This is a genomic window from Hymenobacter translucens (genome assembly GCF_020685205.1).
GTDB classification, from domain to species: Bacteria; Bacteroidota; Bacteroidia; order Cytophagales; family Hymenobacteraceae; genus Hymenobacter; species Hymenobacter translucens.
Genome location: NZ_JAJERB010000001.1, coordinates 400,129 through 515,153, shown reverse-complemented (window position 1 = coordinate 515,153; position 115,025 = coordinate 400,129). Strand labels below are relative to the sequence as shown.

Annotated in this window: 96 protein-coding genes, 3 tRNA genes, 1 pseudogene and 1 riboswitch (2 of these 101 only partly in view); of the genes and pseudogenes, 41 read left to right on the top strand and 59 right to left on the bottom strand. The window is 61.0% G+C overall.

Annotated features, from left to right (window positions below; all coding sequences use genetic code 11):
* On the bottom strand, positions 1-186 hold the 5' portion of the coding sequence (locus LJY25_RS02200) for a TIGR02117 family protein (RefSeq protein ID WP_227606585.1). Its footprint begins 528 nt before the window's first position; only the first 186 of its 714 coding nucleotides appear in the window; its start codon is at positions 184-186; its stop codon lies beyond the left edge, outside the window.
* Positions 187-356: 170 nt separating this feature from the next.
* A riboswitch (SAM riboswitch) is annotated at positions 357-468 on the top strand.
* A gap of 295 nt (positions 469-763) precedes the next feature.
* On the opposite strand from LJY25_RS02200, the gene LJY25_RS02195 reads away from it, so the two are divergent.
* Positions 764-2,218, top strand: coding sequence for an amino acid permease (locus LJY25_RS02195; protein ID WP_227606584.1), 1,455 nt, complete (start codon positions 764-766; stop codon positions 2,216-2,218).
* Between the two features lie 112 nt (positions 2,219-2,330).
* Here LJY25_RS02195 and LJY25_RS02190 read toward each other — a convergent pair whose 3' ends face one another.
* The 9 genes from LJY25_RS02190 to pseC all read right to left on the bottom strand — a co-directional run bounded on the left by LJY25_RS02190 (position 2,331) and on the right by pseC (position 12,696).
* Positions 2,331-3,815, bottom strand: a complete 1,485-nt coding sequence (locus LJY25_RS02190) for a lipopolysaccharide biosynthesis protein (RefSeq protein WP_227606583.1) — start codon at positions 3,813-3,815, stop codon at positions 2,331-2,333.
* 89 nt (positions 3,816-3,904) lie between these two features.
* On the bottom strand, positions 3,905-5,323 hold the full coding sequence (locus LJY25_RS02185; protein WP_227606582.1) for a DUF7033 domain-containing protein: 1,419 nt from the start codon (positions 5,321-5,323) through the stop codon (positions 3,905-3,907).
* A 29-nt stretch (positions 5,324-5,352) separates the two neighbouring features.
* Positions 5,353-6,654 carry a glycosyltransferase family protein gene (locus tag LJY25_RS02180; protein WP_227606581.1) on the bottom strand — a complete coding sequence of 434 codons (1,302 nt, stop codon included), beginning with the start codon at positions 6,652-6,654 and terminating at the stop codon, positions 5,353-5,355.
* A gap of 3 nt (positions 6,655-6,657) precedes the next feature.
* On the bottom strand, positions 6,658-7,701 hold the full coding sequence (gene pseI, locus LJY25_RS02175; protein ID WP_227606580.1) for a pseudaminic acid synthase: 1,044 nt from the start codon (positions 7,699-7,701) through the stop codon (positions 6,658-6,660).
* A gap of 65 nt (positions 7,702-7,766) precedes the next feature.
* Complete coding sequence (locus LJY25_RS02170; RefSeq protein ID WP_227606579.1) at positions 7,767-8,450, bottom strand: HAD family hydrolase; 684 nt, start codon at positions 8,448-8,450, stop codon at positions 7,767-7,769.
* Between the two features lie 9 nt (positions 8,451-8,459).
* Positions 8,460-10,013, bottom strand: a complete 1,554-nt coding sequence (locus tag LJY25_RS02165) for a GNAT family N-acetyltransferase (RefSeq protein WP_227606578.1) — start codon at positions 10,011-10,013, stop codon at positions 8,460-8,462.
* 3 nt (positions 10,014-10,016) lie between these two features.
* Positions 10,017-10,760, bottom strand: coding sequence for a TylF/MycF/NovP-related O-methyltransferase (locus tag LJY25_RS02160; protein WP_227606577.1), 744 nt, complete (start codon positions 10,758-10,760; stop codon positions 10,017-10,019).
* Between the two features lie 32 nt (positions 10,761-10,792).
* On the bottom strand, positions 10,793-11,536 hold the full coding sequence (locus LJY25_RS02155; protein ID WP_262908595.1) for a glycosyltransferase family protein: 744 nt from the start codon (positions 11,534-11,536) through the stop codon (positions 10,793-10,795).
* Positions 11,533-12,696, bottom strand: a complete 1,164-nt coding sequence (gene pseC / locus LJY25_RS02150) for a UDP-4-amino-4,6-dideoxy-N-acetyl-beta-L-altrosamine transaminase (RefSeq protein WP_227606575.1) — start codon at positions 12,694-12,696, stop codon at positions 11,533-11,535. Before pseC ends, LJY25_RS02155 begins: the two co-directional genes overlap by 4 nt.
* A 234-nt stretch (positions 12,697-12,930) precedes the next feature.
* Here pseC and LJY25_RS02145 point away from each other — a divergent pair, with 234 nt between their 5' ends.
* Positions 12,931-15,435, top strand: a complete 2,505-nt coding sequence (locus LJY25_RS02145; RefSeq protein WP_227606574.1) for a T9SS type B sorting domain-containing protein — start codon at positions 12,931-12,933, stop codon at positions 15,433-15,435.
* 174 nt (positions 15,436-15,609) lie between these two features.
* Here the strand turns inward: LJY25_RS02145 and pseB are convergent, their stop codons facing one another.
* Together pseB and LJY25_RS02135 are read right to left on the bottom strand one after the other, a co-directional pair.
* Positions 15,610-16,629 (bottom strand): UDP-N-acetylglucosamine 4,6-dehydratase (inverting), encoded by a 1,020-nt coding sequence (gene pseB, locus LJY25_RS02140; protein ID WP_227606573.1) that lies wholly within the window; start codon positions 16,627-16,629, stop codon positions 15,610-15,612.
* A 106-nt stretch (positions 16,630-16,735) separates the two neighbouring features.
* Positions 16,736-18,046 carry a glycosyltransferase family 4 protein gene (locus tag LJY25_RS02135; protein WP_227606572.1) on the bottom strand — a complete coding sequence of 437 codons (1,311 nt, stop codon included), beginning with the start codon at positions 18,044-18,046 and terminating at the stop codon, positions 16,736-16,738.
* 203 nt (positions 18,047-18,249) lie between these two features.
* On the opposite strand from LJY25_RS02135, the gene ffh reads away from it, so the two are divergent.
* Positions 18,250-19,596 (top strand): signal recognition particle protein, encoded by a 1,347-nt coding sequence (ffh, locus tag LJY25_RS02130; protein ID WP_227606571.1) that lies wholly within the window; start codon positions 18,250-18,252, stop codon positions 19,594-19,596.
* A 105-nt stretch (positions 19,597-19,701) separates the two neighbouring features.
* Here the strand turns inward: ffh and LJY25_RS02125 are convergent, their stop codons facing one another.
* On the bottom strand, positions 19,702-20,178 hold the full coding sequence (locus LJY25_RS02125) for a nucleoside deaminase (protein WP_227606570.1): 477 nt from the start codon (positions 20,176-20,178) through the stop codon (positions 19,702-19,704).
* 386 nt (positions 20,179-20,564) lie between these two features.
* Here LJY25_RS02125 and LJY25_RS02120 point away from each other — a divergent pair, with 386 nt between their 5' ends.
* Positions 20,565-21,104: a TetR/AcrR family transcriptional regulator gene (locus LJY25_RS02120; protein WP_227606569.1), complete on the top strand. Its 540-nt coding sequence runs from the start codon at positions 20,565-20,567 to the stop codon at positions 21,102-21,104.
* A 210-nt stretch (positions 21,105-21,314) separates the two neighbouring features.
* On the opposite strand, the gene LJY25_RS02115 is transcribed toward LJY25_RS02120, so the two are convergent.
* The gene (locus tag LJY25_RS02115) at positions 21,315-21,707 is read right to left on the bottom strand and encodes a hypothetical protein (protein WP_227606568.1); all 393 of its coding nucleotides are present in this window, start codon (positions 21,705-21,707) and stop codon (positions 21,315-21,317) included.
* A 183-nt stretch (positions 21,708-21,890) separates the two neighbouring features.
* Between LJY25_RS02115 and LJY25_RS02110 the strand changes: the two genes are divergently transcribed.
* Both LJY25_RS02110 and LJY25_RS02105 read left to right on the top strand, forming a co-directional pair.
* Positions 21,891-22,619 carry a class I SAM-dependent methyltransferase gene (locus LJY25_RS02110; RefSeq protein WP_227606567.1) on the top strand — a complete coding sequence of 243 codons (729 nt, stop codon included), beginning with the start codon at positions 21,891-21,893 and terminating at the stop codon, positions 22,617-22,619.
* A gap of 154 nt (positions 22,620-22,773) precedes the next feature.
* Positions 22,774-23,226: an acyl-CoA thioesterase gene (locus LJY25_RS02105; RefSeq protein WP_227606566.1), complete on the top strand. Its 453-nt coding sequence runs from the start codon at positions 22,774-22,776 to the stop codon at positions 23,224-23,226.
* A gap of 7 nt (positions 23,227-23,233) precedes the next feature.
* Here the strand turns inward: LJY25_RS02105 and LJY25_RS02100 are convergent, their stop codons facing one another.
* The 3 genes from LJY25_RS02100 to LJY25_RS02090 form a co-directional block, all read right to left on the bottom strand.
* Complete coding sequence (locus tag LJY25_RS02100) at positions 23,234-23,800, bottom strand: DinB family protein (protein WP_227606565.1); 567 nt, start codon at positions 23,798-23,800, stop codon at positions 23,234-23,236.
* Between the two features lie 184 nt (positions 23,801-23,984).
* Positions 23,985-24,968 carry a pyruvate dehydrogenase complex E1 component subunit beta gene (locus tag LJY25_RS02095; RefSeq protein WP_227606564.1) on the bottom strand — a complete coding sequence of 328 codons (984 nt, stop codon included), beginning with the start codon at positions 24,966-24,968 and terminating at the stop codon, positions 23,985-23,987.
* Positions 24,969-25,142: 174 nt separating this feature from the next.
* Complete coding sequence (locus tag LJY25_RS02090) at positions 25,143-26,870, bottom strand: tetratricopeptide repeat protein (RefSeq protein ID WP_227606563.1); 1,728 nt, start codon at positions 26,868-26,870, stop codon at positions 25,143-25,145.
* A gap of 240 nt (positions 26,871-27,110) precedes the next feature.
* Between LJY25_RS02090 and LJY25_RS02085 the strand changes: the two genes are divergently transcribed.
* Positions 27,111-27,329 (top strand): PspC domain-containing protein, encoded by a 219-nt coding sequence (locus tag LJY25_RS02085; RefSeq protein WP_227606562.1) that lies wholly within the window; start codon positions 27,111-27,113, stop codon positions 27,327-27,329.
* Here LJY25_RS02085 and LJY25_RS02080 read toward each other — a convergent pair.
* Together LJY25_RS02080 and LJY25_RS02075 are read right to left on the bottom strand one after the other, a co-directional pair.
* Entirely contained in the window at positions 27,252-28,325 is a 1,074-nt protein-coding gene (locus LJY25_RS02080; RefSeq protein WP_317206570.1) for a glycosyltransferase family 2 protein, read from the bottom strand. The genes LJY25_RS02085 and LJY25_RS02080 overlap by 78 nt on opposite strands.
* Before the next feature lie 40 nt (positions 28,326-28,365).
* The gene (locus LJY25_RS02075) at positions 28,366-28,707 is read right to left on the bottom strand and encodes a YbaB/EbfC family nucleoid-associated protein (RefSeq protein WP_227606561.1); all 342 of its coding nucleotides are present in this window, start codon (positions 28,705-28,707) and stop codon (positions 28,366-28,368) included.
* A gap of 375 nt (positions 28,708-29,082) precedes the next feature.
* Between LJY25_RS02075 and LJY25_RS02070 the strand changes: the two genes are divergently transcribed.
* Positions 29,083-29,619: a hypothetical protein gene (locus LJY25_RS02070; RefSeq protein ID WP_227606560.1), complete on the top strand. Its 537-nt coding sequence runs from the start codon at positions 29,083-29,085 to the stop codon at positions 29,617-29,619.
* 226 nt (positions 29,620-29,845) lie between these two features.
* On the opposite strand, the gene arsB is transcribed toward LJY25_RS02070, so the two are convergent.
* From arsB to LJY25_RS02040, 6 genes are all read right to left on the bottom strand, one after another.
* Complete coding sequence (gene arsB / locus LJY25_RS02065; protein WP_227606559.1) at positions 29,846-30,946, bottom strand: ACR3 family arsenite efflux transporter; 1,101 nt, start codon at positions 30,944-30,946, stop codon at positions 29,846-29,848.
* Entirely contained in the window at positions 30,933-31,469 is a 537-nt protein-coding gene (locus LJY25_RS02060; protein ID WP_227606558.1) for a GNAT family N-acetyltransferase, read from the bottom strand. The genes arsB and LJY25_RS02060 overlap by 14 nt, the downstream gene beginning before the upstream one ends.
* Positions 31,470-31,475: 6 nt before the next feature.
* Entirely contained in the window at positions 31,476-32,249 is a 774-nt protein-coding gene (locus LJY25_RS02055; protein ID WP_227606557.1) for a metallophosphoesterase family protein, read from the bottom strand.
* A 66-nt stretch (positions 32,250-32,315) separates the two neighbouring features.
* Positions 32,316-32,774: a DUF6428 family protein gene (locus LJY25_RS02050; RefSeq protein WP_227606556.1), complete on the bottom strand. Its 459-nt coding sequence runs from the start codon at positions 32,772-32,774 to the stop codon at positions 32,316-32,318.
* Between the two features lie 29 nt (positions 32,775-32,803).
* Positions 32,804-33,151: an ArsR/SmtB family transcription factor gene (locus tag LJY25_RS02045; protein WP_227606555.1), complete on the bottom strand. Its 348-nt coding sequence runs from the start codon at positions 33,149-33,151 to the stop codon at positions 32,804-32,806.
* A gap of 244 nt (positions 33,152-33,395) precedes the next feature.
* Complete coding sequence (locus tag LJY25_RS02040; RefSeq protein ID WP_227606554.1) at positions 33,396-34,445, bottom strand: LacI family DNA-binding transcriptional regulator; 1,050 nt, start codon at positions 34,443-34,445, stop codon at positions 33,396-33,398.
* A gap of 312 nt (positions 34,446-34,757) precedes the next feature.
* On the opposite strand from LJY25_RS02040, the gene LJY25_RS02035 reads away from it, so the two are divergent.
* The 3 genes from LJY25_RS02035 (at position 34,758) to LJY25_RS02025 (ending at position 37,045) form a co-directional block, all read left to right on the top strand.
* The gene (locus LJY25_RS02035; RefSeq protein WP_227606553.1) at positions 34,758-35,273 is read left to right on the top strand and encodes a COG3415 family protein; all 516 of its coding nucleotides are present in this window, start codon (positions 34,758-34,760) and stop codon (positions 35,271-35,273) included.
* 231 nt (positions 35,274-35,504) lie between these two features.
* Positions 35,505-35,927, top strand: coding sequence for a hypothetical protein (locus LJY25_RS02030; RefSeq protein ID WP_227606552.1), 423 nt, complete (start codon positions 35,505-35,507; stop codon positions 35,925-35,927).
* Positions 35,928-36,082: 155 nt separating this feature from the next.
* Complete coding sequence (locus LJY25_RS02025) at positions 36,083-37,045, top strand: YitT family protein (RefSeq protein WP_227606551.1); 963 nt, start codon at positions 36,083-36,085, stop codon at positions 37,043-37,045.
* 10 nt (positions 37,046-37,055) lie between these two features.
* Here LJY25_RS02025 and LJY25_RS02020 read toward each other — a convergent pair whose 3' ends face one another.
* The 10 genes from LJY25_RS02020 to LJY25_RS01975 all read right to left on the bottom strand — a co-directional run bounded on the left by LJY25_RS02020 (position 37,056) and on the right by LJY25_RS01975 (position 50,492).
* Positions 37,056-39,008: a T9SS type B sorting domain-containing protein gene (locus LJY25_RS02020; RefSeq protein ID WP_227606550.1), complete on the bottom strand. Its 1,953-nt coding sequence runs from the start codon at positions 39,006-39,008 to the stop codon at positions 37,056-37,058.
* Between the two features lie 195 nt (positions 39,009-39,203).
* Positions 39,204-40,700 carry a histidine ammonia-lyase gene (gene hutH, locus LJY25_RS02015; protein ID WP_227606549.1) on the bottom strand — a complete coding sequence of 499 codons (1,497 nt, stop codon included), beginning with the start codon at positions 40,698-40,700 and terminating at the stop codon, positions 39,204-39,206.
* A 519-nt stretch (positions 40,701-41,219) separates the two neighbouring features.
* Positions 41,220-42,620, bottom strand: a complete 1,401-nt coding sequence (hisS, locus tag LJY25_RS02010; RefSeq protein WP_227606548.1) for a histidine--tRNA ligase — start codon at positions 42,618-42,620, stop codon at positions 41,220-41,222.
* A gap of 147 nt (positions 42,621-42,767) precedes the next feature.
* Entirely contained in the window at positions 42,768-43,475 is a 708-nt protein-coding gene (locus tag LJY25_RS02005; protein ID WP_227606547.1) for a TIGR02117 family protein, read from the bottom strand.
* 95 nt (positions 43,476-43,570) lie between these two features.
* Entirely contained in the window at positions 43,571-46,033 is a 2,463-nt protein-coding gene (locus tag LJY25_RS02000) for a TonB-dependent receptor domain-containing protein (RefSeq protein ID WP_227606546.1), read from the bottom strand.
* A gap of 167 nt (positions 46,034-46,200) precedes the next feature.
* The gene (locus LJY25_RS01995; RefSeq protein WP_227606545.1) at positions 46,201-46,653 is read right to left on the bottom strand and encodes a carboxypeptidase regulatory-like domain-containing protein; all 453 of its coding nucleotides are present in this window, start codon (positions 46,651-46,653) and stop codon (positions 46,201-46,203) included.
* Between the two features lie 506 nt (positions 46,654-47,159).
* Complete coding sequence (locus LJY25_RS01990) at positions 47,160-47,393, bottom strand: hypothetical protein (protein WP_227606544.1); 234 nt, start codon at positions 47,391-47,393, stop codon at positions 47,160-47,162.
* A gap of 44 nt (positions 47,394-47,437) precedes the next feature.
* Complete coding sequence (locus LJY25_RS01985; protein ID WP_227606543.1) at positions 47,438-47,674, bottom strand: outer membrane beta-barrel protein; 237 nt, start codon at positions 47,672-47,674, stop codon at positions 47,438-47,440.
* 81 nt (positions 47,675-47,755) lie between these two features.
* The gene (locus LJY25_RS01980; protein ID WP_227606542.1) at positions 47,756-49,162 is read right to left on the bottom strand and encodes a toxin-antitoxin system YwqK family antitoxin; all 1,407 of its coding nucleotides are present in this window, start codon (positions 49,160-49,162) and stop codon (positions 47,756-47,758) included.
* Positions 49,163-49,310: 148 nt separating this feature from the next.
* Positions 49,311-50,492 carry an acetyl-CoA C-acyltransferase gene (locus LJY25_RS01975; protein ID WP_227606541.1) on the bottom strand — a complete coding sequence of 394 codons (1,182 nt, stop codon included), beginning with the start codon at positions 50,490-50,492 and terminating at the stop codon, positions 49,311-49,313.
* Positions 50,493-50,700: 208 nt separating this feature from the next.
* On the opposite strand from LJY25_RS01975, the gene LJY25_RS01970 reads away from it, so the two are divergent.
* On the top strand, positions 50,701-52,737 hold the full coding sequence (locus LJY25_RS01970; protein WP_227606540.1) for a DUF3857 domain-containing protein: 2,037 nt from the start codon (positions 50,701-50,703) through the stop codon (positions 52,735-52,737).
* A gap of 39 nt (positions 52,738-52,776) precedes the next feature.
* Here LJY25_RS01970 and LJY25_RS01965 read toward each other — a convergent pair whose 3' ends face one another.
* Together LJY25_RS01965 and LJY25_RS01960 are read right to left on the bottom strand one after the other, a co-directional pair.
* Positions 52,777-53,760 carry a tetratricopeptide repeat protein gene (locus tag LJY25_RS01965; protein WP_227606539.1) on the bottom strand — a complete coding sequence of 328 codons (984 nt, stop codon included), beginning with the start codon at positions 53,758-53,760 and terminating at the stop codon, positions 52,777-52,779.
* Positions 53,757-54,731, bottom strand: a complete 975-nt coding sequence (locus tag LJY25_RS01960) for a VWA domain-containing protein (protein ID WP_227606538.1) — start codon at positions 54,729-54,731, stop codon at positions 53,757-53,759. Before LJY25_RS01960 ends, LJY25_RS01965 begins: the two co-directional genes overlap by 4 nt.
* A 194-nt stretch (positions 54,732-54,925) precedes the next feature.
* On the opposite strand from LJY25_RS01960, the gene LJY25_RS01955 reads away from it, so the two are divergent.
* From LJY25_RS01955 to ppk1, 8 genes are all read left to right on the top strand, one after another.
* Positions 54,926-55,013 (top strand) — tRNA-Ser (locus LJY25_RS01955).
* 71 nt (positions 55,014-55,084) lie between these two features.
* A tRNA-Pro gene (locus tag LJY25_RS01950) sits at positions 55,085-55,158 on the top strand.
* A 136-nt stretch (positions 55,159-55,294) separates the two neighbouring features.
* Positions 55,295-55,371: transfer RNA gene (locus tag LJY25_RS01945), tRNA-Arg, on the top strand.
* Between the two features lie 400 nt (positions 55,372-55,771).
* A complete protein-coding gene (locus LJY25_RS01940; protein WP_227606537.1) occupies positions 55,772-57,154 on the top strand; it encodes a T9SS type A sorting domain-containing protein in 1,383 nt (460 codons plus the stop codon).
* Between the two features lie 106 nt (positions 57,155-57,260).
* A complete protein-coding gene (locus LJY25_RS01935) occupies positions 57,261-58,583 on the top strand; it encodes a T9SS type A sorting domain-containing protein (protein WP_227606536.1) in 1,323 nt (440 codons plus the stop codon).
* Positions 58,584-58,950: 367 nt separating this feature from the next.
* A complete protein-coding gene (gyrB, locus tag LJY25_RS01930; RefSeq protein ID WP_227606535.1) occupies positions 58,951-60,927 on the top strand; it encodes a DNA topoisomerase (ATP-hydrolyzing) subunit B in 1,977 nt (658 codons plus the stop codon).
* A 137-nt stretch (positions 60,928-61,064) separates the two neighbouring features.
* Positions 61,065-61,442 (top strand): RidA family protein, encoded by a 378-nt coding sequence (locus tag LJY25_RS01925; RefSeq protein ID WP_227606534.1) that lies wholly within the window; start codon positions 61,065-61,067, stop codon positions 61,440-61,442.
* A 59-nt stretch (positions 61,443-61,501) separates the two neighbouring features.
* Complete coding sequence (gene ppk1, locus LJY25_RS01920; RefSeq protein WP_227606533.1) at positions 61,502-63,823, top strand: polyphosphate kinase 1; 2,322 nt, start codon at positions 61,502-61,504, stop codon at positions 63,821-63,823.
* Positions 63,824-63,936: 113 nt separating this feature from the next.
* Here the strand turns inward: ppk1 and LJY25_RS01915 are convergent, their stop codons facing one another.
* The 3 genes from LJY25_RS01915 to LJY25_RS01905 all read right to left on the bottom strand — a co-directional run bounded on the left by LJY25_RS01915 (position 63,937) and on the right by LJY25_RS01905 (position 69,941).
* On the bottom strand, positions 63,937-64,926 hold the full coding sequence (locus tag LJY25_RS01915) for a Ppx/GppA phosphatase family protein (protein WP_227606532.1): 990 nt from the start codon (positions 64,924-64,926) through the stop codon (positions 63,937-63,939).
* A 172-nt stretch (positions 64,927-65,098) separates the two neighbouring features.
* The gene (locus tag LJY25_RS01910; RefSeq protein ID WP_227606531.1) at positions 65,099-68,788 is read right to left on the bottom strand and encodes a ShlB/FhaC/HecB family protein; all 3,690 of its coding nucleotides are present in this window, start codon (positions 68,786-68,788) and stop codon (positions 65,099-65,101) included.
* A gap of 454 nt (positions 68,789-69,242) precedes the next feature.
* Complete coding sequence (locus tag LJY25_RS01905) at positions 69,243-69,941, bottom strand: SIR2 family NAD-dependent protein deacylase (protein WP_227606530.1); 699 nt, start codon at positions 69,939-69,941, stop codon at positions 69,243-69,245.
* Between the two features lie 242 nt (positions 69,942-70,183).
* Between LJY25_RS01905 and LJY25_RS01900 the strand changes: the two genes are divergently transcribed.
* Positions 70,184-70,741, top strand: coding sequence for a hypothetical protein (locus LJY25_RS01900; protein WP_227606529.1), 558 nt, complete (start codon positions 70,184-70,186; stop codon positions 70,739-70,741).
* Here LJY25_RS01900 and LJY25_RS01895 read toward each other — a convergent pair.
* Together LJY25_RS01895 and topA are read right to left on the bottom strand one after the other, a co-directional pair.
* The gene (locus LJY25_RS01895) at positions 70,735-71,580 is read right to left on the bottom strand and encodes a DUF4846 domain-containing protein (protein WP_227606528.1); all 846 of its coding nucleotides are present in this window, start codon (positions 71,578-71,580) and stop codon (positions 70,735-70,737) included. The two genes, LJY25_RS01900 and LJY25_RS01895, sit on opposite strands and share 7 nt — an antisense overlap.
* Positions 71,581-71,678: 98 nt before the next feature.
* Positions 71,679-74,141 carry a type I DNA topoisomerase gene (topA, locus tag LJY25_RS01890; RefSeq protein WP_227606527.1) on the bottom strand — a complete coding sequence of 821 codons (2,463 nt, stop codon included), beginning with the start codon at positions 74,139-74,141 and terminating at the stop codon, positions 71,679-71,681.
* Positions 74,142-74,632: 491 nt separating this feature from the next.
* On the opposite strand from topA, the gene LJY25_RS01885 reads away from it, so the two are divergent.
* The 8 genes from LJY25_RS01885 to LJY25_RS01850 all read left to right on the top strand — a co-directional run bounded on the left by LJY25_RS01885 (position 74,633) and on the right by LJY25_RS01850 (position 85,283).
* Entirely contained in the window at positions 74,633-79,045 is a 4,413-nt protein-coding gene (locus LJY25_RS01885) for a HAMP domain-containing protein (RefSeq protein ID WP_227606526.1), read from the top strand.
* Between the two features lie 60 nt (positions 79,046-79,105).
* A complete protein-coding gene (locus tag LJY25_RS01880; RefSeq protein WP_227606525.1) occupies positions 79,106-79,651 on the top strand; it encodes a chemotaxis protein CheW in 546 nt (181 codons plus the stop codon).
* A gap of 53 nt (positions 79,652-79,704) precedes the next feature.
* Positions 79,705-80,088, top strand: a complete 384-nt coding sequence (locus LJY25_RS01875; protein WP_227606524.1) for a response regulator — start codon at positions 79,705-79,707, stop codon at positions 80,086-80,088.
* Positions 80,089-80,174: 86 nt separating this feature from the next.
* Positions 80,175-81,251 (top strand): chemotaxis protein CheB, encoded by a 1,077-nt coding sequence (locus tag LJY25_RS01870; protein WP_227606523.1) that lies wholly within the window; start codon positions 80,175-80,177, stop codon positions 81,249-81,251.
* The gene (locus tag LJY25_RS01865; RefSeq protein ID WP_227606522.1) at positions 81,248-82,888 is read left to right on the top strand and encodes a chemotaxis protein CheA; all 1,641 of its coding nucleotides are present in this window, start codon (positions 81,248-81,250) and stop codon (positions 82,886-82,888) included. Before LJY25_RS01870 ends, LJY25_RS01865 begins: the two co-directional genes overlap by 4 nt.
* A gap of 63 nt (positions 82,889-82,951) precedes the next feature.
* A complete protein-coding gene (locus LJY25_RS01860; protein WP_227606521.1) occupies positions 82,952-83,587 on the top strand; it encodes a chemotaxis protein CheC in 636 nt (211 codons plus the stop codon).
* Between the two features lie 166 nt (positions 83,588-83,753).
* Positions 83,754-84,866, top strand: coding sequence for an agmatinase family protein (locus LJY25_RS01855; RefSeq protein ID WP_227606520.1), 1,113 nt, complete (start codon positions 83,754-83,756; stop codon positions 84,864-84,866).
* 81 nt (positions 84,867-84,947) lie between these two features.
* Positions 84,948-85,283, top strand: coding sequence for a phage holin family protein (locus LJY25_RS01850; protein WP_227606519.1), 336 nt, complete (start codon positions 84,948-84,950; stop codon positions 85,281-85,283).
* A 134-nt stretch (positions 85,284-85,417) separates the two neighbouring features.
* Here the strand turns inward: LJY25_RS01850 and murA are convergent, their stop codons facing one another.
* The 4 genes from murA to LJY25_RS01830 form a co-directional block, all read right to left on the bottom strand.
* Entirely contained in the window at positions 85,418-86,722 is a 1,305-nt protein-coding gene (murA, locus tag LJY25_RS01845) for a UDP-N-acetylglucosamine 1-carboxyvinyltransferase (protein ID WP_227606518.1), read from the bottom strand.
* Positions 86,723-86,818: 96 nt separating this feature from the next.
* On the bottom strand, positions 86,819-87,541 hold the full coding sequence (locus LJY25_RS01840) for a DUF4290 domain-containing protein (RefSeq protein ID WP_227606517.1): 723 nt from the start codon (positions 87,539-87,541) through the stop codon (positions 86,819-86,821).
* An 84-nt stretch (positions 87,542-87,625) separates the two neighbouring features.
* The gene (locus tag LJY25_RS01835; RefSeq protein WP_394799947.1) at positions 87,626-89,866 is read right to left on the bottom strand and encodes an ATP-dependent helicase; all 2,241 of its coding nucleotides are present in this window, start codon (positions 89,864-89,866) and stop codon (positions 87,626-87,628) included.
* Between the two features lie 203 nt (positions 89,867-90,069).
* A complete protein-coding gene (locus LJY25_RS01830) occupies positions 90,070-90,528 on the bottom strand; it encodes a hypothetical protein (RefSeq protein WP_227606515.1) in 459 nt (152 codons plus the stop codon).
* Between the two features lie 262 nt (positions 90,529-90,790).
* Here LJY25_RS01830 and LJY25_RS01825 point away from each other — a divergent pair, with 262 nt between their 5' ends.
* Positions 90,791-91,363: a DUF3109 family protein gene (locus tag LJY25_RS01825; protein WP_227606514.1), complete on the top strand. Its 573-nt coding sequence runs from the start codon at positions 90,791-90,793 to the stop codon at positions 91,361-91,363.
* 136 nt (positions 91,364-91,499) lie between these two features.
* Positions 91,500-92,684, top strand: coding sequence for a TPR end-of-group domain-containing protein (locus LJY25_RS01820; RefSeq protein WP_227606513.1), 1,185 nt, complete (start codon positions 91,500-91,502; stop codon positions 92,682-92,684).
* Positions 92,685-92,747: 63 nt separating this feature from the next.
* Here LJY25_RS01820 and LJY25_RS01815 read toward each other — a convergent pair whose 3' ends face one another.
* The 11 genes from LJY25_RS01815 to LJY25_RS01765 all read right to left on the bottom strand — a co-directional run bounded on the left by LJY25_RS01815 (position 92,748) and on the right by LJY25_RS01765 (position 102,443).
* Entirely contained in the window at positions 92,748-93,242 is a 495-nt protein-coding gene (locus LJY25_RS01815) for a hypothetical protein (protein ID WP_227606512.1), read from the bottom strand.
* Positions 93,243-93,410: 168 nt separating this feature from the next.
* On the bottom strand, positions 93,411-94,757 hold the full coding sequence (gene accC, locus LJY25_RS01810; protein ID WP_227606511.1) for an acetyl-CoA carboxylase biotin carboxylase subunit: 1,347 nt from the start codon (positions 94,755-94,757) through the stop codon (positions 93,411-93,413).
* A gap of 165 nt (positions 94,758-94,922) precedes the next feature.
* Positions 94,923-95,405, bottom strand: coding sequence for an acetyl-CoA carboxylase biotin carboxyl carrier protein (gene accB / locus LJY25_RS01805; protein WP_227606510.1), 483 nt, complete (start codon positions 95,403-95,405; stop codon positions 94,923-94,925).
* 22 nt (positions 95,406-95,427) lie between these two features.
* Positions 95,428-95,991 (bottom strand): elongation factor P, encoded by a 564-nt coding sequence (efp, locus tag LJY25_RS01800; protein WP_227606509.1) that lies wholly within the window; start codon positions 95,989-95,991, stop codon positions 95,428-95,430.
* 170 nt (positions 95,992-96,161) lie between these two features.
* Positions 96,162-97,178: a beta-ketoacyl-ACP synthase III gene (locus LJY25_RS01795; RefSeq protein ID WP_227606508.1), complete on the bottom strand. Its 1,017-nt coding sequence runs from the start codon at positions 97,176-97,178 to the stop codon at positions 96,162-96,164.
* 56 nt (positions 97,179-97,234) lie between these two features.
* Positions 97,235-98,176: a phosphate acyltransferase PlsX gene (gene plsX, locus LJY25_RS01790; protein WP_227606507.1), complete on the bottom strand. Its 942-nt coding sequence runs from the start codon at positions 98,174-98,176 to the stop codon at positions 97,235-97,237.
* A gap of 57 nt (positions 98,177-98,233) precedes the next feature.
* Positions 98,234-98,455, bottom strand: a complete 222-nt coding sequence (gene rpmF, locus LJY25_RS01785) for a 50S ribosomal protein L32 (RefSeq protein WP_227606506.1) — start codon at positions 98,453-98,455, stop codon at positions 98,234-98,236.
* Between the two features lie 43 nt (positions 98,456-98,498).
* Positions 98,499-99,029 (bottom strand): YceD family protein, encoded by a 531-nt coding sequence (locus LJY25_RS01780; protein WP_227606505.1) that lies wholly within the window; start codon positions 99,027-99,029, stop codon positions 98,499-98,501.
* 79 nt (positions 99,030-99,108) lie between these two features.
* Positions 99,109-99,477, bottom strand: a complete 369-nt coding sequence (locus tag LJY25_RS01775; RefSeq protein WP_227606504.1) for a helix-turn-helix domain-containing protein — start codon at positions 99,475-99,477, stop codon at positions 99,109-99,111.
* Positions 99,478-99,793: 316 nt separating this feature from the next.
* Positions 99,794-100,813 (bottom strand): 4-hydroxythreonine-4-phosphate dehydrogenase PdxA, encoded by a 1,020-nt coding sequence (gene pdxA / locus LJY25_RS01770; protein WP_227606503.1) that lies wholly within the window; start codon positions 100,811-100,813, stop codon positions 99,794-99,796.
* A gap of 184 nt (positions 100,814-100,997) precedes the next feature.
* Positions 100,998-102,443, bottom strand: a complete 1,446-nt coding sequence (locus LJY25_RS01765; RefSeq protein ID WP_227606502.1) for a leucyl aminopeptidase family protein — start codon at positions 102,441-102,443, stop codon at positions 100,998-101,000.
* Positions 102,444-102,640: 197 nt separating this feature from the next.
* Between LJY25_RS01765 and rsmA the strand changes: the two genes are divergently transcribed.
* The 5 genes from rsmA to LJY25_RS01735 all read left to right on the top strand — a co-directional run bounded on the left by rsmA (position 102,641) and on the right by LJY25_RS01735 (position 108,000).
* Positions 102,641-103,438, top strand: a complete 798-nt coding sequence (rsmA, locus tag LJY25_RS01760; RefSeq protein ID WP_227606501.1) for a 16S rRNA (adenine(1518)-N(6)/adenine(1519)-N(6))-dimethyltransferase RsmA — start codon at positions 102,641-102,643, stop codon at positions 103,436-103,438.
* A gap of 184 nt (positions 103,439-103,622) precedes the next feature.
* A complete protein-coding gene (locus LJY25_RS01755) occupies positions 103,623-104,579 on the top strand; it encodes an NAD(P)-dependent oxidoreductase (RefSeq protein WP_227606500.1) in 957 nt (318 codons plus the stop codon).
* Positions 104,580-104,681: 102 nt separating this feature from the next.
* Entirely contained in the window at positions 104,682-105,155 is a 474-nt protein-coding gene (greA, locus tag LJY25_RS01750) for a transcription elongation factor GreA (RefSeq protein ID WP_227606499.1), read from the top strand.
* A gap of 152 nt (positions 105,156-105,307) precedes the next feature.
* Positions 105,308-106,180, top strand: coding sequence for a nuclease A inhibitor family protein (locus LJY25_RS21335; RefSeq protein WP_317206569.1), 873 nt, complete (start codon positions 105,308-105,310; stop codon positions 106,178-106,180).
* A gap of 185 nt (positions 106,181-106,365) precedes the next feature.
* Positions 106,366-108,000, top strand: coding sequence for a M28 family peptidase (locus LJY25_RS01735; RefSeq protein ID WP_227606498.1), 1,635 nt, complete (start codon positions 106,366-106,368; stop codon positions 107,998-108,000).
* Here the strand turns inward: LJY25_RS01735 and LJY25_RS01730 are convergent, their stop codons facing one another.
* Complete coding sequence (locus LJY25_RS01730) at positions 108,001-108,918, bottom strand: hypothetical protein (protein ID WP_227606497.1); 918 nt, start codon at positions 108,916-108,918, stop codon at positions 108,001-108,003.
* A 211-nt stretch (positions 108,919-109,129) separates the two neighbouring features.
* Here LJY25_RS01730 and LJY25_RS21500 point away from each other — a divergent pair.
* Both LJY25_RS21500 and LJY25_RS21495 read left to right on the top strand, forming a co-directional pair.
* Positions 109,130-109,591 (top strand): annotated as a pseudogene (locus LJY25_RS21500) (ATP-binding cassette domain-containing protein); the annotation flags it as partial.
* A gap of 141 nt (positions 109,592-109,732) precedes the next feature.
* Positions 109,733-110,113 carry a TOBE domain-containing protein gene (locus LJY25_RS21495; protein ID WP_449555737.1) on the top strand — a complete coding sequence of 127 codons (381 nt, stop codon included), beginning with the start codon at positions 109,733-109,735 and terminating at the stop codon, positions 110,111-110,113.
* 42 nt (positions 110,114-110,155) lie between these two features.
* Here LJY25_RS21495 and LJY25_RS01720 read toward each other — a convergent pair whose 3' ends face one another.
* On the bottom strand, positions 110,156-111,598 hold the full coding sequence (locus LJY25_RS01720) for a DNA/RNA non-specific endonuclease (RefSeq protein ID WP_227606495.1): 1,443 nt from the start codon (positions 111,596-111,598) through the stop codon (positions 110,156-110,158).
* A 312-nt stretch (positions 111,599-111,910) separates the two neighbouring features.
* Between LJY25_RS01720 and LJY25_RS01715 the strand changes: the two genes are divergently transcribed.
* From LJY25_RS01715 to LJY25_RS01705, 3 genes are all read left to right on the top strand, one after another.
* The gene (locus LJY25_RS01715) at positions 111,911-113,695 is read left to right on the top strand and encodes a DUF885 domain-containing protein (RefSeq protein ID WP_227606494.1); all 1,785 of its coding nucleotides are present in this window, start codon (positions 111,911-111,913) and stop codon (positions 113,693-113,695) included.
* Positions 113,696-113,910: 215 nt separating this feature from the next.
* Positions 113,911-114,264: a thioredoxin family protein gene (locus LJY25_RS01710; protein ID WP_227606493.1), complete on the top strand. Its 354-nt coding sequence runs from the start codon at positions 113,911-113,913 to the stop codon at positions 114,262-114,264.
* A gap of 97 nt (positions 114,265-114,361) precedes the next feature.
* On the top strand, positions 114,362-115,025 hold the 5' portion of the coding sequence (locus LJY25_RS01705; protein WP_227606492.1) for a YdcF family protein. 101 nt of this gene lie beyond the right edge of the window; the window shows 664 of its 765 coding nt (coding positions 1-664); it begins with the start codon at positions 114,362-114,364; its stop codon lies off the right edge, out of view.

The window sequence follows — 115,025 nt, the reverse complement described above, 5'->3', positions numbered from 1 at the left end:
GATGTCGGTGTGCACGCCGTTGGAGAAGATATAGATGTCGACGTCTTCGGCCGGGTCGGCGTCCTCGGCATTCACCGGAATCCGGGACAGCAGAAAGGAAGTAGCCACGTAGAGGCTCACAGCCCCGACCAGGGAGCCGGTAGTATAGGCCGTTACCGTCAGGGCTTTTTTAAGTGCGGGGTGCATAGGAGCGGGTTAGCGGGCAGGGGAGATGCGGAAGGCTTGCTTACGGTGCCGGGCGGGGCCGGGGTTGGGTCTGGAAAGCACCCAACCGGCCCTAATCGAGGCGGCACGTTGCAAAACCGGGCCGGCGGGCAGTATCTTTGCGCTACCAATTCTTTTTGCCCGAAGGATTGTTTTTATATCGAGGCGCTGAGAGACAGGCTCTTTGACGCGCCGGCAACCCCCGCAACGTGCGGAACGGTGCCCAACCGAAGGTCCGCTGCCCCGCGGCGGGCCATATAAAAACAAGTAGCCGTGGAAATTACCCGCAACGCCGTTTCTCTTTTTTTTGCCGCCCCCGGGCTGCTCATATCCGCCGTAGCCGCGGCGGGGTGTTGTTGCTGTTGTTGAACTGCCGGGCGTCAGCCGGTAGAATAGGCCGCATTGGGTAGCGGCCGGCCCCGGACCACTTTTCCCCTTTCTTCTTTTTCTTCTTGCCTTTCCGGTCACCTGGCGGGTTTTGGGGCGTTGTTGCTGTGCAGCGGCAGCACAGCTCCGAACTGTGCTCATTCGTGCGCCGGTGCGGTTCCCATTTCATTTTATGCTTAAAAAATCACTGGAGCTACTTCGTCTGGAAGCGGCCGAAACGGGCGCGAATACGCTCAAGCGCAGCCTCAACGGCTTTAGCCTGATTGCCATCGGCATTGGGGTTATCATCGGGGCCGGTCTGTTTTCCCTGACCGGCATTGCCGCCGCCGAAAATGCGGGGCCGGCCGTTACGCTCTCCTTTCTGGTGGCCGCCGTCGGCTGCGCCTTCTCGGCGTTATGCTACGCTGAGTTTGCCTCCATGGTGCCGGTAGCCGGTTCGGCCTACACCTATTCCTATGCCACCATGGGAGAGCTGTTTGCCTGGATTATCGGCTGGGATTTGATTCTGGAATACTCGGTGGGCGCCGCTACGGTGGCCATCAGCTGGTCGCAGTACCTGGTGCGGTTTCTCAGCAAATACGACCTGCACCTGCCGGCCCGGCTGGTGATGTCGCCCTTCGAGAAAGCCACCCTGGCCGACGGCTCGGTGGTATCGGGGCTGGTGAACGTGCCGGCTATGCTGATTGTGCTGGCCATTACGGCCATTATCGTGCGGGGTACCTCCAGATCGGCCTGGTTTAATGCGCTGGTGGTCAGCCTTAAGGTGCTGGTGGTGCTGGTATTTATTGCCCTCGGCTGGCAGTACATCGACCCGGCCAACTACCAGCCCTACATACCGGAGAATACCGGCAAGTTCGGGGAGTTCGGCTTAAGCGGAATCCTGCGCGGGGCCGGGGTGGTGTTCTTCGTGTTCATCGGCTTCGACATCGTGGCCACTATGGCCCAGGAAACCAAGAATCCGCAGAAAAACATGCCCATCGGCATTATCGGCTCCCTGCTCGTTTGCACCGTGCTGTTCGTGCTGTTCGGGCACGTGATGACCGGCCTGGCTAACTACACCGAGTTTAAGGGCAGCGCGGCGCCGGTGGCTATTGCCATTGAGAAAACGCCCTACGCCTGGCTGAGCTCGGCCATTATTGTCGCCATTCTGATCGGCTACACCTCCGTGATTCTGGTGGACCTGATGGGGCAGAGCCGGGTGTTCTTTTCGATGTCAAAGGACGGGCTGCTGCCAAAGATCTTTTCCGAGATTCACCCCCGGTTTCATACCCCGCTGCAGTCGAGCCTGCTGCTGGGGTTGTTTATCAGCCTGTTCGCCGGCTTCGTGCCGATTTCCGTCGTCGGGGAGATGACCAGCATCGGAACCCTGCTGGCTTTTGTGATGGTGTGCCTGGGCGTGCTGATTATGCGCAAAAAGGAGCCCAACGCGCCCCGCGGCTTCCGCACGCCCTGGGTGCCGGTGGTGCCCATCCTCGGCATCCTGACCTGCCTGCTGATGATGGTTTCGTTGCCTGCCGACACCTGGCTCCGGCTGTTCGTGTGGCTGGCCATCGGCCTAGCCATCTACTACGGCTACGGCAAAAAGCACAGCAAGCTGGGTCAGGCACAGAAGGAAGCTGGTAGCTGATGACTTTTGGCCGTTAGCCTCTTGTCGGGAGTTGCCGGCTTCGGGTATCGTTGGACGACGTCGTTCTGAGGTTGTCAAACGATACCCGAAGCCGGTGTTCTGTGCTGTTGGCTTAGCTCTGCCTGAAGCGGCCCGGGATAATCCTGTTCACCAGGGTTTGTGCTTCGGGGAGCAGCTTCAGCCCCAGTACCGCACTGCCGTATAGGCCGGTCAGCACCGCTGAGCGCAGCAGCATCGTGACGAATACGGAGTGCACCGGCGGCATCCACCAGGCGGCCCCGCCAGCCGCGGCCGCGGCCAGCACCAGCAGCGGAATCGTGCGGTCGAACGGCTGCAGGCGGTAGCTGTGCCAGACAAACCAGGTGCGGGCCAGGTTGATGCTCGTCATGGCCAGCAGCGTGGCCAGTGCCGCGCCGGTCAGGCCGAAGGGTGGAATCAGCAGCAGATTCATCAGCACCGTGGTCAGAGCCAGGGACAGGTTGAAGAACAGATCGTAGCGGTAGCGCGGAGATGTCACCACGATCAGGCCGTTCACCCCGGTGATGCCGTCGATAAGGCGGCCCAGCAGCAGCAGAATCACCGAAGTAGCGCCGGCCGCGTACTCGGGCTTCATCAGCGAGTAGATAAAGTCAAGGTTCAGGCCGATGCCCAGGGCCAGCCAGCAGCCCACGGCCGTGTTCAGGCGGGTGGTGCGCTGGTAGAAGTCGGCCATCTTGCCCATGGCGTTTTCCTTCCAGTAATCAGCCAGCAGGGGGAAGGCAATCTTGTAGAGGGAGCGGAACGGAATGCTTAGCGCCGTGCTGATAAAAAAGGCAATGCTGTAGATGCCGGCCGCCGCCAGCCCCAGCCGGGAGCCCACCATCAGCGCGTCGATAGAGCCGATAATGGTGCCCGACAGGTTCGAGAGCAATGCAAATCCGCCGAAGCCCAGCAGCTCACCCAGCGGCCGGACGCGCAGGGCCTCCCCGTTAGGTTTGAGGTGCAGCTCTCCGATGCGCAGCAGGTAGAGCGTGAGCAGCAGGGAAATCACGCTGTACGCGCCGATGTAGGCCAGCACAAACGCGTGAAAGGAAATCAGCCCCTGCCCGAACAGCAAAGCCGCACCCACAATAAGCACCCGCAGCACGATTTCCTGCATAAACGAGGAAAATGCGGAGTGATAGAGCGCCCGCAGGTAGGCATCCTGCAGGTTGTAAAGCAGGGTGAAAAGAGCCAGCGCAATCACCCAGCCGTAGTAGGGGCCCAGCAGCGCGGCATCCTTGGCATACTGCCCCATTATCAGGGGGCGTCCCAGCCAGAAGCCCAGCGTGACGACGGCAAACCCCAGCAGGGGCAGGCCCAGCAGCAGGGGCAGAAAGCCGTGGTGCCCGTTTTCCCGGTTGCGGAAGTAGGGAAAGAACCGTACGCCGGTATTGGCAAACCCGAAGGCGGCCAGCTGGGCGTAAATCGTGGCAATGGACACCAGCACCCGCGTCAGCCCGACCTGGTCGGGAGCCAGCAGCCGGGGCAGGATAAAGGCCGTGTTGACGAAGCCCAGCCCCAGCCCCAGGTACGAGATAATGGTGTTGCGCAGCCCCTGCCGCTGAACGATGCCCAATGTACGGTGCTAAGGAGTGAAAGGTGAGACGGGTGCTGACGCGGGCAGGTAACGCGGACGAACCGGCCGGGACGATTAGAAAGCTTTCGTTAGGGGTGAGTTGACGCTTCCGATTGAGGAACATCCGCTGCTCGATCAGCCATTTCCTCGCAGATTTCCGGACCGGTGACAAAGGCGGCGTTGCGGCCGCGAAGGTAGCTCATGAGCTCGTGGAACTGCCGGGGGCCGGTGTGGTGGTTGCGGGGCGAGAAGTTCTCGTTGTGCCAGAGCACGGTGCAGACGCCCCCGAACCGTTCGATTTCAGCCAGCATCGGCTGCAGGGAGGTCAGCACCTCGTCGGGCGCCAGCTGCAGGTAGCGGGGGTGGTGCAGGGTGGCGTCCATCACGTTGAGCGGGATTTCCACAAAGTCGTGCATGCGCCCGGAGCGGAAATCAAATGGGCAAAACGGAAGGCAATAGGAGTTGCGAAACCCGTAGTGCTCGGCAAAGCCCAGGGAGGAGTCGTAAGTCAGGCCGGCTTCAGCCACGACAAAAGGGGTCGTGCGGGGCTCCCAGCTCAGGTAGTGGAACCGGTTGCCGGTCGCCGGAACAGGCAGCTGCTGGAGTTCTTTTTGCAGGCGGGTTATATCGGTGGCAGTACCCAGGCTACCGTGCACACCCACTTCGGCCCCGGCCTCGGCCAGCGTTTGGATGCGCCGCTGGAAAGCAGGCGTGGTCAGGTCATAGTCGGCGTTGGCCGTGCCGTTGGCCGCCGGGCGAGGGTTGCCCAGAAAGAAAAAGATGGAGCGGGCGTCGTACCGCGCAGTATCCGCCAGCACGTCTTCAAGGTTGTCCCAGGCATCCCGGGCCAGCCAGCGTTGCGCCGCCAACCTCAGGAAAGTACCCAGGTGGCCTACCCGTAGCGCCTGTCGGCCCTCCGCCTTCCACGCGCTGCGCAGGTTGTCGATGTCGTGGGTGATAAACGCGGCAAATGAGTGCCCGCTCCAGGTGGCTGACTTTAGCTGCCGGCCGCTTACGTGCTCCAGCGCCGTCTTCAGAATATCAAAGTAGTAATTGACGGCCGGCACCGTCACGAAGGAGTAGCGGTGCTGCACGCTGGCTTCAAATGGAAAGCGCCCATGCTGGTCGCGGTCCGCCGAAAAGTATTCCTGCCATCCGCTGAGCAGGTAAAAAGCATCGGCAATCAGGTCGGAATAAATGGTGACCCGACCGTCTTCCAGGCTCAGCAGCGCCGTGGCCGGAGCTGGTTGGAAGAAAAACGGCAGCCGATGTCCGTGCCATTCGTGCCAGACCGGTTCGGGCGGGTAAGGGCTGGTCCGGGTGAAAAACCAGCCTGCCCCGTCCGCCACCTGCACCGGAGCAGAAGGATTCAGTCCGGCATAACCCAGCAGCTCCCGCGGGGCGGCTGGGTATGCCTGGCGGAAGTGGTGCAGCACGTAGTCGAGTCGCACCTGCGCGGTAACCTGCGGCAGGGAGGAAGGCAGCTCAGGCGCGGAGGAGGTAGTCATGCGGCGAAGGTAAGAGGTGCGGATTGTGCTTACTTCTGCGTCTTGGCGGTATTGGCCAGCCACTCGTCCAGCAACGCCAGGGCTTTCTGCTGGCTCCGGCCTTCGTCGGGGGTGCCCAGCGTAGCGTTGTAATAGGCTGCGCGGCGGTAGTGGTCGGCAGGCTTGTGCTGCTGGTAGCGGCGCAGCAGTTCGCCCAGCTGTTCGGGTGACGCCGCTTCGTCCACCAGCCCGCGGGCCACGTAGCCGTAGTAGTCGTAGGCGACCTGGTGGGTGCCGAGCCGGTAGTAGATGCTGACCAGGTTGAGCAGCGTGGCTTCGAGGTGGGTGCTGGTGTCGGCGGCAATCAGCGCATCCTGGGCCTGCAGGAAGTTAAACACATGCTGCTGCCGGGCGTCGGAGAAAAGCAGCTCCGGGTGCTGCCGTTGCAGAAAGGCAAAGTCCCGGGTGTCGCCGGGGTGGGGGCGGAAGGTGAAAGTCAGCGTCGGAAACTTCCGCAGCAGGTACGTCGCTAGGGCAGAAATGGCGTCCGTGTCGTCCAGGGTGTTGACGGCCAGGCCCACCCGCCGTACCGTGGGGCTTTGGTTTTTCTCGCCCAGGAAAGCATCGGCCTTGGGCATGCCCACCAGTTCCACCCGGCCTTGCACCGGCCCACACTGCCGGTACTTGTCCAGGGCGTCCTGGCCTTCCAGCAAACTCAGATCAAAGCTCAGGGGCGGAAAGCTCACGCTCACGCTGGCGTGCTGCACGTAGGCTGTGGGCACCCCGCAGGTTCGGGCCGCCAGCAGCAGGGCCCGGCTGTCGTCGTTGTGGTCGTTGGCAAACACAATGGCCCGGGGCCGGTAGTGGCGCACTGCCCGCACGTACACCTCGTAGTAGCCGATGGCGTTGAAAATCAGGTCAAAAAACCGTGCCGCTACCTGTCCTTCCACTTTCATCAGCCCGGCCAGCACCACCGGCAGCTGCCAGTAATAGAGTAGCTTCCGCCGCAGGGAAAGCCGGTTTACGTCCGGGTTGTACCGCCCTATTTCCTTGCCCTGCCCGGCCAGCAGCACGCTGTCGGGGCGGGCTTCGCGGATAAAGCGCAACGCCTCGTAGTTGTTCTGGCTGACCACGTACAGCCATACCGCCCCGCGCAGCTGCTCGGGATTATGGATCGGCTGAAACACGTTGCCTACCAGGCGCAGCCCCGCGTAGCCCAGCACTTTGAGCAGGCGGCGCAGTGGATTCGTGGGCGAAATCTTGTTTAGAAACGACTCCGGCAGGGAAGTAAAGTGTGCCGTGAAGCGTAGCTGCAGGATGTCGCGCAGGCGAGCCGTCAGGGGCGAAGGCATAAGCTACAGCTGGTCCCAAGTAAGCGGGGTACCCGGCGTCAGGTCGCAGGCAGCCCGGCGCCCCAGCACTTTCTCCCAGTAGCGGGGCTCCAGTCCGTCGCCGGGGCGAATAATGCGTAGATTTTCAGTGGTCAGCTCTTCCCCGGCCTTTACCGGCTTGGCGACGTATATCGAGCGTTTGTAGATGCGGCTCTTCTCCTCCACGGCCTGCACGCACAGTTGGACTGTGCCCATCGCCTGGTGAGCCCGCTCGGTTTCGACTACCAGAGCGGTCATTTCAGCCGGCTCCATCGAAAACGCCGAATCAACGCCGCCGTCGGCGCGGCTCAAAGTAAAGTGCTTCTCAATCAGGCAGCCGCCCAGCGCTACCGAAGCCACCGACACGCCAATGCCCATCGTATGGTCCGAAAGGCCGATAGGGCAGTTGAAGGTTTCGGCCAGCACCGGAATGGTGCGCAGGTTGGTAGTAACGGGCGTAGCGGGGTAGGTGCTCGTGCACTTAAGCAGCACCAGTTCCCGGCAGCCCGCCGCGCGCAGCACCCGCACCGCCTCATCGATTTCAGCCAGCGTGGCCACGCCGGTGCTGACAATAATGGGTTTGCCGGTGGCGGCTACCTTGCGGAGCAGCGGATGGTGGGTGTTTTCGAAGGAGGCAATTTTGTACGCGGGCACGTCGAGCGTTTCCAGGAAGTCGACGGCGGTTTCGTCGAACGGGGAGCTGAAGGCCAGCAGGCCCAGCTTACGCGCATGATCGAAAATCTGCGCGTGCCACTCCCAGGGCGTGTAGGCTTCCTGGTAGAGCTTGTAGAGGCTCTTGCCTTCCCACAGCGACTGACCCTCCTCGCGGATAACGTAGCCGGTATCCATCGTGATGGTATCAGCGGTATACGTCTGCAGTTTAATGGCATCGGCACCGGCAGCAGCAGCGGCGTCTACAATCTGTAAGGCCCGCTCAAGGGACTGGTTATGGTTGCCGGACATTTCGGCAATAATGAACGGTTTATAGGCGGGGCCCACAGGCCGGCCCCCAATCTGAATCTCAGTCATAAAAACAGGTGTGCTGGTGCAGCCGGGCAAAGGTCGGAAGACTCCGGGCAACTTAAGCGGTTTCTTTAGCCGGCCAGCAGGTCGGCCAGGAAGGGTTGGGTCAGCTCATCAAGCGTAAGGATGCGCCGGTGGGCTTCGTGCGCGTCGTCGGCGGGCAGGTGGGCGTAGTTGCCGCGCAGCACTCGCACGGTGCGGAACTCCAGGGGCTTGATACCGACAAAGTCCTTGGTCGGATTGTCGCCGATGTAAACTACCTGGCCCGGAGGAGCTTTTTCGCGGGCACAAATCTGCTCGAAGCAGTAGGGGGACGGTTTAGCCCGGGCTGTGCCGTAGCGGTTGGTGATAAAAGCATGACGAACCCGCTCAAACAAACCCAGTGCAGCGACTTTGCGGGCCTGTACGCCCTTGTGGCCGTCCGTAACGAGGTATAGCGGAACCTTTGCAAAGCGGGCCAGGCACCGCTCGGCATCGGGATGCAGGGTTAGTGCCGGCTGATGATTGCGGTAAGTGTGCAGACAGGCTCTCACCAGTCGGGTAGAGCTCAGCTGGTGCCGCTCCAGAATGGTGTTGAACACCCGGCCCCGGCCATTCGCAGCCTCCTCCGCCACCAGCTCCTGCCACAGCGAATCGGCGGGCAGGGCGAAGCGTGAGGCCAGCATTTTCGCTACTGCCCGAAAGCCGCTATGCACGTAGGTTAGCTCCGGATAGAGCGTGTCGTCGAGGTCAAAAACCAGTACCGGAGTAGCCAAGGCAGTCAGTTAATTGGGGAAAACAGGCGCTTTCATAACCTGATCCTGCGGGATGCGCAGTTGGGTTCGGGGCTCGGTGGGAGCGGTTACCAGCTCGGTCGGAAGCGTATGACCCGCGGCTTCGCGCAGAAACCAGCCAAACACATCGAGTCCGCACGCCACGCCCAGCGTGGAAGCCCCGCCGAAGCGGGCATTGCACTCAATAAAATAAAGCTCGCCACCTTCGGTTTCCAAGACCTGAAACACGGCTGGTCCGTAGAGGCCCAGCTGCTCGGCCAGGCCCACGCAGTGCTTCACCAGTGTAGGATAAGCTGCCGTGGTCGTCACCTGGGATTCGCCGTGGACCACCAAGTCGCGGGTACGGGCAATAGCACCCTGAGCCCGGCCCTGGGCGTTCACGTAAACGTCCACGCTGTACTCGCGTCCGGGAATGAAAGGCTGAAAGATAGGCTCCCGCAGGGTAGCAGCATGCTCCCTGGCCTCGGCTGCGGACAGGTTCAGGCCCAGGCTGACCGAGCCGGCCCCGAGCCGCTCCTTTACCACGAAAGTTGCGAAGGCGTTGGTAGGGAGGTCGGAAGGGTGAGCGGCGGTGGGTATGGCAGCAAAGCCCAGACCAGTTACCAGCTGCGCAAAACGTAGCTTGTCGAGGCAGGCCGCAATGGCGGTTTCAGAGCTGACCAGCACGGCAACACCAGCAGCAGCTAAAACAGATTTATGCCGGGCCCAGAAGGCCAGCTCTCCATCCCGGGTCGGGATAATGGCGGTAACGCACTGCGCCTGGCAATACGCCAGAAGCACATCTGGCGACAAAGAGGTCAGGGCCGGCATTTCCCAGAATCCATCCACAACATAGCGACCCAGGCAGCGGGCATCGGCGTCGGCGCCCAGCAGCCGGGAGTCAGGGTGCCAGGTACGCAGGGCCGCCCGGACTGCCCGCAGCAGCGGAATCTTACGCCCGATACTGGTGACCAATACCGTGGCGGGTTGGTCGGTAGCCTGTGCTGTAGGCCGAAACAGGGAATGAAACAGGGTATCAACCCACTCTTCGCCTATCCGCACATGCCGGTGCAGTCGGGCTTCCAGTACAAATCCTTCGGCTTCGAGCGTCTCTGTCAGGTAGGGCCGCACATCGTAGGCCTCGGTATTGATTTTCTGGAATTCCAGGTCTTCGAAAGCCACTTCCCGCAGCATCCGCAGATACGCCGCGAAATCCTGCCGGAACGTGGGAATATCGGCGTTACGGCCGGTTTCCAGTAGAAAGGAGATTTCGGCCCGCTGGGCGTCCCAGTCAATGTGGACTAGGCCGCCGTAGCCAATCAGCTCTCCGGCCTTCAACAGTGAAAACAAAAGCTGGGCAGGCTGCTCGGTCTCGAACAGCGGCTGCACCACTTGGGCAAAATACCGGTCCTGGTCGGCGGGGCTGAGCGGGGCGCGCTGGCGCAGAATGTCGAGCTGGGCATTGCGCCACTGCCGGATCGGCTCCCGGTCTTGCAGGCGGATCGGCAGCAACTCATAGTCCTGCCAGCGGTACTGATTGCGCCGCAGAGCCCGATACGTCATCATGGGCTAGAGCACTACGTAAGATATCAGCGGATTGAGCGGGCTACGGCGCAGGGCATAGTTGGCTATGCCAAATACTTCCTGGAAGGCCAGCGTTTCGCCCGGAAACTCGGGGCAGTTCAGCTCGTCGAAGGCCAGCACAGCACCTTTCGTAAGGTGGGGGCGGATGGCTTCGAGGCACGCCTTGGTGGGCGCGTAGATGTCAAAGTCGAAATAGGCAAAGGCAATAACGGTTTCGGGATGGTCGCGCAGGTAGCGGGGGACCGTCTGAATAGCGTCGCCGGCTACCAGCTCAAACTTGCGCTTGTGCGGAATCGGGCTTTCGGCCTCGTGCAGGGCCAGCAGCTGTTCCAGCTGCTGCTGGTACCCGCTCGTCACGCCGTAGTCGCCTGCCTTTACCCGGCTGCCATCCTTGGGGTCTACGTCTGGGAAGCCTCCGAACGTGTCGAACCCGATAATCCGGCGGTTGTAGTTGTAGGGTTCGTACATGCCGCGCAGGGCGTGAAGCAATGCCAGATTTTGCCCCCAACGCACACCAAACTCCATAACCACCCCGTGCACCGGAACAATCTGGCGGTACAGCTCATCCAGGAACAGGATGCGCGACAAGGTTTGGCGGCTCAGATACAGGCCCAGGTTGTGAAGCAGCTCCCCGTCGGGCAGAGGGGTGTGCTTGAGCTGGTCTACCAGCTGCTGCCGCCGGTCTGCCTCAGAGGCGGCGGCCCCGCTCAGTACCTTTATTTCACTCATAGAACGGTAAAAGTAGGCAGTAAAGCCGCAACTCAGCCGGCCTTCTGCTCGATGTGGGCGTTGATAGCTACGAGTTCCGGATGCTGATTCAGCAGGTTGATTATCTGCGGGTGGGAGAGGTGCTGCGCCTTGTGTTCCTCCATCAGCCGGCGAATCAGCTCAAAGTCCTCGGGCGTGTCGAGGGTGATGCGGAACCGGCTGAAGTCACCTTCGGCGTATACCTCATCCTCAATCCGGAGCCGACCGGCCATGGCTGGGTTAGACTTGAGGTAGGGCGTTACATGCTCCCGCTCGTAGGGGAGCCGGGCCTGCTCGTACGCTTCACGCAGGGCTTCAAATGAAAATATTTCGAAGTCGAATCCGCGCGGGTAGGAGCGGACAATCGAGTTGGAGCGGTATTCCCAGGCGTCGGCGTTGTTCAGAAACCGCCCCACGGCTGCCCCTACCAGTTCACCGTCAATCAGCGGACAGTCGCTTGTAACGCGTACAATGGTGCCCAGCCCAAACTGCCGGGCCGCCTCATAGTAGCGGCTCAGCACATCGGCCTCACTGCCCCGGTAGCACGGCAGGCCATGCACTAACGCAAACTCCGCCAGCACGTCGTCGATAGGTAGGGCGGTCGTAGCGAGGAAAATAGGGAAGCTGCTCTGCCGAAGCCGCTGTACGTGGTGTTCAAGCATAGTGGCGCCCCCGGCCGCTAAGAGGACCTTGCCCGGCAGGCGGGTGCTACCCATTCGGGCCTGGGAAATAATTCCGACGCGCTTCAGCTCACTCATCCGACAAACTCCTTGATTGAGTCGATAACGTACTGCTGCTCCTCATCGGTGAGGGTGGGGTAGAGCGGAACGCTCAGGCAGCGGGCGTAATACTGCTCGGCATGGGGGAAGTCTCCCCCTTTCCAGCCTAGCTCCTGGTAGTACGGCATGGTGTGCACCGGGATATAGTGCACCTGGGTGTAGATCTGCTTTTCCCGCAGGAAGTCATAGAGCCCTTTGCGGTCAGTTACCTGAATCACGTACAGGTGGTAGGCATGACCAGGAGCCCCGGCCAGGGGCTGCACGGCCGGTAGGGCAGCAAACGCCTGGTCGTAGCGGGCGGCCAGCTCCCGCCGGCGGGCCAGGCCTTCATCCGCACGTTGCAGCTGACTGATGCCCAGGGCGGTGAGCATGTCGGGCATGCGGTAGTTGTAGCCCAGGGTCTGCATCTCCATGTACCAGCCTCCGTCGTGGCGGTGCATTTTGGCAGGGTCTTTCGTGATGCCGTGGGTGCGCAGCAGCAGCAGCTTCTCGTAGAGGTCGACCCGGTTGGTGGTAATCATGCCGCCTTCGCCGGTAGCAATGTGCTTAACGGGGTGGAAGGAGAAGATGGCCAGATCGGCCAGTTGTCCGTTACCACAGCGCCGCTCCTGCCCTTGTGAGTCGGTGAAAAAGCCGCCCGGGGCATGGCAGGCATCCTCGATAATCCAGAGCCCAAACTCGTTGGCCAGCGTGCGGGCTTCTTCCAGGTCTACCGGCAGGCCCGCGAAGTCCACCGGAATCAGGCCGTGAAAATACCCTTTCGGGTGGGCTTCAAGCAACCGGCGGACCTGCTGCAGGTCGATCAGAGCCGTGGCCGCGTCGATGTCGACGAAATGCACCTCACCTCCGCAGTAGCGCACACAGTTGGCCGAGGCAGCGAAGGTAATAGGAGTGGTGATGACGCGCTGCCCGGGCTCGACGCCCAGTGCCAGGGTACACAGGTGCAAAGCGGCAGTGCCATTGGCCACGGCCACCGCATACTCGGCCCCGATGTACCGGGCAAACTTTTGCTCAAACTCCACCACCTTGGGCCCCTGGGTCAGAAAGTCGGACCGCAGCGTTTCCAGCACGGCCTGCTCGTCGGCTTCGGTAATGTGCTGGCGGCCGTAGGGAATGGGGTGCGCGGGATGGAAAGCCATGGGCAGTTGAGGTGGGAGTCGACGTCAGGAAGCGGCCAAGGGTGTGGGCTCCGCAGCCGCAAATATACGCTCGGGGAGAAGCCTGGATGACTTTTTAGTTGCTCTCTATTCTTGAGGGGCAAACGAGCCGTTGAGCTTTATTGATCAAGTTAAAAGACTACCTTTATACCGTGGAATAGTGCATTTATCTATTTATGGATGATCAACCACTACACTCGTTGCTTACCTTAACTTATGTTGAAAAGACTACTTTTTGCCTTTGCTGCCCTATGCCTATGGGGTAATACTCCGGTTTATGCGCAGCTTGAAAACCGGAACTGGTATTTTGGCAACAACGCCGGGATTACGTTTACTTCAGGGTTACCTACGGCGTTGCTAAACAGCGCCATGGTTACCTACGAAGCCACCGCCACAGTATCGGATGCCGCCGGAAACCTGCTTTTTTATACCAATGCGGTTAACATCTGGAACCGCAATCATCAACCGATGGTCAATGGCCAGGCAATTGGCGGCCACGAATCGGCTGCTCAGGGAGCGGTAATTGTAAAAAATCCAGCCAATCCGGATCAGTATTATATTGTTGTAGTGGATGGCTGCGACAATCGGCTGGTGGGAGGAGTAAAATACAACCTGGTGGATATGACCCAAGCCGGGGGCCAGGGCGCGGTTGCTCAACGGGCAGTGCAGCTGAGTACCATCCAGGTTACCGAACGAGTGCTGGCAGTGCCGCATGCAAATGGGCGCGATACGTGGATTGTGGTACATGGATGGAATTCCAACGTCTTTTATGCTTTCCTGCTTTCTCCTACCGGTATTTCTGCTACTCCGGTGGCGACCAGCATCGGCACGGTGCATGCGGGTGGTGGCGGCGCATTCGCTAATGCCAATGCCGTGGGCTACATGAAGGTGTCGCCAGCTGGAAATAAGCTGGCTATTGCGATGCGGGACAACATATTTGAGCTCTTCGACTTCAATAACAACACCGGCCAGCTGTCCAACCATGTTCCGCTGCGGCAGTTTTACCGCAGCTACGGCGTCGAGTTCTCACCCGATGGTAGCCGTCTGTATGGCACCACGCTGGACGGCAATACCATTTACCAGTTTAATCTGCTGGCCGGCTCTCCGGCAGCCATTGCCGCTTCTGCGGTAGTCATTGGTAATTCGGGTGGCGCGTTTGCCGGCGCGCTGGAGCTTGGCCCTGATCAGCGGATTTATCTGGCTAAGTTTAACAGCGGCTTCCTGGGAAGCATCGACAATCCGAATGCATTGGGCACAGCCTGCGGCTTTCGTAGCGACGCGGTTTTTCCAGGAGGAAGAGTAGGCCAGCTGGGACTGCCGAATTTCCCGAAAAGAGCAGTTGCGACAGCGTCTTTTACCGCTACGGGAGCATGTGTGGGTAGTGCGGCCAGCTTTTCGGGACTTGTAGCTCCATCAGCGCCAGGGGCCACCTACAGCTGGAACTTTGGTGATCCGGGCTCGGGGGCAGCAAATACCGGTAGCGGAGCAAACACAACCCATGTGTATTCCACGGCAGGTTTCTACACCGTTACCCTGGTCGTAACGCTACCCGGTGTAAGTGTACCGCTTACGACCACGCAAATGGTAGTGGTAACCGCATTGCCCGTAGTGACCCTGGGGCCGCCTACTCGACAGCTATGTCAGGGTAGTCAACTTTCGCTTTCTGTTGGCTCGCTCCCGCCCGGAGCCACCGCCCAATGGCAGGATGGAGCCACGGGAACCAGCTATACCGTCAGAACGGCCGGAACGTATACGGTGACTGTTACCACGGCCTCAGGCTGTACTGCGCAGGCAAGCGTGACTGTTGAAATGCTGCCAGCCCCGGTAGTAAACCTGGGGCCGACAACCCGGCAACTGTGTCCAGGTAGTCAAATTACCCTCGCGGCAGGGCCTCAGCCGGTGGGAACTACGTATCAGTGGCAGGATGGCTCGACGGGAAGCAGTTTTCTGGTGGTGCAGGCCGGCACCTATTCGGTAACCCTGACCTCAGCGGCTGGCTGTACTGCGCAGGCAACTGTGGTAGTTCAAAACAATCCGTTGCCAGTAGTCAACCTGGGCCCGCCCAACCAGCAGGTATGCCAGGGCACCTCCCTCAGTCTGACGCCCGGTCCACAGCCGACGGGTACCACCTACCGTTGGCAGGACGGCTCGACGGCCAGTACCTTTGCAGTGCAGCAGACCGGTACGTACGCAGTCACGGTTACGTCGCCACAAGGCTGCACGAACCAGGGCTTTACCACTGTAAGCGTTATTCCAGTCCCGGTTGTTCAGCTGGGCCGGGATACCCTGGCTTGTCTGGAGCAAGCCGTGCTCCTGCGAGCCAACGCGCAGCCAGCCGGCACCACCTACCGGTGGCAGGATGGCTCTACGGCCAGCACGTTTTCTGCCACTTCCGCGGGCACATATTCCCTCATAGTTACTTCACCCGCCGGCTGTACCGCGCAGGATGAGCTGATCGTACGCGACGCCGGCTGCCCGTTCACTATTCCCAACATTATTACTCCCAATGGTGACCAGAAGAACGACGTGTTTGTTCTGAAAGGGCTGAATGCACCCCAATGGCAGGTGACCATCTTCAACCGTTGGGGCACGCAGGTATATCAGAACAGCAGCTACGATAACAGCTGGGCTGCTGCCGGACAACCCGGCGGGCTGTACTACTACATGCTTCGGGCAAATGATGGCCGGCAGTTCCGCGGATGGGTGGAAGTAGTGCGCTGAATAGCTGATGGCTGTTGGCTTTTGACGCCCAGCTGATTCAGGGAAACGACTGGCAAACAGTTCAAAATGAAAGCGGCGGCCTTTCCGGGAGGAAAAGCTGCCGCTTTCGTTGAGCGCCAATCAGCATACCAGGAAAAAGCCATCAGCCACAAGCCAACGGCTAGCAGCCAATCATCAAGCTGCAAACTCGGGGTCGACGTGGAGGCGGATTTCTTCGCGGATCTGCTCGGCACTCAGCCACTCGTGGTTGTTGGCCGAGTCGTAGTAGAAGCCGTCGGGGACGCGCTTGCCGTTGAAGTGGGTGATGAACTCTTCCACGTCCCAGCGCGGGGTGAACGGCAGAATCACGTAGTACTTGTCGAGCTCTACCGTGCTCAGGGCATCGGTTTCGGTTATCATGGCCTCGTGCAGCTTCTCGCCGGGGCGGATGCCTACAACTTCCTGCCGGCACTCCGGGCCGATGGCGCGGGCCACTTCCGTAATCTTATAGCTCGGAATCTTGGGCACGAAAATCTCCCCGCCCCAGGCATGCTCCAGCGCGTACAGCACCAAGTCTACACCTTCATCCAGGGAGATGTTGAACCGGGTCATATCCGGGTGGGTGATGGGCAGCACGCCCGAGGAGCGACGTTGCAGAAAGAATGGTACCACCGAGCCCCGGGAGCCGATTACGTTGCCGTAGCGCACCACCGAAAAGCGCAGGTCGCGGGAGCCTTTCATATTGTTGGCCGCCACAAACAGCTTATCGGAGCAGAGCTTGGTAGCCCCGTACAGGTTGATGGGCGCCGCCGCCTTGTCGGTGCTGAGCGCCACCACATCCTTCACGCCGCAGTCGAGGGCGGCGTTAATCACGTTCTCCGCGCCGAAGATGTTGGTCTTGATGCACTCCATCGGGTTGTACTCGGCGGCCGGCACCTGCTTGAGGGCGGCCGCGTGCACAATTACGTCGATGCCTTCGCAGGCGCGCTTCAGGCGCTCCGGGTCGCGCACGTCGCCCAGGAAATACCGAATAGCGGGGTACTTGCTGTTCGGAAACACCTGCGACATCTCGTACTGCTTGAGTTCGTCGCGGGAAAAAACAACCAGGCGCTTCACCTTGGGAAACTTGTCAAACACGGCCTGAACGAACTTCTTGCCGAAAGATCCGGTGCCACCGGTTACCAGAATGGATTTGTGATTGAGGTCGAGAGCCATAAGGAAATAAGGCCCGCTAGGTAGCGGGGAAAGACAAAAGTACGGAATCCCCTCCGAGGTTAAGCTACGGCAAGCAGCCACCCGGGCTATCCGTGCGGCCGGCCTTTTAGGAGGCGCTTGATGCGGGGCGCACCAGCTGAGCCAGCCGGCCGGTCAGGGCGCGGCGCGAGTAGCGCGAATGGTTCATGCTGGGCAAGTCCAGGTTGGGGTTGCTGCGCCAGGCAGCAATATGGTTTTCCAGGTGCTCCACGATGGCCGCGTAGGCCCCGTAGGCCAGCACCCGCCCGGCCCCGCACTCTTCCAGCAGGTTATCGGCATCCGATCCGACGGGGCCGATGCAGATGATGGGCTTGTTGGCGGCCAGGTACTCGAACACCTTACCCGGCAGAATCCCGAAGTTGTGGTCTACGTCCGGAATAGCCATCAGCAGCAGCGTAGAGCGCAGCAGGTAGCCCACCGACTCGTCGTGGGGCACGAAGGGCAGCAGCTCGGTTCGTTCACTCAGCCCCACCTCCGCAATCTGCCGCCGCACGCCTTCCGAAACCTGCCCCACGAAGCGCAGGCGCAGGGGCACGTCGGGGTGGCGGGCAGCGCACTCGGCGCAGGCCCGCAGGAACAGCTCGATGTGGTAGGTTTCGGTGATGGTGCCCGTGTGCGTAATCAGCAGCTGGTCGGTGGGCGGAGTGGAAGGCTCCCGAAAGTCGCTTTCGTCGTAGCCGTTGGGCAGCACGTGAAACTTGGCCGCCGTCAGCCGGGCCGACTTGCCCAGCAGCAGGCGCTTGGTGTCGGGGCTGGTGACGAGCACCTCATCGGCCTGCTCCAGCACCTGCCGCTCATACCAGGCGTCCAGCCAGCGGGCCGGGGCAGTCTGGTTGAGCTCGGCGTGGTAGTAGATGTCGGTCCAGGGGTCGCGCAGGTCAGCCAGCCAGCGCAGGCCGTAGCGCTTCTGCAGCTCCAGCCCGATCAGCTGCGTGGAGTGGGGCGGACTGCTGGTCAGCACCGCGTCGAACTTTTCGCCCCGGTCCATCAGCTCGGCGCAGGCCCGCAGCACGTGGCGGTTCCAGCCGCGCCGGGCGTCAGGAATAAATATGTTGCCGCGCACAAACTTGAAAAACCGCTGCTGCAGGCTGGTTTTGCTTTCGTTGGCGAAGCCCCCGTACGGAATCTGCTGCCGGCCCGTGAGCTTTTGGTAGGAGTTAAACGGCTCCGACGTGCCCGTCCGGATAACCCGCACCGACGCCGGCACTTCCCGCAGCAGCGACTCGTCGCGCACCGGATACGCGCCCTGCTCGGGGTCGACGGTAATGACGGTGCACTCTACCCCAAACTGGGGCAGGTGCTTCACAAACTTTAAACTGCGCTGGACGCCCGCCCCGCCCGAAGGCGGCCAGTAATAGGTGATGACGAGCAGGCGCATGAAGAAGAAAAAGGATCTGAACGGGTTTGGCAGGGGCGAAGGTACACAGCGAACGGGTTTTAAGGTTTTCTGGCTAATTTTGGGGAGCCAATTGGCGCAGTTTCCTGTTTTTTGTCCGGGGCCCACTTTTCCGGCGCGGCGTTTTCGCTCGTCTGCCCGCTTGTTCCGGCACTTCTTTCATTAGCTCATCAGCACATCCACCGATGTTCGATAATCTCAGTACCAAGCTCGATAAAGCCTTTAAAACCCTCAAGGGCCAGGGCAGCATCTCCGAAATCAACGTTGCGGCTACCGTCAAGGAAATCCGCCGGGCCCTGGTGGACGCCGACGTCAACTACAAGGTGGCCAAGGAAGTCACCGACAAGATCAAGGACGAGGCCATGGGCCGCGACGTGCTGCTGGCGGTGTCGCCGGGCCAGCTGATGACCAAAATCGTCTACGACGAGCTGACCCAGCTGATGGGCGGCGAAAAGCAGGACATCATCATCAAGGGCGACCCGGCCGTGGTTCTGCTCTCGGGTCTGCAGGGTTCGGGTAAAACGACCTTTGCCGGCAAGCTGGCGTCGTTTATCAAAAAGCAGAACCGCACCGTGCTGCTCGTTGCCTGCGACGTGTACCGCCCGGCGGCTATCAACCAGCTTCAGGTGCTGGGCGAGCAGATTGGCGTGGAGGTGTATGCCGAGCCGGAAAACAAGAATCCGGTGTCGATTTCGCAGAACGCCATCGAGTACGCCCGCAAAAACAACAAGAAGGTCGTCATCATCGACACCGCCGGCCGCCTGGCCGTGGACGAGGAGATGATGCGCGAGATTGAAGCCGTAAAGCGGGCCATCAACCCGTCCGAAACGCTGTTCGTGGTTGACTCCATGACCGGTCAGGACGCCGTGAACACCGCCAAGACCTTCAACGATCGTCTCAACTTCGACGGCGTGGTGCTCACCAAGCTCGACGGCGACTCCCGCGGCGGCGCGGCCCTTTCCATCCGGGCCGTGGTCGAGAAGCCCATCAAGTTCATCTCCACGGGTGAGAAGATGGAGGCCCTGGATATGTTCTACCCGGACCGCATGGCGCAGCGGATCCTGGGCATGGGCGACGTTATCTCCCTGGTAGAGCGCGCCCAGCAGCAGTTCGACGAGGAGGAAGCCAAGCGCATCAACCAGAAGATCCGCAAAAACCAGTTCAACTTCGACGATTTCCTCTCCCAGCTGGAGCAGATCAAGAAGATGGGCAACCTGAAAGACCTGGTGGGCATGATTCCCGGTATGAGCAAGGCTATCAAGGATGTCGAAATCGACGACGACGCCTTTAAGCCGATTGAGGCCATCATCAAGAGCATGACGCCCCAGGAGCGGGCCCAGCCCGAGCTGCTGAACGGCTCCCGCCGCAAGCGCCTGGCGAAGGGCAGCGGCACCGACATCCAGCAGGTGAACGCGCTGATGAAGCAGTTTGAGGACATGCGCAAAGTGATGCGCACCATGAACAAAATGAGCTCCACCAAAGGGGGCATGCAGCAGATGGCCAAGATGATGGGCGTCCGCGGCGCTAAGTAGGACTTAGGTCTTAGTACAGAGGCCCATAAGAAAAAGGCCCGCAACTTCGGTTGCGGGTCTTTTTCATGTAACCTGACGTCAGCAGGGCAGTAGCACCCTAAGACCCTAATACTCTGTCTTGCCTTCTTTGCTTTCCCAGGCACGGAAGCCGGCCAGGGCCTCATCGCGCAAAAGTTGCTGCATGGGAATGCCTCGGTCGGGGAGGGGCTTCTCGATTTCGTCGTAGATGAACTGGTCGTCGAAGCCGATGGCGGCGGCATCGGCCTTGGTGTTGCCGTAGAACACGCGGCGGGGCCGGGCCCAGTAGATGGCACCCAGGCACATGGGGCAGGGTTCACAGGAAGTGTACAGGTCGCAGTCGTCGAGCTGAAACGTACCCAGCTCCCGGCAGGCCTTGCGGATGGCGTCGACTTCGGCGTGGCAGGTGGGGTCGTTGGTGCTGGTAACCTGGTTGAAGCCCTGGGCGATGATGCGCCCGTCCTTCACAACCACGGCGCCAAAGGGGCCGCCGAAGCCAGCCTGCATTTTTTCGATGGACAGCCGGATGGCCGCCCGCATAAAGTCGGGATTGGGAGTTTCCATAGGATGGTAAAGTAGGGGAAAGACCGCAAGATACGCCTGCCGTTCCGCTTTGCCCAAAATTCCCGATGGGCGCTGCCGTATTCGTCGGGCGGGGATTAGTTGTGGAAATTTTTTTCGGATTCAGGCTATTTTTTTTGAATACCTAAACTTCTGTGTTGTAATTTTGGCCTGAAGATTGCTAAAAAGCTACTCGAAAGAATAGTTTTTTAGGTGTTTTGGTTGTGGAAAAGGGGCGGTCTGGTGGACCGCCTTTTTTTATGCCCATTAAAAAACCAAGCAAATTAAATGCAGACTCCTCCCGGGTCGCATGCCGGGGTTTACAGCATACTGGCTTACTTGCGTTTCGACAGCCCGTTGTCAGAGGCTACGAAACCGGACCTATCCACATGACCAACCGCAAGCAGCATATTGCTCAGGTAGCTATGGAGCTATTTGGGGATAAGGGGTTTGAACACACCCCCACGCAGCTCATTGCCAAAGAGGCCGGCGTATCCGAGGCCCTCATATTTAAGCACTTTGGTTCCAAGGACCACCTGCTCGACTTCATTATCAAGAATGGCTATAAGCGCGTTATCGACAAAAACCGGGGCGGGCTGGAAGAGAAGGACCCGCTGCGCTTTATCCACGAAATTATTCAGCTGCCCTACAAGATGGTGGAGGAGGAGCCCCACTTCTGGAAGCTGCAGTCCCGCCTGACCGAAGTAGAAACCTCGCGCAAGCAGCACGACCGGTTTATGCAGCCCATGCCCGGCTTGCTCAAGAAGGCCTTTGCCGAACTCGGCTACGAAGACCCGGAGCAGGAAACCAGGCTTTTGCTGCTGCTGGTGGAAGCCCTCTGGAAAATCCAGGCCAGCAAGCCTGACCCAAACATGCAGCAGATGCTGGACTTCATCAAAGGGAAGTACCAGCGGATCAACGAACAATAGGCCATTCAGCCCCACTGTTCCCGGGTGCCGCAACCCCGAAGTCAGGAGCTGTAAACCATCCGCTCAACTACCGGGATAGAAGCCTTGTCAAGTTGGCGTCATTGGGCGAACAGATGAATTAAAGAAGCGTGACAAAGCTGATGCTGCGCTTTTTTATGTTTGCAAATCAGAGGAATAGCCTTGGGCAGCTAAAGCACGAATGGCAATCGGCTAGTGCACAATCCGCAGCTCGTAGTGTGGCTCTGCGGTGTCCGGCGCGGGGGCGCTGAATACCCCAACCCGGCTCGGTCCGTAGCCCAGATTCACCTTTACCCATTCGTTGCGGGTCGGTACCATACCAATGATTTCCTGGCGCAGGTAGGCTAGGTCGTCGTGCATGTTCTGCAGGCGCTGCTGGACTTCGTCGATGGGCTGATCGAAGCTGCCGGTAGCCGGGCGCTGCAAAGCCGAGAGTTCGGCTTCCATGGCGGCCGGGTCAGGTACCTGCAGGTTCCGGGCTTCAATGATGGCCTTGCGCAGGTCTTCTTCGGCTTCGAGGTAGGCTTTCACTTTGTCTTCCAGCGGAAGCAGGGCAGGGTTCAGGTAGTCGAGGTTGCTGGCCATAAGGCAGGAATAGTTGGATTGCTTGCAAAACGCAAAGCACGACCAGAAGGATGCGTCAACAGCTCAGAGCCCATTTGGCTCGGGCCTGCGGCGGGTACGGAGGGTGGGCCCTGCTGGCAGCCGTCGGCATTTGCGTGTAGCCTGGCCGAAGCAGGTTTCAACGCTTCCCAGTACCTTCGCCCCATGTCGCAAACCACCGCCCCCGACCCATTGGGTCATGCCCTGCTGGCTTACCTGCGGGGCCAGAAGCAGGCTGCCGTCGTGGTGCAGTCCAGCGTGACCGAGGATGAGCCCATGGCCGCCAGCTACTTTTTTCGCTCTCTCTGGGAAATGCCCGAGCTGGAGCGCGTAGCCCTGGACGAATGCCGGGGCCGGGTGCTCGACGTGGGGGCCGGGGCCGGCTGCCACGCCCTGGAGCTGCAAAGCCGGGGCTTCCACGTAAAGGCCATCGACGCCTCGCCCGGGGCCGTGCAGGTGATGCAGGAACGGGGCGTTCTGGCTGCCGCCCAGCACCGCTTGATGGACCCCGCCTCGACCGGGGAGCATTACGATACGATGCTGATGCTGATGAACGGCCTGGGCCTGGTGGGTACGCTCGACGGGCTGGAAGCCTTTCTGCCCCACGCCCGGCAGCTGCTGGCCCCCGGCGGACAGATTCTGCTCACCTCCTCCGATATCAGTTACCTCTACGAAGATGAGGACGGTGCCCTGGTGCTGGATTTGAACGCACCCTACCACGGCGAAGTGGAATACCGCTTCGTGTACGGCGACGAGCAGGGCCCACCTTTTAACTGGTTGTTTGCCGACCCGAGCATCCTGCAGGACTATGCCGAAGCCGCCGGCTACGAGATGGAAATCCTGGCCGAAGACGAGCAGCAGCAGTACCTGGCCCGGCTGACTTTGAGAAGCTAGAAGCTGCTGCGCAGGAGTTAGGAGTTTAAACGAGCAGAATCACTCAGGCCACTCACCTTTCCTTCTGTTCTACGCGACCCACCTATTTCCCTTTTTCTACTGACCTCTATTCTACCTCCTGACTTCTGCGAACTAACTCCTAGCTCCTGCCAAAATGGAATACTCCAAAACCTTTACCGTCCGCTGGGCTGACCTCGACCCGAACGTGCACATGCGGCATTCAGCTTACACCGACTATGCCGCCCAGGTGCGGCTGGAGTTTCTAGCCGACCACGGTCTGCCGATGAAGCGCCTGGCCGAGCTGGCACTGGGGCCGATTCTGTTTCGGGAAGACACCCGCTTCCTCAAGGAAATCGGAATCAGTGAGGCTATTCGCGTGACCGGGGAGCTGGGCGGCCTCAACGAGGACGGCTCCCGCTGGCGCATCATTCACACCATCTACAAGCAGGACGGGCGGGTTGCGGCCACTGTCACGGTGGACGGGGCCTGGCTGGATCTGCGCACCCGTAAGCTTACCGTGCCCCCGGCCGAAGCGGTGGAGGCTATGCACGCGCTGCAGCGCCACGAAAGCTACGCCGATATCGTGCGCACTTCGCGGCCGGAGTAGGACCTGTCTAAGCACTCTTGCGCACGGCGGCCGGCTGGCTTTTCAGGGCCTGCTGAATCCGGCCGAGCTGGCGCTGGTGATGCAGCACGTGGTCGACCATGAAATCCAGGGTCTGGTAGATGGTGAGCATGCCTGAGCGGGGGTGGCGGAAAATACTGCGGTTCAGCAGCTGCGACGGAAACTCGTTGAGCAGGCGCTCCAGCCGCCGCCGGGTGCCGTCCCAGTCGTGCTGCAGCTGGGACAGGGGCGGCACGGTATCCGGGGTGAGCTCCGCCAGGCGCTTGGGGGCCTTGAACTTCAGAAACGGCACCCGCAGCAGCACCCGCAGCAGGCGGCTGCGCAGAAACCCGCCGACACTGGACTTTTCCAGTCCCTCGGCCTGGAGTACCTTCTTCTCGATGTAGTCCTGAATGCCGGACTCCGCTGCCAGCAGGTGCTGGACCACCTGGGCGGCCGACCATTGCCCGGCTCCCGGCGAGAGGTGCGACTGGTCCCCCATTTCCCGGGCCGTCTGGAGCAGGCGGGAGGTGGCGTGTTCGAGCTGCTCAAAGCGGATGTGTAAGCGGTGATTCATAGGAACGGTGGGAGGAAGCTTGGTGGGGCGGGTAAAGTACGAATAAAGCCGAAGCCCGACAGTTGCGCCGGGCAGGTACCATCGCGCACAAAAAGCCGGCCCGTTTGGCAGAGCATCAGAATATTGCACAAAAAAGCCCCGCCCGGTACGAAACCAGGCGGGGCTTTTCTTGACTTATCGGGCGCTAGGCCTTCTGGTAGGTTACTTCCTTTACGGCCTGCAGCACCCGGGCTACGTTGGGCAGCGAGGCTTCGATGAGGGTAGGTGCGTAGGGCAGGGGCACGTCCATGCAGGTGATGCGCACCACCGGGGCGTCGAGGTAGTCGAAGGCGCGGCGCTGTACGATGTAGGCCAGCTCCGAGCTGATCGAGGCCAGGGGCCACGCTTCCTCTACGACCACCATGCGGTTGGTTTTCTTCACCGACTCCACCAGCGTGTCGTAGTCGATGGGGCGGACGGAGCGCAGGTCAATCACCTCGGCTTCGATGCCTTCCTTGGCGAGTTCATCAGCGGCGGCGTGGGCAATCTTCATCATCTTGCCAAAGCTCACCAGCGTCACGTGCTTACCGGGGCGGGTGATGTTGGCCTTGCCGATTTCCAGCAGGTACTCTTCCTCCGGCACCTCGCCCTTGTCGCCGTACATCAGCTCCGACTCCATGAAAATCACCGGATCGGGGTCGCGGATGGCGGCTTTCAGCAGGCCCTTGGCGTCGTAGGGCGTGGAGGGCACCACTACTTTCAGGCCGGGCGTGTTGGCGTACCAGTTCTCGAAGTTCTGGGAGTGCTGGCTCGACAGCATGCCGGCGTTGCCGGTGGGGCCACGGAATACGATGGGGCAGGAGTACTGTCCGCCCGACATCGAGTAGATCTTGGCGGCCGAGTTGATGACCTGGTCGATGGCGACCAGCGAGAAGTTGAAGGTCATGAACTCGATAACCGGAATCAGGCCGTTGATGGCCGCGCCCACGCCGATGCCGGCAAAGCCGAGCTCGGCAATCGGGGTATCAATCACGCGCTCGGGGCCAAACTCGTCGAGCATGCCCTGGCTTACTTTATAGGCGCCGTTGTACTCGGCAACTTCTTCGCCCATCAGAAACACGCGCGGGTCGCGGCGCATTTCTTCTGATAAGGCTTCACGCAGGGCTTCCCGGAATTGGATGGTCCGCATAGTCATTATGGGTTGACAGAAACTCGAAAGGTCAAAGCAAGAAAAAGCCGGCACTCGACCGGCGTGTAAAGCTACGACGAGAAGGCGGGCCGGGCAAATACAACGCTAAAGCAAATAAGCGGGTGATTTGACGGGATTACACGTCCTGCGGGAGCGGGTAAGCGGCGCTAGAACCTAGCGCAGCACCTCAATAAACATCTTCGTGCCGGCATACTCGCGGAACTCCAGGTCTTCCACGGCCCGGTTGGCAAAGCTGCGGTCCAGCTGAATGGCGCGGCGCAGGTTCTGGGCCACTTCGCCTTCCTGCTTGGCGCGGGCCGCCGTCACGGCCAGGCAATAGTAGGCCAGCGGGTCGTTGGGGCGGATGGTCAGGGCCTCGCGGTAGATGCCCGCGGCGCCCTCGTAGTTCTGCTTGAGCAGGTAGATGACGGCCCGGTTCATCGTGTTCTGGTAGCTTTTGCTGCTGTAGTTGAGGCTGTTGATAGCGTCGCCCAGCTGACCCACCTCGATTTCGAGGGCCGCTTTATCCGCAAAGATCTTGTCGAGCGTGGCCCGGGAGCCGCCCAGCTTGATGGCATAGTCGTAGTTCTGCAGGGCTTCGAGCTGGTCGCCGGCCCGGTGGAAGGCAGTGGCAACGCGGTAAAACATTTCGGCCGTGGGGTTGCGGTGGGCCGCCAGGGTGAAGTTGGTGGCCGCCCGGCGCAGGTAAGCCCGGCGCACTTTCTCGCTAACTTCCTTTTCGGAGCGCTGCAGCAGCACCACGGCCAGGTTGTGGTAAGCTTCCCAGCGGCCGGTGGTGGCAATGGCAGTTTCGTAGATGCGCTGCTTTTCGGCCAGCAGAGGCGTCAGCGTAGCAGAGTAGCGCAGCTCCTCGGGCGTGAGGGCGTCGGCCTCCATCTCCTTGTCGACAATCTTCTTCGACAGCAGGTAGATTTCCGAGTCGTAGCGCTTGGGAGCGGTGTACTTCACGGCCACGGTGCCGAAGCGCAGCACCGGGTAAATGTAGTCCTGCAGGTAGTCGAAGTAGGAGAGGCGGTGCAGGCTTTTCTCTTTCTGGGCGTAGGTGCCGGGCGTGTCGTTGATGAGCTGCACGATGGAGTCCTGCTGCTCGGGCTTCAGGGCCGAGGTCTGCACTTTGCTCAGCAGCAGGTCCCAGCGCTGCCGGTACGCCCGCGTCTCGAAGTCGATCCGGCCCACCTTATTGAGGTAGGAATAGGTATCGACGCGGTCCTTATAGTACTTCTCCAGGGCCTTGACCCGCTTTTCGGCCAGCCGGGGGTCGTGGGCGTCGAGGGAGTCGGGGGAGTGGCCGGCTACAATCATCACCTTCTCCGTGCGCTGGTTGGCGTCGATAAAGTCTTCCAGCGCGGCCACGTTGGTGCCGAGGTAGTTGCGGATAGCAGCCTGGCCTTGGTCGAAGAAGAAAGGCAGCACCCGGGTGCCGCTCATGATGTTGCTGGCGGTTTCGGGCAGCAGGCTGATGGCTGTGTCTTCGCGCACCACGAGCCGGGCCGTGGTCACGATGCCCCGGGCCAGGGTGATTTCCGGCGCCTTCAGCCGCTTGCCGTTGGGCTTCAGCTCGCGCACCTCGGGCCGGGCCACCAGCACGCCGGGGTTCTTGCGGGGCGCATAGGGAAACGAGAACTGCTTTTTAGCCAGCAGCTGGTCTTTGCGGGCTTCGTCGTACACGTACTCACCCAGTACAAAGTTGAGGCGACCCAGGGTGTCTTCGCGCAGGCCGTTGTCGTAGCGGTAGGTTAAGTTCAGGCTGTAGGCCCTGCCTTTGCGCAGGTGCTTGGCCGGCACGGAAGCGGCTACGTCGAACAGGACGTTTTCGCCATTGCTTTCCAGCACAGCGGGTTGCACCGAAATTTGCTGCCCTTCCTGCGCAACCTTGAGCATGCGGGGTAGCGTACAACCAGACAACGCGCAGGCGACAAACCAGCCAAGGGGGCAGAGGAACCGGCGCAAATCAACAATCATAGAGTAGGGAGAGGGGCGAAAATTCAGGACAACAAACGGAAAAACAGGTCCTGAGGGTCGGAAATTGTGCGGCTTTCTCGAAATGTTCGTTTGCGTTCCGACGCTTTTGTCCGTATTTTGAACCACATTCAATAGTCCTGGGCGGCTAGCAACGGCGTTATGAAACGACTAACCGACTTTATCGAGAAACAGAGCTTTGGAGTGTGCAACACCTTGGGGCAGCGGCTGGGCTTTTCCTCCAGCAGCGTCCGCCTGTCGTTCGTGTATGCTTCCTTTTTCACGTTCGGCTCCCCGATCGTGCTATACTTTGCCCTGGCTTTCTGGATGAACGTGCGCCGGGCTTTGCGCCGGCAGCGCAGCACCGTCTGGGATCTGTAGGGCCGTAAAGGTGCGGCAGCCCCGGGCAAAGTAAGCCCATACCAGACTGCCGCCGTACACGCCCGGGCGCTCGGCCGTGCGCAGCCGGGGCCGGGCCGCCCGCCGCCGGATTTTCCAGTACTGCCGGTGGCGGAAAAAGTCGCGGTGAGCCCGCAGGATGGCCCGCGCATCCGGCAGCTGCCCCTGCGTGAGAAAACGCAGGGCAGCCACCCAATCCAGAAAAAGGCGGGTACCCACAACCGAGTACAGCTCCGAGCGGGCGACGTTCTTGTACACCAGGGCCAGTCCGTTGCGGAAGTTGAGGTAGGTTTTACGGGGGTTCGACTTGTGCAGGGTGCCCCCACCCACGTGGTACACCACGCTGCGACCTTCGTACCACACTTCCTGACCGGCATTCCACAGGCGCCAGCACAGGTCGATTTCCTCCATATGGGCGAAAAAGGCCTTTTCCAGTCCGTCCAGCGCGTGCCAGGCCGAGGCCCGCACCATCATGCAGGCCCCCGTCGCCCAGGCTACGGGCCGGGCGTCGTCGTACTGGCCGTGGTCGACTTCGAGGGTGTCGAACAGCCGTCCCCGGCAGAAAGGGTAGCCCAGGCGGTCGAGGTAGCCCCCGCCGGCCCCGGCGTACTCGAAGTAAGTAGGCTCGGCGTAGGAGCGGAGCTTGGGCTGGCAGGCGGCAATAGCGGGCCGGGCTTCCAGGCGGGCCCGCAGAGGCGGCAGCCAGCCGGGCGTCACGGCCACGTCGGAGTTAAGCAGCACGTAGTAGCGGGCCTCAACCTGCCGCAGGGCCTGGTTATAGCCTTCGCAGAAGCCCAGATTTTCCGGATGCTGCAGAACCTGCACAGTGGGAAAATCCCGGGCCAGCACGGCCACCGAGTCGTCGGTAGACGCATTGTCGACTACCACGATGTGGGCCCCGTCGGCATAGGCCAGCACGCCGGGCAGGAACTGCCGCAGCAGCTCCCGGCCGTTCCAGTTCAGAATAACGACCGCCACATCGGCGCAGCTACCGGCCAAAGCAGCAGCTGCGTCCGGACTAGAGGCCAAAGCTGCCGAGGTCGAGGCCCGGAAGGTTGGGCAGCAGCCCCGAGGTCTTGCTTTTAAGCTCTTCGCGGGCCTTTTCGCTGACTTCCTCCATCACCTTGTTTACCGCAGCTACCACCAGATCGGCCAGCATGTCGCGGTCCTGGGGCGTGAGCAGCGACTCGTCGATTTCCAGCTTGAGCAGGCGGCGCTGCCCGTTGGCAGTTGCCTTGACCAGCCCGCCGCCGGATTCGGCCGTGGCGGTAAGGTGCTGCAACTCGTCCTGGGCCAGCTTCATCTTCTCCTGAAGCTCCTTTACCTTGCCCATCATCCCCATCATGTCGAATGGATTCATAAAAAGTGCCCTCAGGGCGTTTAGATAAGCTTTATGTGGTGGGTTGTAACGGGGTTCCCTGCCGATACAATCTGTTCAGTCATCAAGATTTGTTTTCGCAATGACCTGAACCGCCTGCCTGCTCCGCAAGGCGTACCCGGAGGAAGCCGGAGCGGGGTAGCAATAGCACAAAGGTAGCAGCTTCAGGAAAGCTACAGTGGTCGGTAAAGTAGTGGCCAAAATGTAGCTTGGTAGCTCGTTGGCGCTTACCGCTTGCTTATGGACGCTCTACCAGACGGGCTTTTTGGAATGCTTGTTTATGGGACTCTGGCCCTGGTTGGCCTGTTCGCGCTTTTTCGGTACATCCGGAGCTTCTTCGAGCCCTATCCTAGGCGCATGCAAAGCATCCTGGAAAGGGAGCGTCACGCCGATTCGGAGCTTTGGCAGTTTCTGCAGCTTGAAAAGAAGTGGCTGAAAAGTGTCGCTGACCGGCACGTCCAGGTCTGGCTGACGAGCAGGAGCGGTGATTTGGAGCCGCAGCTGCAGGCGCAACTGCGAAGCCAGCGGCGGCGGATTTTAGCCCGGATTCCAGCCGCCGAGCTGAAGCTACCGGATTCCCGCTCCCCGCTTACCCCCGACCTTCAGAACTTCTATACCGAAATCGTCAACGGGGCGCGGGATGCTATTCAAGGCAGCCCTTACGCGAAGGCCATGTACATTCCCTGGAATTTGCTGCCCTACCCGCTGAACTATACGATTTTCGCAACCGAAGCCCTGGTAACAGGCGGGCTGGACACTGGCTTCGACGCCCGGGCCCTGCTAGCCCTGCTGACGAGCCGGGTTATCAATGTTCACTCCTACTGCCTCCCGGCCGAGCCGGAAGCAAACGAGCAGACCGGATTAGATTATCTACACGAAGCCCGGCGTGGATAGCATTCCAATCCCGCGCGATATGGACGTCCCAAAACGCGTGGGAAAAGGCTGGGTCTCGTGATAGGGACTGCAGGGCTGGCGTTGTTATACCTACTTGGCCAAAACGCCACAGCCGTTAGGCCGTCCAGAAGGCGTAGAATTACCTGATAGCAGTTTCGACGCCGGGAAAGTGCCCGTAAGGATAGAATTGCTCTAGTTGCCATCATGCTGAGCGTACTCTCGCACATTACTCTCTCCGGCCTTCTGGTTCCGGCTTGCCGTACCAGCGGCGCCGGAACCAGAAAGCCACGTTCACCAGGGCAATCAGGGCCGGTACTTCAATCAGCGGGCCCACCACCCCGGCAAAGGCCTGGCCGGAGTTCAGCCCGAACACGCCGATAGCCACGGCAATGGCCAGCTCGAAGTTGTTGCCGGTGGCCGTAAAGGCAATGCTGGTATTTTCGGCGTACCCGGCGCCCAGCCATTTGCCGGCCGCAAAGCTCAGCCCGAACATGATGGCGAAGTACAAAACCAGCGGCAGGGCGATGCGCAGCACATCGAGTGGAATTCGCACAATCAGCTCCCCTTTCAGGCTGAACATGACGACAATGGTAAAAAGCAGGGCCAGCAGGGTAACGGGACTGACAGCAGGAATAAACGTCTGCTCGTACCACGCGTCGCCCTTGAGCCGCCTTAGTATGTACCGGCTCAGAAAGCCGGCTGCAAACGGAATGCCCAGGTATACCAGCACGCTCTGGGCAATGGCGCCGAGGCTGATGTTTACGGTGTAGCCCTTCAGCCCGAAGTAGGGTGGCAGCACCGTAATGAACAGCCAGGCCAGCACGCTGTAGAACAGCACCTGAAACACTGAGTTCAGCGCCACGAGGCCGGCAGCATATTCCCGGTCGCCGTCGGCAAGGTCGTTCCAGACCAGCACCATCGCAATGCACCGGGCAATGCCAATCAGGATCAGCCCGATCATGTAGTCGGGCCGGTCAGGGAGCAGCCAGATGGCCAGCCCAAACATCAGCAGCGGACCTACTAGCCAGTTTAAAACCAGGGAAAGGCCGATGATGCGGGTATTGCGGAAAACCCGGCCCAGCCGCTCGTACTTCACCTTGGCCAGGGGCGGGTACATCATCAAAACCAGGCCCACGGCTATGGGCACGTTCACGGTGCCCACTGAAAAGTAGCTGATGGCCTGCTCGACGCCCGGCACGGCGTAGCCCAGCCCCACGCCGAGCAGCATGGCCAAAAAAATCCACAGCGTGAGGCCCTGGTCCAGGCGGGAAAGTTTCTTGGAAGCCACGCCGAAGGCGGGCACCGGGCCGGGATTATGCCTGCTCATGCACGGAAGTTGGGGTCAGCTCAGCGCCAACGGTTGGGCTCCGGCGTTCGAGCAGCACGGTATCGCGCCACACGCCTTTCAGCTGACCGATTCGCTCCCGGCGGCCGACCAGCCGGAATCCATACGCTTCGTGCAGCCGGATGCTGGCGGCGTTTTCCGGGAAGATGCCGGCCTGCAGGGTCCAGATGCCCTGCTGCTCCGACTCCCGGACCAGCTCCGCCAGCAGCTGCCGGCCGATGCCCTGGCCCCGCGCAGGACCGGCCACGTACACGCTGACTTCGGCCACGCCGGCGTACACGCACCGGCCGGAAACGGGAGTCAGGGCCGCCCAGCCCAGCACGCAGTCCTGCTCGTCGAGAAACACGAGGCGGCTGTGCGGCAGATGGCTTGCGGTCCACTCGCTCCACTCCGGGGCTGAGGTCTGAAAGGTGGCATTGCCGGTGGCAATACCCTGTTCATAGATGGCCCACACGGCAGGCCAGTGAATTTCGGTAAGCGGCTGAATGCGCATAGCGGTGGTCATCAGAAGTTAGTAGGCACGCCGAAGCATGTCCGCATATTCATTGGGAAGGGGGCTGGTTTCCACAGCCCGGGCGGCTTTTTCCACGTCATAAGGTACCCGCACCAGCTCACTGCGCAGGCTTTCGGGCTCGGTCAGCCGGGTTTCCGGGCCGAGGTGCAGCAGCAGGTAGGCCGCGCGCGGGTCCCCGTCCTTAGGCTTGCCCACCGACCCGATGTTCAACGCGTGGCGGTAGCGCGTCTGCCCTTCGTGCTCGTAGGCAAACGTGCGGTGGTAGGGCTTGTGGGTGTGGCCGAAGAGTAGGATGTCGGCATTGGCTTCCTCCAGGATGCGCAGGAAGCTGGCCTCGGGCCGGTCCTCAAACAGGTACTCGTTGATGCGTCGGGGGGAGCCGTGCACCATCAGCAGGCTAAGCAGCCCCGGCTCCTCCTGAAAGTCCAGGCGCATATGCTTGGGCAGCAGGCGCAGATAGCGCCGTTCGTCTTCGCCTACTACACCGTTGGTAAACGCAATGCTTTGGGCACCCAGGGCCTTGTCCGCATCGGTTTTGTAGGCGCAGCCGCAGTCGGCGCTGTTCAGGCCAATGCCCTGGTCGTAGTTGCCGGCCAGGGTTGGAATGCGCCGTCGCCGGATTTCAGCAATGACCTCGTTGGGCCAGGGCGCGTAGCCAACCAGGTCGCCGAGACAGAACACCATATCGGGCCGGCGCTGGTCGAGGTCGGCCAGCACGGCCTCAAGGGCCGGCAGGTTGCCGTGCACGTCCGAGAAAAAGGCAATGGTCATGGAGGCAGGAGCTAGGTTGAAAAAAAGGAAAACGGCGCCCTTAGTAAGGTAGCGCCGTCGGAAAGCTTAGCAGCAGCCCCCACCCGGCGTGCAGGCGGCAATCGGCAGCTGTGGCAGGGCAAAGCCGGCATCCGGAACGCCGCACGCGTCCTGGGCCAGACAGGCGGTTTGCTTCTGCGTCAGCACGAAGTCTTTGCCATCGAAGCGGAGCCCAAACTTGCCGATGGTCTGCTGCTGGTACTCGACTTCGATGTCGAGGTCCTCGCGGCCCAGAATCTTTTCCGACAGCGTCAGAATATGCAGGAATTTCTGCGGGGCCAGCCGATGGTCGTAGTCCCCGGCTTCCCAGAGCTGGAAGTTGGCCACGGTTTCCTGCCGCTCCACGCCGCCGCAGTCGATAAAGTGCTTGCTGACCAGCCCCACTTCCGTCACGTGGAAGTGGGAGGGAAGGTACTCACCGTTGGGCAGCCGAAAGTTGACGGCCTCCAGCCCCGCCAGGGACTGCTTCATTTCGGAGATTTTCATGGTCTGGAAGTGGTTAGGTGAAAAAGAATTTAGCAGCAGGTGCCGCCGGGGGCGCAGGCGCTGGTGGCGGTCGACTCCACGAAAAAGGCGGTGAACTGCTGGTGCACCTTGCGCAGCAACTCGGTGTTCAGGCAGTAGCAGACGGTAAGCCCGTCGATTTCTCCCCGGATCAGGTCCAGGGCCTTGAGCTCCTGCAGGTGCTGGGAGACCGTAGTGCGGCTCAGGGGCAGCTCAGCGGCAATGTCCCCGGAAATGCAGGTTTGCTTGGACGCCAGCAGCTGAATAATGGCTACCCGGGCCGGGTGGCCCAGCGCCTTTGCTACCCGGGCCAGTTCCTGCTGCTCCTGGGTGAATTCGGTGGTTTTAGCGTAGGTCATCCGACTCTGTTATGAAGTATGTTGCAATTATACGACATGGTATGACGTATGTATACTGCATAGAGAAAATAAATTTTCGTTTCGAATGATAAATAGCCTCTACGCGAGTTAATCAGCGTTTTCGTAGAGGCTTACTGCCGGGGTAGGGGCGGCATAATGTTGCCGTAGATACATTCCGGCTAACCTGCCTTGCCCGGGCAATCCTCCGTTCCCAAAAGAAAGTAGCTCCGAAAGCCAGCCGGCTCTACACGGCCATCGACAGCGTTTCGCGCGGCGTGCGGCTCGAGGAGCCTCGGATCAGCAGCTCGGGCTGGAGCACGACCTGCCGGGCCGGCACGTGCTCGGCTCCCTTGGCAACCATCTCCAGCAGCATCTGCACGGCCGTCTGGCCCATCAGCTCGCAGCGCTGGTCTACTGACGTCAGCATGGGCTCGGTAAGGGAAGCGAACAGCTCGTTGCTGAAACCGGCCAGTGCCACGTCGTGCGGAATGGTGCGGCCACTGCGCTTGAGCACCTGCATGGCCCCTACCAGGGCCAGGTCGTTGCAGGAAAATACCCCGTCTACCCGTGCGTCGTGGCCGAGCAGGAACTCCATACCCAGGCAGCCGTCCTGCATCGACAGGTCGCTGAAGTGCACCAACCGGGGGTCGGCCACGAGGCCGTGGTCGCGCAGGGCGTCGGCGTAGCCCTGGTAACGGTTTTTACAGATGTTGATGTGCTGGGGCCCGCCCAGATGGGCCACGCGCCGGCAGCCCTGCTCGATAAGGTGAACGGTGGCCTCATACCCACCCTGGTAGTCGTTCAGCACCACGGCACTCACACCCGGGTCTTCCAGAATACGGTCAAAGAACACGAGCGGAATGCCCTGGTCGCGGACCTCATCGAGGTGGCGGAAGTCCCGGGTCGAGAGAGCCAGCGACACCAGAATACCGTCCACCTGGGCGTTGAGCAGGGTTTTGATGTTTTTCTTTTCCTGGTTTACGTCCTCGTTCGACTGGCAGATCATCACGTTCAGGCCGGCCTGGTTGGCAATGGTCTCGATGCCTTTTAGTACCAGCGCGAAAAAATGGCCGTCGATGTGCGGAACGACCACGCCCAGGGTGTTGCTGCGGCCGTTGCGCAGGGCGGCGGCCAGCTGGTTGGGCTGGTAGTTGAGCTGCCGGGCCAGGTCCCAGACCCGCTTCTTGGTTTCGGCGCTGATTCGGCTGTTGTCGCTCAGTGCCCGCGATACCGTGGACACGGACAGGTTCAGCTGAGCCGCGAGGTCGGATATGGAAGCGCGATGAATAGCCACGGTGAAAGATAAACAGGGAATGCCGAAGCAGGTTCGGAAAAAACAAAAAAGCTGCCTGGGAAACGGGAGGGAAGGGGAATATAGTTCGCAACTAAAAACCAAGCCCGTCCCTTGCGGCGGGTAATGATAGGAAAAGTTGGCAATAGTTGTGCAAACGTTTGCACAAACGAAAACGCCTTCTTACATTCGGCCCGTTGAACTCAGTTTCGGGTTTGGTAGCTGGCGGCATACATCTGCAGCGGCCCACCTTCACCACTAATCAGAGACCCGAAACCGTCAGCGCTATCAGCAACCTTAGTCCGTTTAGTTCCGATGGGTCGTCACCGTTTCTCCCTTAGCCTATCCCGCAAGCAGCAGGCCTACCTCACGGATTTCGTGAGCTCCGATATTATCTCCCGGCAGCAGCGCAACCGCGCCCAGGTTCTGCTACACTGGCTGGCCGACCTGTCGGCTCAGGAGTCGGGCGAGCAGCTCGGCCTGAGCATTGACCGGGTGTACAGCATGCGGCGGGCTTTCTCCCAGCAGGGCTTCAAGGACTATCTGCACGACGTGCCGCGCTGCGGCGCCCCCAACAAGCTCACGCCCAAGCTGGAAACCCAGCTGCGCCGGCTCACCCAGCAGGCCGCCAACAAGGGCAAGCGCCTGACGCTGAATATGCTGGCCCAGCGGGTAGTGGAGCTCGGGTACACCGACCGAATCTGCACCGTAACACTGCAGCGCGCTCTTAAGCAGGTGCAGGCGCCCCGTCCTGATGCCATGACGCGTCGGTCCGGGGCCCCGTATACCCTGGTGCAGCGCAGCCGCGTAGCCGAAGAGCAAGCCGCGTAACCACGTCTATTTCTTTCCGGGCTCCTCTGCTGTTGTCCATCCGGGCTGTAGCGGAGGAGCTTTCTTTTGGCGCCTGGGCAGTTCCATCGAAAGTCGGCCCAATACGAGCCGGGTGGTAGCGGATCGGGTTGCTTCTGCATTCTTTCCGAACTCTGGCTGCCCGGCTTCGTTTCTTAAGGCAAGCAGGCTGACCGGTTCGTAACCCTAGCTGCGCTTTGCTACTGCTGCCGCGTGCCATTTAACCAACTTAAGCTGCCGAATTACCCTATTGCTCTGCATCCGTGCGTGGGGCCCGGGGGCGCGTGGTCGTGGCTTTTTGGGGTATGGCTCCTGGTGGCCGGACTGGTGGCTCCCCATCCGGCAGCGGCGTCTGTCGAGCAGGTATCCATCGCGCCCACGGCAGCCCTGCAGCCGGTTCCGGAAAAGCTGGCGGCGGGGCTGGAACTGACCCGGGAGGCCGTCCTGCCCCCGGCCGAGTGGCTGCCGGGCCTTACGGAGCCACTGGCAGATGTTCCCGCCGTTTGCCCACCTGCCTACCGGGCGGCAATCTGGTGCTTCGTACCGACAGCCCTGGCAGGAGAAAGTGAGTCGCCCGGCTTCTGCAGGTCCGGCGGCCGGCTGCTGCGGGTTAGCGTATCCCCCAACGCTCCCTAATAAAGCATATCAGTAGCATGGCGCTGGCTGGCAAGCCCGACCTATCGCCGTGCCCGGATTGTGCCGGTCCTTTCTCTCCATCGGAATGACAGGCGGCGGTTCGGTATGCCTGCAAGGCTGATTAACTTTATTTTCAATAGGTAACGCGTGCATTTATGCTGCTTCAACAACTGTTTCTTCAACGCCTTCAAAAGCGCAAAGGCACTGGTGCCGGACTGCGTCCGTCGGGATTTCAGCGCCTGCGCAACTCCCCCCGCTGGAACCTGCAGCGGCTTTTGCTGGACGGTCTTTTTCTCAGCGCCGGTATTTTTTCGGCGGCCCTGGGTCTTAAAGGGTTTCTGCTGCCCAACGGCTTTATTGACGGGGGCGTGACGGGTATTTCCCTGCTGCTTGGTCAGCTCACCGGGGTTTCGCTGTCCCTGCTGATTGTGGTCATCAACATTCCCTTTATCATCCTCGGCTATTTTCAGCTTGGGCGGCAGTTCGCGGCCAAGACGCTGGTGACGATTCTGGTGCTGGCCCTGGTACTGCTGGTTATCTCCTTTCCGACCTTAACCCACGACAAACTGCTGATTGCCGTGTTTGGCGGCTTTTTCCTGGGGGCCGGCATCGGCCTGACGGTGCGGGGCGGGGCCGTGCTGGACGGCACGGAGGTGCTGGCCGTGTACGTCAGCAAAAAAACGCCCCTCTCCGTTGGGGACATCATTCTGCTCATTAACATCGTGATTTTCGCGGTGGCCGCGTGGCTGCTTACCGTTGAAACCGCCTTGTACTCCATTCTGGCCTATCTGTCGGCAGCTAAAACCATGGACTTCATCATTGAGGGGATTGAAGAGTACACGGGCGTCACCATTGTCTCAGCCCGGAGTGAGGCCATTCGGGTAATGGTGACCGAAAAGCTGGGCCGGGGTGCCACGGTGTACTCCGGCAAGCGGGGTTACGGCACGCAGGGGCATCAGCTCAACGAGCTCAACATCATCTTTACCGTTGTTACCCGCCTGGAAGTCACCCAGCTTACCGACGAAATCAACAAGATCGACCGGCAGGCGTTCGTGGTTATGCACAGTGTACGCGACACCAAGGGCGGCATGATCAAAAAGCGCCCCCTGCACGGCTGACGGGCGGGTTTTACCTGACTATGGTGACGGTGCCATGCTGCACCGACGTCTGCCCGGTTTCCTCTTTTACTTCCAGCCGCCAGACGTACGCTCCCAGTACCGGCCGCTCGTTGTTGATCCGGCCATCCCACGCCTTGCTGCGACTGGTGCTGCGGAAAACTTCCTGCCCGTTGCGGTCCAGCACGATGAAGGTGAACTGGTTGAGGAAGCGCCCTTTAACTTCGAGCACGTCGTTGAGCCCGTCACCGTTCGGCGTGAAAGCCGTGGGCACAAAGACCTTGACGCGGCGGGTCACGCTGGCGGTATTCGAAAAGCTGACGGCCGTCTGCCCCCCGCCGGTGGCCTCGAGCCGGTAGCGGAGTACCTGCACGTCGGTGGGGGGGCGCGTATCGAGGTAGGAGGTGCCCGTCACGGCCGTTGACTGCAGAATGGCGCCGTCGGCCGCCAGGGTGAGCAGGCGGTAGGAAACCGGCGCCGACGGATCCGGGCCCACCAGCGGAAGCCAGGTCAGATTCACGGTGTTGCCCTCAGCGTCGGCGGGCTGAGCCTGGAGCAGGGCCGGACAGACGCTGCTGCTTTCGGCCGACCGGTTGCCGCACACATCCTGGTAGCGGGCCGAGTAGCAGCTGCGGTTAGCAGGGCTGACGTTTACCAGGGAGTCGCGGTACAAGCGGCGGGAGGTCGTGGCCAGCACTACCGGCGCCCCGGTTCCGGTGCGCGCATACGTGAGCTGTCCGCTGCCGGCCTGCCCGGGCACTGTAGCGGTCAGCACCACCACGTTGCGCTCATTGAAGCTGACCTGCAGGCGTGGCACGGGCTGCACCTGCCGTGGCACCGCCAGAACGCAGGACTCATTGGAAACCGACGAAACCGCAGTGGCTCCCGCCCCAGAGCTGCCTTCGAGCCGGTAGCAGTACCGGACTCCGCACACCACGTTCACCGAGTCAGTAAAGGAAGTAGCGCCGGCCGGAACTGCCCCCAGGGCCTGCCCGTCGCGGCGCAGCGTGTAGGAGCTGAAACCGCCGTCGGTAACCCAGTTGATGGTATTGTGGCCGTTGGCTGAGGTAGCCGTCAGGGCAATGGAGCAGAGCGGGGTGGAGGCCGGCAGGCTGGGACTCTGGCAGGCGTCGGTCAGGCGAAGCCGGTAGCAGCCGGGGGTAGCCGGGTTGGGAAGAGTGGCCGAGGTTGTATTCAGCTGAGCGCCGGGTACCGGGCCAAAGCCGCCGGTCGTGGCCTGCTCCAGCACGTACTGGTAGCCGGCCGGGGCGGCATCAAACTGCAGCTGGGTGGTGGCGCCTTCCACCCGGAGGCTGCGCACCAGTGGGGCAGCCGGGGCGGGCAGCACGGTAAAGTTCTGGGTGGCCGAATTAGTACAGAGCCCGGCCGCCGCGTAGCTGCCCGTTACGGTAACCGTGCTGCTGCCGCTGGCCGGAGCCGGATACGAGGCAACGCCCCGTGTGGCCGGCGCCGCCGCCCCGCTGCCGATGCGGACGGTGTACTGGTCGTAGGTAGCGTCGGTTATGTTGATCTGCACCGAGCCCGGGGTGCACGGCACGATGGAAAAGGATGGTGCCGGTGTGGCTACCACGTTAAAGGTGCGGGCGTAGATGGTCGAGGGGTTCGGGGCGTTATTGGCGTTTTCAGTGATGGTAACCGGCCCCGCCTGGGTGGGAGTATACAGGTCGGTACGATTCGGAAAGGCACAGACCACCGTGGAGCCCGGCGTGCCTTCGTAGAAAACCAGCCCCAGGCCCACCCGGCCGGGGCAGGGCTCAAACCGGACCTGCCGGCCCACGCAGAAGCTTTGGACCTCCGCCCCGGTCTGCACGTCGAAGGCACGGAAGATGCAGGCCGGCGGGTTGGGTGAGGTCGAGCACGGAACCTGACCCGAGGCCGAACCGGCTGCCGCCAGCGTGGTCAGGACAATGAGCAGAAGGTGTCGGTAGTAAGTCACTAAGCTCATAACGTGCACCAGGACCGTTTTTGTTGTGCAGTCGTGGGGATAAGAAGATGAGGGATGAAGGATAGAGAAGTGATGGATTTCAGCCGGAGGTGGAATCCGGCATCAGTGCTGCCCGTCGGTCTAAGTAACCACGTCACGGGCAGGGTACTCCTCAGCAAGCCAGCAATCCAGCCTTCGTCCTTTAGCTAGCCTTGCTCACGTCCAGTCGTAGTCGCGGACAAAGGCAGCGGCGGCGTGCAGGTCGGGGTAGAGCACCCGGTCCCGGCTCACGAACTTTACTTTTTGACGGAACGCTTCGACCACCTTTTCCAGCTGGGGTGAGGATTGATTCGGGCGGCGGAAGGCGAGGGCCTGCACGGCGTTCATCAGCTCGATGCCCAGGACCTGCTCCACGTTCTCGACCACCCGCCGGGCCTTGGTAGCGCCGTTGGAGCCCATGCTCACGTGGTCTTCCTGCCCGTTGCTGCTCACGATGCTGTCGACCGACGCCGGCGTGCAGAGCTGCTTGTTCTGGCTGACGATGCTGGCAGCGGTGTACTGCGGAATCATAAAGCCGGAGTTCAAGCCCGGCTCGGCCACCAGGAAGGGCGGCAAGCCCCGCTGCCCGCTGATGAGCTGGTAGGTGCGCCGCTCCGAGATAGAGCCCAGCTCGGCCACGGCAATGGCCAGAAAGTCGAGGGCCAAAGCCAGAGGCTGGCCGTGAAAGTTGCCCCCGGAAAGGATGGCGTCGGTGTCGGGGAAGATGTTGGGGTTGTCGGTAACGGCATTGCACTCGGTTTCAAACACCTGGGCCACGTAGCCCAGCGCGTCGCGGGAGGCGCCGTGCACCTGGGGCACGCAGCGGAACGAGTAAGGGTCCTGCACGGCCGTCTTTTCCTGCTGCTGCAGCTGGCTGCCAGCCAGCAGCTCCCGCATCCGGCGCGCTACCGTCAGCTGCCCGGCGTGGGGCCGTACCTGGTGCAGTCGGTCGTCGAACGGCTCGGTGCGGCCGTCAAAGGCTTCGAGCGAAAGGGCCCCGATAACGTCGGCAGCCTGGGCCACGCGCCGGGCCCGGAGCAGGCAGTGCACGCCGTAGGCCAGCATAAACTGAGTGCCGTTGAGCAGGGCCAGTCCTTCCTTGGCTTCGAGGGCAATGGGCTCCCAGCTGAACAGGTGCAGCACGTCGGCGGCGGCCAGGCGGTAGCCCTGGTAGTTTACTTCGCCCAGGCCGAGCAGGGGCAGGCAGAGGTGAGCCAAAGGAGCCAGGTCCCCGCTGGCGCCCAACGAGCCCTGCTGGTAGACCACGGGCAGTATGTCGCGGTTATAGAAGTCGAGCAGACGCTGCACGGTTTGCAGCTGGGCGCCGCTGTTGCCGTAGCTCAGGCTCTGCACTTTCAGCAACAGCATCAGCCGTACCAGATCGGCGGGCACTTCGTCGCCGGTGCCGCAGGCGTGCGACATCACCAGGTTTACCTGCAACTGCTGGCGCTCCTCGGGGGCAATGCTGGTGTTGCAAAGGGCCCCGAAGCCGGTATTGATGCCGTAGATAGGCGAGTCGGACTCGGCCAGCCGGTCGCGCAGGTAGTGGTGGCAGTCGGTGATGCGCTGCCTGGCCTCAGCCCCGAGGGTGACAGGACGCTTGTCGGCCAGGAGCTGTTCGAGGGTGGAAAGGTCGAGGTGGGTGGAAGGCGTGAGTTCGAACGCGTCGGGCATGGGTGGGAGCGGAAAGGAGAGAAGCGGGGTGGGCTGAAAGTTCCTCAAATCTTTTGGAACGAGCTAATGCCTCCCCAGCCCCTCTCCGCCGGAGAGGGGAGCCGGACGACTTGTATCCGTACGGATACAAGTCAGGGCGTCATTAGGCCCTGGTTACCTCAAAGGCCAATCCGAACAGATGCAGACCGAGCCAACCGGCCTCTTTACGGCCGCGGTACCAACTACCCACCGGCCGCCAGCACGGCTACCGGAGCTCAATAGCCGCTTTTTGAGCGGAAGTGCTGGGAGTAGCGTCAACGTGTTTTTATTTTTTGACGATACTATTCGTGGGCTCCGCCAAAAGTAGCGTCAAAATAAATTTTTGTATCGACGCTACTTTTCCCGACAACACCTGCTTTGGCAGTCGGCTGGGTCCAGGCCGGACGTTATTCTTTCATTCTGGGTACTGGTAAAAACGGTCCCGCCGAAGTAATGTCGGCTGGCATCACTCCGGCGGGACCGTTATCCAAGATGAGGCGCTTAGCCGGCGGCTACCTGGGTCAGCACCTGGTCCAGCGTCAGCGTCTGCTCCTGGCCGGTCCGCAGGTCTTTCAGCTTAAACTGACTCGCCGTCCGCTCGTCCGGGCCCTGGATCAGCACGTAGGGAATGCCCTTGGCATCGGCGTACTTGAACTGCCGGCCCAGCTTGCCGCTTTCGGGGTACAGCTCGCTCGGGATGCCGGCGTCGCGCAGCTGGCGCAGCACGGGCAGCATCAGGGGCATGGTGGCCTCGTCGAAGTTGGCCACCAAGCAGCGGGTGATGGCCGCAGCCCCTTCCGGAAACAGGTTGAGCTCTTCCAGGCAGTCGTAGAGCCGGTCCACACCAAAGGAAAAGCCCACGCCCGACACGCCCGGCAGGCCAAAGGCGCCGGTGAGGTTGTCGTAGCGGCCGCCCCCGCTCACGCTGCCCATGTTCACGTTGTTGATCTTGATTTCGAAGATGCAGCCGGTGTAGTAGGAGAGGCCCCGGGCCAGGGTCGGGTCGAATTCCAGGTTTTGAAACTGGGTGAAGCCAAAGGCCGTGAGCAGCTCACTTACTGTGCTCAGCTCTCCCAGCCCGCGGGTACCGGGCTCGTTGTCGAAGGCCGCCTGCAGCTGCGCAATCTTTTCGGCAAAGCCGCCTTCCACGCCCAGCAGGCTGAACAGCCGCCCGATGGCCGCGTCCGAAAAGCCTTTTTCCAGCAATTCCTTGGTAACGCCGTCTTGCCCGATCTTGTCGAGCTTGTCGATGGCCACGAACAGGTCGGTTTCCCGGGCGTCGCTGCCCAGGGCCTGGTACATGCCGCTGAGCACGCCCCGGTGGTTGATCTTAATGGTAAAGTCGGTCAGGCCCAGCGCATTCAGTACCTCGCACATCATCAGTACGATTTCCGCCTCGCAGAGCAGGGAATCGGTGCCCACCACGTCGGCGTCGCACTGGTAGAACTCCCGGTAGCGGCCGCGCTGGGGGCGGTCGGCGCGCCACACGGGCTGGATCTGGTAGCGCTTGAAGGGGAAGGTGAGGGTGTTGCGGTTCATCACCACGTAGCGGGCGAAGGGCACCGTCAGGTCGTAGCGCAGCCCCTTTTCGGCAATCTTGGGCAGCACGGACCGGGGGCCGGCCTCCAGGTCGTCGGGCGTGACCAACTCGGTAATCTTGTCGCCCTTCTGCTTTTTGAGGAAGTTACCCGAGTTTAGGACCTTGAACAACAGCTGGTCGCCCTCGTCGCCGTACTTGCCGGTCAGCACCGACAGGTTTTCGAGCGTGGGTGTTTCGAGCGGGGCATAGCCGAACTTCTCGAACGTGCGCCGGATGATGCCGAAGATGTAGTTGCGGCGGGCCACCACGGCCGGGCCAAAGTCGCGGGTGCCTTGCGGGATGCTGGGCTTCTGAATGCTCATGGGAGGTACTGGATTGGGCCGCAAAGGTAGCGGGCCAGTTCCCAACAAAAGTACCCGGCCAGATAATCAGACCGTCAGAGCTGAATGGCAGATACTCTAAAAGGCGGTCATTCCTCGGCTGCGCTCGGAATGACGTTCTATATTATTTCATTCCGCTTCCTGCTTACCAGCGCGGCGGGCCTGGAACAGCACGGAAGCGGCCAGCGGGGCTTTCAGGGCGGCCCGGATGCCGGCCCGCTTCAGGGCCTGGTTGGTCCAGTCGTTGCAGGTGCGCAGGGCATGGTAGGAGCCCCGGGCCCGGAAAAAGAAGTCCTCACTGCGGTAGCCGGCCTCATTGCGGAGAACCGGCCGCCCGGCCGAATCCGGTGCAAACGAGCCGCGAATAGTAGTCACCAACTGCTGGTACTGGGCCGGCGAAATCTGCAAAGCTGCCACCCGAGGGCCCGGCCGGGGTGCCGAGCGGTGGAAATCGACATGCATCAGCGTAGCGCCGGGCAGCGCGGAGCGCAGAATGGTGCCGATGCGCGGGAAATGACCAGGGTACGACTCCAGATAAAACCGCTCACTGCCCCAGCCAAAGGCTACGTACTGGTACGTGGCAAACCGAGTCTGAAGCTCGGGCCCTAGCTGGGTGAGCCAGTCGGTGCCGGTGCCGGTGCCCGGTTCCCACAGGGGTAGCACCAGGTCGGTATGAAAGCCGTTTGAGACCACAAAAACCGGGATGCCGTCGGGCGTGGGCCGGAAGTCCCGGTTTACCGGCACCACCGTACCGGTCAGCAGCAACAGCAGCAGGGCAGCCACGGCCTGCATCAGGCGGCGAAGAATACGTTTACCAGAGCTTCCATTCGGGCGCATACGCAAAAAACAGGACACCGGGCCGGGTGCCCAACGTCCTGTTCATGCCCGGCAGCTCGGAAAGTAACCGCCGTGCTGGGTGGATTTGTGAATGCTTAGCCGCCGAAGCCGCCGCCACCGCCCTGGGGCTGAGCCTCAATCCGCTTCGGGGGCTTGTTCGAGCCGAAGTAGTAGGAGAAGCCGAGGTAGGCGAGCTGGGTTTCGTTTTTAAACTCGCCGGTGGTCTGGTAGCCATTTGAGTAAGCCGAGATGCGCTGGCGGCGGGTGTTGAAGATGTCGCTTACCCGCAGTGTCAGGGCAGCCTTGTCGTTGAACAGGCGCTGGCGGAAGGCTACGTCCACGCCGTAGATCGACTCGAGACGGCCCTGCACGGTGAGGACGGGGGCACGGTAGCTGCCGGTCAGCTGCACGTCGAGCTTAGGGGTGGGGTTGAAGGTGTTCAGCAGGCGGACGGTACCGGTGACGTTGCGGCGGCTGGCTTCGGTGCCCGTGGCGGCCGTAATGCTGTTCTGGAACAGCGAACCGGTAGCCGTCAGGCGCCACCACTTGGCCAGGGGCTGGTTCAGCGACATCTCCACGCCGTAGCTGGTGCTCTGCCCCAGGTTGCGGTTGTACATCATCGATACGATGCCGAGGCCGGGGTTCTGGCGGGTAGCCACCGTGTCCACGTCGCGGAAGCGCTGGATGGCGTTGTTGATCTGGCGGTAGAACACCGTGGTGCTGAGCGTGGCGCCGCCCTTGCTCACCTGGTGGCCCAGCTCCAGGCTGTTCACGTACTCGGGACGGATGTTGGGGTCCCCGATGCGGTAGTTGCGGGCATCCTGGTAAAGCGGGAAAGGCAGCAGCTGCATAAAGTCGGGGCGGTTGATGCGGCGGGCGTAGCTGACCTGCACGCGCTGGTCGCCGGGCAGGGTGCGCACCACCGTGGTCGAGGGAAACAGGTTCAGGTACTGACGGTCGAACTTGCCCTGGCGGTTCAGCACCTCGCCGTAGGTGTGGGTGTACTCGGCCCGGAGGCCGCCCTGCACGCTCCACTTGCCGAATTCGCGCTGGTAGGTACCGTAGCCGGCCTGTACGTACTCGTTAAAGGTGTAGGCAAAGGAGCGCTCGGGCATGAACACGTAGCCGGCCTTGTCAGCAGTTTCCTGCATGTAGTCGTTCGTGCCGTTGCTGGTCTGGTACTGGCTTTTTATGCCCAGGTCCACCCGGCCTTTGCCGGCCAGCGGGTACACGTAGTCGATCTGGCCGTCCACTACGTTGGCCTGCACGGCGAAGTCCTGGCGCCAGGCGGTCAGCACCGGGGCGCCGCCCAGCAGGCGCTGGCCCACGTTCACATCCGCATCAATCAGCGTGTGGTTGATGCTGCCCGACAGCTCCCGGCCCTTCTGGCCTTCCCAGGTGCGGCGGTAGTCGAGGCGGCTGTTCAGAATGTTCACGTCCTCGGTCACGGCTGTGGCGCTGGTCTGGGTGGGCAGGCTCTGGTCGTCTTTGCGCAGGCTCGTGGTCTGGCTGGCAGAGTTGTCGCCGTGGTGCAGGTTCGGGGCTACCGATACGCTCACGCTCTGGGTGGGCGAGAGGGTGTAGTCGAGGGCCAGGCGGCCGTTGTGGTTTTTGTTGTGGTTGGTGCTGCGGCCCTGCAGGTCAGTCACCAGGGTGCTGCCTTCCAGCGTGGCCTGCTGCTGCTGGTTGCTGCGGTTGTGCCACTGGTCATTCACGGCGTCGTAGGAGCCCGACACGTTGAGCTTGCCGGCGCGGCGGTTCAAACTCAGGGAGGTGTTGTACTTGTCGCGGGTGCCCACGTTGAGCATAGCGGTGCCGTTCCAGCCGTCCTTCTTCTGCTTTTTCAGGATGATGTTCAGCACCCCGCCGCCGCCCTGGGCGTCGTAGCGGGCCGAGGGGTTGGTCATCACTTCCACCCGCTCGATGCTGCTGGCCGGAATCTGCTCGAGGCGGTTGCCCTGGCCGGCGCCGCCGGTGGGCTTGCCGTCGATGAGGATGGTAATGTTGCTGGTACCGCGCATGCTCACCGCCCCGTTCTGATCTACCGTCACCGAGGGCACGTTCTGCAGCACGTTTACGGCCGTGCCGCCCACGCTGCCCAAATCCTTCTCCACATTGATGACTTTCTTGTCGAGGTTGTCGACGATGGCGGCCTTTTCGCCCTGCACCGTTACGCCCTTAAGCTGGGTGGCTGTGGCGCCGAGGCGCAGGGCACCGAGCTGCACCTGGGGAGCAGCGGCGGTGAGAGAGACCGTCCGGCGCAGGGGCTTGTAGCCGACCACCGAGGCCCGCACCAGGTAGGTGCCCAGGCTGACTTTATCCAGTACGAAAGCACCGTTCTCGCCGGTCTGGGCTCCGCTGACAAAGCTGGAGTCCTGGGCCCGGAGCAGCACCACGTTGGCGAAGGGCAGGGCCTGACCGTTGGACTGGTCGAGCAGGGAGCCGGTAACCGAACCGGTGGTGGGCGCCTGGGCCTGGGCCGAGGCGGCCAGCGTTACAAGGGCCACCAGAAGTCCAAAGCTCCGCAGCGACCGGCTAAATGAGAAGAAGTGGTTCATCGGAAAGAAGAGAAAAGTGGAGAGGATAAGGTGAAGGCCACAGCGGCGGGGAGCGGGCCCCGCCGCGGACTTTTTTTCGGGTGACAGTAGCCTAGCGCAAGGACTGGCTGAGCTTGTAGAAGGTACTGGGTAAAACCAAGTACAGAGGTAAAAAAATAAGCCAGGGCTTACGAGCGGCGGGGCTGCAGACGGGCAATGCGCTTGCTCAGGTTCAGCGTCTGAATCGGGCGGAAGGTCCGGACCGGAGTTTGGGCGACCAGCATCTGACGGGGCAACAGGGCTACGGTGCCGAGCGACTGCGAAGCCTGCTGGGCATTCAGCACGAGGATGGGGTTGAAGTTCTGGTAACCCAGGACGTTGGTGCGGAGCGTGTACTGGCCCAGGGGCAGCTTACCCAGGCGGAAGGTACCGTCGGCGCCGGTGCGGATGGTGTGCAGGGGCCGGTGAGCGGTGCGGGGCACGAGTACGACGGTGGCGTAAGGAATGGCTTCGCGCGTTTCGCCATCGACGAGGCGGCCGGTTACGGTGCCCTGAGCGGGGGCTTGGGCGAACAGCGATGCAGCGGCCGAGAATACGAAGGCCAGGGTCAGGAAAAGGCGGGAGGTGAAAGACGTTTTCATGAGGAGAAGAATGGTATTGGTGAGAAGGAGAAAGTCGGGCCTGGGCGGTGCGGGAAAGCCGCGGTTCAATCCTGAAGCACAGGCGGAGGCCAAACTCAAAGGCGGCAGCTTCGATCAGCTGGCGTCAGACTCATTCCAGGCATCCGGCCGGGCGGCTCTGCGGCGGGCTTCCGGATCACACCGGAACTGAGCTAGGCAGAAGGAACGGAACAAAGGTAGGATAAGGTACTATGCGACGCAAGGTACTAGTGAAAATATTTTTTTGTTCTTTTCAAGGAGCGGGTAAAAGGGGGAAGGGTCAGCGGGTGGTAGCCTGGTATGATACGCCGGCCGGGGCTGTTGATAGTATGATGAAAGACTGATGAAAATGGATGCCTGAGAATTCAATAATTTTTGATGAATGCGCATCTACTGCGTTCCAGAGCGGTATTTCAATAAAAAAACCGGCCCAACTTCCGCAGAAAGTGGGCCGGCGACAGCCTGGGCCAGGAGCCTGACCGAACTGATTAAAATTCCGAGCCGGTCGAAGTACCGCTGGGCTGATCGGTGCGACGGCGGGGGCGGATGGGAGCCTGGTCGTTGCCGAACCGATAGCTGAAGTCCAGGAAGCCGATGCACGACTCCCGCTTAAACCGGAAGTCGGAGGCCACTCCTTTCCCGTGCGCGTGCACCACGAACTGCTGGGTGTTGAGCACGTCGGCTACCCGCAGCGTAATCGAGCCCCGGTCCTGGGCCGTCACGTTGGCTAAGCGGTAGTTGCCGGTCAGCTGCGCGTCGAGCTTTTTCAGGGGGTGAGGGTCGTGTTGACCCGGGCGGTATAGGCGAAGTTGCGGTTGTCGGCTTCGGTGCCGGTGTTCACGGCAATGACGTTACGGTACGCCGCGCCCGAGGCATTCAGGCGCCACCACTTGGTCAGAGGCTGGTTCAGGGAGAGTTCCAGCCCATAGGTGGTGTTGTGGCTCGCGTTGATGAAGGTCGTACGCGTAACCACTGCGTTGCCCACGCTCGCCTCGGCGTCCACGCAGGTTCCTTTCCTCTTAAAACAAGAAGGGCTGCGGACCGGATGGTCTGCGGCCCCTGGCCCTCATCGTCGTGGCGTTGCTTATTTTCCGGTCTTTACCTCCTGCCCGCCCCGAAAGGTTTTCTTTGAGGCTACGGTCTTGCCATCCGGGCCGTAGTAGCTCCACACGCCGGTTTCCCGGTTGTTGCGGAACGTACCGCTCACTTCCAGGGTGCCGTCTTCGCGCAGCTGCCGGAAGGGGCCGGTGCGCAAACCTTTCAGGTACGTGGTTTCGGTTTTCAGCTTGCCCGAAGGATAGAACGTCTGCCCGAGGCCGGCGGGCTTGCCGTTTTCGTGGGGAATGCGGCTTTCCACGGTGCCCGAGCTGAAGTAGGTTAGCTTTTCTCCACCCAGCCGGCCGTTAACGTAGGTTTCCTGACTCTGCACCTGCTTGCCGCCGGCGTAGAACTGCCGCCAGGTACCGGCCGGCCGGTTGTTCTTGAACTGCTGCTCTTCCCGGACCCCGCCGGCCTCAAAATAGTTGGTTACTTTCCGGTCCCGGGCCAGGTTGCTGTACTCAATTTCCTGCTCCAGCTTACCGGAGGAAAAGAAGTTCTGTGTGGTACCCGTCAGCACCCCGTTGCGGTAGTTCATCTTGCTCTTCACCGTCCCGCTTTCGTAGTACGACTTGGCCGGGCCGTCGAGGTTCGAAGTGCCCGTCGCCACGGAGGCTGCGCGCTTGGTCAGGTCGTCGGCCAGCGGATTCTTGATGGCCCGCTCCTGAAGCCGGGCGGCCACGTAGGTACCCTCCGTGCGCAGCTTGCCCGAGGGATAGTAGCTGCGGTAGTTGCCCCGCCCGTTCTTATCGGCCAGGATTTCTGTTTCGACCTGCCCGTTTTCGTAATACGTTTTATAAGGGCCGGCCAGCAGGCCGTTTCGGAACGTACCCTCGCTCTGCAGCTGGCCATTCGGGAAAAAGGTTTTTACCGGCCCGTTGGTTTGCCCGTTTGCATACGTCACTTCCGATCGGGGCTTGCCGGTAGGGTACAGCTCCCGCACCACGCCCGCGGGCTGCCCGTTGGCCAGGGTCGTTTCGAGGCGAACTTCTCCGCTGGGGTGGTAGTAGCGCAGCGTGCCGGTAGGCTGGTCGTTTTCGTAGCTGCCCTCCTGGGCCAGCTTGCCCGAGTCATAATAGGTGCGGAACGGACCCTGGCGCACGCCCTGCCGGAAGGTGACTTCCAGCCGCCGCCCCCCACCCTCGAAGAACTCCACGTAGGCGCTGTCGCGCTTGCCGCCGGCGTAGCGGGTTACGGCTTCGACCCGGCCGGAGCGGTAAAACCGCTTGTAGGGACCTTCCATGACGGTGTCGCCGGAAACCACGGCCATGTACACTTCCCGCTTGCGGGTGTTGGTCGAGTCGAAGTAGGTGGTGAAGCGGCGCAGCTTCTGGGCCTGCGCCAGGGGCGCGAGCAGCAACAGCAGGCAAAGCAGGACGAGAACTCGTTTCATAGGTGCAAGAACGCCGGGAAGCCGGCAGAAAGTGTCTGACAAGGCTGGGGGCACGGCGCGGGTCAGTTGTGCAAAAAGAAGCAAAAAGCCCCGGTACCAAAATGGACGGGGCTTTCGGAATTCAAAAATACAGCCAGCAATGCCGGTACTACATCTTTTCAACGACAATGCTGGAAGCACCGCCCCCGCCGTTGCAGATGCCGGTTACCCCGATCTTGCCGCCTTCGTTTTGCAGCACGCTCATCAGCGTGGTCACGATGCGGGCACCCGAGGCGCCGAGCGGGTGGCCCAGGCTCACGGCCCCGCCGTACACGTTCACCTTGGTGCCTTCCAGCTTCAGCAGCTTGTTGTTGGCCAGGCTCACCACCGAAAAGGCTTCGTTGATTTCGTAGAAGTCCACGTCGCTGGCCTGTAGGCCGGCGTGCTTCAGGGCTTTCGGAATAGCCAGGGAAGGGGAGGTGGTAAACCACTGCGGCTCCTGCTCGGCGTCGGCAAAGCCGCGAATCTTGCCGATGGGCTTCACGCCCAGCTCTTCGGCCTTCTCCTTGCTCATCAGCAGGATGGCGGCAGCGCCGTCGTTCAGCGTGGAGGCGTTGGCGGCCGTAACCGAGCCTTCCTTCACGAAGGGCGACTTCAGACCGGGAACTTTGGCGAAGTCCACCTTCAGGTATTCCTCATCGTCGGAAATAACGGTGGTCTTGCCCCGGCTTTCGATGGAAATGGGAATGATTTCGTCTTTCTTCTTGCCTTCCTGAGCGGCCTTGGCGCTGCGGGTGTAGCTCTCGATGGCAAAGGCATCCTGCTCTTCGCGGGTGATGCCCATCTCCTTGGCCGTATTCTCGGCCGCGTTGCCCATGGCATAGTCGTGGTGCGGGTCCCAGAGGCCGTCCTTCATCAGGCCGTCAATCATCTGCCCGTGCCCGTACTTGGCGCCAAAGCGGGCCTTGTCGAGGTAGTAGGGTACGTTGGACATGCTTTCCATGCCGCCGGCCAAAATTACGTCGGCCTGGCCCAGCATGATGGCCTGGGAGGCGAACATGATGGCCTTGGTGCCCGAGGCGCACACTTTGTTAACGGTGGTGCATTCTACTTCGAAGCCCAGACCGGCTTTCAGCGCTGCCTGCCGGGCCGGAGCCTGACCGAGGTTGGCCGAAATCACGTTGCCCATAATCACCTGCTCTACCTCCTTGGGGTCGACGCCGGCTTTTTCCAGGGCGCCCTTCAGGGCAATGCCGCCCAGGTCGGTAGCCGACAAGGAGGCCAGGCTGCCGCCAAACGAGCCGATAGGGGTGCGCACGGCGGAAATGATATATACTTCTTTAATCTGCATGGGAAATTTGGTGGGTTTGGAAGGGAAACAGAAAAGTACCGGGTTGGGTGCTCAAAAGTACTGGAAAGTCCGGGTTTGGTTTTAGCCGGTGGCAGCTGTCGGAGCGAGCTGGGCAAATGTATAGTTGGTGGGCGGTGCGCTTTTAAATAGCTTTACCTGCCTCTATTGTGTCCGGTTTATCGTTTCGCTGCCCGTTACCGCTATGTTGATGTTTGCTTGTTCAGGCCCCGCCGCCCACCGGGTGGTTGGCAGTGCCCTGCTGCTATTCAGTTTCACCTCCCTCCGCGCCCAGGAAGTTCCCATCAGATTCGGCAAGCTCGACGCCAAAGAGGCAGCCGCCCTACTGGCTAAGCCCACCGCTGACTCATCGGCCGCGGAAGTACTGTGCGACTTCGGCCAGTCTACTATCAACGGTGCCCAGGATGGCTTTGAGCTGCGGTTTGAGCGCACCTCCCGGCGCCTGATTCGCCGCCGCTCCGGCTACGACCACGCCACCGTGCGCGTTATTCTCTACCACGACCCGGCCGGCACCCGCGAACAACTGCAGCAGTTGAAAGCAGTTACCTACAATCTGAATGGCAAGGAGCTTACCCGGGACCTGATGAAAAGCGAGGCGGTGTTCAGCCGCAAGCTCGACGAACGGCACGACGAATACGCCTTTACGCTGCCTAACGTCCGGGAGGGCTCCATCCTCGAATTCACTTACCGTATCCGTTCCCCGTTTCTGTTCAACCTGCAGGACTGGCAGTTTCAGCAGACAGTTCCGGTGCGCTGGAGCGAGTACCGCGTTCAGATTCCTGCTTTCTACCAGTACAAGGAAATTACCCGCTCTTTTTGGCCGTTTGCTGTGAATGAAAGCGGTGCGGTGCCGTACACCACCGGCTACCGTGAAAGCTATATCAGCTCGGCCGCGGGACTGCCCGCCCGGACTCCATCCAATCGGACCTTTTCCATTACCACCCAGGCCCTGACCCGCCGCTGGGTGCAAAAGGATATCCCGGCTTTCCGGCCCGAGCCTTACCTGACCACCGAATTCGACTACCTCAGCCGGGTTGACTTTGAGTTGCAGCGAATTCAGTTTGATGCCGATAGTCAGCCGCAGTTCTTGATCGGCACCTGGGAGCAAATCGAGGAAAAGCTGGCGGCCCGGGAAGATTTTGGCGCCTATCTCAAGCGCAACTCCGCCCTGGCTCGGGAGGCGGGGGGCCTGCGCTCCATCCCCGATCCGGCCGCCCGGGCGGTGGCCGTCCGCCAGCTGGTGCTGGGAGCGGTGAGTTGCACCCGAGGCAACTCCCTCTACACCCAAAACCCGCCCGGAATGGTTCTGGAGCTGCGCCAGGGCAACGTGGCCGAAGTAAACCTGCTGCTGGTGCGGGCCCTGCGCGAGGCCGGCCTCGACGCCCAGCCCCTGCTGCTGAGCACCCGCTCGCACGGGCAGGTGCAAACCGACCTTCCCGTGATAAGCCAGTTTAACTACGTGGCTGCTTACGTCAGCCTGCCTGGCGGCAATCAGCTGTTGCTCGACGCTACCAACCCCACCCTGCCCGCCGAGCTGCTGCCCGAAGACTGCCTGAACGGCAAGGGCCGGGTGCTGGGACTCAGTGGCCGCTGGATTAACCTTACTGCGCCCGCGGCCCGATTTCACTACACCAGCGCCCACCTGATGCTCGACGCGAAGGGAGGAATGCAGGGAAAAATAAGTCAGGAGTACGCCGGCTATTCGGCCCCCGAATACCGCCAGCCCCTGCCCGCCCTTCGTCAGCAGTGGCAGCAGGCCCATCCGGAGTGGCAGGTGCAGCAGGCCGAGGCTTCCTCCATCGACCTCACACGGGCCGTATCCCTGGTGCTGACCGCCCATCTGCCGGGTGGAAAAGATCCGGCTGCTACGCTGTATCTGCGGCCGTTGCAGCAGTTGGGTTTGCCAGCCAATCCATTCATCAGTCCCGAACGGCTGTACCCGGTGGATATGGCCTGCCCGACCCGACTCGAGTACCAGGTGGAACTGACCTTGCCTCCGGGTTACGCAGTCACTGAGCTGCCAGCCAATGCTACCGTCGCGCTGCCGAACGGGGGAGGCCGGTTTCTGTACAATATCACCAGGACAACCACTAGCACGCTCACCGTAACCGGGCGCCTGCAGCTGGCTAAAACGCACTATTCGGCCCAGGAATACGGTGCGCTCCGGGAGCTATACACCCAGGCGCTGGCTAAGTTTGCCGAGCCAATCGTGGTGCAGCACCCGTAATGCTGACCGCCTGGTTATCGGCCCCTGTAGCTTGCTGCGCTACCAGTTGGGTTTCGAAGCATCCGGCTTGCGGCCACTCCGGCGGGGCACTTGCTGCAGATACTGCTGCTCAGCGGCCTTAAGGGCTTCGAGGATCTGCTTGGCCTGGCCGGAGCTGAGATTCATCTGTTCCAGGCGGTTGCGCTGGGTTCGTAGGCGGGTGTCCTCATCCGTAGCCGGCGCCACGCTGCCGCCACTACGGCTTCCCTGGGCATCAGTGTCCTGCAGTCCTTGGGTAGACCCTGGTACCGCGCCGCGGTTTACCCGCTGCTCTGAGCCGGGCCCTGGCCGCAGGCTGTTGGCAGAGCCTGCTCCCGGGTTCGGTAGCGGCTGGTTCGGGTCGGCCAATCCCCGGGGGCTGGCTTTCCGCTGAGCGCGCTGACTCGGGTCCTCGGGCTGGTCGGGGTCATTTACTTCGCCCCGGTGGCCATCACCCGGACGGGGCTGAGGCTGGGCCGACGGCTCCTGCTGGGGCTCCGTGCCGCTTTTCGGCTTAGGCGCTGCGACCGGGCCGGGATTCGGAGGGGGCGGGATGTCCGGGTTTCTCGGATTGCGGGCGAGGTACCGGCTCAGCAGCTCATAGTTGTAGCGGGCTGCTTTGTTGCCCGGATACACCCGCAGCGCCTGCCGCAGCAGCCCTACCGCCTGGGCATACTCGCCCTTTTCGGCGGCCAGCACCGCCAGCTGCTGTCGGGCAGTGCTTTGCCGGACCGGGTGGGTACTGGTAAGCAGACGTCCGTAATACGTGCGGGCTTCAGCCTTCTGACCGGCCCGTATGCAGGCATGGGCCAGGTTCATCAGTACCGCGTCGTCGGATGCCCCCAGCGTGGTTACGGCCCGGCGGTACAGGCTGGCGGCCGTGGTAAAATCACCCTTCGAATAGGCCGCCGCGGCCGCCGTTACGGTTTCGTTCCGGTCCCGGACCTGAGTCAGACTTCCCCAGCCGCTGAGTGTCAGCAGCACAACTAGCAGGGTGCTTTTCATGGGCGGATGACTTTTACGGTGACCAGGACATCCAGCAGCAACAGCAGCAGCGCCAGCGCGAGCGTATAGCGGTACCGGTTGTCGGCCACGGATACGGTCCGGACCTGCTCGGCCTGGCCTTCCACCCGGTTCAGCGCATTCACCAGCAGCGGGAACTCGTTGCGGCGGTCCGACAGCTCAAAGTATTGCCCCCCGGTCTGCTCGGCCAGGCGCCGCAGGGTCGTGGGAACAAGGCGGGTAATGGCTTCACTGCCGCGGCTGTCGCGCACAAAGCCGCCCGTGGGTTGGGGCAGGCGGCTGCCTTCCGGCGTTCCGACGCCCATCGTGTACACGCGCGCCCCGGCCCGGGACACCTGGCGCAGGGCCGGCTCCAGGTTTTCGCCGAAGTCTTCCCCGTCGCTCACCAGCACGAAGGCCGTAGCCCGCGGCGGCGCCCCGGCCTGCCGGGGTATGGCCGAAAGCCGCGTCAGCGCCAGTTCCAGGGCAGTGGTCAGATCGGTAGGACCCGCGGGCACGAGGCTGGTTTGCAGGGTGGTCAGGAACATCTGCAGCGCACCCTGGTCGTAGGTAAGGGGGCACTGTACAAAGGCATCGGCGGCAAAGACGATCAGGCCAATCCGGTCGGCCTTAAAGCGGGTGATAAGCGTTGCCAGCTCCGCCCGGGCTTTCTGCAGCCGGGTAGGAGCCACGTCAGGGGCATCCATAGAGCGCGACAAATCAACCAAGAGCCACACGTCCTTGCCGGCCGTACGCACCGGCCGCTGGGTAACGCCGTAAGCCGGGCCCAGCAGCGAAATCACCAGCAGGCCAAAGCCCAGCGCCCGCAGCAGCAGCTTCCAGCCCAGGCGCCAGGGGTTCTGGTCGAGCGAGGCCGCCAGTCGCCGCAGCCGCAGCCCGTAGCCCACGTACAGCGCCACGAAGAGCACCAGGCTGGTCAGCTCAAGCCAGGAAATAGGGTAGGCCCAGGTCATGCAGTCGGCAACAGGTTCTAAATCACGGCTAAGGCCCGGCCGATGCGCCGGGCCGGGCTTCAAAGATAGCAGTCCGGGCGTGCCCGGCAGGGGAGACGGCTAGGCTTCGGGGAAAGATAATTTTTCGAAAAGGGCTTGTATTTCCATTGTAGTCGTATATTTGCGCACTCTTCGACCGGAAGAGCCCATCACCAGGAGAGATGGGTGAGTGGCTGAAACCAGTAGTTTGCTAAACTGCCGTAGCTCTAAAGGCTACCGGGGGTTCGAATCCCCCTCTCTCCGCTGTTTTTGTTGTTGAGTTTTAAGTGCTGACCAGCAGTTCTTCTGAGGCACTTAAAACTCAACATTTTTTTCGGGGTGTAGCGTAGCCCGGTATCGCGCCTGCTTTGGGAGCAGGAGGCCGCAGGTTCGAATCCTGCCACCCCGACGCTAGTGTGGATATGGCTGCGTCGCCGCCAGTTCTGCCCGCACTTGTATCCTTCTTCAAAAGGCCTCATACTACCGGTGTGAGGCCTTTTTTGAAAGGCTCTGGTTTCTTGTTAAGTTAGCTGACCATCCGCTACGCCCCGTTAGCTCAGCTGGATAGAGCACTCGCCTTCTAAGCGAGCGGTCAAACGTTCGAATCGTTTACGGGGTACCAGCTGCAGGCCCGCCCGGTGATAAGCCCGGCGGGCCTGCTCGTTTCAGATGCCTGGCCATCGCGTAGGTCTGGTCAGAAAGGTTTGCTCCGGCCGGCGTAGAGCAGGGTTTTAGTTGCCAAGCGGAAGCGGGAAGCTGCAGTGATATGAGTAGCCCGTAGGTCTTTTACCCGGGCCCCGCCAGCTCGTTAAGGTTTTCAGCCACCCCGGGCGCCCCCGGCTGCAACCGTGTTTGCCCTTCGGTCGTTACTGATAGTCAGGCATTTTGACTGGTCCGCGGCGCGAAAAACGGTTTTTTTTACAAAAGTCTTTATCTTGGGCGGCAAAGGCCGGCAGACTTACTGCCCAGTATCCCTTTTATCCTTGTTTTCGACACCTTTCACCCTAATTCTTTACCCCTAAATGAAAAAAATCTTACTCTCAGCTCTTCTGCTCAGCAGCATCGGAGCATCGGCCCAGATGGCTCCCTGGGTACTGCAGAACAACGGCGCTAGCCCCCAGACGCCGCCGGAGTTCTTTTCCCGGCAGATGCACACGGTAAGTGCCAACGTGGCCTGGCAACTGCTTCAGGATGCCAACGGCACCGGTAACGGCGTATTCACCTTTTCCCGTACTGCCAACGGTGGTGCCCTGTGGGAGTTCGGCTCGATCAACGGTACGGTGGGTTACTCTGCCGCCGGTATTCACGCCATGGATGCCCAGACGGCCTTCGTAGCCCAGTATGGCGAAACCGCCGGGGGTGGCGAAATCCTTAAAACTACCAACGGTGGCAACACCTGGACCAAAGTAACCACGGCCTCGCAGTTCCGCGGACCGGCCGGCTTTGCAAACTGGGTTTACTTTTTCGACGCCAACAACGGTGTTTCGCTGGGCGACCCGACCAGCGGCTCGTTTGAAGTGCTGACCACCTCGAACGGCGGCACTACCTGGACCCGCGTACCGGCTGGTAACCTGCCGGCACCCCTGGATGCTACCGAGTACGCTCTGGTTGGCTCTTACTACGCCCTGGGTAACACCATCTGGGCCGGTACCACCCACCTTGACGCTGCCGGCAACGGCCTGCCTACCCGCGTGCTGAAGTCCACGGACCGCGGCCTGACCTGGACGGCTTCGGCTCTGACTCCCATTTCGGAAGCTATCAGCCGCCTTGCCTTCGTTGACCAGAACAACGGCCTGGCTTTCTCGGGCATGACCCTGATCCGCACCACCGATGGCGGCGCTACCTGGTCGAACGTAAACTACACCGGTAACTTCAACCACTTCGACTTCGACGTAGTGGACGGCACCAACATGTACATCAGCGTTGGTTCGTCGGTACAGACGGTTACGACCCGTCAGGATTACGGTAGCTCCATCAGCACCGACAACGGCCAGACCTGGCGCGACCTCGAGCGGGGCGAGTATAAGTCTTCCGTTGACGTAATCAACCGCACCACCGGCTACGCTGGTGCCCAGACCGATGCCCAGGGTGCCGGCGGCGTGTATAAGCTGAACGCCACGGCTCTGCCTGCCCGGAACGCCAGTGTACAGCAGGCCCTCGGGGTATATCCTAACCCCAGCGCAACCGGCGTATTCCAGGTTAAGCTGAACTCCGGCATCAAGGCGGACGCCCAGATTCGGGTGATCGACGCTGTAGGCCGCGAGGTGTACAACCGCCAGCTCAACCCCACGGCCGTTACGACCCTGGAAACCACTGTTGACCTGAGCCGCGAAAAGTCGGGTATCTACACTCTTGAGCTGCGCACCGCCGAAGGGGTAGCCCAGCAGAAAGTGGTTATTCAGTAGGTTCTACCGCCTGCCTGATTTGAAAGAGGCTTCTTCCGGATGGAAGAAGCCTCTTTTTTCTTGGTGCCCGTTCTATCTGCCTATCTTGGCTTCCTACTCTGCCCTTATGAAGAAACCAGTACTTGTAATCGCTCTTGCGGCGGTCCTTAGCCTGCCGGCCCGGGCCCAGTGGGTCAATCAGCCGGTAAGTCTGCCCGCTCCCACCACGTTCAACTTTATCATCTCGGCCGTGGATGCTAACGTCGCCTGGACGACGGTCCTGGACCTGGATACCGGGGCTGGCCCCCTCTTTAGCCGCACCGTGAACGGGGGCACTACCTGGACGGTAGGGCAGATTCCCGCGCTGCCGCCCGACTTCGAGCTGACGAGCATCCATGCCCTGGACGCCAGCACGGCTTGGGTAACGGTCATCGACCCGGACGGGGGCGGGCAGGTGCTGAAAACCACGAACGGCGGAGCAGCCTGGACGTTGCAGACCACTGCCACGCAGTTTGCCGACCCGAACAGCTATCCGGCCATTATCCGCTTTTTCACCGCCAACGACGGGGTTGTAATCGGGGACCGGGACAACACCGGCAAATTTGAAATCTACACGACCATCAACGGCGGCTCGACGTGGACGCGGGTGCCGGTCGCCAGCTTACCGGGTGTCGCGCCCAACGAGTTCGTGTACAACACCGCCGTTTTCCAGCTGGGCAATACGATCTGGTTTGGTACGGCCTCCAACCGGGTCTGGCGCTCCACCGACCGGGGCCTGACCTGGACCGTGAGCGGTACCCCCCTGCAGTCAATGGAGGCCATTGCCTTCGTTGATGCGCAGAATGGGCTGGCCTTAGATGATGCCGGACTTCTGGCCCGGTCCACAAACGGGGGCACCACCTGGACTTCGGTGGCCCCCAGCGGCCCGCTGCATTCCATCGGCCTCGATGCCATACCCGGCACCCAAACCTTTGTTTCCACGGGCTTCGACGGCTCTTTTAATGGCTCCGGCTCCTCGATTTCGACCGACCTGGGTCAAACCTGGACGGCCCTGGAAAGTACCCGGGACCACGCCCTGGTTGACTTTGTCAGCCCCACCGTGGGCTGGTCCGGCGGCGTCAGCCTGAGTACCGGTGGCGACATTCTGGGCAATGGCATGTACAAGTACACGGGCCGTAGCCTGAGCACCGCTGGCCGGGCTGCCCTGGCCGCAGGGCTGGAAGTCTTTCCTAATCCGAGCACCGACGGCGTTTTCACGCTGCGGATGCGAACCGGCGCAGCCACTGGTGATGCTATTCTTCTGGATGCGCTGGGCCGGGAGGTTTTCCGGCAGACCGTTTCTGGAGCCGGACCAACGGTGCTCGACCTGAGCCGGCAGCCGGCCGGGGTGTATATGCTCCGGCTGCCAACCTCGCTGGGGATGGCCCGGCAGCAGCTCGTTATCCGCTGAGCCGCTTGGTTTGTAAAAGCCCTTCCAGCCGGAGGGGCTTTTCATTTTTACGGGTTTGAAAGTTGCGGACTGCCGGGTCGGATTCCACAAGGTAGCTGAGCTCCGGAGTGGCTGCCGGGAAGGCCAGGCAGGTGGTGCGGCAGGGTGCAGCTACGAAGGCCACAGCGCTTTTGGCCGCCCGAAAACCACCCTGTAGCCTGGGTTTCGGGCTTCGCTTACGGCCGGGCTCCGGAAACGGTGGAACACCGGCGGGGATTTTACTTTTGGGAGCAGGTGATAAGGGGCAAAAACCGCCTGGATTGTGGTAAAAACCAAATAAATTCGGTATCTTTGTATATCAACATCTGCGCTGTTTTCCCCGCAAACTATGAGCGAAACTCAAGAGATAATCGGTGCCTCGGACTATTCCGCGGATAGCATTCAGGTACTCGAAGGACTCGAAGCCGTACGCAAGCGTCCTTCCATGTACATCGGCGACACGGGTGCCAAAGGCCTGCACCACCTGGTGTGGGAAGTAGTCGACAACTCCATCGACGAAGCCCTGGCCGGACAGTGTGACCATATTGAGGTTGCCATCCACCCCGGCAACGCCATTTCAGTTCAAGACAACGGCCGCGGAATTCCCGTCGGCATCAACCAGAAGTTCGGCAAATCAGCCCTTGAAATTGCCCTGACCGTGCTACACGCCGGCGGCAAATTCGATAAAAACAGCTATAAAACCTCCGGCGGCCTGCACGGGGTGGGCGTGTCCTGCGTGAACGCGCTCAGCACCCACACCCACGTCACGGTAAAGCGCGACGGCCACATCTACGAGCAGGAGTACACTATCGGTGTGCCCCAGTACGAGGTGCGCCAGGTGGGCGACACCACCGAGCGGGGTACCCGGGTCTGGTTCCAGCCCGACCCTACCATCTTCGACGAAACCCTCGTTTACTCCTATGAGCGGATTGCGACCCGCCTGCGCGAGCTGGCCTACCTCAACCGCGGTATCCGTATCGTCCTGACCGACCTACGCACGCCGGCCGATGGGGGAGAGGAGCAGCGCGACGAGTTCTTCTCCGAAGGCGGTGTGGCCGAGTACGTCCAGTACCTGGACTCTAACCGCACGGTGCTGATGACCCGGCCGGTATACGTGTCGACCGAGCGGGGCATTCCCGTGGAAGTGGCGTTTCAGTACAACGACTCCTACCAGGAGCACATCTTCTCCTACGTCAACAATATCAACACCCACGAGGGCGGCACCCACGTGGCGGGCTTCCGCTCGGCCATTACCCGGGTGCTGAAAGCCTACGCCGAGAAATCGGGCGAGGTGGCCAAGGCCAAGATCGAGATTCAGGGCGACGACTTCCGCGAAGGCCTCACCGCTGTTATTTCCGTGAAGGTGGCCGAGCCCAAGTTCGAAGGTCAGACCAAGGGCAAGCTGGGCAACTCCGAAGTGAGCGGCGCGGTGAACACCGTGGTCGGCGAAATCCTGAACCAGTACCTGGAGGAAAACCCCAAGGAAGCCCGCGTGATCGTGGAGAAGGTGATTCTGGCCGCCAAGGCCCGGGTGGCCGCCAAGAAGGCCCGTGAAATGGTGCAGCGCAAGTCGGTGCTGGGCTCCAATTCCCTGCCCGGCAAGCTGGCCGACTGCTCGGAGTCCGACCCGGCCATCTGCGAGCTGTATCTGGTCGAGGGTGACTCGGCCGGCGGCACGGCCAAGCAGGGCCGCAATCGCGCCTTCCAGGCCATTCTGCCGCTGCGCGGTAAGATCCTGAACGTAGAAAAGGCCCAGGAGCACCGCATCTACGAGAACGAGGAAATCCGGAACATGATTACCGCCCTCGGCGTGAGCTTCGAAAAGAAGACCGACGAAGACGACGGCAGCAGCACCCGGAGCCTGAACCTCGACAAGCTGCGCTACCACAAGGTCATCATCATGACCGACGCCGACATCGATGGCTCGCACATCCGCACCCTGATTTTGACGTTCTTCTTCCGCTACATGCCGGAGCTGATCGAAAAAGGGTACATCTACATTGCCCTGCCGCCCCTGTACCTGGTGAAGCGCGGCAAGGAAGAGCGGTACTGCTGGACCGAGCAGGAGCGCATGGCTGCCCAGGAAGAGATGGGCCGCGGCAAGCCGGAAACGGTGAACGTGCAGCGCTACAAGGGTCTGGGCGAGATGAACGCCGAGCAGCTCTGGACGACCACTATGCAGCCCGATACCCGCTCGCTGAAGCGCGTGGACGTCGACTCCGGCGTGGAAGCCGACCACCTGTTCTCGATGCTGATGGGCGACGAAGTGGCACCCCGCCGCGACTTCATCGAAAAGAACGCCAAGTACGCCCGCCTCGATGTATAGGCACGTACTGCAACAAAAAAGCCCGCTTCATGCGGGCTTTTTTGTTGCAGTACGGTTGATTGCTGATTGTTATTACAAAGGACACCAACATTCATCAATCAACAACCAATAATCAGCATTCAACAACCAACCAAGCCATGCGGCAGAACATATCATCGGGCTCACCCTGGGAGGAGCCAGTGGGCTATTCCCGGGCCGTACGCATCGGCAGCGTGGTGGAAGTGGCCGGCACTACAGCCCAGGACGGCGACGCTGTTACGGGCCGCACAGTCTACGAGCAGACGCGACGCGCCCTGGAAAAGATTGAGGAAGCCCTGACCGCAGCCGGTGCTTCGCTCACCGACGTCGTCCGGACCCGCATCTTCACTACCGACATCAGCCAGTGGGCGGAGATTGGCCGGGCGCACGGCGAGTTTTTCCGGCTGATCCGGCCCGCGGCCACCATGGTCGAGGTTCGGGCCCTGATTGCGCCGGAGCTGCTGGTGGAAATAGAGGCTACGGCCGTTATTTCCTGAGCCGGAAGTACGCCATTGCGTAGCCGTCCTACGTATCTTACCCCGATTTTCGACCTGCTATGAAACTCTTCAAATCCGCCGACCTCATCCGCAAAAGCAAGTACATCAGCCGGGACCTGAGCTGGCTGCGCTTCAACTACCGGGTGCTGGACCAGGCCAAGGACCCTTCGCGCACCCTGTTCGACCGCCTGCGGTTTCTGGCCATTACCTCGTCGAACCTCGACGAGTTCTTCATGATCCGGGTCGGCTCCCTCTACAACTACATCGACTACGGCAAAGAGCGGGTCGACTACTCCGGCCTGCGCGAGCTGCCGTTCCGGCGCAAGCTGCTCGACTTTGCCCACCGCTTCATCAACGACCAGTCGCTCACGTACCAGAACGAGCTCAAGCCCCTGTTCGAGAAGAAGGGCTTCAACATCCTGAAGATGGATGAGCTGACGGAGCTGGAGCTGAAAAAAGCCGACGGCTACTTCAAGAACACGCTGTTTCCGCTGCTGACCCCGATGGTGTACGACTCCTACCACGGGTTTCCGCTGATGATGAACCAGATGCTCATCTTCGGCGTGGTTACGCGGGCCGGGGCCGAGAATGAGTCGGAGAAAGGGCAGGAGCGCCTCACCTTCGTGCAGATTCCGCAGAACCTGTCGCGCTTTTTCGAACTCACGCGCAAGGACAAGGTCATCTTCGTGCCCATCGAGGAGATTGTGCGGGCCAACATGCCCAAGCTGTTCCGCAACGTTGAAATCCTGTCGGCCGACCTGTTCCGCATCACCCGCAACGGGGACTTCACCCTGGAAGAGTCCGACGACATCGACATCGACTTTATCAAGGAAATTCAGTCGGGCCTGAAAACCCGGAAGAAGGGCCGCGTGGTGCGCCTGGAGGTGGAAAAGGATGCCTCCCCGCTGCTGATGAGCGTGCTCAAGGAGCGGTGGAAGATTGACAACGGCAACGTGTTCGTCATCACCTCCCTGATTGACCTGAAAGGACTGCTTCAGATCATCAAGCACCCCACGTTCCGCTCCGAAAGCACCCGCACGCCCTCATCGGTGACGCCGCTGAGTTTGCCCGACGGAGCTGAAGAAAACCTGTTTGAGTACCTCAAGCACCACGACGTGCTGCTGCATCACCCCTACAACAGCATTGAGCCGGTGGTGCGGCTGCTCGAAATGGCGGCCGAAGACCCGCACGTGCTGGGCATCAAGCAAACCATCTACCGCCTCGCCGACGATTCGCGCGTATCGGCGGCCCTGCTGAAGGCGGCCGAGAACGGCAAGCACGTATCGGTGCTGTTTGAGGTGAAGGCCCGCTTCGACGAAGAGAAAAACATCCGTGAAGGCGCCCGGCTGGAAAAAGCCGGCTGCTTTGTCATTTACGGGGTCAGCAAGTACAAGACCCACACCAAGCTCCTGATGGTGATCCGCAAGGAAGGGGAGAAGGTAACCCGCTACGTGCACATCGGCTCGGGTAACTACAACGAGCAGACGTCCCGCCTCTACACCGACGTGAGTCTGCTCACCAGCAACGACGTGTACGGCCACGACGTGTCGGAATTCTTCAACGTTATTACCGGCCACTCCCAGCCCGACGACTACGAGTACCTGATAACGGCGCCCAAGGACATGCGCCAGCAGCTTATCCACCTGATCCGGGAGGAAGTACGCAACGCCAAGAAGGGCCTGCCCAGCGGCATCGTGATGAAGATGAACTCCCTGGAGGACCGGGAGATGATGGACGAGTTCTACCGCGCTTCCAAGGCCGGGGTACCCATCCGGTTCGTCGTGCGCGGCATCTGCTGCCTGCGGCCGGGCCGGCCCGGACTCAGCGAGAACATCGAGGTGCGCAGCATCGTGGGCGAGTTCCTGGAACACTCCCGTCTGTTTTACTTTCACCACGGCGGCCAGGCCCGCGTCTACGCCGGCTCGGCCGACCTGATGGTCCGGTCGTTTGACCGCCGCATCGAGGCCCTGTTCCTGATTGTAAACCCCCAGCTCCGGCGCGAGGCCATCAGCATCCTGATGCTCAATATGCTGGACAACCAGAACTCCTACATCATGCGGGAGGACGGGGCGTATATCCGCTCCCAGCCTGCTGCCGACGAGCCCATCGTAAACGTGCACCGCGACTTCTACCGCCGCGACGAGGAGCGGCTGGCCATGGCTACCCCGGAAGGCATGCTGGAGCTGTTGTACCAGCAGGCGGCGCGCAGCCAGCAAAATGCACCCGTCGGTGAAGAGCAGGCCGCCGTTGAGGCCGGGGGCGAGGCCCTGGCTGCCAATGGCCATGCCGCCCACGCCAAAGGGGATGGGGAAACCGCTCAACCGGCGGCCGTCAGCGAGAATAGCGGGCACCCGGCGGGCCTGCCCGGTACCCGAGCGTAGCAAGTAGGCCGACGCCGTGCAAAGTACTCGTCGGCTACCTGCCCCGCGGGGTTAACCAGCAAACAGAGAGAGGAGCCCACCAGGCTCCTCTCTCTGTTACAGGGCGAAAAAACCTAGTTCGCTTCGTTGTTGCGGCCGTTCTCTACGTCTGGTACCGGCACGAGGTGGGAATGGTCAGCGTACGGGCGAATTTCCTCAAAGTGCTGTTCGAAGAGCGTTTGCAGCATCCCGTCCTTCAGGCCAATGTCGGGCACCAGCATGTTGCTGATCTTGGCCCAGTTCATGGCCGAGAGGTAGATGTGCCCGGCAGGCACGATAACGTCGGCGCGGTCGGGGTTGAGCATGGCCACGTTCACCCGCTCATCCATACTCAGGCGGCTGAGCTGATCGAGCAGGCTGGCAATGCGGCGGCGGGTAATGGGCTGGTCGGCGGGAGTCTGCGACATGCTGTACAGCTTGTTGATGTTGCCGCCGGTGCCAATAGCCCGCGTTACGCGGTAACGCCGGGCATTTTCTGTCACCCATTCCTCCATCCGCTGCCAGGTTTCGCGCATGGCATCGGTGCTCAGGCCCGCCTCTTCCTGCTGCATCCGCCGGATCGAGCCCATCTCGAATGACTGGGACGCCACTTTGCGCCGGTCGTGGTAGATGTTGAACTCGGTGCTGCCCCCTCCCACGTCGATGTGCAGGTAGTGTTTGTTGTCCTCCAGCAGGTGCTCGATAACGTTGTTGATGTACGCCGCTTCAGCCTGCCCGTCGATAACCTGAATCTCCATGCCCAGCTCCTTTCGCACGCGCTCCACCAGCTCCGGGCCATTGCTGGCACTGCGCATGGCCGAGGTGGCACAGATCAGAAAATGGGCCACGTCGTGCACTTCCATCAGCAGCCGCAGGGAGTGCAGAAACTTGACGAATTTGTCTTGCTTGGCTTCCGAAATCTCGCCCGTGGCAAATACGTCTTCGCCCAGGCGCATGGGAAAGCGCACGTATTCCACGCGCTTTAGCCGGTACCGGTCCCCGAAGTGCAGCACGGCCGAAATCTGGCACCGCACGGCGTTGGATCCAATGTCGATGGCAGCCAGTTTCAGCAGGGGGTAATTCATAGAGCAGCAGTAGGACGAAAGCAGCGCCAAAGATAGGCGTTTGTGGATGTCGGCCGGACAGCTTTTTTGCTGGCCGGCAAAAGCCTGCTCATACGGATGGACTCACCCAAAGGGTCCAAAAAGCCCCGGCCATGCAGCTGGGGCTTTATTGCAGCCGCCGCATCCGGCTGGCTTACTGGTCGATGCGGAAGCCTACGCCGAACTGCAGCAGGGCGCTTTCTTCAGCCGACATCTGGTAGGAGAGGGACAGCGCCAGCTGCTCGGCCACCGGCGCGATGTAGAAGCCCCCGCCGTAGCTGCGGTGCCAGCCATCGGGCGAGCTGCCTTTGTAATACACCCGGCCCTGGTCGTAGAAGCCAAACACGCCGTAGTAGAAGGGCAGAATGGAGGTCTGGACCCGGCCCAGGGCCAGGCGGAGCTCGGTGTTGAGGTAAGCGCTGGCGTCGCCGGAAAACCGGTTGCGCACGTAGCCGCGCAGGTTTTCGCGCTGGCCCAGGGTGGTGTACTTGTAGAACGGAATTTCGTCGCGCGAACCGTAGTTCTTGGCCCCGCCCAGCTTCACGACGCCTGTCACCGGAATCAGGATCCGGGCTGTGGCGTAGTACTCGGCAAAGCCCTGGGTGAGGCCAAACGTGCCCTGGGTACGGTTCAGCTGGCGGTAGGTGTCGTGCTGGGCCCGCAGCCGTACCCCGCGCCGGGCAAAGGAGGGCCGGTCGCGCAGGTCCAGATCCAGCAGCGCATTCACGCCCAGCAGGCGCTGAAAGGCGGTGTTGGGCCGGCTGCCGTCGGGGATGGGTTGCTCCGTGTTCAGCTCGCCGAGCAGACTGTTGGCCGTGAAGTTCGAGGTGTACTGCTCATAGGTCGGACCAATGCGCACCAGGCTTTTGGTAAAGAACACGTGCTCGGCAAATACGCTGGCAGTGTAGCCTTTGTAGCGGGCCTTGTAGAAGTTGTTGTCAAACCGGTTGTCGTCCTTGGTCGTGTTGTTGCCGAGGCCGAAGAAGTTATAGAACTGAAAGAAGTTGCCGTACCCGGTGCGGGCCCCGATGTCCCATTTGCCGATGGCGTAGCGGTGGCGCATGTTGGCCGACACCTGGAAGTTGCCGTTGGTCGAGCCCTGCACGTCGAAGCCATAAAGGTTTTTGTAGCCAGGCTTGCGGAAGCCCTGCCGCACCACATCAAAGCCGGCCCCGGCCCCGAACCCGTCGCTCTGATTGAAGATCAACGTGGCCCGGGGGTTGTAGCCATCGTAGTCAAACGCTTCGCGGTCGTAGTGGTTGATGCCGATGCGGGCGGAGGTATGGTTGTCAGTTTCCTTGCTGGCCTTGAGGTCTGTATCCGGGGTGTCATAAACCTTGGTGAGCGTACGCAGGCCCCCGGCCCGGGACTCATCGGTAATCCGGTCCTTATCGGCACCGCCGATGATGCGCACCAGGATGCTGTGCGGCGCCGCACCCGTCACGGTAAACACGTCCTTGCCGTCGAAGCCGTAAAGGCTGACTTCATCGGTTTCCTTGCGCATAAAGGTTCGGTCGAAATACGGCTCACCCTCGGGCTTGTCGGTTCCTTTCTCTTTCTCGAACACCCGCACCCGCACGTTGCCGTCGGGCAGGCGGTCGACCAGAAACACCTCATTTTTGTTGGAGCCCAGCACGTCCACGCGCTTGGCCAGCATCAGGTAGTACTCGTCCAGCGCCTTGGGCAGCTCCTGAATCCGGGATTTGAGCTTGCGGTTGATGTCCTGGCCGGAAAGTGGCTGCACCTCTTTGGGCAGGCGGCCCGTGGCTTCGTCGATGGCCGCCGGGGTAATCTTCTGCTGCATATAGCGGCCCACTTCCTGCCACTGCTCCCGCGTCATGGACTGCAGCAGAAACCGGTCGAGGTTTTTGGCCGGCCAGTTCAGGCTTTCCAGGTCATTGAACTCAGCCTGAAAGTCTTCGATGCTGCCGACGGCCCACTCCCGGTTGGCAATGTAGGTAAGCAGGCCGTTCCACAGCGTGAAGCTTTGGTCCCGGTCGCGCGGGATGGGACGGTAGATGGTTTTCTTGCCCTGCTTGTAGCCGGCCCACTTCCAGTTGTCTTCGTGCTTGCCGAAATCAGCCACCAGCATGTCGAAGGCCCGGGCTTTGGCAAACGCTACGGCGTCGACCCGGTTGTCGTGGTCTTTGTAAAGCTGGCGGAAAAAGCTGAACGAGCGGCGGACCTCGTCGGCATTGCCAAAACCGGGCAGGTTGGGCTTGGGGTCGCCGGGGCGGTCTTCCAGGGTGCCCAGCAGCCCGGCGTACTGTTCCCGGTAAGCACCGAGCTGGCTGTTATCGGGCAGCACAAACAGCTGCGGGCGTGCGTGCAGGATGTCGGTCTGGTCGAGCAGGGAGCCGGTAACCAGCGCTGAGTAGGGGTGGGCCGTGGGCGTGATGTCGCGCAGCACGTCAGCGGCAATCGAGCGGCGCAGCTCGGGGGGCAGAATTCGGGTTACGTCCTTGTCAACCGAGCGGAAAACGTACTCCGAGGAGTCGGCGGCAATCAGCTTCAGCGAAGTCGTCTGCCGGCCACCGCCTTTGCCAAAGGGCCGGAGCCCGCCTTTTTCGGTGGCCAGATCCAGAGTCTTGACTTCCACCGGCTGGGTCCAGGACGAGCGGTAGAGCGGGCCAATAAACAGGCGCTTGCCCGGGCCGGCTTTGTACTGGGGGCCGGGCGCCAGCGTCACGGTCGGCTGCAACGGGGCATCGGGCTTGGTCGTAGCCGCGCCTTTCAAAGCCGACGGGCAGTCCGGTATAAACGCATTAACCGGCACGTCTGCCAGCCGGGGCTGGGTGCAGGCCGACTGAAACAGCGTGGCCGTGTAGGCTTCCCGGGCGGCATCTTCGGCTTTGCCAAAAGTGAAGAAATAAGACTTCACGGTGCCATCGGCAAAGTAGTCGAGGCGGGAAAAGCCTGCTTCCGACTCATTGAACTGGGAGCTGGCGTTAGCGCCCACGTACTGACTTTCAGCAAAGCTACCGGCTACCAGGTGGTAGTTGTCTTCGAAGCGGGTCAGCTGCAGGCTGTAGTCGTGGGCGGCGGCATACACCACGCCGGGGTTTTCCTTGAGCACGGTCAGCAGCTCCTTGCGGTAGGCGTCGTAGCGGGGATAGGCCACGTCGCGGGGCGTACCCACGTTCTGCCGGTAGGCGGCGTAGGCCGTGCCAAACACCGGCAGCGGAATGCCGTTGCCGAGCGGAAACAAGTGGCGGCCCAGCGGAATCCGGCCCCCGTAGATACCATTACTGACCACCGGGTGGTGGCCGACCAGCAGTAGGTTGGTGCCTTTGGTGTCGTCGAGCAGATCCTGAAGTTGCTCCCGGAATTCTTCCTGCGTCATCGTCTTGCAGTCGGTATCCGGCGCCTCGGGCTTGTCGAAGGGATGCGTAAACCAGGGCGTGTTGATGGCGACCAGCCGCACCAGCGGCGCCACATCGATTACCTCCGGGCCGGGGCAGCCGCCGGTGGGCAGAAAGGCATTCTGGTTCGGCAGCTTCTGCTCGATGTACTTTTCCAGCCGCCGCACCCGCTTCAGACCGTCGGGGCCGGAGTTGCCCCAATCCTTGTCGCCGGGCAGAAAGTAGATCCGGCCGTTGGGCAAACCCTGTACCAGTCCGAGCAGGGCGTCGATACGCGCGGTCTGGCTGGTCAGCGACGAGTCTTTGCGGCCGCTCAGGCCCTCATTGGCGGCTATGTCGCCCAGGTGCACCACGGTAAAGGCGCCCGGCTGCTGCTCCAGCTGCCGGCGCAGCGCCTGCAGGTGGGGTTCCGGCAGGTTCTTCCCGCTCGTGTTGCCGAGCAGGTACACCGCGTGGGCCGGTGGAGAGGATTGGGCAATCAAAGAAAAAGGGACAAGCGCAACTACCGCTGCCAGAAGCAGACCGTAAGGTTTTCGCATGGGAAAGCGAATCGTGGATAAATGAATAAGCCTCCTTACGCAAGAAACCTCGACAGGGTACGGCCACCAGGACTGGCAGAATGGTAATCTTAGGATTCCCCACTCTGATTTATGGACCGCAAAAATTGTTCGGGCGGAATCGTAACGCACGGGCTACTGTAGTACCCAATATCAGGCGCAATCAGCTTTACAGGCTGCCCGGAAGAATGGAAGTAATATATTATATTATCGGTTTGTAATAGTGTAGGTATTGTATTGATTATTAGGAAATAATAGTAGTTGTAACTGGCATCTGTAAGCACACCTTTGGTGGATTTAATGGCTAAGATTTTATGTGTGGATTTCGGTCCGTACAACGAGGTATATGCGGCGAAGTCCGGCCTGATACGTTAGCGGCCTACGACCGGGCCTTGGCCAGCAGCTCGGCTACTACCTGCGGAACCCCCACGGTGGCGGGGGCTGTGATGAAGTGCAGGTTCGGCCGCCGGGACAAGGGTGGCTGCTGCGGATCGATGATGTAGGTGGGACAGCCGGTGGGCGTGTAGTGCACCAGGTTGGCAGCCGGGTACACCTGCAGGGAAGTGCCTACCACCAGCAGCGCGTCCGCCGTGGCGGTTTCCTCAATTGCCCGCTCCATCAGCGGCACCGCCTCGCCAAACCACACGATATTGGGCCGGAGCTGATGCCCTTTCTCGCACTGGTCCCCGAGGTCAATCCGGTTTCCAGTCAGGGGGTACACCAGCTGCTCATCCCGGGTGCTGCGGGCTTCCATCAGTTTGCCGTGCAGGTGAATCACCCGGCTGGAACCGGCCCGCTCGTGCAGGTCGTCCACGTTCTGGGTGATGATGACGACTTCGTATTCAGCTTCGAGCTCGACCAGGGCCTGATGTCCGGCGTTGGGCCGGGCGGCCCGGGCAGCGGCCCGGCGCTGGTTGTAGAACTCCAGCACCAGCGCCGGATCACGGGCCCAGCCTTCGGGAGAAGCGACATCTTCGACCCGGTGGCCTTCCCAGAGCCCGTCGGCCCCGCGAAAAGTAGCCAGCCCGCTTTCGGCACTGATTCCGGCCCCGGTCAGGACCACGATTTTCTTTTTCATAGATAAGCGCACCGGAGCCAGCGTTGAGTTTTGCATTATTGCAAAGCCGATATAGTCCATCGGCTGTTCGTGAAGCTATGCTGGTTCTGGACTACCTCTTCTACTTTATCCGTGAGTATCGGGTTCTGACCTGTCTGGGCCTCTTGCTGCTTTGGATGCTGGTTTTGGTCACAACCTCTAACCGTCCTCCGGGAAAGACAGGCAAAGCGCGCCGGGCAGTGCGGTGGCTGTTTCCGGTCCTCATGCTGGTCGTCTTCTTTTTCGGCCGGAGCCTGAGCCGAGCCTACGTACTGCAATTCGGGCAGGAGGGGAGCGGAGAGGTTGTAAGCTTCGAGCCCACGCTGGTCAGCCTGAACAAACGCCGGGTGCTGGCGTATCGCACCGTCCTTCAACTGCGCAACGGCGGCACTTGCCTTACCTCTTTCGACGACCAGTCAGCTGCTGTGTATGGTGCGCAGGAGCCTTTCTGGTACCCGACGCCAGTGCCTCAGGTCGGGGAGAAGTTTGCGGTGCGCTACCTGCCCCGGCTGCCCGAAAACTTTATCATCATGGCCAACGACCAGCGCAGCAGCTTCGGCCAGCGGATCCGCTGCCTGGCGTGCGAGCCCGCCCTGTACAAGTACCGCCAGGCCCGACAGGCGTATCTGGTTGCGCCGGCCAATACGGATAGCCGCGCCCAGCTGCTTGCCGCGCTTGATGAGGTGCTGACCTGCACCTGCCTTACACTCGCTGAACGACAGGACTACCGGCGCATTCGCCGGCAGGTAGCGGCCGGACAGCCGGTGGCTGTTGCCTACTGAAAACGACCGAGCTCCCCGGGTAAGAAGTGCCATTCTGGCGTTGCAAAGCCGTTATCCGGCAATTTCACCTTAAACCAGGCTCCCAGGCTTCGCGTGTCAGGGTTGCGCAGTACGTGGATGTTTTGGGCCGGCATGTAGCTCTGGGCCAGCAGGATGTACTGCTGTCCGCTGGTCGTGTGGCGGGCTACGTCCAGTACCATAACGGCATGGCCGGGGGAGCCCCCGTGAATGAAAACGTCGCCGGGCTGCACCTGAGCCAGGGCAACGGGCTTTAGCTCCCGGGCCAGGGACCGGGTTCCGGCGTAGGTGAAAATCTGGTCGAGGTAGCGGCGGAAGCTGGCGTGGGTGGGTTGTTCGACCGGTCGGGCCTGTGCTACTACTTCCTCGCCCTGGACCACAAAGCCGTTGCCCCGGTACCAGTCAGCGTACCGGATGTCGTGGCCGCTGGTCAGCTGGAAGTGCACCTGGTCAGGGTTGTGGCTGAACTGGTACTCGGCCCGCAGACGAATCACGGCATCGGCACACTGTTGCAGGTCCCGGGGGCCGGTGTCGATGTCCAGCACGGCCGCGTGCACAGTCTGAGGAGTTTTCAGCTTACCGTTATGCAGCCGCACGGCCGTGCCCGCCGGCAGTAGGGGCAGCCCCCGCAGCCACTGTCCGAACGAGCCCTCCGCCTGACTTACCCGCACGCAGCCCGGTGGGGGCGGAAACCGGCTCGTCAACGTCTGGCGTGGAGAATAGGCGTGCGAAAGCCAGGGGTACGAAGGCGTGGTCGCGGGCTGGAAGCCGAGGGTCAGGAGCAGGGTAAGGCTTAAACCGAGAAGAGGAGTGGTACGCACAGCAGCAGCAGTAGGAGACAGGGGCTGCCGCACTAACGAAAAGCCCCGCCGGAATTGTGAGTCCGGCGGGGCTTTGCACTGTAAATTTATCCAACGGGCTACTTGGCCTTGGCCGTGGCTTTCTTGGCGGCGGGCTTTTTGGCGGTGGCTTTTTTCGCCGCGGGCTTCTTAGCCGCCGGCTTCTTCTTGGCCGGCTTGTCGGCTGCATCCTCGGCGGCCGGCGCAGCCTTCTTGGCGAAGCGCCCGCCCTTAGCGGGCTTGTCGGGCGTAGCTTCGGCCAGCTCCAGGCAGCGGGCCAGGGTCAGGTCCGCCGGCTCTTCGCCCTTCGGAATCTTCACGTTCTTTTTGCCGGCTACGATGTAGGGACCAAAGCGGCCGTTGAGCACCTGCACGTCCGGGTTTTCGGGGAAATCCTTGATCAGGCGCTCCGCATCGGTCTTGCGCTTGGCTTCGATGAGGTCCACGCCTTCCTGCGCCGTGATGGTGTGGGGGTCCTGCTCCTTGGTCAGGGAGTAGAACTTGCCTTCGTGGCGGATGTAAGGCCCGAACCGACCCAGCGAAGCTGTCATGTCCTTGTCCTCGAACTGACCCACGATGCGGGGCAGCTTAAACAGGTCCAGGGCTTCTTCCAGGGTAATGCTCTCGATAAACTGTCCTTTGCGCAGGCTGGCGTACACGGCTTTTTCGCCTTCCGGAGCGCCTTCTTTGGGCTCAATCTGCACATACGGGCCGTAGCGGCCCAGGCGGGCGGTCAGCTTCTGCCCGGTTTCGGGGTGGATGCCGATTTCCCGGGTCGAGCCCAGCGTGCTGCGCTCAATGTCCTGACCCCGCTCGATGGTTTCGTGGAAGGTACCGTAGAAGTCCGCGAGCATCTTGCCCCACTGCTCCTGGCCGTTGGCAATTAAGTCAAACTCGCCCTCCACCTTGGCCGTGAACTGGTAGTCGATGATGATGGGAAAGTGCTCCACCAGAAAGTCGTTTACCACCATGGCCGTATCGGTCGGGAACAGCTTGGCTTTCTCGGCGCCCACGGTTTCGGCTTTTACTTCGGTCTTTACCTCGGCGCCATCCAGCGTGAGCACGTGAAACTTGCGCTCCTTGCCTTCGCGGGTGTCTTTCTCGACGTAGCCGCGCTTCTGAATGGTAGAGATGGTGGGGGCATAGGTCGACGGGCGGCCGATACCCATTTCCTCAAGCTTTTTCACCAGCGACGCTTCGGTGTAGCGGGCCGGGGGCTGGGTGTACCGCTCAGTGGCCCGCAAAAGCTGCAGGGGCAGGTTCTGACCCACGCTCAGCGGCGGCAAACCACGCGAAAACGACGATTCCCCGTCGGTGTCCTCATCGTCCTTCGACTCGCTATAAGCCTTCAGGAAGCCTTCAAAGGTGATAACCTCACCCGTCGCCGTCAGCAATACGCCGGGCTGGGTGCTGATGCTGATGTTGGCGACCGTCCGCTCAATGGTAGCGTCGGCCATCTGCGAGGCCATAGCCCGCTTGCGGATCAAATCGTACAGACGCTGCTCGGCCGAGTCGGAGCCGGCTTTCACGAGGGCAAAGTCGGTGGGGCGGATGGCTTCGTGGGCTTCCTGGGCCGAGGCGGATTTGGTCTTGAACTGCCGGCGGTGCGCGTACTCCACACCGTAGGAGCGGCTGATTTCTTCCTGGGCGGCGGCTAGCGCATCCTGCGAGAGGTTCACCGAGTCCGTCCGCATGTAGCTGATCTTACCAGCCTCGTACAGCTTCTGGGCTACGCTCATGGTCTGCGCTACCGAGAATCCCAGCTTGCGCGAGGCTTCCTGTTGCAACGTAGACGTAGTGAAGGGCGGGGCCGGGGTGCGCTTGCCGGGTTTCTTCTCCAGGTTTTCGATGCGGTAGGAGGCGCCCACGCAGCGGGCCAGAAATTCCTGAGCTTCCTGCTGGGTTTTAAAGCGGCTGGGCAGCTCGGCTTCCAGCACGGCGCCGCCGGCGTCGAAGCGGGCCGTCACGCGGTAGCTCGAGGCTACTTTAAAGCCGCTGATTTCCCGTTCCCGCTCCACGACGAGGCGAACGGCCACGCTCTGCACCCGGCCGGCCGAGAGGCCCGCCTTTACTTTCTTCCACAGCACCGGGCTCAGCTCGAAGCCGACGAGGCGGTCGAGTACGCGCCGGGCCTGCTGGGCATTTACCAGATTCAGGTCGATTTCCCGGGGGTTGTCGATGGCGTTGAGGATGGCGTTCTTGGTGATTTCGCGGAACACGATGCGCCGGGTCTTGGCGTTGTTCAGGTTCAGCGTCTCGGCCAGGTGCCAGCTGATGGCTTCCCCTTCGCGGTCATCGTCACTCGCCAGCCACACCGTCTCGGCTTCCTTGGCCAGCTTCTTCAGCTGGGCAATGATTTCGCGCTTGTCGGGCGACACCACGTAGGTCGGCTTGAACCCGTTGGCAATGTCAATGGCATTGTTATCCTTGGGCAGGTCGCGGACGTGGCCGAAGCTGGATTTGACGATGAAGTCCTTGCCGAGGTATCCCTCAATGGTTTTGGCCTTGGCAGGAGACTCCACGATAACTAAATTTTTTACCATACAGGAGGTGGCAACGGGAAGCTGGTGGTGGGAGTGTTGCTGGAAACGCAACCCGAAAGCGGAAAGTTGATTTTTGCCGCAAAGATGCCGGAATAATCCGTTGCGCCGCCGGAAGGTTCCGCATTTATCCGGTCGAGCTCCGGAAGTCGGAAGTTTTTTCGGCTGGTACGGGAACAACCTCAGCTGCCCTGTAGTTTGTTCCGGGTTGGCAAAGTCCGCCGCAGCGCCGGGTCGAAGCGGCCTTCGGCAGCAGGGCGGCGACTAAGTCGAACGGTTCTGAGCTCAGCGGCAGCGCCCAATTTCGGGGCTGCTTACAGTTGCAGCGCCTGATACTCTTTAACTTAGCAAAATCACTTTTTTAGTTGCGGCCCGGTCCTGCTTGTTTGTAGGCCCGAACGGGGTTATTCGCTATCTTTGTCAGTCTAGCTACGGGCTGTTTTAGCCCGGCTGCTAGCCGCTCCGCCCTTTGGCTTCGCAACCTACTCTTCAGTATGGCTTCAGGTAAGACTACCAAACCAAAATCCGGAGTTGATCCGGCTTCCTTCACTCCGGACGACGATGCAAATCTGTCCACTGCCTCGGGCCCTGGCACCGGCTCGGGTATGGTGACGGACGTAATTCGCACCACCAATGATCTGACGCGGAAGCGGGGCTCTAACCGGGGCTCCACCGATTCGCAGGATCCGGGCTACGTCAACGAGCAGCTGAACCGCGTGCTCTACGCCCTCGACGCCTTTAAGAAAGGTGACGTATCGGTGCGCCTGACCAAGCAGAACGACGACATCTTCGCTGAAATCGCCGAAGCCTACAACTCCATGGTGGAGATGATCGGCGGGGTAGGCGGCGAGGTGTCGCGCATCTCGAAGGTGGCCGGGGTAGAGGGTAACCTTAAGGCCCGGGCCTCGGCCGAGAATGCCGCCGGCTTCTGGCGCGACATGATCAACAATATCAACGGCCTGGTGGACTCCATCGCCGTGCCGGTATTGGAAGTAGGAAAGGTTCTGAAGAACATCTCGAAGGGCAACCTGGATGAGACGTTCCAGATCCCCGTTTCCGGCGACTTCAAGGTCATGGCCGAAACCATCAACAAGACCATCGACAACCTGAACCTGTTTGCCGGTGAGGTAACCCGCGTGGCCCAGGAAGTAGGTACGGAGGGTAAGCTCGGCGGCCAGGCCAGCGTACCAAACGTGGGTGGTATCTGGAAGGAGCTGACGGATAACGTAAACTACATGGCCTCGAACCTGACCTCTCAGGTACGAGACATTGCCAACGTAGCAACCGCCGTAGCGCGCGGGGACCTGAGCCAGAAGATTACGGTTGATGTAAAGGGCGAGCTGTTGCAGCTCAAGCAGAACCTGAACCAGATGGTGGACTCCCTGAACCTGTTCGCCGGGGAGGTAACCCGCGTGGCACTCGAGGTAGGCACCGAGGGTAAACTAGGCGGCCAGGCATCAGTGCCCAACGTGGCTGGTGTATGGAAAGACCTTACCGACAACGTAAACTACATGGCCTCGAACCTGACCTCTCAGGTACGAGATATTGCCAACGTAGCAACTGCCGTAGCAAAAGGCGACTTGTCGCAGAAGATTACGGTTGATGTAAAGGGCGAGCTGCTCCTGCTCAAGCAGAACCTCAACCAGATGGTGGACTCGCTGAACCTGTTTGCCGGCGAGGTAACCCGCGTGGCCCAGGAAGTAGGTACCGAAGGTCGCCTCGGCGGCCAGGCGTCGGTACCGAACGTGGCCGGCGTTTGGAAAGACCTCACCGATAACGTAAACACGATGGCCTCGAACCTGACTTCTCAGGTACGAGACATTGCCAACGTAGCAACCGCCGTAGCGCGCGGGGACCTGAGCCAGAAAATCACGGTTGATGTAAAGGGCGAGCTGTTGCAGCTCAAGCAGAACCTGAACCAGATGGTGGACTCCCTGAACCTGTTCGCAGGGGAAGTAACCCGCGTGGCACTCGAGGTAGGCACCGAGGGTAAACTGGGCGGCCAGGCATCAGTGCCCAACGTGGCCGGTGTATGGAAGGAGCTGACGGATAACGTAAACTACATGGCCTCGAACCTGACCTCTCAGGTACGAGACATTGCCAACGTAGCAACCGCCGTAGCCCGCGGGGACCTGAGCCAGAAGATGACGGTAAACGTGAAGGGCGAGATTCTGGAGCTGAAGAACATTCTGAACCAGATGGTGGACTCCCTGAACATCTTCGGTGACGAAGTAACCCGGGTAGCCCGTGAAGTAGGTACCGAAGGAAAGCTTGGTGGCCAGGCCAACGTACCCCGCGTAGGTGGTACCTGGAAAGAGCTGACGGATAACGTAAACACCATGGCCGCCAACCTGACCTATCAGGTACGCGACATTGCCAACGTAGCAACCGCGGTAGCAAAAGGTGACCTGAGCCAGAAGATGACAGTAGATGTGAAGGGCGAAATCCTCGACCTGAAAAACATCCTGAATCAGATGGTGGACTCGCTCAACATCTTCGCCGGCGAGGTAACCCGGGTAGCACGTGAAGTAGGTACCGAGGGTATTCTGGGCGGTCAGGCCAACGTACCGAGCGTTTCGGGTACCTGGAAAGACCTTACCGACAACGTAAACACGATGGCCTCGAACCTGACTTCTCAGGTGCGGGACATTGCTAACGTAGCAACCGCCGTAGCCCGCGGGGACCTGAGCCAGAAAATCACGGTTAACGTACGCGGTGAGCTTCTCCAGCTCAAGGAGAACCTCAACCAGATGGTGGACTCGCTGAACACATTTGGTGACGAGGTAACCCGCGTGGCGCGTGAGGTAGGTACCGAAGGAAAGCTGGGTGGTCAGGCCGAAGTGCCGAACGTCCGCGGAACCTGGAAGGACCTTACCGACAACGTAAACACGATGGCCTCGAACCTGACTTCTCAGGTACGGGACATTGCCAACGTAACCACCGCCATCACGAAAGGCGACCTGAGCCAAAAAGTATCGGTTGACGTGCGCGGCGAAATGCTGGAGCTGAAGGACAACATCAACCGAATGGTGGACTCGCTGAACATCTTTGCCGGTGAGGTAACCCGGGTGGCGCAGGAAGTAGGTACCGAAGGCCGCCTCGGCGGCCAGGCCAACGTGCCCAACGTGAGCGGCGTCTGGAAAGACCTTACCGACAACGTAAACCGAATGGCTGCCAACCTTACCACGCAGGTGCGGGGTATCGTTAAGGTAGTAACGGGGGTATCGCAAGGTGACCTTACCCAGAAGCTGACGCTGGAAGCCCGTGGTGAGGTGGCCGACCTGGCCGAAACCATCAACCGAATGGTGGATGACCTTAACCGTCTGGCCCAGGAAGTAAGCCGCGTAGCCCGCGTAGCCGGGGTCGAGGGCAAGCTGACGGAGCGCGCCACGGTAACGGGCGTGAGCGGCAGCTGGAAAGACATCGTAGACACGCTCAACGACCTGATCGAATCCATTGCCTCGCCGGTACTCGAAGTATCGCGCGTGGTACGAGCCATCTCGGAAGGTGATCTGACCCAGAAAGTAGAAGTACCCACGGCCGGCGACATCCTGGCCATGTCCAACGCGCTGAACATCGCCGTTGAAAACCTCAACGAGCTGCTCGGCGAAATCAACGACTCCTCGCAGATTGTGGGAGCCTCGTCGGAGGAGATGGTCACGAAAGGGCAGGAGATGAGCCGGGTAACGGTCGACGTGGCTTTGGCCATGCAGCAGATGGCTGAAGGCGCCCAGAACCAGGCTTTGAAAACCGACCAGGCGTTTAAGCTGATCGAGGAAATCATGCAGGCCACGAAGGAAACGGCGGGCAAGGCCGACATCGTGAACAAGTCGGCAATCCTGGGTGAGCAGACCTCCCAGCTCGGTCTGAAGACTGTGGCTGAAGTGGTAAAAAACATGGAGGAAATCTCCAACGCTGCCGCCCAGACCTCGCGCACCATCGAAGTTCTCAGCACCCGGTCCCAGGAAATCAGCAAGTCGCTTGGTGTTATCACCGACATTGCCTCCCAGACCAACCTGCTGGCTCTGAACGCGGCCATCGAAGCAGCCCGCGCCGGGGAAGCCGGCCGAGGCTTCGCGGTAGTAGCCGAAGAGATTCGCAAGCTGGCCGAAGGGTCCCGCAAGTCGGCCTCCGAAATTGCCACGCTGGTAGAGGACGTAAAGAAAGATACTACCTCGGCCGCAACGGCAATCTCGACCATGGAAGGGCGAGTACTGAAGGGTAAGAACGCTACCTTCGAAGCCTCCAGCGCCTTTAAGAACATTGCGACCAGCTCCGGCGAAACGCTCCGCACGTCCCGCGACATTCTCACGGCTACCGAGGTACAGAAAACCTCGATTGGTGACGTAGTGAAGTACGTAGAGGAAGTGGTAGCCATTGCTGAGCAGACGGCCTCCGGAACCCAGCAGGTGGCCGGTACTGCCAAGCAATTGTCGACCTCTATGCAGGAGCTAACCACGTCGAGCCAGAACCTGACCGACATTGCCGACGACCTGCAGGTGGGCCTCTCGGCCTTCCAGCTGATGGAGTACGCCGAGCCCGAGCCCGAGCCGCTGCCCCGTCGGGCCGGCCTGCGCAACCTGACCCCGGCGGCGGCGGCGGCCGCCCGTCCGCGGGCAGTAGAAGCCGCCTCGTCTTCCATCCGGGCCCGCAGCCAGCGCAACAACGCGCCGGCCGAAGCTCCGGCGGCCAGCCGTCCGGCTGCGCGCAACGGCGCCACCATGCCGACGCGCCGGGCTGCTCCGGCTCCCAAACCGGCCGCGCCTGCGCCCAAGCCCGCTCCGCCGCGTCGCGCAGCGGCCAGCAACGGCAAAGCCGAGAAGCCCGAAACGCCGGATACGAACAAGCCGGCCGCTCAGCAGGAGAAGCCAGCCGCCAAAGGCCGCGGCAAAACAAAATCCAAGTAAACCACTTCTGTTTTCGGCTGCGCCGCCGGTTACCAGCCGGCGGCGTGAGCCCATCCATCCATGGCGGAAAACGAATTGACTGGCAGCGAGAAAAAAGCTGTCAAACAAGAAGTTCTGATTCAGCTCATCGTCTTCCGACTGGGAAGCGAGGAGTATGGCATCCGGATCGAGCAGGTAAAGGAAGTGACGGTAACGCCGGAAGTAGCCCGGATGCCGAAAACCCCCGCCTTCGTGAAAGGCATTGCCAACCTGCGCGGCGACATCATTGCCGTCATCGATCTGGAAGAGCGGTTTGGCCTGCGTAGAGCCGGCGGGGCGCTGCCCGAGCTGAGCTTCACCATGGCTGTGGAAGCCAACGACTACACCATTGGTATCATCGTGCGGGAGGTTCCCCAGCCGCTTTCGGTGCCGGTTTCGGCCATCGACAAAGCGCCGGAGTTCATCCAAGACATGAATATTCACGACAAATACATTGAGGGCATTGCCCGCGTGGAAGGCCGCATTATCATCGTGCTCGACATGCTCAAGCTGCTTACCCCCACGGAAATCATGCAGCTGCAGCCCAAAGCGGCATCTTCACCCCGAGCGGCGCGTAGAAAGGCCTGAGCAGCTTGCGACCTGCCTTTTTTACTCTTCCCTGACACCCTGACCCTACCTGTATGAAAAACCGCATTCTCATCGTGGATGACTCCTTTTACATGCGCACGATGCTCAAGAACATGCTTACCGACGCCGGCTATGAGGTAGTAGGTGAAGCCGCAAACGGGCAGCAAGCCCTGGAAATGGCCGCTGCAACCCGTCCCGACCTCATTACCCTCGACGTAATTCTGCCCGACAACACCGGTCTGGATGTTCTGAAAGGTATTCGGCAGGACCAGCCGGATGTGAAGGTGGTGATGTGCAGCGCCGTGGGCCAGGAGGTAATCGTCAACGAAGCCCTGGAAAGCGGCGCCTCCGCCTATATCGTAAAGCCCTTCTCGGAAGAGAAAGTCTTGGAAATCGTGAGCAGCGCCCTGCAGGAAGGCGGCTCAACCGAAGCCTGATTCGGCCTTGACAGCCGCTCGTTGGCTGCCTGAGTTTTTCGATTCATTCCTCTTTTCGCTGTTTCGTTTCACTAACTGTGTACGATTTGTCTTCCCCACTTACAGTGCTCTTTGGCAACCTGCCCCTGCAGGTCCGGCAGGAGCTGACCCGGCTGCTTCACGCCGAGTCAGACCTGTGGGTAGTGGGGGCGGCCGGCGCTAACGACCTGTCCAGCACCGCGCGCCGCCTGCGCCCGGATCTGGTCATCGTGGGGGAAAACCAGTTAGCGCGTCTCGAGCAGCTGGCCCAGCACTATCCCGTGCCGGTGCTGCTGTACTCGGATGTTCCGCCCCGGGGCGAAGAGGTAGCACAGGCGGCCCGCTGGGGCCTGTACGAGCACGTAAACGGTGTTCCGCAACCGACGCATCCACTATTTTCCGGCTGGCGCCGTGAGCTGCTTCGCAAAATCCGCGCGGGCCGCCGGGTGCTGACCAAAGTGGCAGGGCCGATTTCCCGCCGCATGCCGGCCGTAGTTGGTGCTCCCATCAGCGGCGTAGTGGTCATTGGCGGCTCTACGGGTGGCTCTGCCGCCGTAGAGCAGCTGGTTCGTCAGCTACGGCCCCCCCTTACCTGCGCTGTACTGGTAGCCGTGCACCTGCCCGGTCACTTCACTGATTCATTGGTTGACCGGCTGCGGCGGGCCACATCCTTACCCGTTGTTTCGGGCGAGGCCGGCACGCTGCTCGAAGCCGGCAAGATTATCGTGGCCCCCGGAGGATACAACATGGTGGTGCGGCCGGTAACGGGTAGCCCCTGGCTGGCCTGGCAAACGGAATTTACTTCCGAAGTCAGTCCTTCCGCTGACGAGCCCTCGGTGGATCTGCTGATGCGCTCCGCCGCCAGCTGCTTTGGCCGCAAGGCTCTGGGCGTCGTTTTGTCGGGTCTGGGCCGTGATGGTACACTTGGGGCCGAAGCCATCCGGCTGGCCGGAGGTACCGTGGCCGTACAGAACCAGGCCTCAGCCGCCGTGTTCAGCATGCCCAACTCCGTAATTCAGGCCGGCCACGCCAACGTCGTGCTCCCGCTCGACGGCATTTCCGAATTTATCCGGCGCAGCTTGGTTATGTGGACTCCCACCTCCCGGCTGCACGCATCTTCCACTTCCGAACCCGTACGGCAATGAAATCACGGGAACAGGAGTACCGGGAGATATTTATGGCCGAGGCGCTCGAATACTACGACGCCATGAGCCGTCACATCAGCGAGCTGGAAAAAAATCCGGCTGATGCGCCCGCTCTCAACGAGCTGTTTCGGCTTATGCACAACCTGAAGGCCAACGCCCGGGCCATGGGCTACGCCGATATCGGGGAAGTGGCTCACCGGATGGAAACCATCTTTGGGCTGATCCGGGACAAGGAGAAAACGTTTTCCGGTTCTATGGTGCCGGTGCTCTTTACCGGCGTCGACAAGATCGGGGAGATGATCCGGGCCGTGGGCGAAAGCCGGGAGCTGCCCAGCGTGGCAACCCTGGTCAACAACCTCGACCTGCTGGTTAAAGGGGAGGAGCCCGTGCTGGGCGAGGAAGAGGAGGTCGACGCCGACGAGGATGCCAACCGCAAGCTGGAGCTGTCGGATCTGGTGTACATCCAGATCAAGAAGCTGGACCACCTGCTCAACCTCGTAGGCGAGCTGATTATTGACCGGGACCGGATTCTGACGCTAAGTCAGGAAATCGGCAGCCCGGCGCTGCAGACCGCGGCCACGCACCTGTTCCGCATTGCCGATGAGCTGCAGTACAGCGTCATGGATGCCCGCCTGGTAAACGTGGGCTCGCTGTTCAACAAGTTTCCGCGGGTAGTACGCGATGTAGCCACGGCCGAGCAGAAAGATGTCGAGCTGACCATTTCCGGGGAAGACATCCAGATTGACCGGAATATCCTGCAGATTATAACCGACGCCCTGCTGCACCTGGTGCGCAACGCCATCGGCCACGGCATTGAAACGCCGGAGGACCGGGTGAAAGCCGGCAAGCCCGCCCAGGGTAAGCTGGCGCTGTCGGCCCAGACGGAGCGCGATGACGTGCTGATTCAGGTGACCGACGACGGCAAAGGCATTGATGTCGAAAGCGTCCGGCGCAAGGCCGTGGAGCGCGGGCTTGTTTCGGCCGAGGCGGCCGGGCTGCTCGATCCGGGTGCGGTCCGGGCTTTCCTGTTTGAACCGGGCTTCTCGATGGCCAAGGAAGTCACGGAAATTTCCGGCCGGGGCGTCGGGCTCGACGTTGTGAAGCTGGCCATCGACTCGCTGGGCGGGCAGTTGCGCGTGGAATCGGTGCTGGGCCAGGGAACGACGTTTACACTGGTGCTGCCTACGTCCATTGCCGTAAAGGGCGCGCTGCTGTTTGAGCTGGAAGAAAGCTCTTACGCCATTCCGCTCATGCATACTGACTTAGTGGTAGCCCTCTGGCCCGACGACCTGCACGTAGTAGGCGGCATGCTACTGGCCCACGTATTCGGCGACAATATTCCGGTAGTTCCCTTGCGGGCGCTGCTGCATGGAAGCGAGGATGGGCCGTTGCCCGCCGCAAACAAAGAAGACATTACCGGCCGGCAGAACATCATCATTGTCAATTACAACAACCGCCGTCTGGGCCTTATCGTGGACCGGTTCCTGCGTCAGCAGGATATCGTTATCAAACCCATGAGTAAGCCCCTGGACATGATTGACTTGTTTGGCGGCGTTACCCTGCTTGGAAACGGACAGGTCTGCCTGGTACTCGATGTGCCGGCGCTTACCAGACTTTTTCTAGCCAAACGACCGTAAAACACGTATTGCAGACTCAGGGTAAGCTCAAGTATAAGCCGGCCCTTCAACTGATTGATTCCTATGGATTTGCACATGACGGAACTGGAGCGGGATATAATCCGCGAAATCCTGAACATTGGCCTGGCCCGTGCGGCTGACTCGTTTGCGGCCATTGCGCAGGAGAAAGTGCTCCTCGAAGTTCCGAGCCTCGATATTATGCCGGGGCGTAGCATCCTGGACAAGGTGAATGAGTTCGAAACGACCCACGTCATCATTCAGTCCGATATCCGCGGTGATTTCAACGGTACCACGCTGATGTTTTTCTCGGGTCAGCACGTGCAGCGGCTTTCCCGGGTGTGCTTGCGCATGCAGACGGCGGACTCGATCAAGATTGACGAAATGCAGGAGTCGCTCCTGCTGGAAATCAGCAATATCATTACCGGGGCCCTCGTCACGCAGCTGGCCAACATTCTGAAGGCCAAAATCTACGGAGCCCCGCCCAAGGCCCCCTACGGCAACATTGCCGGCTCTCTGCAGAACCTGCTTCAAAGCAAGCCTCTGGTGCAGCCCCTGATCTTCTCGGTTATTACCCAGTTCTCCGACAAGGAAAACTCCGTGGAGCTGCCCCTGATGCTGTTCTTTGACCGCGACACCTTTATCAAGATCCTGGAAATCATCCGGACCTACGACTTCCTCGACGGCCAGGCGGCTTCCTAAGCAAGCCGGCCACCCTGCTGCAAACTACCAGAGGCTGTCATTGCGGACTTCCACGGAAACCGGACTCCCCGCGGGTCAGGCGCCGCGGGCTCCGGAATGACAGCCTCGTTCTTGCCCGCCGGTCCCGGCTTATCCTCCGTTTTCATCACCTGCTTTACGCTTTTCTATGCCCCATTCAACCAATTCCAGCCTGGAAAAAAAGATTGCCGAGTTTGACCCCAATGCCCTTGGCGACGCTGCCGGCGGACTTTATGGCCTGCCGTTCACGGTCGAGGAGGCCCAGGTCGTCGTGATTCCCGTGCCGTGGGAGGTAACCGTTTCGTACCGGGCCGGGACGGCTCAGGGGCCCGCCGCCATCCGCGACGCTTCGCTGCAGGTCGACCTGTACGATCCGGACATTCCGGATGCCTGGAAGCTGGGCCTGGCCATGGAGGAGGAGGACGATAAATGGGCCGCCGAAAGCCACAAGCTCCGCGCCCAGGCCGCCGGCTACATCAGCTGGCTTGAGGAAGGACAGCCCAGCACCTCCGCAGGAAAGCACGGCAATGTGGTAGCCGAAGTTACCAGGCAGGGCGAGGCTCTGCTCAAGTGGCTGCAGCAGAAAGCCGGCGCCCACCTCGACGCGGGCAAAGCGGTCGTCGTGCTCGGGGGGGACCACAGCACGCCGCTGGGCTACCTCCACGCACTGGCTGAGCGCCATGCCGAGTTTGGCATCCTGCAGATTGATGCGCACTGCGACCTGCGCCCTGCTTACGAAGGGTTCCAGTACTCGCACGCGTCTATTATGTACAACGCCCTGCAGCTCCCGCAGGTTAAAAAGCTGGTGCAGGTAGCCATCCGGGATTTGTGTCAGCAGGAAGCCGACCTGATCGACCACAGCGGGGGGCGGGTTGTGATGTTCCACGACCGGTTTCTGCAGGAAGAAAAGTTTGCCGGCAAGAAGTGGCGCAAGGAGTGCGACAAAATCATTGCCCAGCTGCCCCAGAAAGTCTATCTCAGCTTCGACATCGACGGACTGGACCCCAAGCTGTGCCCCGGCACCGGCACGCCCGTTCCCGGCGGGCTGGAGTTTGAGCAGGCGCTGTACCTGATCCGGATGGTCGTGCGCTCCGGCCGCGAAATCATCGGCTGCGACCTGAACGAAGTTGCTCCCGGCGAAACCGACTGGAACGGCATCGTGGGGGCCCGCCTGCTGTACAACATGGCCAACTGGATGGCCGTGTCGCAGGGTCGCCTCAAAGCCCGCGACATGGGCAAGGCTGACAAAGACGAAGACTAGGGTGTAAACGCCCGCGCCGGTTTTTCGTAACGACGAACGGCCGGCTTCCGGCCAGACTGTCTACCTCACTAAACTGCACGTATGGGTTTTCTTCTCAAGCTCCTTCTGACGGCCATCCTGACCTACGTACTGGCCAGGTTCCTGCCCGGTGCTCACATTGCCGGCTTCACCGACGCCCTGCTGCTGGTAGTGGTGCTGGCGGTATTGAACGCGGTGCTAAAGCCGATTCTGAAGATTCTGGGCTTCCCCATCACCATCCTCACCCTGGGCCTGTTTCTGCTGGTCATCAACGCCGTCATCGTGCTCATTGCCGATTGGCTGCTGGCCGGCTTCCGGGTCGACGGGTTTATTTCCGCGCTGATTTTCAGTCTGGTTTTGTCTGTCGTCACGTTTATCGTGGACATGGTAATAGACTAGTCCGGTAGTAGCTCAACAAAAAAGCCTCCTGTTTGCGCAGGAGGCTTTTTTGTTGATAAAGTATCTGGGTCAGTGGGCATTTTGCCAGACCCGTTTATACAATCCAGTCAGTCCGGCAGCCAACGAAAGGATTCCTACACGCGCTTGATGTGGGCCCCGAGCGCGTTCAGGCGCTGGTCGATGTACTGGTAGCCACGGTCAATCTGTTCCACGTTGGAAATAACGCTGCGTCCGTCGGCGGAGAGGGCCGCAATGAGCAGCGCCACGCCGGCGCGGATGTCGGGGGAAGTCATGCTGATGCCCCGCAGGCGGGTGCGCTGGTCGAGGCCGATGACGGTGGCGCGGTGCGGGTCGCAGAGAATGATCTGGGCGCCCATGTCGATCAGCTTGTCCACGAAGAACAGGCGGCTCTCAAACATCTTCTGGTGAATCAGTACCGTACCCCGGGCCTGGGTGGCCACCACCAGCGCGATGCTGAGCAGATCGGGCGTGAAGCCGGGCCAGGTGTGGTCGGCAATGGTCAGGATGGAGCCGTCGAGGTAGGTTCCGATTTCGTAGTGGTCCTGGGACGGCACGTAGATGTCGTCGCCGCGGAACTCCATCTGGATGCCAAGCTTGCGGAACGTATCCGGAATCAGACCCAGCTCGGGAATCTGCGCGTCCTTGATGGTGATTTCCGAGCCCGTCATGGCTGCCAGGCCGATAAACGAGCCGATTTCAATCATGTCCGGCAGCATCCGATGGTTAGTTCCACCCAGCGTCTCCACGCCGTCGATAATGAGCATGTTGGAGCCGATGCCCTGAATCCGGGCGCCCATGCGCACCAGCATCCGGCAGAGCTGCTGCAAGTAAGGCTCGCAGGCGGCATTGTAGATGGTAGTGGTGCCTTCGGCCAGCACAGCGGCCATGGCAATGTTGGCGGTGCCCGTCACCGAAGCCTCGTCGAGCAGCATGTAGGTGCCCCGCAGCCCGTTCTCGGCTTTGATGCGGTAGAAGTCGGTGCCTTCGAGGGTGAGCTTGCCGCCCAGCTTTTCCAGCCCCAGGAAGTGGGTATCCATGGGACGGCGGCCGATTTTGTCGCCGCCGGGCTTGGGGAGCTGGCAACGGCCGAACCGGGCCAGCATGGGCCCCAGGATCATCACTGAGCCGCGCAGCTCCCGGGCCTGCTTTACAAACTCCGGGGTGTCGAGGTAGTCGAGGCTGACGGCATCGGCCTGAAACCGGTAGGTATCAGGAGCCAGCCGCTCGGTCTTGACGCCCATATCGGTCAACAGCTCGATGAGCTTGTTGACGTCGCGGATATCGGGAATATTGCTGATCGTGACGGGCTCGGCGGTGAGCAGCACGGCACAGATAATCTGGAGGGCTTCGTTTTTTGCTCCCTGGGGTATAATCTCTCCCCGTAGCGGTTGCCCGCCAATTACTTCAAAAGCTGCCATTAGTAGAAAAGGAGTTAGGAGCTGGGAGTTAGGAGTTAGGAGCGAAATGACGTTATCTTCTGGCTCCTGACTCCTTACTCCTAGCTCCTGAAAGAATTACTGCGGTGGTTGCTGGGGCTCCTGGCGGTTTTTCTTGCCGCCCCGGCGCTGCTTGTCGCGGCGGTTGCCCCGGCGCTCCTCGCGGCCGCCCCGGTCACCTCGCTCTCCCCGGTCGTTGCGGGGCTGGGGTACGATGAAGGCGGCCGGCCGGCCGCCGGGCACGTTCGGAAATTCGAACAGCCCCTGCGACTCGACTTGGGCCGGGTCCAGCTCGAGCTTACCGCCCGACATCTCGCGCAGGTGCTTGAGAATGGTCACGTCCTTGGCGTTTTCCTTGCTGTAGGAGCGGTACAAAAACTTCATCGTGCGCCCGATTACCACAGCGGCCTGCTCGCGCTCGGCCGGGTCTGCCAGCGTCAGGGCCTGCTCGATCATGATTTCGATGTTGCGGCCGTAGGGCTTGAGCTTGGGGGCCTTGCCCGGATATACTACCCGGGGCGGCGTGCTGTTAAACAGCTCCAGCGGCTTGAGCGGGTAGGGGCTATCCACGTCGAGTTGCTCGTTGGCCATCACGAACAGGTGGTTCCAGACTTTCTGCTGGGCATCGGGCTGGTCGCGCAGGCTGGGGTTGAGGCGGAAGATGAGCTGCACAATCTGCTGGGCGCGGCGCGTCCGCTCGTCCCGGTCCTCAATGGCGCTCAGCTGCTGCACCAGCGCATACGTGCTCTGGCCGTACTCACGCTGGAGCAGCTCGTGTTCGTGAAGGGAGGGTAAAGGCATTGAAAAAGGAAAAAGCCCGGGGGCGTAAAGTTGGAAGGAGGAGGCTCAATTGGGCCAACGGGCAAGATAAGCCTATTTCGACGGCTAGAGCACCCGCAATTTGGCGAAACTCAACAAGAGTGTCTTCTCGCCGACTTCCTCAAACTGAATGATGGCCTTGGTCGAGCCTTGCTGGGTTTCGAGCTTGGTGACGGTGCCGAACCCAAACTTGGGGTGCTCCACCCGCTGCCCGGCCGCCAGGTTCGACGTGTCACTCGGCTGGAAGTCGGCCGGGGGCGAGTAGCCCTTGGCTACCGTCTTACGCGCCGGGGTGGGCAGAAGGTTGCTGCGCCGCTCCAGCACGTGCCCGAACGGCGACTCTCCGCTGCCGGGCCCGGCAGAGAACTTGAAGTCAACGTACTGCGGGTCGATTTCGTCGAGGAAGCGGCTTTTCTCGCAGCTGCGCAGGTTGCCCCACTGGTAGCGGGAGGTGGCGTAGGTGAGCACCAGCTTCTTTTCAGCCCGGGTGATGGCTACGTAGAACAGGCGCCGCTCTTCCTCCAGGTCGGCCCGGGAGGTAATCATCATCTGCGAGGGGAACAGGTTTTCCTCCAGGCCCACGATGTAGACGTGCCGGAACTCCAGGCCCTTGGCCGAGTGAATCGTCATCAGCGTTACCGAGTCGCCGTCGTCTTTGGCGTCCTTCAGGTCGGTGTCGGTCACGAGGGCAATGTCTTGCAGGAACGAAGCCAGGCTCTTGTCTTCGCGCTCGGGGTCGTCGACATACTCCTTGATACCGTTGAGCAGCTCCTGGATGTTCTCGTAGCGGGAGAGGCCCTCGATGCTTTTGTCGGCGTAGAGGTCCTCGATCATGCCCGAGTTCTTGGCAATGAACTTGGCCGTCTCAAACGCGTCTTCCTTGGCCGCCAGCACCGCGTAGCTTTTGATCTGGTCGGCAAAGCCTTCCACGGCGTTGCCGATGCGGGCATGCAGAAAGGTGTTGGCGTTGCTGACGACCTCCCAGAGCGAGTGGTTGGTTTCTTCGCCCGTCGTAATCAGCTTGCTGATGGTGGTGTCGCCGATGCCGCGCTTGGGGTAGTTGATGATGCGCCGCAGGGCCTGCTCGTCGTTGTGGTTGACGGTCAGGCGCAGGTACGCCACCATGTCCTTGATTTCCTTGCGCTGGTAGAAGCTCAGGCCCCCGATGATCTTGTACTTGATGTTGAGCTTGCGCAGGGCTTCTTCCATCGCCCGGCTCTGGGCGTTGGTGCGGTAAAGGATGGCGAAGTCGTTGTAGGACAGATGCAGGTTCATCTTGTCCTCGTAGATGCTGTTGGCCACCAGCTTGCCTTCCTCGTTGTCGGAGGCGGCCTTGAGCACCTCAATCAGCGGGCCTTCCTCGTTGTCGGAGAAGACGTCCTTGCGCAGCTGGGCCTTGTTGTTTTTGATAACCGAGTTGGCCGCCCGCACGATGTTCTTGGTGGAGCGGTAGTTCTGCTCCAGCTTGAACACCTGCAGCTCGGGGTAGTCTTTCTCGAAGTTGAGGATGTTGGTGATGTCGGCACCCCGGAAGGCGTAGATGCTTTGCGCGTCGTCGCCGACTACGCAGATGTTGCGCTCCTTGGCGGCGAGCTTGCGGGTAATCAGGTACTGCGAGTAGTTTGTGTCCTGGTACTCGTCCACCATCACGAACTTGAAGATGTTCTGGTACTTGTTCAGCACGTCCACGTGGTCCTTGAACAGCACGTTGGTGTTGAACAGCAGGTCATCGAAGTCCATGGCGCCGGCCTTGAAGCAGCGGGCGGCATACTGCTGGTAGATGGCCCCGATCTTGGGCCGCAGCGCCGCCTCGTCGTCCTGGCGGATGACGGGGTCGTTGACGTACTGCTGCACCGAAATCAGCTTGTTTTTGGCCGCGGAGATACGCCCCAGCACCATGCTCGGCTTATAGAGCTTATCGTCGAGGTCCATCTCCTTCACGATCTGCGTAATCAGGGTTTTGGAGTCCTGGGTGTCGTAGATGGTGAAGTGGCGGGGAAAGCCAATCTTGTCGGCTTCCGAGCGCAGGATGCGGGCAAAGATGGAGTGGAAGGTGCCCATCCAAAGGTTTTTGGCCTCCGGGCCCACCACTTTCTCGATACGGGCCCGCATTTCCTTCGCGGCCTTGTTGGTAAAGGTCAGCGCCAGGATGTTGAACGGGTCAACGCCCTGTTCCAGCAGGTGGGCAATGCGGTAAGTCAGTACGCGCGTCTTGCCCGAGCCGGCGCCGGCAATAATCATGCAGGGGCCTTCGGTTTGCATCACCGCTGCCGCCTGCGACGCATTCAGTAGTTTAAGATAATCCAGTGCCATTCTTCAAGTAAACCAGCTCCGCGGCTAAAAAACAAAGGTAGCGCTTCGGGCGGGTAAACCGGTAACAAAACCCGTCCTTGTTCTGTGCCCGGCGGGTAGTGAGCAGGCACGAAAAAGCCTTCCGATGACTGGCGTTCCGCAGAACCGCCAGCCCGGAAGGCTTTTCTCGTGACCACCCGGTTGGGCCGGGTAGGGGCCTAAATCTCGACCTTGATGGTGTAGGCGCCGTTTGTGCCGTTCTTGTAGGCGTTCAGCTCAAACTTCTGGGTGGTCTTGCTGTCGTTTACGCTGATGCCGGCGGTGCAGGGCGTCAGGCTGCCTTCGCTGCGGGCGATGATGCCGATCCAGTGCTTGCCCTTCGAGAGGGTCTTGCTGAAGCACTGATCCGAGCCGGTCAGCGTCAGGTTCGACTTGTAGGTGGTGCCGTCGATCAGAATGTCGATTACGTCGCCATCGATGGTGCCGAAGTCCCGGGCGCAGATCTGCAGGGAGCCGTTGGTTACGGTAATGGTGCCCTGCTCGGTGTAGCCGGAGGGAATCTGCTCGTCAGCCTCGGGCTCAACCAAGTCAAACAGACCGCAGGAAGAAAGGGCGAAGGGGGCCGTCAGCAGCATCAGAGCCAGTGCGCGGGCGCGGAGGGAGTAGAGAAATTTCATAGATGTGGGAAATGGTGAAAAAAAGAAGAACGAAGTGGATGATTCCGGAAATTCAGAAAGACAAATCTAGTTAGTGTTCAACAGCCGACGCAATACCTACTTCTAGGTATTTTTCACCATTTCGGGAAGAAATTATAATATGCTGGTAGCGCTGAATTTATAGACCGCACGTGGAGTTTCTTTCTTTCCATCAGGCACTTACCCTTCTTACTTTGGCTTTTGGGCCCGGGCGGGTGGTTTCCTGCGTACCTTTGCCTTACCTATGATCATTATTCAGAACACCGTCATTTCAGACGACGTCCGCGACAATTTCTTTGTATGCAACCTGGAGGCCTGCAAGGGGGCCTGCTGCGTGGAGGGCGACCTGGGCGCCCCGCTTGAAGAACAGGAGCTGGCCATTCTGCAGCAGGAGTACGCAGCCATCAAGCCTTTTCTGACCGAGGCCGGGCAAATTGCAATTGAAGAACAGGGCCTTTATATAAAAGACTGGGAAGGCGACTACAGCACGACCACCATCAACGACCGGGAGTGTGCCTACGCCCTCTACGATGAGCGGGGCATCCTGAAGTGCGGGATTGAGCAGGCCTACCTGGCAGGCGCTACTTCGTTTAAAAAGCCCATCAGCTGCCATCTGTACCCGATTCGGATCAGCAAATACGAGGACTTCGAAGCGCTGAACTACGACCGGTGGGGCATCTGCAATCCGGCCTGCAGCTTCGGGGCCAGCCTGGGCGTGCGGGTCTATCAGTTCCTGAGGGAGCCCCTCGTACGCAAGTATGGGGAAGAGTGGTACGCGGAGCTGGTGCAGGAGATTGAGCAGCCTGCTGCCAACTAGCGGGAGGTGAGCAGCAATAAGAGGCAGCAAAAAATGTAATTTTTATGTACTATTAAATAATTATAGTAATTAATGGAATAGTCTAGTTAATGTGTATTTTCAGGGTGTAGTTTTTCACCTTGTCTGTACATGCTTTATGAAGGTCAAACGCCTACTGATCCGTACTCTGGTAAGCGCACTGCTCACCGTCACGCTACTTCCGGCCCAGGCTCAGTCGGACGCAGATACCCGCCATCAGGCGGTAGCAGCTATCTACCCGGTGATGCTGCAGGCCGTTAAGGACCGCAATCTGGGCAACGCCCGCATGCTCTGCCAGCAGGTTATCACCTACGAGCCCCAAGATCCGGTTCACCGCTACAACCTGGCCTGCATTGAGTCTCTGGCGGGCTCAGCCACAGCGGCCTTCACCGCTCTCAGGCAGGCAACGGACCTGGGCTACCGGGACGTTAACAGTCTACGTACGGATGCTGACCTGGCCGCTCTCCGGGCGGATTCCCGCTTTGCCGGGGTGCTTCAGGCCGCGGCCCGCAATGCCCGCCCCACAGCGGCTGCCCAAAGCCTGGCCGCTGCTCCCACCACTGTTCGTCCGGTCGGCCCCCGGCCGGTAGCCGCACCCAGGCCCGCAGCCGTGACCCCACCGGCCCGACCCGCGGCGCTGGGGGCAGCCACGCCACCGGTTCCGGCCCGGATGGTGGGAAACAAGCCGGTCGGACTATTTTTTATGACGCGCTACTGGATGGCAACCGGGTCCCTGGAAAAGCGGGTCTGGTACTTTGCTCCGGACGGGCGGGTATTCCTGGATCCCAGCGGCTTCTCCGCTGCCGAGCTGGCGGCCCACCACGGCGACAAGGGGACGTACCAGGTTTCCGGGAATAAGATGACGGTGAAGTGGTCTACCGGCTCGACTTCGCAGAGTACGGTGGAAGCACAGGCAACATCCTTCTCCTGGGATATGGGGCTATTTTCCGCCGTTAATCCTTTTACCAGCGCCCAGCAGCTGACCGGTACCTACGAAGGCGGCGAATCAATCAGCAGCGGCAGTGGATCAATCATTACCTCCAACACGCTGAAGCTGAACCCGGATGGCACGTTTTCACGCGACGGGGTGGCTTCTGTCCGCAGTGTCTCCACCGAATCAACCGTCTCAGGCGGCGCTCAGAGCAAGAATGCGGGCCGCTGGCAGTGGCAGGGCTACTACCTGACCATAACCGATGGCACCGGCAAAACCACCCGCGGCATCACGTTTCCCTACGACGATGCCAAAACGAAAGTGTACCCCGACCGGCTCTACTTCAACGGAACCATGTACAAGCGGCAGTAGGGTTTCCGCCTTGCAAGGATGCTAAAGTATATCCTGACTTGGTCGGCAACGACATCGTCCTTCTTACCCCACGCGCCGCTTCTTACGCTGGCTGAACGGGGCTTGCCTGCGAAACTGCCAGATGGCAATTCCCACCAGGCCAATGGTACTGAGGAGACCAATAATGCCGCCATTTCGGTTCTGGCCGCCCAACAAGGCTTTATCGACAATTACCTGCCCCCTATGCTCCACCTGATATACCTGGAGGGCTGCACCCGGGTGAGTAGCCGCCCTGGCGTTGTAAAACACGGTGACGGAATCTCCGACTACCAGGCGGGCCCTCAGCAGGTCGTAGTTCCGGCTGACCTGGTATACCTGGAAGCGGTAAGGTTGATTGGCGAGCTGGAACACAAAATGTCCTTTTGCTTTTCCCGCGCTGGTAACAACGCCGGTAGCCCTGGCTGCCGTGCTTAGATCAAGCGAGGTTTCCTGCAGCATGCCGTAGCTGATCAGCAGGATGGCCGCACACAGCAGCAGGCTAAAGAAAAGCTGGGCATAGCGCTTAAACTGCTTCCACATGAGTTACGGCTTTTGAACGGGTGCTTTTGAAGGGGGCAAACGTAAGCAGATACTCCGGCCCGGTTTCTCTGGCCAGGGGCCGAGGCCTTGAACTGAACTGTAGCAGCGCCGGAAACGAAAAAGCCTGACCCGTGGTGGTCAGGCTTTTCACTAGGAGGGAAGGCCAGCTTAGATAGTCGCGAAGTCGAACGAGGTTTCCAAGAAGGCGGTGGTGAAGTTGCCGGCCTGGAAATCGGCGTTGTCCATCAAGGCCAGGTGGAACGGAATCGTCGTTTTCACGCCTTCCACCACGAACTCGCTCAGGGCCCGCTTCATCTTTACGATGCACTCTTCCCGGGTCTGGGCGGTGGTGATGAGCTTGGCAATCATCGAGTCGTAGTTGGGCGGAATGGTGTAGCCCGCGTACACATGGGTGTCGACGCGCACGCCGTGGCCGCCGGGAATATGCAGGGTCGTGATTTTGCCCGGGGCCGGCCGGAAGTTGTTGCGGGGGTCTTCGGCGTTGATGCGGCACTCCATGGCGTGCATCTTGGGGAAGTAGTTGTTGCCCGAAATCGGCACGCCGGCGGCCACCTTGATCTGCTCCTTGATCAGGTCGTAGTTGATGATTTCCTCGGTTACGGGGTGCTCCACCTGAATCCGGGTGTTCATCTCCATAAAGTAGAAGTCGCGGTTTTTGTCGACCAGGAACTCGATGGTGCCTACGCCCTCGTAGCTGATGGCGCTGGCCCCGGCTACGGCGGCCTTGCCCATCTGCTCGCGCAGCTTGTCGGTCATGAATGGGGAGGGAGCTTCCTCCACCAGCTTCTGGTGGCGGCGCTGGATGCTGCAGTCGCGCTCCGAGAGGTGAGCTGCGCGGCCATACTGGTCGCCGACAATCTGGATCTCGATGTGGCGGGGCTCCTCCACGAACTTCTCGAGGTAGATACCGTCATTACCGAAAGCAGCCTTGGCCTCGGTGCGGGCATCGTTCCAGCCTTTCTCCAATTCCTCGTCGTTGCGGGCTACGCGCATGCCGCGGCCCCCGCCACCGGCCGTAGCCTTGAGGATAATGGGGTACTTGATCTTGTGGGCAATCTTGAGGGCGTCCTGCAGGGAGTCGAGCAGGCCTTCGGAGCCAGGAATCGTCGGTACGCCGGCCTTTTTCATAGTCGCCTTGGCCGAAGCCTTGTCGCCCATGGCGTTGATCATCTCCGGCGTGGCCCCGATGAACTTGATGCCGTTTTCCTGGCAGATGCGCGAGAATTCTGCGTTTTCCGACAGAAAGCCGTAGCCCGGGTGAATGGCATCGGCGTTGGTGATTTCGGCGGCCGCAATCAGGGTCGGGATGTTCAGGTACGACTGGGCGCTGGGGGGCGGGCCGATGCACACGGCCTCGTCGGCGAAGCGCACGTGCAGGCTTTCCTTGTCGGCGGTGGAGTATACGGCCACCGTCTTGATGCCCATTTCCTTGCAGGTGCGAATGATGCGCAGCGCAATTTCGCCCCGGTTGGCAATCAGTATTTTTTTGAACATTGGATCTTGGGAACTTGGGGTCTTGGATTTGGTGAAGCCAAAACCGTCGGGTGAAACCACGAGTGGAAGCTAGGTCTTGGATGAAAAAAGGAAAGGGCCTTAAGGACTTAAGGTCGGCTTTGAAAACCAAGACCCTAAGTCCCCAAGACCCTAAGACCCTAAAAACTACATCGGCTCGATGAGGAACAGCGGCTGGTCGTACTCCACGGGCGTGGCATTTTCGACCATCACCTTCACTACCCGGCCCGAGGCCTCTGCTTCAATCTCGTTGAACAGCTTCATGGCTTCGATGATGCAGATTACCTGCCCTTTCTCAACCATGTCGCCTACGCCCACGAAAGCGGGCGTTTCGGGGCTGCTGCTGCGGTAGAAGGTGCCAATCATCGGCGCTTTCAGCGCCTGGTGCTGACTGGAGGCGGGAGCTTCTGCCGCCGGGGCCGGGGCTGCGGCGGGCGCCGGAGCAGCCGGTGCGGCGGGGGCCGAGGCCGGGGCCGCGGGCGCCGCCGGTGCGGGTGCCGCGCTCAGCACGGGCTTGTAGCTGGGGTCGCGCTGCACCGAGATTTTAAACTCCTCGGTTTCGATGTTGACCTTGTTAAGTCCCGATTTGGCAATAAAATCGAGCAGTTCCTGAAGTTCTTTGGCTTTCATTGCGGGCTGTTTCTGCGGCTGCTTATTTGACTCTTTCGACATAGGAGTAGTCGCGTGTATCCACGCGGATTTTCGTGTCTTGCTCGATAAACAGGGGCACCTGGATCCGGGCACCGGTTTCGACGGTTGCGGGCTTGAGCGTGTTGGTGGCCGTGTCGCCACGCAGGCCGGGCTCGGTGTAGGTCACCATCAGCTCTACCGTAGTGGGCAGCTCAGCGGTGAGGGGCTGCTCGGTTTCGGCATGGAACAGGATCGTGACGCCCTGGCCTTCCTTCATCAGGTCGGCGAAGGGTACCATGGCTTCCGGCAGCACCACCTGCTCAAACGACTCGTTGTCCATGAAGGTGTAGCCGTAGTCGTCCTTGAACAGGTACTGGTGGGGGCGCTGCTCCACGCGGGCAGTTTCCACTTTCACCCCGGCGTTGAAGGTGTTGTCGAGTACCCGGCCGGTTTTGATGTTGCGCAGCTTGGTACGCACAAATGCCGGGCCTTTGCCGGGTTTCACGTGCTGAAACTCGGTGATGACGTGGAGCTCGCCATTGTAGTTAAGGACGAGGCCGTTACGAAAATCGGCGGTAGTTGCCATTTTTTGAAAGTTAGCTAAGGAGCGGTGGGCTTTAGCAGAAGAGGATGAAGGAAGGAGCGAAACGTTGGCCGCAGCTGGCTGCGGCCGAAAATGCAACGTGCCGTCCCGAAGAGTTGGCGGGGCGGCACGTTGGGAGTGCAAGTATAGGAGTTTTCTACGTTCAGCCCGCGTTACGATGCCGCTGTCGGATCAGGTTTCGGGTCGTAGGCCCATTTGATGTAAATCGAGCCCCAGGTAAACCCGCCGCCAAAGGCCGCCAGAATGAGGTTGTCGCCCCGGCGCAGCTGGCTTTCGTAGTCGGCCAGGCACAGCGGAATGGTGCCGTTGGTGGTATTACCGTAGCGGTGAATGTTGAGCATCACCTTTTCCGGACCCACGCCCATGCGGTTAGCGGTAGCGTCGATGATGCGCTTGTTGGCCTGGTGCGGCACCAGCCAGGACACATCGGCATTGGTCAGGTGGTTACGCTCCATCACCTGGGCAGCCACATCAGCCATGTTGGTCACGGCAAACTTGAAGACCGTCGCACCTTCCTGGTACATGAAATGCTCCCGGTTAGTCACGCTTTCAATCGATGGGGGGCGGCGGCTGCCCCCGGCCTTCTGGTACAGATACTGCTCGCCTTTGCCGTCGGTGCGCAGCACCTGGTCCAGCAGGCCGTGGCCATCGGTAGTCGGCTCGAGCAGCACCGCGCCGGCTCCATCCCCGAAGATGATGCAGTTAGAGCGGTCGGTGTAGTCCGTGATGGACGACATTTTGTCGGCTCCGATAACAACTACTTTTTTGTACGTGCCAGCCTGGATGAACTGGGCACCCGTCGCCAAAGCGAACAGGAAGCCTGAGCAGGCAGCTTGCATGTCATAGCTGAACGCCTGACTCATGCCCACGGCGGCGGAGATGATGTTGGCCGTAGCGGGAAACACCAAGTCGGGAGTGGTGGTGGCGCAGATGACGAGCTCCACTTCCTCGGGGCGGGTACCGGTTTTGTCCAGCAGCTGCTGCACGGCCTTGATACCCATCACGGAGGTACCCTGGTTTTCCCCCTTGAGCAGGCGGCGCTCCTTGATACCGGTGCGCGTGACAATCCACTCGTCGGTGGTATCCACCATCTTCTCGAGCTCCTCGTTGGTGAGCACGTACTCGGGCACGTAAGCGCCCACTCCGGTAATTGCAGCGGTAATTCTCATCGAAAGGGAACGGCGAAAAAAGGCAAAAAAAGTCCGGCCTCGGCCGGACTAAGTCGCTAGGACTTAAAGGAGCTTTTTATTTGGTCGGAGATGCCGGACTTAGCCATTTCGTAGCCCTGCATGATCATGTTGCAGATGGCCAGCGGGGTGCTGGCGCCGTGCCCGATGATGGCGTTGTCGTTGATACCCAGAATCGGGCTGCCACCTACCGCCTCGTAGTTGAACTTGTCAAAGAAGGGGTCGTGGATATTCTTTTCGTGGAGGGCGTCATAAATAGACTCAGCCATCTTCAGCAAGACATTGCCGGTATAGCCGTCGCACACAATGACGTCCGCCTTTGAATTAAATAAGTCCCGACCTTCGATGTTGCCGATGAAGTGAACATGGGGGTTCACTTTCAGGAGCTGATGGGTAGCCTGCATAATGGCAGTGCCCTTACCTTCTTCCTCGCCCAGGTTCATCAGGCCTACTTTAGGCTCCGTGATGCCCAGTACGCACTGCGCGTACAGAGAGCCCAGCTCCCCGAACTGCTCCAGCATTTCGGGCTTGCACTCGGCGTTGGCCCCGACATCCAGCAGGATGCCGAAGCCACCGTCCAGTTTGGGCAGGAAGTTGGCAATAGCCGGCCGCATCACGCCCGGTACCGTCTTCACACTGAACATGGCCCCAACCAGCATGGCGCCGGTATTGCCGGCCGAGCAGAAGGCATCAGCCTCCCCGGCGTGCAGCATGCGGTAGCCTACGGCAATACTGGAGTCCTGCTTCTGCTGGTAGGCTTTGGCCGGATGCTCACCCATCTCGATGATCTGGGAGGCATGCACGAATTGAAGGCTTTCGGCCGCGGCCCCATGCTTTTCAAGCAAAGGACGCACGGCCTCCTGCTGGCCAATGAGCACAATCTGAGCCGAGCCAGCCAGCTTTTCAGCTGCCAGCACGGCACCATCGACGGCAGCCTGGGGGGCGAAATCGCCTCCCATTGCGTCCAGGGCTATCTTCATGTACGAGGTGTCAAGGGATACGGAGGAGAGAGAGCAAGCCGGCGGCTGCCGGCCTGACTATTCTTCGTCGGCAGCGGGAGCAGCGGCGGCTACGGGAGCGTAGTCTTTGATGGCTACTTTGCCGTGCAGGTACAGGTCACCCTCTACTACATAGGCCTTGTGGCGCAGGTGCAGCTCGCCAGTGTTCTGGCAGATGGTGATAGCCTTGGGAGTCAGCTTGTCGTGGGTGCGACGCTTGTCGCGGCGGGTCGAGGACTGGCGGCGCTTAGGATGTGCCATGAGTGAAAATGAAGGGTAAAGCGAAAAAAATCAGGAGAAAAATCTAGTTCAGGTTGCGCAGGGCGTCCCAGCGTGGGTCGCTGGCGTCCTCGTCGTCGTCGCCATCCGGCTTGCGGGTGGTGAAGATGAGCTTGCTGTCGGCATCGGGGTTCTCGTCCGGCTCGTTGGCATAGCGCGGATGCAGCTTCTTCATCGGAATAGCCAGGCCGATATAGTCGAACAGGTGCTGGGCGATGGGCAGGGTCTGGGCGTCGGGCGTGATTTGCAGCACGTTCTCGTCCAGCTCCAGCTCCCGGTCGCCGAAGCGCACGAGCAGCTGGTTGCGCACGTCGATTGGCTGGTCGAACTCGTCGAGGCTCCGGTCGCAGATCAGCCGCACGGTGCCCTGGATGTGAAAGTCCAGCGTCAGCAGCAGGTCGGTTTTGTCCAGCACCACGTCGGCATGCAGCCGGCCATCCTGGATCAGGCTCTGGTCGAACTGCTCAAAGAACGCACGGTCCAGCTCGAACGCAAAGTGGTGCGTCTTAGAAGCCAGCTTGGCAATTGCCAGATCGTATTGCGAGTCTTTTTTCACGAGTGGAATTTGTAGCAGGGGGCAAAAGTAGAAAGATTTCCCCGTTATCTAAATGTTAATAGCTGGTCCGGGTGGCTGGTCAGGCGTACTTCAGAATAAAGTCTGAGGGAATACCGAGCCGCTCGTACAGCCGCTTTGCCAGGTCCAGCGTGACGCGGCGCTTGCCGCTTAGAATCTGGGAAAGGCGGCCGGCCGGCACTTCCAGCAGCTGAGCCAGCTCTTTCTGCTTGAGGCGCATCTGCTGCCGCTTCAGCTCAATCATCTCGGCCAGGGAGGTCGGTAGATTCGGGATGGGCAGCAGTCCCAGCTTGCTTTCGTATACGTCCAGGGCCATAATCAGCTCCCGAAACTCGGCTTCCAGGGCCGCGTTGCCTTCCACCCCGGCAGCTACCAGCGCGTCGAGGCGGCGCAGGGCGGTGCGGTAATCAGTAGGAGTGGAGAGGGTCATGCAAAAGAGCTCAATACGGGCACGAAACCGCATTGGTCTCGCTGGTTGATTCTGCAAAGCTACGGCAGAATTCCAAAACAGCAAACAATATTTCGGTATTGGAAAGAAAATTTCGGTTTAGGTATGTTTTCAGCAAGCATACAGCGCCTGACTTTATAGCAAAAACCAACAGCGTATAGAGTCATAATTGAACATGTGCTCCAGAAAACACGCTGCTCAGCAACCCGGGCTGAAATGCCGGGGGCAAGGGCCTGTAAAGCCACGGCCACTGCCCGTCAGGGAGCAGTGGCCGTGGTGCTATCCGGATGCCTAAGCGTTACTGCCGTTTCGCACTGGCAGCCGCCCGCTGCTTTACCAGGTCACAGGCCAGATACAGCGCTTCGCGGAAGGAAGTAGCATCAGCTTTATAGCTACCCGCAATGCCATACGCAGTACCATGGTCGGGGGAAGTGCGGATAATGGGCAGGCCGGCGGTGAAGTTGACGCCCCGCTCAAAGGCAATGGTCTTAAACGGAATCAGGCCCTGGTCGTGGTAGAGGGCCAGCGTAGCGTCGAACTGCTGAAACTGCCGGGTGCCGAAGTAGCCATCAGCCGGGTAGGGGCCATACACCAGATGGCCGTCGTGGAGCAGCTGCTGAATCACGGGCGTCACCACGTCGTTTTCCTCGTGGCCCAACAGGCCGTTTTCGCCGGCGTGGGGGTTCAGGCCCAGCACTGCCACCCGGGGCTTCTGGATGCCGAAGTCGTTGCGAAGGCTCTTGAGCAGAATCTGGAGCTTGGTGTTCAGCAGCTCCTTGGTTACCCGGGTAGGCACGTCGCGCAGGGCAATGTGGCCGGTGGTGGTAGCCACCCGCAGGTCCTCGCTCACCAGAAACATCAGGCTCTCCGAAGCACCGAAGAAGCTGGTCAGGAACTCGGTGTGGCCCGGGTAGCGGAAGTCGTCGGCCTGGGTGTTTTCCTTGCTGATGGGCGCCGTGACGAGGCCGTCGAGCAGGCCTTCCTTCAGGTCGCGGCAGGCGGCCAGCAACGACTGCCGGGCGGCCCGGCCGGATGCCTCAGTGGGCTGACCGGGCGTAATGGCAAAGTCTTCGTCCCAGCACGTGACGGCGTTGGGCTTGCCCGGGTCGATGTCGGCGGCGGCGCGCACCTGCCGGAAAGTCAGCGGCTGCCCTTGCGGGTCGGCCGGAAAATCGTCGAACAGCAGGGTAGCCGTACCATACACGACCGGAGTGCAGTACTTGAGCAGGCGGCTGTCGAGCAGGGTTTTATAGATGATTTCCGGCCCGATGCCGGCCAGGTCGCCGACGGAGATGCCGATGCGGGGCGGGTTGGTCATTTTTTAGGTCTTAGGATCTTAGGTTTTAGGGCTTAGGTTTTAGAACTGGTTAGGACTCGGGGCCGCTGGTCAAACAGGTTTTTAGCAGTCGGTTAAGCAGCTGGTCCGGCTTGAACCGAAGAATTGCCTGCCGTCTGTATGCGTCTGGTAAAAATCTAAAACCTAAGGCCCTAAGAACTAAGTCCTAGAAGCTATGCGCTAAAAAGTCGTACAGCAGACGGACGCTCGTGCCCGTGCCGCCTTTGCCGCGGTAGGAGTCCGGGGCCGTCAGGAAGGCGGGGCCGGCAATGTCGAGGTGTACCCAGGGGTAGCCTACGGCAAACCGCTCGAGAAACTTGCCGGCGGAGATGGCGCCGGCTTCGGCCTTGCCCAGGTTGTTGAGGTCGGCAATGTCGGACTTGATGTGCTCGGCGTACTCGTCCCACAGGGGCAGCTCCACAATCCGCTCGTGGGTGCGCTGCCCGGCCTGCTTGAGGGCCAGCATCTGCTCATCAGATGCCGTGCCCATAGCTACCAGGCCTTCCTTGCCGACGGCCCGGGCCGCGGCGCCGGTGAGCGTGGCAATATCGAACGCCAGCTCGGGCTCGTAGCGGCGGGCAAAGCTCAGCGCGTCAGCCAAGATCAGGCGGCCCTCGGCGTCGGTGTTAAGCACTTCCACCGTCAGGCCGCTGTGCATCTCCAGCACGTCGCCGGGCGCAAAGGCCATACCGCCGGGGCGGTTGTCGGTGGCCGGCACGAGGCCGATAACGTGCACGGGAACCTGGTTTTTGGCCAAAGCATACAGCACGCCGGCCACGGCCGCGCCCCCGGCCATGTCGCACTTCATCATGTCCATCGACGCCGGGGTGGGCTTCAGGCTCAGGCCGCCGGTGTCGAACACCACGCCCTTGCCCACCAGCACGTACGGCTTGGCATTGCGGGCCCCGGCGGGCTTGTACTCCATAATGGTGAACGTGGGTGGCTCGGGCGAACCCAGATTGACGGCCAGCAGGCCACCCATCCGCAACGCCTCAATGCGGGCTAGGTCGAGGATTTCGGTTTCGTAGCCGGCTTCCTCGCCCGCGGCGGCCATGCGTTCGGCAAACTGGGTGGCATTGAGGTGGCTCAGGGGCATGTTCACCAGGTCGCGGGCCAAGAACACGCCCTGCAGCAGACCGTCCAGCTCTTTCAAGGCCTCGGGCGTCGCGCCCTCGCCCACAACGGTGAGCTTGGTCAGGACAGCCGGGGCCTTGGACTTCTCGTCGGTGCGGTAGCCGGCAAACTGGTAGGCCGACAGGCAGATGCCCTCGGCCAGGGGCAGGGCGCCGCTGCCGGTGAAGTCCTGAACGAACAGCTCGGCGACTTTGGCCGCTTTGAGCAGGGCGTGCAGCTGGTGTCCGCTCTTGCGCATTTCCTCGGCTACGAGCGCGGGAGTGGGCTTGTCGGCGGCCACCACAAAATAATGCTGGTGCGAAAAGTGGTTGACGGTAATCAGCCGGGAGCTGGCCGCCAGCTGGTCGGCAACGTACTGACGGGCAGCTTCGTGCAGGTCAGCTACCTCGGCGGGCAGCGTGGTACTGCCCGCGGGCAGCAGGAAAACAGAGTTGGCGCCGGCAGGCAGCTCAGCGGCATGAGCAAGTTGAATCGGCATAGCAGGACGTATCTTTAGGACCAATTAGGACGTGCAAGGTAGGCGTTTTTGGCAGGAGCTAGCAGACAGAAGTCAGGAGTTACAATACCGGCAAAGTAAGCCTGCGCTGATCCTGATCCTGATGTTCCGTTAGCTTTCCACTGATTTCCCCGCGTTTGCCTCCTAACTCCTGTCTCCTGTCTCCTAGCTCCTCCACTATGGATAACGTCAGTCCGAAGAAACACCTCGGCCAGCACTTCCTGGCCGACGCCAACATTGCCCGCAACATCGTGGAGGCCCTGCGCCTGCCCGGAGGCGTCACGGAGGTGCTCGAAATCGGGCCCGGCATGGGTGTGCTCACCGGCCACCTGCTCCAGCACCCGGAGTACCGTACCACGGTCATTGAAATCGACCGGGAGTCGGTGGCCTACCTGGAGCGCAACTACCCCTCGTCCCTGGCCGGACGGATCATCTCCGCCGACTTTCTGAAGCAGGATCTGAGCAAGCTGTTTCCCGGGCAGGCGCTGAGCATCATCGGCAACTTTCCCTACAACATCTCCACCCAGATCTACTTTCAGGTGCTGGCCCACCGGCACCAGGTGCGCGAGGTCGTGGGCATGCTGCAGAAGGAGGTGGCCGAGCGGATTGCCGAGCCCCCGGGGTCCAAGGCCTATGGCATCCTGAGCGTGCTGGTGCAGGCGTTCTACGACGTGGACATGCTGTTTGCGGTGCCGCCCCACGTGTTCGTGCCCCCGCCCAAGGTGCAGTCGGCGGTAATCCGGCTCATCCGCAACGCCACCGAAAAGCTGGACTGCGACGAGAAGCTGTTTTTCCAGGTGGTGAAGCAGGCCTTCCAGACCCGGCGCAAGACGCTGCGCAACGCCCTTAAGCCCTTCGGCATGCCCGCGGAGGCCACCACCGAGCCCATCTTCAACGAGCGGGCCGAGCAACTCAGCGTCGCCCAGTTCGTGCAGCTCACGAACCACGTGGAAAAGCACCGGGCTGTTTCTACTTAATAATTAAGAATTGATAATTGACAATTGGGGCGGAAGAGGCTTTGGGGACTGGTGTTCCTATCCTCCAAACAGTAGATGGGAGCTTATCAGAATGGAAAACGATTTAACACTGGAATTTCGAAACCGCAGCACCGTGACGCAGACACAATTATTAATTTCTAATTCTTAATTATTAAGTAGAAACATGTCCCTCTGCCTGGTAATCGACGAAATGCATCCTTCCCTGGCCGAGTACATGGCCGCAATAGGCGTGGAGCTGCACTACCGGCCCGACCTGAAAGCCACCGAGGTGGCGGCGGCGCTGGTGGCTCACCCATATGATGGCCTAATGGTGCGCTCGAAGCTGCGCGTGACGGCCGAGCTGCTCCGGCACGGCGCTGCGCTGCGCTACGTGGCCCGGGCCGGGGCCGGGGTCGACAACATTGATGAGGAAGCCATGGCCGCCGCGGGCGTGACGTTGCTCAACGCCCCGGAGGGCAACCGCGACGCGGTGGGCGAGCATACGCTGGGCCTGCTGCTGGCTTTGTTCCGGCAGGTGGCCACGGCCGACCGCGAAGTACGCGCCGGCTTATGGCGGCGGGAAGCCAACCGGGGCGAGGAAATCGGGGGCAAGACGGTGGGGCTGCTCGGCTACGGCCATATGGGCCGGGCGTTTGCGCGGCGGCTGGCCGGGTTCGGCTGCACCATGCTGGCGCACGACCACAATCCGGCGGTAAAAGCCGAGACGGGAGTGGAAATGGTAAGCCTGGCCGAGCTGCAGAGCCGGGCCGAGGTGCTGAGCCTGCACATTCCCTACTCGGCGGCAAACCACCAGCTGGTAAACCACGACTTCCTGGCCGGCTTCGCGCATCCCATCTGGCTGCTGAACACGGCCCGGGGCGAGATTCTAAACCATACCGCCCTGGCCGACGCGCTGAGCAGCGGCCGGGTGCGGGGGGCCGCCCTCGACGTGCTCGAAAACGAAAAGCTGGCGACGCTGACGCCCGGGCAGCAGGACCGGTTCGACCTGCTGGCTTCGCTGCCGAACGTGGTGCTTTCGCCCCACATTGCGGGCTGGACCCACCAGTCGTACCGCCGGATTAACGAGGTGCTGGCCCGGAAAATTGGGGATTTCCTGAAAGCGGCCGGCCGGCCCCGCTAGCGGAAATCTGAAGCGAGTTGTATATTTGTCGTAAATCTGTTCCGGAGAACGGTTGGCTTGGCTGACCGTTCTCCTTGTTTTTTAGCTAACCATCTCACCAACATGGCTTCCGTTAATTATTATACTCCCGAAGGACTGCAAAAGCTCAAAGACGAGCTGCAGGATCTCAAAATTCGCGGCCGCGCCAAAGCAGCCGAGGATCTGCGCGAAGCCCGCGACAAGGGAGACCTGAGTGAAAATGCCGAGTACGACGCGGCCAAGGAGGCCCAGGGTTTGCTGGAGCTGAAAATCTCCAAGCTCGAGGAAGTAGTCGGTAATGCCCGCATCCTTGATGATACCAACATGGATGTCAGCAAGGTGCTCATCATGAGCAAGGTGAAGCTCAAAAATCTGAAAAACAACATGGTGCTCGACTACCTGCTGGTAGCCGAGGAAGAAGCCAACCTCGCCGCCGGCAAGATTTCTGTGAAGTCCCCGATCGGGAAGGGCCTGCTGGGCAAGAAAGTCGGCGACGTGGCCGAAATCACCGTGCCCGCCGGCAAGCTGCAGTTCGAAATTCTCGAGGTAAGCCGGTAAACGGTATAGGAGGTGCATACTCCGACGCTTGGTAAGGGCGAAGCCATCGGCTTCGCCCTTTTTGCGTTTTGCCCCGTACTTTGGCTACCGACGCCGGCCCGGGCCCTGGTCGGTCGGCTGCACGTATCCTACTCATCACTCAACTACTGCCCATGCCTTCCATCTTTTCCCGCATCGTGTCGGGCGAGCTGCCTGCTTTTAAAGTTGCCGAGGACGAACACCACCTGGCTTTTCTCGACATCACCCCGCTGGTGGAAGGCCACACGCTGGTGATTCCGAAGCGGGAGGTGGATTACATCTTCGATTTGCCTGCCGATGAGCTGGCCGCCCTCCACCAGTTTGCCCAGCGCGTGGCCAAAGGCGTGAAGGAGGCCGTAACCTGCAAGCGGATCGGGGTGGCCGTTATCGGGCTGGAAGTACCGCACGCCCACATTCACCTGATTCCGATGAATAAGGTGTCGGATATGAACTTCGCCAATCCCAAAATCAAGGTGGACGAGAAGCGGATGAAGGAGCTGGCCTCGGCCATCAGCGCCCAGGTACCCGCTGCCGGCGGCAGGTCGAAGGGCGAGGAAAAGAAGCCGCTGGAATCCAAGGCAGATCGGGAAATTAAGGGTGCCGGCTCGCAGGCAGACGACCCGACTCTTGCTCAGCTCCGCACCCTGACCAAAGGGCTTTACTTCGTGAGTGAGTCGGAGGCCGAGCTGGAAGCCGTACGCTACGACGCCCCGGCCAGTGCGCTGTCTGACGCGGAACTACTCAGGCTTACGGGTCAGCCGGCAGGCACGCCGGTCGAAACCCAGGAGCTGACCTACTTTCTGCGCAACCACACCGCCGACGACGGCGTGCTGGGCGACCCGGACCTGGCCAACCGCTACAAAGCCCTACAGATGTTCATGAAGCAGGACCTGAACGAAGCGAGGGTTTACCGCATCGGCACCGGCCCCCAGGTGCAGGCCTTTGCCTTGGGCAAAACCGGGGAAGGCAAGCTGGTTGGCTTTAAAACCGTGCTGACTGAAACCTAAGCTCCTTTCCGGAAGGAGGGAAGCTGCTCCTTTGGTCTGGCCGTCCAGCTGTCAACCGGTTAACGATGCGCGCCGCCCCGTGCGGGTCGGGGCCATTGCCTGCCGGGCAACGCAAAAACGAGAGCAGGAAGGTCGTTCAATGCTATGCGAAGCCGGTGCTTCGATTCGCCTACAACACAATTAGAATGCAACAACTTTTGAAATACCTGGTTTTCGGGCTGGGCCTGGCTTGCTGCGCCCGGGTGCAGCCGGCGCACGCTCAGGTGCCAGCATCGATTACCAAAGCACTGGATAAAGTAAAGCCCGCCGACTTCAAAGCCCACGTCAGCTACCTAGCCGACGACAAGCTGCGGGGACGGCAGCCCGGCACGCCCGGCTACCAGATGGCCGTCGACTACGTGATAAAGCAGCTGAAGGCGGCAGGAGTGGAGCCGGTGGGCGAAAACGGGTCCTTCGTACAGAAAGTCCGCCTGCGCCGGGCGTTTGCCGAGCCCGGCGGCTCGCTCAGCTTGCAGGGGGCTCCGCTGAAACGCGGCGAGGACTTTACGTTTTACCCCAACCCCGAGCAGCCCGCCACGTCGGTGACGGCCCCGCTGGCGTTTGTCGGCTTCGGCATCAGCGCCCCCGAGCTGGGCTACGACGACTACGCCGGCCTGAATGTGCAGGGCAGGGTTGTAGTAGTTATGCGCGGGGAGCCCCGGGGGCTATCGGGCAATGACGAAAAGCTGTACGCTACCGACCTGCTCACCGTGCTGCAGACGGCCGTTCGGCACGGGGCCGTGGGCGTGCTGCTGGCCCCCCTTAAGTCATCACCGCTGCCCAACCTGTCGAAGGGGCAGGTCAGCGTCGTCGGGGCCGATGGGCACGTGGTGGTTTCCCGCTCATTTGCCTCCACCCAGCTGCAGGCCGTCGGGGTGGGCAGCCACGGACTTTTGCAGAAACTGTTTGCCGGCGCCTCGGCAGACACGGCCCGGGCGCTGTCGGCGCTACGGTCCGGGAAAACTTCGTCCCAGCTCCTGGCGACTACTGTTACGGCCGTCACACGCAGCCGGTACCAGGACGTGGAAAGCTTTAACGTGGTAGGCCAAATCAGGGGCTCCGACCCGGTGCTGCGCAACGAATACGTGGTGCACAGCGCCCACCTCGACCACCTCGGCATCGGGCCCGCTGTGCAGGGCGACTCCCTCTACAACGGCGCCCATGACAATGCTACGGGCGTAGCCAGCGTGCTGGAAATAGCCAAGGTGTACCAGCGGCTGCCGCAGAAGCCCAGACGCTCGGTGCTGCTGGTGCTGATGACCGGGGAAGAAATGGGCCTCGTGGGCTCGGGCTACTTTGCCCGGTTTCCTACCGTGCCCAAAGCCAGCCTCGTGGCCAACGTCAACACCGACATGCCCACCATCATTGCGCCCTTGCTCTCGGTGGTGGCGCTGGGAGCCGAGAACTCGACGCTGGACGCGGAAGTAGCCCGGGCCGCCGCGCAGCTGGGGCTCACGGTAGAGCCGGACCCCGAGCCCGGGCAGTCCCGTTTTATCCGCTCCGACCAATACAGCTTCGTGACCCAGGGCATTCCGGCCGTTCACCTTAAGTATGGCAACCGCACCGCCGACGGCAAAAACAACCTCAGTGCGCAGGTGCAGCAGTGGCGGGCCAAATACTACCACAAGCCCCAGGACGACCTCAACGGCCAGTTCGACTTTGAGGCCGGCCGTCGGTACGTGCAGCTCAACTTTTTGCTGGGCTACCAGATAGCCCAGAATCAGACGCGGCCTGCGTGGAAGCCGGGCAACTTCTTTGGCAAACGGTTTGGCAGGCAGTAGCTATAGCCGACGGAACGACTGGGCCAGGGTCTTGAAGAGATTCAGGTCGGATTCGGAGCGATTCTCCGTGGTGCCAACCAGCCAGTAATAGCCCCCGGTCTCCGGGTATAGGATGGTTTGATAAACTACCTGTTTCTGCTTTTGGGAGCCCAGGCCATCGGCGACAATCTCGTAGCCTTCCAGCCCGTCGATGGTAATGGGCGTTATTGTGCGCACCTGGTTGGTCTGGCCGTGCGGCAGCTTTCGCAGACGTTCCAGGCTATAGGCTTTTTCGTCAGCAATCTGCTCGTAGTTCAGTGAGCTGCCCACGATAAACACGGCCCGGTCGGCCGCCAGCGAGGGAAGCTTGCCATCGGTCGTATAGATAAGGCCGCCGGCCAGATTCTTCGCGAACTTAAACTTGGTGCCGGCTACGTCAACCGTTAACCGCGCCACCGGCTTGTCGTTGCTCTGCTGGGGCGCATAGCGGCAGGTCAGCAGGGAGGCCTGCAACGGGGCTTCCAACTCTGAATGAGCTTCCGGATACGTCGCGGTTGCCATTAGCGTGCGGGCCTCGTCGCCGAATACCAGTATAGATTTCCGGTACATGATGCCATTGGCATGCTGCTTTATCTTATACAGCATTCCTTTGACGCCGGGCGTGTTAACCGGCTCCTTGTGCAGGAGCTTCATTCCGCGCGCAGCCAGAGCCGACTCCGTCAGGTTTTTAATCATGACGGGCGCCGACCCCGGCAGCTCATTTACCATGATGGATGCACCCGTTGCGAGCTGCTCGAAGCCGCTAAAATTGGTAGTCAGCTCAAAGTCAGTTGGGGGTACCATGCTGATTTTTGTGCCGGGAACAGCTACGCGGGCAGGCGACTGGCTTACCGCCGGGCTAACGATGGCGAGAAAAAGGAACAGTAACAGAAGGCGCATAGCTGGCAAAAGAAATCAGTAGGGAGGGTCAGTGGTAAAGGTACCAGAAAACGGTTCTTCCGGTCTCGGGCAGCCGACGGCCGGGCGGGCATTCTACGCGGGCGTGGGATGCCCGAGGCCGGCAATAACGCCGACGGGTGCGTAGCTTTACAGCGCCGACTGCCAACCATGCTGCGTTGCCGCCTACTGTATTTGCTTCCCTAAAACCCTGATGAGTTTTCTTGCCGTTTCCGGAATCAGCTTTGAGGAGCGGGGAACTCCCATCCTGCGGGATATCAGCTTCCGCCAGGCGCGGTTTCAGAAGATTGCGCTGGCCGCCGAAACCGGGGCCGGCAAAAGCACTTTGCTGCAGATTATTGCCGGGCTGGTGCAGCCCACGGCCGGGGAGGTGCGCTTTGAAGCTCGCCGGCTGAAAGGCCCCCACGACCAGCTGGTGCCGGGCAACCCCGGCATTGCGTATCTGTCGCAGCAGTTTGAGCTGCCCAGGTTTCTGCGGGTAGAGCAGGTGCTGCGCTACGCCAACAAGCAGTCGGCGGCCGAGGCCCAGACGCTCTACGAGGTCTGTCGCATCAGCCACCTGGCCCAGCGCACCACTAAGGAGCTTTCGGGCGGGGAAAAGCAGCGGATTGCTCTGGCCCGGCTGCTGCTCGGCGCCCCGCGGCTGCTGCTGCTCGACGAGCCGTTCTCCAACCTGGATCTGGCCCACAAGACGATTCTCAAAGCCGTCATTCAGGAGCTGGGCGACCGGCTGGGCATCACCTGCCTGCTTATCTCCCATGACCCGTCCGACACGCTGGCGTGGGCCGATGAAATTATGGTTATGCAGGGTGGGCAGCTGATTCAGCAGGGGCCGCCTGAGCAGGTGTACCGGCAGCCGGTCAATGCCTACGCCGCTGGGCTTTTCGGTAGCTACAACGAGGCCACCGGTCCGCTGGCTAATGCACTCCTAAAGCAGGCGGGGCTGCCGTCAAGCCGGAAAACGCTGCTTGTGCGCCCGGAAAGCTTACGGCTGTTTTCTGCCGCCGAAGATGGACTGCCAGGAACAGTACGGCAGGTTCGATTCCTGGGCAGCTATTCGGAAGTTGATGTAGAGCTCGTGAAAGGGCTGGTCACACTCAAAACCGCAGCACACAATGTCCAAATTGGCGACAAGGTGCATGTGGCCCTCGATGCCGAGGGAGTCTGGCTCGTTTGATTCCTGCCGGCTCATTGCGAAACCTTAGCAGTTGTTCGTGCTTTACCGGCCCGGAGCCGTGGTCACCGGCGCTTCGAGGCGGGCCTGCACTTCTACCGGCAGCTTGCTGAGCAGGTCAAGGCCGGTGGCTGCCTCGATTTTATCGACCGAGGTCAGGTAGCCGCGCCAGTCGGGGCTTAAGCTGTTGTCGTTGGGCGTGTCCACGGCCAGCACCTTCGCCTGCCCGGCGCCGATGCGGCGCAGGTCGTCGTCGCCCTCGGGCAGAATCACCAGCACTTTCCAGATGCGGGCGGGCACGGTTACCCGGCCGTTGTCGAGGGTGGCGGCGAAGCCCTTGGAGCCGGTGCCGCCCTTGCCGTAACAGCCCATGACGACGTACACTTCCTGCCCTTTCTTTACCAGGGAGCGGGTGTACTCCTCCAGGTCGCCCCAGGTTTGCTGGTTGTTGTGCGGGGCCTGCGGAATCATGTTGGTCATCAGGAACGTGGCCGAGTTGGCGTCCAGGTCCGTGGTGCGGTCGGCCGACGGGCAGTTGTGCCCTTTGTCGAAGCCGGCTCCGGAGTAGGAGCGGGGCGACACGGCATACCAGCCCCGGGGCAAAGCCGGATCGGCGCGGAAATCGTCCTGCCGGGGCGCCTCGCCCATCGAAGCCAGCGTCAGGTGCCAGCTCACCCAGTTCGGAATGCCCCGGTCGCGGTGGTAGCTGAGCGTGTACTGGGGCTTTACCATCAGGTAGTTGCTGACGTTAGCGGTGCTGCCGGTGGCCCCGCTGGGGTTGCCCAGCGCCATATTGTCGTCGTGGTTGACCACCACCGCCTCGGCCCGGGCCGTAGCCGCGGCGCTGGGCGCTACGGGAGACGTAGCGGAAGAAGCCGCGGGCTGCGAAGCCGGGCCGGTGCCCGCGTCGAGCACAATGTCATCGATGTTGAGGCGGGCACTGCCGCCGTCGGTTTTGCGGATTTCCAGGCGCAGCCGGCCGCCGGTGCCCCCGGTGAAGGTGGAAGCGGTCAGGGCCGGGCCGCTGGTGCGGACCGGCGCGCCGATGCGGCGGAACGTGCGGCCTCCGTCCACGCTGCCCCATAGCTCCCAGGTGCTGGCCGGGTCCTGGCCGTAGGCAGCGGCGCTGATGCGGATGGTGCGCACACCCGCCGGCGCGTCGAAGTTCATGCGCAGGCGGCCTTGGCCGCGGAGTCGGGCGGCGTGGCCTCCGTTCTTGTGGTCCTGCTCGGCCGTGCCGATCAAAGCATCGGTGAAGTGCCAGGAGCCGGAGCTCAGCGTTTCATTGGCTTCGGAGTAGGCGCCCTTGCTGCCGGCTTCAAAGGTTTCGGTGATGCCGCCGGCCGGAGTTGCTGCGGAGTTAACCGGAATGGCCGGTCCACCATCCTGCGGGGCCTGGGCCGCAGTGGTTTCGGACTGCTGCTGGGAGCAGGCAGCCTGGGTGAAAAGCAGCAGGGCAGAGAAAAGCAGGGAACCGGGCAGACGCATACGCAAGGCAGATTAACAGGGGCAAAGTAACGGATGATTAGCTGCCGCTGAATGCTTCAAGCCGCAAGCATTATCAATGTTGTCCTTGATAGGACATCCGGCGAAACCGAAGGGCTTCAGGACCGAGGAACGAGAGGCGGCAGAGCGATACTTGTAACAACGACTCGTTCACTTCGGATGGGTCCTTCGCAGAGCGGACGACACATAAAGGATGAGCTTGTAATAGCGGCACAAAAAAGCTTGCGGCTTGCAGCCTGCAGCTTGCAGCTAATCATCCGCTACCTTGGCGGTGCATTCCCTTTTTTCTCCTCTATGACCAAAACCTCTACTCCCCGTCGTCTGCTGGGCCTGCTGGCTGTGGGCGGCGCGCTGTGGCTGGGCTCCTGCGAGCCGGGCCCCCAGACGGCCACTGAATCAAACGAAACGCCGGATACCGAATTCGACAAGTTCAAAGTCGGATTTATCGACTCCCTGTGGTACTTCAACCCGGAGTGGGCCAGCAGCCAGGGCTACCACCGCTACGACTCGGTGCTGGTAGTGCCCAGCGCGGCCCGCCGCAAGGTGGAGGCCCAGGCCCGGGAGCGGGCCCGTAAGCGTCTGCTCGCCAACGACGTGAGCAAGCTGTCGGTCAACAACCAGACCGACTACCGGCTGATCGAGAACTACCTGAACGCCTCCCGCTGGTACGCCGACACCCTGCGCGACTATCAGTGGAACCCGGCCAACTACAACCTGGGCGCCTCGGTGGCTGAAATCCTGAACGGGCGCTACGCCCCGCTGGAGCGCCGCCTGCAGGCTATTTCGTGGAAGATTTCCCGCTCGCCCGACTTTTACGAGGCCGCCAAAACCAACATCAGCAACCCCACCCGGGAACACACCGACCTGGCCATCCGCCAGAACAAGGGCGGCCTGGCCGTGTTCGGCCCGGCCCTGCTCGACTCCATCAACCGCTCAAAGCTCTCGGCCAAGGACAAGGAGGCGCTGCTGACCCGGATCGGCACGACGAAGGAGGTAATCGGCAATTACATCAGCTTCCTGGAGCAGGACGTGATGAAGGCCGGCAAGTTCCGCAGCTTCCGCCTGGGCAAGGAGCTGTTCGACCGCAAGTTCTACTACGACATCCAGTCGACCTACACCGCCGACCAGGTGTACCAGAAAGCCCAGCAGCACCGCCGGGAGCTGCTCCACGACATGGGCCGCCGGGCCGTCCGGCTCTGGCCCAAGTACTTTGCCGGCCAGCCAATGCCCGCCGACACGGTGGCCCTGATCAAAAAAGTCATCAGCCGTCTGTCGGAGAAGCACGCCACCCAGAAGGGCTTCGTGGACGCCGTCAAGCAGCAGATTCCGACCCTGGTTAAGTTTGTCAACGACAAGAAGCTCCTGACCCAGGACCCCAGCAAGCCCCTGGTCGTGCGCGAAACGCCGCTGTACATGCGCGGCAGCGGGGCGGGCGCGTCGGTGTCGGCCCCCGGGCCGTACGACAAGGCCGCCGATACCTACTACAACGTGGAGCCGCTCGACGAGCTGAGCGCGGCCCAGGCCGAAAGCTACCTGCGCGAGTACAACGAGTACACCCTGCAGATTCTGAACATCCACGAAGCCATTCCCGGCCACTACACCCAGCTGGTGTATGCCAACCAGTCGCCTTCCCTGATCAAGTCCATCTTTGGCAACGGCGCCATGGTGGAGGGCTGGGCCGTGTACACCGAGCGGATGATGCTGGAAAGCGGCTACGGCGGGGGCACCGACGAGTTCTGGCTGATGTGGGACAAGTGGAACATGCGCGTGACGCTCAACGCCATCCTCGACCACGACGTGCACGTGCGCAACGCCTCCCAGGCCCAGGTGCTGCAGCTGTTGCAGCGCGACGGGTTTCAGGAGGAAAATGAGGCCACCAACAAATGGCTGCGGGCCACGCTGAGCCAGGTGCAGCTGAGCAGCTACTTCACGGGCTACACCGAAATCTACGACCTGCGCGAGGAGCTGAAAAAGCAGCAGGGCACGTCGTTTGACCTGAAAGCCTTTAATGAGCAGTTTCTGAGCTTCGGCTCCGCCCCGGTGAAGTATATCCGGGCCATGATGCTGAAAAAAGCGTAAAACGGCTTTGCCACCACGCTTCAGAAAGCCGCGCCGGGTGGGAAACCTCCGGGGCGGCTTTTTTGTATGCGGATGCACCAGGGGCTGAACGCCGGGCAAAGCGCCACCAGTCCGGAATTCCGAAAAAAACCGCTCCCCATGACCGCACATAGCTCCGGTCTGAGTTCTTGGCTCTGAAATCTAAGCTCACGCAGTAAGCTCTACTAAACACCCGCATGAAGGAATCTGAACGGCAGCACGTCATCGACACCAACGACGAAGGACTACGCACCTACACGCACGAGCACCTGAAGGTGTTTGCCAAATTCACGTCTGAGAACTGCGAAATCTGTAAGCGGCTGACCCCGCCCTTCGCCAAGTTTGCCGATGACGAGCCCTACCGCACGATCATGTTTCTGCGCCTGAACTCCGACGAAAACCCCGTTGCCCGCAAGCTGATGCAGGAAAAGGCCGCGCCGTTTTTCGTGTCCTACTGCCAGGGCCACCTGCTCGAGTGCGACTCGCTTACTTCTGAAGAGCAGGTACACGGTATGCTGGAGCGCCTGCGCGAGTACGTGCCCCAGTCCTGAGCGGCGTTGCCGGTAGAACAGGGGCGGCCCTAACGGACGTCGTGCAGATTTAGGGGGAGCCGGGTAAACCTCCACGTTTTACCGCTAGCTTCGCGCCGTGTTTTTCTATGCTTCCAAATTCCTGGCTTACGCGCTGGAGCCGGTCATGTGGCTGCTGGCGCTGCTCGTTGCCGCGCTGCTGAGCCGGCGCCATCCCCGCCGGCAGCGTGGCTTTACCAGTGCCGCCCTCGTGCTGCTGCTGATTGGTACCAACGGCGGGCTCGTGAATGAGGCCTTCCTGGCCTGGGAGCTACCTCCGGTCCGGCTGAAGGACGTGCCGCCGCACGACGCCGGGGTTCTGCTGTCTGGCATTACCCGGCCCGAGAAGTCGCCCCACGACCGGGTGTACCTGGGTGAGGGCGCCGACCGGATGATGCACACCCTGTGGTTGTACCGGGCCGGGCGCATCCGCTATGTGATTGTAAGTGGGGGCTCGGGCTCCGTGCGCAAAGTAGCGCACACCGAGGCCCGCGACCTGGCCACCCTGCTCCGGCTCAGCGGCGTACCCTGGGAGGCCATCTTGGTGGAAGAGCAAAGCCGCAACACCCGCGAAAATGCCCTGAACACCCAGCTGCTCCTTCGCCAGCATCCCGAAATCAAAAGCCTAGTGCTGATTACCTCCGCGTTTCACCAGCGCCGGGCCCTGGGCTGCTTTCGCAAAGTGGGTCTTTCGCCCACGCCCTTTCCCGCCGACTATCGCTCCAACGACCCCCGCCGGACGG

Bases quoted from the DNA above. Each gene is read 5' to 3' on its own strand.
- LJY25_RS02135 (WP_227606572.1), bottom strand. From the start codon at position 18,046: ATGCGCCTGCTCGTCATCACCTATTACTGGCCGCCTTCGGGCGGGGCG.
- LJY25_RS01860 (WP_227606521.1), top strand. From the start codon at position 82,952: ATGGATTTGCACATGACGGAACTGGAGCGGGATATAATCCGCGAAATC.
- LJY25_RS02025 (WP_227606551.1), top strand. From the start codon at position 36,083: ATGCTGCTTCAACAACTGTTTCTTCAACGCCTTCAAAAGCGCAAAGGC.
- LJY25_RS01855 (WP_227606520.1), top strand. From the start codon at position 83,754: ATGCCCCATTCAACCAATTCCAGCCTGGAAAAAAAGATTGCCGAGTTT.
- LJY25_RS01820 (WP_227606513.1), top strand. From the start codon at position 91,500: ATGAAGGTCAAACGCCTACTGATCCGTACTCTGGTAAGCGCACTGCTC.
- pseC (WP_227606575.1), bottom strand. From the start codon at position 12,696: ATGGCTTTCCATCCCGCGCACCCCATTCCCTACGGCCGCCAGCACATT.
- ppk1 (WP_227606533.1), top strand. From the start codon at position 61,502: ATGAAACTCTTCAAATCCGCCGACCTCATCCGCAAAAGCAAGTACATC.
- LJY25_RS01730 (WP_227606497.1), bottom strand. From the start codon at position 108,918: ATGCGCCTTCTGTTACTGTTCCTTTTTCTCGCCATCGTTAGCCCGGCG.
- gyrB (WP_227606535.1), top strand. From the start codon at position 58,951: ATGAGCGAAACTCAAGAGATAATCGGTGCCTCGGACTATTCCGCGGAT.
- LJY25_RS02100 (WP_227606565.1), bottom strand. From the start codon at position 23,800: ATGAATCACCGCTTACACATCCGCTTTGAGCAGCTCGAACACGCCACC.
- LJY25_RS02090 (WP_227606563.1), bottom strand. From the start codon at position 26,870: ATGCTCAAGGTTGCGCAGGAAGGGCAGCAAATTTCGGTGCAACCCGCT.
- LJY25_RS01965 (WP_227606539.1), bottom strand. From the start codon at position 53,760: ATGAAAAGCACCCTGCTAGTTGTGCTGCTGACACTCAGCGGCTGGGGA.
- rpmF (WP_227606506.1), bottom strand. From the start codon at position 98,455: ATGGCACATCCTAAGCGCCGCCAGTCCTCGACCCGCCGCGACAAGCGT.
- LJY25_RS02125 (WP_227606570.1), bottom strand. From the start codon at position 20,178: ATGGAAACTCCCAATCCCGACTTTATGCGGGCGGCCATCCGGCTGTCC.
- LJY25_RS21335 (WP_317206569.1), top strand. From the start codon at position 105,308: ATGCCTTCCATCTTTTCCCGCATCGTGTCGGGCGAGCTGCCTGCTTTT.
- accC (WP_227606511.1), bottom strand. From the start codon at position 94,757: ATGTTCAAAAAAATACTGATTGCCAACCGGGGCGAAATTGCGCTGCGC.
- pdxA (WP_227606503.1), bottom strand. From the start codon at position 100,813: ATGACCAACCCGCCCCGCATCGGCATCTCCGTCGGCGACCTGGCCGGC.
- LJY25_RS02050 (WP_227606556.1), bottom strand. From the start codon at position 32,774: ATGAAAATCTCCGAAATGAAGCAGTCCCTGGCGGGGCTGGAGGCCGTC.
- LJY25_RS01850 (WP_227606519.1), top strand. From the start codon at position 84,948: ATGGGTTTTCTTCTCAAGCTCCTTCTGACGGCCATCCTGACCTACGTA.
- LJY25_RS01735 (WP_227606498.1), top strand. From the start codon at position 106,366: ATGCAACAACTTTTGAAATACCTGGTTTTCGGGCTGGGCCTGGCTTGC.
- efp (WP_227606509.1), bottom strand. From the start codon at position 95,991: ATGGCAACTACCGCCGATTTTCGTAACGGCCTCGTCCTTAACTACAAT.
- LJY25_RS01935 (WP_227606536.1), top strand. From the start codon at position 57,261: ATGAAGAAACCAGTACTTGTAATCGCTCTTGCGGCGGTCCTTAGCCTG.
- LJY25_RS02020 (WP_227606550.1), bottom strand. From the start codon at position 39,008: ATGAGCTTAGTGACTTACTACCGACACCTTCTGCTCATTGTCCTGACC.
- LJY25_RS01830 (WP_227606515.1), bottom strand. From the start codon at position 90,528: ATGAAATTTCTCTACTCCCTCCGCGCCCGCGCACTGGCTCTGATGCTG.
- LJY25_RS02185 (WP_227606582.1), bottom strand. From the start codon at position 5,323: ATGACTACCTCCTCCGCGCCTGAGCTGCCTTCCTCCCTGCCGCAGGTT.
- LJY25_RS02105 (WP_227606566.1), top strand. From the start codon at position 22,774: ATGGAATACTCCAAAACCTTTACCGTCCGCTGGGCTGACCTCGACCCG.
- accB (WP_227606510.1), bottom strand. From the start codon at position 95,405: ATGAAAGCCAAAGAACTTCAGGAACTGCTCGATTTTATTGCCAAATCG.
- LJY25_RS02005 (WP_227606547.1), bottom strand. From the start codon at position 43,475: ATGCGCCCGAATGGAAGCTCTGGTAAACGTATTCTTCGCCGCCTGATG.
- LJY25_RS02165 (WP_227606578.1), bottom strand. From the start codon at position 10,013: ATGATGACGTATCGGGCTCTGCGGCGCAATCAGTACCGCTGGCAGGAC.
- LJY25_RS01825 (WP_227606514.1), top strand. From the start codon at position 90,791: ATGATCATTATTCAGAACACCGTCATTTCAGACGACGTCCGCGACAAT.
- LJY25_RS01905 (WP_227606530.1), bottom strand. From the start codon at position 69,941: ATGAAAAAGAAAATCGTGGTCCTGACCGGGGCCGGAATCAGTGCCGAA.
- LJY25_RS01995 (WP_227606545.1), bottom strand. From the start codon at position 46,653: ATGAAAACGTCTTTCACCTCCCGCCTTTTCCTGACCCTGGCCTTCGTA.
- LJY25_RS01960 (WP_227606538.1), bottom strand. From the start codon at position 54,731: ATGACCTGGGCCTACCCTATTTCCTGGCTTGAGCTGACCAGCCTGGTG.
- LJY25_RS01865 (WP_227606522.1), top strand. From the start codon at position 81,248: ATGAAATCACGGGAACAGGAGTACCGGGAGATATTTATGGCCGAGGCG.
- hutH (WP_227606549.1), bottom strand. From the start codon at position 40,700: ATGCCCGACGCGTTCGAACTCACGCCTTCCACCCACCTCGACCTTTCC.
- arsB (WP_227606559.1), bottom strand. From the start codon at position 30,946: ATGAGCAGGCATAATCCCGGCCCGGTGCCCGCCTTCGGCGTGGCTTCC.
- LJY25_RS01880 (WP_227606525.1), top strand. From the start codon at position 79,106: ATGGCGGAAAACGAATTGACTGGCAGCGAGAAAAAAGCTGTCAAACAA.
- LJY25_RS01815 (WP_227606512.1), bottom strand. From the start codon at position 93,242: ATGTGGAAGCAGTTTAAGCGCTATGCCCAGCTTTTCTTTAGCCTGCTG.
- LJY25_RS01840 (WP_227606517.1), bottom strand. From the start codon at position 87,541: ATGCCTTTACCCTCCCTTCACGAACACGAGCTGCTCCAGCGTGAGTAC.
- LJY25_RS01925 (WP_227606534.1), top strand. From the start codon at position 61,065: ATGCGGCAGAACATATCATCGGGCTCACCCTGGGAGGAGCCAGTGGGC.
- LJY25_RS02055 (WP_227606557.1), bottom strand. From the start codon at position 32,249: ATGACCATTGCCTTTTTCTCGGACGTGCACGGCAACCTGCCGGCCCTT.
- LJY25_RS01720 (WP_227606495.1), bottom strand. From the start codon at position 111,598: ATGCGTCTGCCCGGTTCCCTGCTTTTCTCTGCCCTGCTGCTTTTCACC.
- LJY25_RS02000 (WP_227606546.1), bottom strand. From the start codon at position 46,033: ATGAACCACTTCTTCTCATTTAGCCGGTCGCTGCGGAGCTTTGGACTT.
- greA (WP_227606499.1), top strand. From the start codon at position 104,682: ATGGCTTCCGTTAATTATTATACTCCCGAAGGACTGCAAAAGCTCAAA.
- LJY25_RS02155 (WP_262908595.1), bottom strand. From the start codon at position 11,536: ATGAGTGAGCTGAAGCGCGTCGGAATTATTTCCCAGGCCCGAATGGGT.
- LJY25_RS02085 (WP_227606562.1), top strand. From the start codon at position 27,111: ATGAAACGACTAACCGACTTTATCGAGAAACAGAGCTTTGGAGTGTGC.
- LJY25_RS01885 (WP_227606526.1), top strand. From the start codon at position 74,633: ATGGCTTCAGGTAAGACTACCAAACCAAAATCCGGAGTTGATCCGGCT.
- LJY25_RS01765 (WP_227606502.1), bottom strand. From the start codon at position 102,443: ATGCCGATTCAACTTGCTCATGCCGCTGAGCTGCCTGCCGGCGCCAAC.
- rsmA (WP_227606501.1), top strand. From the start codon at position 102,641: ATGGATAACGTCAGTCCGAAGAAACACCTCGGCCAGCACTTCCTGGCC.
- hisS (WP_227606548.1), bottom strand. From the start codon at position 42,620: ATGAGCATTCAGAAGCCCAGCATCCCGCAAGGCACCCGCGACTTTGGC.
- LJY25_RS21495 (WP_449555737.1), top strand. From the start codon at position 109,733: ATGGTTATGCAGGGTGGGCAGCTGATTCAGCAGGGGCCGCCTGAGCAG.
- LJY25_RS01900 (WP_227606529.1), top strand. From the start codon at position 70,184: ATGCTGGTCGTCTTCTTTTTCGGCCGGAGCCTGAGCCGAGCCTACGTA.
- murA (WP_227606518.1), bottom strand. From the start codon at position 86,722: ATGGCAGCTTTTGAAGTAATTGGCGGGCAACCGCTACGGGGAGAGATT.
- topA (WP_227606527.1), bottom strand. From the start codon at position 74,141: ATGGTAAAAAATTTAGTTATCGTGGAGTCTCCTGCCAAGGCCAAAACC.
- LJY25_RS01775 (WP_227606504.1), bottom strand. From the start codon at position 99,477: ATGACCCTCTCCACTCCTACTGATTACCGCACCGCCCTGCGCCGCCTC.
- LJY25_RS01715 (WP_227606494.1), top strand. From the start codon at position 111,911: ATGACCAAAACCTCTACTCCCCGTCGTCTGCTGGGCCTGCTGGCTGTG.
- LJY25_RS02110 (WP_227606567.1), top strand. From the start codon at position 21,891: ATGTCGCAAACCACCGCCCCCGACCCATTGGGTCATGCCCTGCTGGCT.
- LJY25_RS01980 (WP_227606542.1), bottom strand. From the start codon at position 49,162: ATGAAACGAGTTCTCGTCCTGCTTTGCCTGCTGTTGCTGCTCGCGCCC.
- LJY25_RS01975 (WP_227606541.1), bottom strand. From the start codon at position 50,492: ATGCAGATTAAAGAAGTATATATCATTTCCGCCGTGCGCACCCCTATC.
- LJY25_RS01755 (WP_227606500.1), top strand. From the start codon at position 103,623: ATGTCCCTCTGCCTGGTAATCGACGAAATGCATCCTTCCCTGGCCGAG.
- LJY25_RS02035 (WP_227606553.1), top strand. From the start codon at position 34,758: ATGGGTCGTCACCGTTTCTCCCTTAGCCTATCCCGCAAGCAGCAGGCC.
- LJY25_RS02070 (WP_227606560.1), top strand. From the start codon at position 29,083: ATGCAAAGCATCCTGGAAAGGGAGCGTCACGCCGATTCGGAGCTTTGG.
- LJY25_RS02160 (WP_227606577.1), bottom strand. From the start codon at position 10,760: ATGAGTGAAATAAAGGTACTGAGCGGGGCCGCCGCCTCTGAGGCAGAC.
- LJY25_RS02095 (WP_227606564.1), bottom strand. From the start codon at position 24,968: ATGCGGACCATCCAATTCCGGGAAGCCCTGCGTGAAGCCTTATCAGAA.
- LJY25_RS01710 (WP_227606493.1), top strand. From the start codon at position 113,911: ATGAAGGAATCTGAACGGCAGCACGTCATCGACACCAACGACGAAGGA.
- LJY25_RS02195 (WP_227606584.1), top strand. From the start codon at position 764: ATGCTTAAAAAATCACTGGAGCTACTTCGTCTGGAAGCGGCCGAAACG.
- LJY25_RS01970 (WP_227606540.1), top strand. From the start codon at position 50,701: ATGTTTGCTTGTTCAGGCCCCGCCGCCCACCGGGTGGTTGGCAGTGCC.
- LJY25_RS01795 (WP_227606508.1), bottom strand. From the start codon at position 97,178: ATGAGAATTACCGCTGCAATTACCGGAGTGGGCGCTTACGTGCCCGAG.
- pseB (WP_227606573.1), bottom strand. From the start codon at position 16,629: ATGGCTCTCGACCTCAATCACAAATCCATTCTGGTAACCGGTGGCACC.
- LJY25_RS02180 (WP_227606581.1), bottom strand. From the start codon at position 6,654: ATGCCTTCGCCCCTGACGGCTCGCCTGCGCGACATCCTGCAGCTACGC.
- LJY25_RS02120 (WP_227606569.1), top strand. From the start codon at position 20,565: ATGACCAACCGCAAGCAGCATATTGCTCAGGTAGCTATGGAGCTATTT.
- ffh (WP_227606571.1), top strand. From the start codon at position 18,250: ATGTTCGATAATCTCAGTACCAAGCTCGATAAAGCCTTTAAAACCCTC.
- LJY25_RS02145 (WP_227606574.1), top strand. From the start codon at position 12,931: ATGTTGAAAAGACTACTTTTTGCCTTTGCTGCCCTATGCCTATGGGGT.
- LJY25_RS01915 (WP_227606532.1), bottom strand. From the start codon at position 64,926: ATGAATTACCCCCTGCTGAAACTGGCTGCCATCGACATTGGATCCAAC.
- LJY25_RS02045 (WP_227606555.1), bottom strand. From the start codon at position 33,151: ATGACCTACGCTAAAACCACCGAATTCACCCAGGAGCAGCAGGAACTG.
- LJY25_RS02060 (WP_227606558.1), bottom strand. From the start codon at position 31,469: ATGACCACCGCTATGCGCATTCAGCCGCTTACCGAAATTCACTGGCCT.
- plsX (WP_227606507.1), bottom strand. From the start codon at position 98,176: ATGAAGATAGCCCTGGACGCAATGGGAGGCGATTTCGCCCCCCAGGCT.
- LJY25_RS01940 (WP_227606537.1), top strand. From the start codon at position 55,772: ATGAAAAAAATCTTACTCTCAGCTCTTCTGCTCAGCAGCATCGGAGCA.
- LJY25_RS02075 (WP_227606561.1), bottom strand. From the start codon at position 28,707: ATGAATCCATTCGACATGATGGGGATGATGGGCAAGGTAAAGGAGCTT.
- LJY25_RS02115 (WP_227606568.1), bottom strand. From the start codon at position 21,707: ATGGCCAGCAACCTCGACTACCTGAACCCTGCCCTGCTTCCGCTGGAA.
- pseI (WP_227606580.1), bottom strand. From the start codon at position 7,701: ATGACTGAGATTCAGATTGGGGGCCGGCCTGTGGGCCCCGCCTATAAA.
- LJY25_RS01875 (WP_227606524.1), top strand. From the start codon at position 79,705: ATGAAAAACCGCATTCTCATCGTGGATGACTCCTTTTACATGCGCACG.